Source organism: Microbacterium sp. F2E (genome assembly GCF_020905435.1).
In the GTDB taxonomy this organism is placed as follows: Bacteria; Actinomycetota; Actinomycetes; order Actinomycetales; family Microbacteriaceae; genus Microbacterium; species Microbacterium lacticum.
Map to the genome: position 1 here is coordinate 339,903 of NZ_JAJJIB010000001.1, position 110,210 is coordinate 450,112.

The 110,210-nt window shown below is 70.1% G+C and carries 94 protein-coding genes, 7 pseudogenes and 1 riboswitch (1 of these 102 only partly in view); of the genes and pseudogenes, 59 read left to right on the top strand and 42 right to left on the bottom strand.

Annotated elements, in window-relative coordinates; genetic code table 11:
- The 5 genes from LOK55_RS01635 to LOK55_RS01655 all read right to left on the bottom strand — a co-directional run.
- Positions 1-585, bottom strand: partial view of an ABC transporter ATP-binding protein gene (locus tag LOK55_RS01635; RefSeq protein WP_229933956.1) — the 5' portion only. The gene continues 159 nt to the left of window position 1, outside the view; only the first 585 of its 744 coding nucleotides appear in the window; the start codon lies at positions 583-585; the stop codon falls past the left edge of the window.
- The gene (locus tag LOK55_RS01640; RefSeq protein ID WP_229933957.1) at positions 585-1,385 is read right to left on the bottom strand and encodes an ABC transporter permease; all 801 of its coding nucleotides are present in this window, start codon (positions 1,383-1,385) and stop codon (positions 585-587) included. The genes LOK55_RS01635 and LOK55_RS01640 overlap by 1 nt, the downstream gene beginning before the upstream one ends.
- A 139-nt stretch (positions 1,386-1,524) precedes the next feature.
- Positions 1,525-3,426 carry a glycosyltransferase gene (locus LOK55_RS01645; RefSeq protein ID WP_229933958.1) on the bottom strand — a complete coding sequence of 634 codons (1,902 nt, stop codon included), beginning with the start codon at positions 3,424-3,426 and terminating at the stop codon, positions 1,525-1,527.
- A gap of 67 nt (positions 3,427-3,493) precedes the next feature.
- Positions 3,494-4,630 (bottom strand): UDP-galactopyranose mutase, encoded by a 1,137-nt coding sequence (gene glf / locus LOK55_RS01650; RefSeq protein WP_229933959.1) that lies wholly within the window; start codon positions 4,628-4,630, stop codon positions 3,494-3,496.
- Between the two features lie 215 nt (positions 4,631-4,845).
- Positions 4,846-6,531 (bottom strand): glycosyltransferase, encoded by a 1,686-nt coding sequence (locus LOK55_RS01655; protein ID WP_229933960.1) that lies wholly within the window; start codon positions 6,529-6,531, stop codon positions 4,846-4,848.
- A 93-nt stretch (positions 6,532-6,624) separates the two neighbouring features.
- Between LOK55_RS01655 and LOK55_RS01660 the strand changes: the two genes are divergently transcribed.
- Entirely contained in the window at positions 6,625-7,488 is an 864-nt protein-coding gene (locus LOK55_RS01660) for a glycosyltransferase family 2 protein (protein WP_229934044.1), read from the top strand.
- Positions 7,489-7,547: 59 nt separating this feature from the next.
- Here LOK55_RS01660 and LOK55_RS01665 read toward each other — a convergent pair whose 3' ends face one another.
- Genes LOK55_RS01665 through rfbA form a run of 5 tightly spaced genes read right to left on the bottom strand, consistent with a single transcriptional unit; the run spans position 7,548 to position 11,959 of the window.
- Positions 7,548-7,940, bottom strand: coding sequence for a DUF2304 domain-containing protein (locus LOK55_RS01665; protein WP_229933961.1), 393 nt, complete (start codon positions 7,938-7,940; stop codon positions 7,548-7,550).
- Entirely contained in the window at positions 7,937-8,674 is a 738-nt protein-coding gene (locus LOK55_RS01670) for a glycosyltransferase family 2 protein (protein ID WP_229933962.1), read from the bottom strand. Before LOK55_RS01670 ends, LOK55_RS01665 begins: the two co-directional genes overlap by 4 nt.
- Complete coding sequence (locus LOK55_RS01675) at positions 8,671-10,095, bottom strand: bifunctional dTDP-4-dehydrorhamnose 3,5-epimerase family protein/NAD(P)-dependent oxidoreductase (RefSeq protein ID WP_229933963.1); 1,425 nt, start codon at positions 10,093-10,095, stop codon at positions 8,671-8,673. The genes LOK55_RS01670 and LOK55_RS01675 overlap by 4 nt, the downstream gene beginning before the upstream one ends.
- Entirely contained in the window at positions 10,092-11,090 is a 999-nt protein-coding gene (rfbB, locus tag LOK55_RS01680; RefSeq protein WP_229933964.1) for a dTDP-glucose 4,6-dehydratase, read from the bottom strand. Before rfbB ends, LOK55_RS01675 begins: the two co-directional genes overlap by 4 nt.
- Positions 11,090-11,959, bottom strand: a complete 870-nt coding sequence (rfbA, locus tag LOK55_RS01685; protein WP_229933965.1) for a glucose-1-phosphate thymidylyltransferase RfbA — start codon at positions 11,957-11,959, stop codon at positions 11,090-11,092. The genes rfbB and rfbA overlap by 1 nt, the downstream gene beginning before the upstream one ends.
- A gap of 95 nt (positions 11,960-12,054) precedes the next feature.
- On the opposite strand from rfbA, the gene LOK55_RS01690 reads away from it, so the two are divergent.
- The gene (locus LOK55_RS01690; protein ID WP_229933966.1) at positions 12,055-12,969 is read left to right on the top strand and encodes a glycosyltransferase family 2 protein; all 915 of its coding nucleotides are present in this window, start codon (positions 12,055-12,057) and stop codon (positions 12,967-12,969) included.
- 13 nt (positions 12,970-12,982) lie between these two features.
- The gene (locus LOK55_RS01695; protein ID WP_229933967.1) at positions 12,983-14,224 is read left to right on the top strand and encodes a lipopolysaccharide biosynthesis protein; all 1,242 of its coding nucleotides are present in this window, start codon (positions 12,983-12,985) and stop codon (positions 14,222-14,224) included.
- On the opposite strand, the gene LOK55_RS01700 is transcribed toward LOK55_RS01695, so the two are convergent.
- Positions 14,200-16,131, bottom strand: coding sequence for a DUF6541 family protein (locus tag LOK55_RS01700; RefSeq protein ID WP_229933968.1), 1,932 nt, complete (start codon positions 16,129-16,131; stop codon positions 14,200-14,202). The two genes, LOK55_RS01695 and LOK55_RS01700, sit on opposite strands and share 25 nt — an antisense overlap.
- Before the next feature lie 180 nt (positions 16,132-16,311).
- Between LOK55_RS01700 and LOK55_RS01705 the strand changes: the two genes are divergently transcribed.
- Both LOK55_RS01705 and LOK55_RS01710 read left to right on the top strand, forming a co-directional pair.
- The gene (locus LOK55_RS01705) at positions 16,312-17,178 is read left to right on the top strand and encodes an ABC transporter permease (RefSeq protein WP_229933969.1); all 867 of its coding nucleotides are present in this window, start codon (positions 16,312-16,314) and stop codon (positions 17,176-17,178) included.
- A gap of 16 nt (positions 17,179-17,194) precedes the next feature.
- Positions 17,195-17,902, top strand: a complete 708-nt coding sequence (locus LOK55_RS01710; protein WP_374107595.1) for an ABC transporter ATP-binding protein — start codon at positions 17,195-17,197, stop codon at positions 17,900-17,902.
- Positions 17,903-17,935: 33 nt separating this feature from the next.
- On the opposite strand, the gene LOK55_RS01715 is transcribed toward LOK55_RS01710, so the two are convergent.
- On the bottom strand, positions 17,936-20,404 hold the full coding sequence (locus LOK55_RS01715; protein WP_229933971.1) for a hypothetical protein: 2,469 nt from the start codon (positions 20,402-20,404) through the stop codon (positions 17,936-17,938).
- A gap of 316 nt (positions 20,405-20,720) precedes the next feature.
- Between LOK55_RS01715 and LOK55_RS01720 the strand changes: the two genes are divergently transcribed.
- A complete protein-coding gene (locus LOK55_RS01720; RefSeq protein ID WP_229933972.1) occupies positions 20,721-22,118 on the top strand; it encodes a hypothetical protein in 1,398 nt (465 codons plus the stop codon).
- Between the two features lie 19 nt (positions 22,119-22,137).
- On the opposite strand, the gene LOK55_RS01725 is transcribed toward LOK55_RS01720, so the two are convergent.
- From LOK55_RS01725 to LOK55_RS01750, 6 genes are all read right to left on the bottom strand, one after another.
- The gene (locus tag LOK55_RS01725; RefSeq protein ID WP_229933973.1) at positions 22,138-23,259 is read right to left on the bottom strand and encodes a glycosyltransferase; all 1,122 of its coding nucleotides are present in this window, start codon (positions 23,257-23,259) and stop codon (positions 22,138-22,140) included.
- Positions 23,260-23,262: 3 nt separating this feature from the next.
- A complete protein-coding gene (locus tag LOK55_RS01730; protein ID WP_374107596.1) occupies positions 23,263-24,771 on the bottom strand; it encodes an LCP family protein in 1,509 nt (502 codons plus the stop codon).
- Complete coding sequence (purE, locus tag LOK55_RS01735; protein ID WP_229934046.1) at positions 24,768-25,235, bottom strand: 5-(carboxyamino)imidazole ribonucleotide mutase; 468 nt, start codon at positions 25,233-25,235, stop codon at positions 24,768-24,770. Before purE ends, LOK55_RS01730 begins: the two co-directional genes overlap by 4 nt.
- A gap of 155 nt (positions 25,236-25,390) precedes the next feature.
- A complete protein-coding gene (locus LOK55_RS01740; RefSeq protein WP_229933974.1) occupies positions 25,391-26,506 on the bottom strand; it encodes a 5-(carboxyamino)imidazole ribonucleotide synthase in 1,116 nt (371 codons plus the stop codon).
- A gap of 84 nt (positions 26,507-26,590) precedes the next feature.
- Complete coding sequence (locus LOK55_RS01745) at positions 26,591-27,178, bottom strand: PH domain-containing protein (protein ID WP_229933975.1); 588 nt, start codon at positions 27,176-27,178, stop codon at positions 26,591-26,593.
- A 73-nt stretch (positions 27,179-27,251) separates the two neighbouring features.
- On the bottom strand, positions 27,252-28,082 hold the full coding sequence (locus LOK55_RS01750) for a biotin--[acetyl-CoA-carboxylase] ligase (protein WP_196323632.1): 831 nt from the start codon (positions 28,080-28,082) through the stop codon (positions 27,252-27,254).
- Positions 28,083-28,298: 216 nt separating this feature from the next.
- On the opposite strand from LOK55_RS01750, the gene LOK55_RS01755 reads away from it, so the two are divergent.
- Positions 28,299-29,915, top strand: a complete 1,617-nt coding sequence (locus LOK55_RS01755; protein ID WP_229933976.1) for an acyl-CoA carboxylase subunit beta — start codon at positions 28,299-28,301, stop codon at positions 29,913-29,915.
- Positions 29,912-30,196, top strand: a complete 285-nt coding sequence (locus LOK55_RS01760; protein ID WP_229933977.1) for an acyl-CoA carboxylase epsilon subunit — start codon at positions 29,912-29,914, stop codon at positions 30,194-30,196. Before LOK55_RS01755 ends, LOK55_RS01760 begins: the two co-directional genes overlap by 4 nt.
- 289 nt (positions 30,197-30,485) lie before the next feature.
- Here the strand turns inward: LOK55_RS01760 and LOK55_RS01765 are convergent, their stop codons facing one another.
- Genes LOK55_RS01765 through LOK55_RS01780 form a run of 4 tightly spaced genes read right to left on the bottom strand, consistent with a single transcriptional unit; the run spans position 30,486 to position 34,970 of the window.
- On the bottom strand, positions 30,486-31,613 hold the full coding sequence (locus tag LOK55_RS01765) for a hypothetical protein (protein ID WP_229933978.1): 1,128 nt from the start codon (positions 31,611-31,613) through the stop codon (positions 30,486-30,488).
- Positions 31,610-32,893 carry an ATP-binding protein gene (locus LOK55_RS01770; RefSeq protein ID WP_229933979.1) on the bottom strand — a complete coding sequence of 428 codons (1,284 nt, stop codon included), beginning with the start codon at positions 32,891-32,893 and terminating at the stop codon, positions 31,610-31,612. Before LOK55_RS01770 ends, LOK55_RS01765 begins: the two co-directional genes overlap by 4 nt.
- A complete protein-coding gene (locus LOK55_RS01775) occupies positions 32,883-33,551 on the bottom strand; it encodes a response regulator transcription factor (RefSeq protein WP_141380197.1) in 669 nt (222 codons plus the stop codon). The genes LOK55_RS01770 and LOK55_RS01775 overlap by 11 nt, the downstream gene beginning before the upstream one ends.
- Before the next feature lie 9 nt (positions 33,552-33,560).
- A complete protein-coding gene (locus LOK55_RS01780; RefSeq protein ID WP_229933980.1) occupies positions 33,561-34,970 on the bottom strand; it encodes a class I SAM-dependent RNA methyltransferase in 1,410 nt (469 codons plus the stop codon).
- 91 nt (positions 34,971-35,061) lie between these two features.
- Between LOK55_RS01780 and LOK55_RS01785 the strand changes: the two genes are divergently transcribed.
- The 3 genes from LOK55_RS01785 (at position 35,062) to LOK55_RS01795 (ending at position 38,086) form a co-directional block, all read left to right on the top strand.
- Positions 35,062-35,718 carry a nucleoside triphosphate pyrophosphatase gene (locus LOK55_RS01785; protein ID WP_229933981.1) on the top strand — a complete coding sequence of 219 codons (657 nt, stop codon included), beginning with the start codon at positions 35,062-35,064 and terminating at the stop codon, positions 35,716-35,718.
- Between the two features lie 78 nt (positions 35,719-35,796).
- Positions 35,797-37,602 (top strand): biotin carboxylase N-terminal domain-containing protein, encoded by a 1,806-nt coding sequence (locus tag LOK55_RS01790; protein ID WP_229933982.1) that lies wholly within the window; start codon positions 35,797-35,799, stop codon positions 37,600-37,602.
- A 4-nt stretch (positions 37,603-37,606) separates the two neighbouring features.
- Positions 37,607-38,086, top strand: coding sequence for a hypothetical protein (locus LOK55_RS01795; protein ID WP_229933983.1), 480 nt, complete (start codon positions 37,607-37,609; stop codon positions 38,084-38,086).
- A gap of 63 nt (positions 38,087-38,149) precedes the next feature.
- On the opposite strand, the gene LOK55_RS01800 is transcribed toward LOK55_RS01795, so the two are convergent.
- Positions 38,150-39,601 (bottom strand): NAD(P)H-quinone dehydrogenase, encoded by a 1,452-nt coding sequence (locus LOK55_RS01800; RefSeq protein WP_229933984.1) that lies wholly within the window; start codon positions 39,599-39,601, stop codon positions 38,150-38,152.
- Positions 39,602-39,731: 130 nt separating this feature from the next.
- Between LOK55_RS01800 and LOK55_RS01805 the strand changes: the two genes are divergently transcribed.
- From LOK55_RS01805 to LOK55_RS01815, 3 genes are all read left to right on the top strand, one after another.
- The gene (locus LOK55_RS01805; RefSeq protein ID WP_229933985.1) at positions 39,732-40,562 is read left to right on the top strand and encodes a purine-nucleoside phosphorylase; all 831 of its coding nucleotides are present in this window, start codon (positions 39,732-39,734) and stop codon (positions 40,560-40,562) included.
- A 104-nt stretch (positions 40,563-40,666) separates the two neighbouring features.
- Entirely contained in the window at positions 40,667-42,409 is a 1,743-nt protein-coding gene (locus tag LOK55_RS01810) for a phospho-sugar mutase (RefSeq protein WP_229934047.1), read from the top strand.
- Positions 42,410-42,564: 155 nt separating this feature from the next.
- On the top strand, positions 42,565-43,152 hold the full coding sequence (locus tag LOK55_RS01815; RefSeq protein ID WP_141381436.1) for a GNAT family N-acetyltransferase: 588 nt from the start codon (positions 42,565-42,567) through the stop codon (positions 43,150-43,152).
- 226 nt (positions 43,153-43,378) lie between these two features.
- Here the strand turns inward: LOK55_RS01815 and LOK55_RS01820 are convergent, their stop codons facing one another.
- Positions 43,379-45,313, bottom strand: a complete 1,935-nt coding sequence (locus LOK55_RS01820; protein ID WP_229933986.1) for a transcription antiterminator — start codon at positions 45,311-45,313, stop codon at positions 43,379-43,381.
- A 108-nt stretch (positions 45,314-45,421) separates the two neighbouring features.
- Here LOK55_RS01820 and LOK55_RS01825 point away from each other — a divergent pair, with 108 nt between their 5' ends.
- From LOK55_RS01825 to LOK55_RS01860, 8 genes and pseudogenes are all read left to right on the top strand, one after another.
- On the top strand, positions 45,422-45,772 hold the full coding sequence (locus LOK55_RS01825; RefSeq protein ID WP_229933987.1) for a PTS sugar transporter subunit IIB: 351 nt from the start codon (positions 45,422-45,424) through the stop codon (positions 45,770-45,772).
- Positions 45,769-46,044, top strand: coding sequence for an HPr family phosphocarrier protein (locus LOK55_RS01830; protein WP_196383151.1), 276 nt, complete (start codon positions 45,769-45,771; stop codon positions 46,042-46,044). Before LOK55_RS01825 ends, LOK55_RS01830 begins: the two co-directional genes overlap by 4 nt.
- 62 nt (positions 46,045-46,106) lie before the next feature.
- Positions 46,107-47,768, top strand: coding sequence for a phosphoenolpyruvate--protein phosphotransferase (gene ptsP, locus LOK55_RS01835; protein ID WP_229933988.1), 1,662 nt, complete (start codon positions 46,107-46,109; stop codon positions 47,766-47,768).
- 191 nt (positions 47,769-47,959) lie between these two features.
- Positions 47,960-48,397: a PTS sugar transporter subunit IIA gene (locus LOK55_RS01840; protein ID WP_229933989.1), complete on the top strand. Its 438-nt coding sequence runs from the start codon at positions 47,960-47,962 to the stop codon at positions 48,395-48,397.
- Positions 48,398-48,405: 8 nt separating this feature from the next.
- Positions 48,406-49,376, top strand: a pseudogene (locus LOK55_RS01845) (mannitol-1-phosphate 5-dehydrogenase).
- Between the two features lie 25 nt (positions 49,377-49,401).
- Positions 49,402-49,560 (top strand): hypothetical protein, encoded by a 159-nt coding sequence (locus LOK55_RS01850; RefSeq protein ID WP_229933990.1) that lies wholly within the window; start codon positions 49,402-49,404, stop codon positions 49,558-49,560.
- 111 nt (positions 49,561-49,671) lie between these two features.
- A pseudogene (locus LOK55_RS01855) lies at positions 49,672-50,201 on the top strand (alpha/beta hydrolase).
- 304 nt (positions 50,202-50,505) lie between these two features.
- Positions 50,506-51,573 (top strand): endonuclease domain-containing protein, encoded by a 1,068-nt coding sequence (locus LOK55_RS01860; protein WP_229933991.1) that lies wholly within the window; start codon positions 50,506-50,508, stop codon positions 51,571-51,573.
- Here LOK55_RS01860 and LOK55_RS01865 read toward each other — a convergent pair.
- The 8 genes from LOK55_RS01865 to LOK55_RS01900 all read right to left on the bottom strand — a co-directional run bounded on the left by LOK55_RS01865 (position 51,459) and on the right by LOK55_RS01900 (position 60,958).
- Positions 51,459-52,574 (bottom strand): adenosine deaminase, encoded by a 1,116-nt coding sequence (locus tag LOK55_RS01865; protein WP_229933992.1) that lies wholly within the window; start codon positions 52,572-52,574, stop codon positions 51,459-51,461. The genes LOK55_RS01860 and LOK55_RS01865 overlap by 115 nt on opposite strands.
- Positions 52,575-52,616: 42 nt before the next feature.
- Positions 52,617-53,909 (bottom strand): thymidine phosphorylase, encoded by a 1,293-nt coding sequence (locus LOK55_RS01870; RefSeq protein ID WP_229933993.1) that lies wholly within the window; start codon positions 53,907-53,909, stop codon positions 52,617-52,619.
- A complete protein-coding gene (locus LOK55_RS01875) occupies positions 53,906-54,304 on the bottom strand; it encodes a cytidine deaminase (protein ID WP_229933994.1) in 399 nt (132 codons plus the stop codon). The genes LOK55_RS01870 and LOK55_RS01875 overlap by 4 nt, the downstream gene beginning before the upstream one ends.
- Positions 54,305-54,312: 8 nt before the next feature.
- Positions 54,313-55,659, bottom strand: a complete 1,347-nt coding sequence (locus tag LOK55_RS01880) for an ABC transporter permease (RefSeq protein WP_229933995.1) — start codon at positions 55,657-55,659, stop codon at positions 54,313-54,315.
- Complete coding sequence (locus LOK55_RS01885; RefSeq protein ID WP_374107597.1) at positions 55,656-56,960, bottom strand: ABC transporter permease; 1,305 nt, start codon at positions 56,958-56,960, stop codon at positions 55,656-55,658. Before LOK55_RS01885 ends, LOK55_RS01880 begins: the two co-directional genes overlap by 4 nt.
- Positions 56,957-58,471, bottom strand: coding sequence for an ABC transporter ATP-binding protein (locus LOK55_RS01890; RefSeq protein ID WP_229933996.1), 1,515 nt, complete (start codon positions 58,469-58,471; stop codon positions 56,957-56,959). Before LOK55_RS01890 ends, LOK55_RS01885 begins: the two co-directional genes overlap by 4 nt.
- Positions 58,472-58,573: 102 nt before the next feature.
- Complete coding sequence (locus LOK55_RS01895) at positions 58,574-59,701, bottom strand: BMP family protein (protein WP_229933997.1); 1,128 nt, start codon at positions 59,699-59,701, stop codon at positions 58,574-58,576.
- Positions 59,702-59,842: 141 nt separating this feature from the next.
- Complete coding sequence (locus tag LOK55_RS01900; protein WP_229933998.1) at positions 59,843-60,958, bottom strand: mannose-1-phosphate guanylyltransferase; 1,116 nt, start codon at positions 60,956-60,958, stop codon at positions 59,843-59,845.
- Positions 60,959-61,212: 254 nt separating this feature from the next.
- On the opposite strand from LOK55_RS01900, the gene sdhC reads away from it, so the two are divergent.
- From sdhC to trpS, 7 genes are read left to right on the top strand one after another with little or no spacing between them, the layout of a single operon-like run.
- Positions 61,213-61,647, top strand: coding sequence for a succinate dehydrogenase, cytochrome b556 subunit (sdhC, locus tag LOK55_RS01905; protein ID WP_229933999.1), 435 nt, complete (start codon positions 61,213-61,215; stop codon positions 61,645-61,647).
- On the top strand, positions 61,647-62,138 hold the full coding sequence (locus LOK55_RS01910) for a succinate dehydrogenase hydrophobic membrane anchor subunit (RefSeq protein WP_229934000.1): 492 nt from the start codon (positions 61,647-61,649) through the stop codon (positions 62,136-62,138). The genes sdhC and LOK55_RS01910 overlap by 1 nt, the downstream gene beginning before the upstream one ends.
- Before the next feature lie 58 nt (positions 62,139-62,196).
- The gene (gene sdhA, locus LOK55_RS01915) at positions 62,197-64,032 is read left to right on the top strand and encodes a succinate dehydrogenase flavoprotein subunit (protein ID WP_196383138.1); all 1,836 of its coding nucleotides are present in this window, start codon (positions 62,197-62,199) and stop codon (positions 64,030-64,032) included.
- Entirely contained in the window at positions 64,032-64,796 is a 765-nt protein-coding gene (locus tag LOK55_RS01920; RefSeq protein WP_229934001.1) for a succinate dehydrogenase iron-sulfur subunit, read from the top strand. Before sdhA ends, LOK55_RS01920 begins: the two co-directional genes overlap by 1 nt.
- Positions 64,797-64,827: 31 nt before the next feature.
- Positions 64,828-66,063: a YihY/virulence factor BrkB family protein gene (locus tag LOK55_RS01925; protein ID WP_229934002.1), complete on the top strand. Its 1,236-nt coding sequence runs from the start codon at positions 64,828-64,830 to the stop codon at positions 66,061-66,063.
- Positions 66,064-66,102: 39 nt separating this feature from the next.
- Entirely contained in the window at positions 66,103-66,954 is an 852-nt protein-coding gene (locus LOK55_RS01930; protein WP_229934003.1) for an exodeoxyribonuclease III, read from the top strand.
- 29 nt (positions 66,955-66,983) lie between these two features.
- The gene (gene trpS / locus LOK55_RS01935; protein WP_308066623.1) at positions 66,984-67,988 is read left to right on the top strand and encodes a tryptophan--tRNA ligase; all 1,005 of its coding nucleotides are present in this window, start codon (positions 66,984-66,986) and stop codon (positions 67,986-67,988) included.
- 206 nt (positions 67,989-68,194) lie between these two features.
- Here trpS and LOK55_RS01940 read toward each other — a convergent pair whose 3' ends face one another.
- The gene (locus tag LOK55_RS01940; RefSeq protein ID WP_141378939.1) at positions 68,195-69,037 is read right to left on the bottom strand and encodes an endonuclease domain-containing protein; all 843 of its coding nucleotides are present in this window, start codon (positions 69,035-69,037) and stop codon (positions 68,195-68,197) included.
- Positions 69,038-69,309: 272 nt separating this feature from the next.
- Here LOK55_RS01940 and LOK55_RS01945 point away from each other — a divergent pair, with 272 nt between their 5' ends.
- Both LOK55_RS01945 and LOK55_RS01950 read left to right on the top strand, forming a co-directional pair.
- Positions 69,310-69,870, top strand: coding sequence for a GNAT family N-acetyltransferase (locus LOK55_RS01945; protein ID WP_229934004.1), 561 nt, complete (start codon positions 69,310-69,312; stop codon positions 69,868-69,870).
- Between the two features lie 51 nt (positions 69,871-69,921).
- A complete protein-coding gene (locus LOK55_RS01950; RefSeq protein ID WP_229934005.1) occupies positions 69,922-70,857 on the top strand; it encodes an Fpg/Nei family DNA glycosylase in 936 nt (311 codons plus the stop codon).
- A gap of 14 nt (positions 70,858-70,871) precedes the next feature.
- Here LOK55_RS01950 and LOK55_RS01955 read toward each other — a convergent pair.
- Positions 70,872-71,135: pseudogene (locus tag LOK55_RS01955) on the bottom strand (glycerol kinase); the annotation flags it as partial.
- Positions 71,136-71,504: 369 nt separating this feature from the next.
- On the opposite strand from LOK55_RS01955, the gene ribD reads away from it, so the two are divergent.
- The 8 genes from ribD to LOK55_RS01995 all read left to right on the top strand — a co-directional run bounded on the left by ribD (position 71,505) and on the right by LOK55_RS01995 (position 79,758).
- Positions 71,505-72,566 (top strand): bifunctional diaminohydroxyphosphoribosylaminopyrimidine deaminase/5-amino-6-(5-phosphoribosylamino)uracil reductase RibD, encoded by a 1,062-nt coding sequence (gene ribD, locus LOK55_RS01960; RefSeq protein ID WP_229934006.1) that lies wholly within the window; start codon positions 71,505-71,507, stop codon positions 72,564-72,566.
- 2 nt (positions 72,567-72,568) lie between these two features.
- A complete protein-coding gene (locus LOK55_RS01965; protein ID WP_196325198.1) occupies positions 72,569-73,207 on the top strand; it encodes a riboflavin synthase in 639 nt (212 codons plus the stop codon).
- The gene (ribA, locus tag LOK55_RS01970; protein WP_229934007.1) at positions 73,204-74,574 is read left to right on the top strand and encodes a GTP cyclohydrolase II; all 1,371 of its coding nucleotides are present in this window, start codon (positions 73,204-73,206) and stop codon (positions 74,572-74,574) included. The genes LOK55_RS01965 and ribA overlap by 4 nt, the downstream gene beginning before the upstream one ends.
- Positions 74,571-75,044, top strand: a complete 474-nt coding sequence (gene ribH, locus LOK55_RS01975; RefSeq protein ID WP_229934008.1) for a 6,7-dimethyl-8-ribityllumazine synthase — start codon at positions 74,571-74,573, stop codon at positions 75,042-75,044. The genes ribA and ribH overlap by 4 nt, the downstream gene beginning before the upstream one ends.
- A 67-nt stretch (positions 75,045-75,111) precedes the next feature.
- Positions 75,112-75,462 carry a Fe-S protein gene (locus LOK55_RS01980; RefSeq protein ID WP_141378924.1) on the top strand — a complete coding sequence of 117 codons (351 nt, stop codon included), beginning with the start codon at positions 75,112-75,114 and terminating at the stop codon, positions 75,460-75,462.
- A 192-nt stretch (positions 75,463-75,654) separates the two neighbouring features.
- The gene (locus LOK55_RS01985) at positions 75,655-77,130 is read left to right on the top strand and encodes an MFS transporter (protein WP_229934009.1); all 1,476 of its coding nucleotides are present in this window, start codon (positions 75,655-75,657) and stop codon (positions 77,128-77,130) included.
- Positions 77,131-77,294: 164 nt separating this feature from the next.
- Positions 77,295-77,558 carry a hypothetical protein gene (locus LOK55_RS01990; protein ID WP_229934010.1) on the top strand — a complete coding sequence of 88 codons (264 nt, stop codon included), beginning with the start codon at positions 77,295-77,297 and terminating at the stop codon, positions 77,556-77,558.
- A 247-nt stretch (positions 77,559-77,805) separates the two neighbouring features.
- Entirely contained in the window at positions 77,806-79,758 is a 1,953-nt protein-coding gene (locus LOK55_RS01995) for an ABC transporter ATP-binding protein (RefSeq protein ID WP_229934011.1), read from the top strand.
- 134 nt (positions 79,759-79,892) lie between these two features.
- Here LOK55_RS01995 and LOK55_RS02000 read toward each other — a convergent pair whose 3' ends face one another.
- Positions 79,893-81,791 (bottom strand): phosphoenolpyruvate carboxykinase (GTP), encoded by a 1,899-nt coding sequence (locus LOK55_RS02000; RefSeq protein ID WP_229934012.1) that lies wholly within the window; start codon positions 81,789-81,791, stop codon positions 79,893-79,895.
- A gap of 115 nt (positions 81,792-81,906) precedes the next feature.
- On the opposite strand from LOK55_RS02000, the gene LOK55_RS02005 reads away from it, so the two are divergent.
- From LOK55_RS02005 to efeB, 4 genes are all read left to right on the top strand, one after another.
- Positions 81,907-83,346 carry an XRE family transcriptional regulator gene (locus tag LOK55_RS02005; protein WP_141378912.1) on the top strand — a complete coding sequence of 480 codons (1,440 nt, stop codon included), beginning with the start codon at positions 81,907-81,909 and terminating at the stop codon, positions 83,344-83,346.
- A 144-nt stretch (positions 83,347-83,490) separates the two neighbouring features.
- Positions 83,491-84,513, top strand: coding sequence for an iron uptake transporter permease EfeU (gene efeU, locus LOK55_RS02010; protein WP_229934013.1), 1,023 nt, complete (start codon positions 83,491-83,493; stop codon positions 84,511-84,513).
- Positions 84,513-85,742 (top strand): iron uptake system protein EfeO, encoded by a 1,230-nt coding sequence (gene efeO, locus LOK55_RS02015; RefSeq protein WP_229934014.1) that lies wholly within the window; start codon positions 84,513-84,515, stop codon positions 85,740-85,742. The genes efeU and efeO overlap by 1 nt, the downstream gene beginning before the upstream one ends.
- The gene (gene efeB / locus LOK55_RS02020) at positions 85,742-87,112 is read left to right on the top strand and encodes an iron uptake transporter deferrochelatase/peroxidase subunit (RefSeq protein ID WP_374107598.1); all 1,371 of its coding nucleotides are present in this window, start codon (positions 85,742-85,744) and stop codon (positions 87,110-87,112) included. The genes efeO and efeB overlap by 1 nt, the downstream gene beginning before the upstream one ends.
- A 145-nt stretch (positions 87,113-87,257) precedes the next feature.
- Here the strand turns inward: efeB and LOK55_RS14365 are convergent.
- A pseudogene (locus LOK55_RS14365) lies at positions 87,258-87,737 on the bottom strand (DNA glycosylase AlkZ-like family protein); the annotation flags it as partial.
- Between LOK55_RS14365 and LOK55_RS02030 the strand changes: the two are divergent.
- A pseudogene (locus LOK55_RS02030) lies at positions 87,732-87,947 on the top strand (thiamine pyrophosphate-binding protein); the annotation flags it as partial. The pseudogenes LOK55_RS14365 and LOK55_RS02030 overlap by 6 nt on opposite strands.
- A gap of 113 nt (positions 87,948-88,060) precedes the next feature.
- Positions 88,061-89,875 carry a Na+/H+ antiporter gene (locus tag LOK55_RS02035; RefSeq protein WP_229934016.1) on the top strand — a complete coding sequence of 605 codons (1,815 nt, stop codon included), beginning with the start codon at positions 88,061-88,063 and terminating at the stop codon, positions 89,873-89,875.
- Between the two features lie 16 nt (positions 89,876-89,891).
- Here LOK55_RS02035 and LOK55_RS02040 read toward each other — a convergent pair.
- Positions 89,892-90,438: pseudogene (locus LOK55_RS02040) on the bottom strand (FAD-dependent monooxygenase); the annotation flags it as partial.
- Positions 90,439-90,599: 161 nt separating this feature from the next.
- On the opposite strand from LOK55_RS02040, the gene LOK55_RS02045 reads away from it, so the two are divergent.
- The 5 genes from LOK55_RS02045 (at position 90,600) to LOK55_RS14370 (ending at position 95,943) form a co-directional block, all read left to right on the top strand.
- Entirely contained in the window at positions 90,600-91,733 is a 1,134-nt protein-coding gene (locus LOK55_RS02045; RefSeq protein WP_229934017.1) for an NAD(P)/FAD-dependent oxidoreductase, read from the top strand.
- Positions 91,730-92,626: an SDR family oxidoreductase gene (locus LOK55_RS02050; RefSeq protein ID WP_141378897.1), complete on the top strand. Its 897-nt coding sequence runs from the start codon at positions 91,730-91,732 to the stop codon at positions 92,624-92,626. The genes LOK55_RS02045 and LOK55_RS02050 overlap by 4 nt, the downstream gene beginning before the upstream one ends.
- Positions 92,626-94,044, top strand: coding sequence for an alpha/beta fold hydrolase (locus tag LOK55_RS02055; protein ID WP_229934051.1), 1,419 nt, complete (start codon positions 92,626-92,628; stop codon positions 94,042-94,044). The genes LOK55_RS02050 and LOK55_RS02055 overlap by 1 nt, the downstream gene beginning before the upstream one ends.
- 53 nt (positions 94,045-94,097) lie before the next feature.
- Positions 94,098-95,627: a GMC family oxidoreductase gene (locus LOK55_RS02060; RefSeq protein WP_229934018.1), complete on the top strand. Its 1,530-nt coding sequence runs from the start codon at positions 94,098-94,100 to the stop codon at positions 95,625-95,627.
- 187 nt (positions 95,628-95,814) lie between these two features.
- Positions 95,815-95,943 (top strand): Vmc-like lipoprotein signal peptide domain-containing protein, encoded by a 129-nt coding sequence (locus LOK55_RS14370; RefSeq protein ID WP_374107602.1) that lies wholly within the window; start codon positions 95,815-95,817, stop codon positions 95,941-95,943.
- A 101-nt stretch (positions 95,944-96,044) separates the two neighbouring features.
- Here the strand turns inward: LOK55_RS14370 and LOK55_RS02065 are convergent.
- The 3 genes and pseudogenes from LOK55_RS02065 to LOK55_RS02075 form a co-directional block, all read right to left on the bottom strand.
- Positions 96,045-97,469: pseudogene (locus LOK55_RS02065) on the bottom strand (glycoside hydrolase family 15 protein); the annotation flags it as partial.
- A 37-nt stretch (positions 97,470-97,506) separates the two neighbouring features.
- Positions 97,507-98,388, bottom strand: coding sequence for an SDR family oxidoreductase (locus LOK55_RS02070; RefSeq protein WP_196384752.1), 882 nt, complete (start codon positions 98,386-98,388; stop codon positions 97,507-97,509).
- A 5-nt stretch (positions 98,389-98,393) separates the two neighbouring features.
- Entirely contained in the window at positions 98,394-98,936 is a 543-nt protein-coding gene (locus tag LOK55_RS02075; protein ID WP_196324820.1) for a Dps family protein, read from the bottom strand.
- A 128-nt stretch (positions 98,937-99,064) separates the two neighbouring features.
- Here LOK55_RS02075 and LOK55_RS02080 point away from each other — a divergent pair, with 128 nt between their 5' ends.
- From LOK55_RS02080 to LOK55_RS02105, 6 genes are all read left to right on the top strand, one after another.
- A complete protein-coding gene (locus LOK55_RS02080; RefSeq protein ID WP_229934020.1) occupies positions 99,065-99,862 on the top strand; it encodes a transglutaminase family protein in 798 nt (265 codons plus the stop codon).
- A 72-nt stretch (positions 99,863-99,934) separates the two neighbouring features.
- On the top strand, positions 99,935-100,504 hold the full coding sequence (locus LOK55_RS02085; RefSeq protein ID WP_229934021.1) for a hypothetical protein: 570 nt from the start codon (positions 99,935-99,937) through the stop codon (positions 100,502-100,504).
- 154 nt (positions 100,505-100,658) lie between these two features.
- Complete coding sequence (locus LOK55_RS02090; protein ID WP_229934022.1) at positions 100,659-101,513, top strand: transporter substrate-binding domain-containing protein; 855 nt, start codon at positions 100,659-100,661, stop codon at positions 101,511-101,513.
- Between the two features lie 61 nt (positions 101,514-101,574).
- Entirely contained in the window at positions 101,575-102,420 is an 846-nt protein-coding gene (locus LOK55_RS02095; protein WP_229934023.1) for an amino acid ABC transporter permease, read from the top strand.
- A gap of 44 nt (positions 102,421-102,464) precedes the next feature.
- The gene (locus LOK55_RS02100; RefSeq protein ID WP_229934052.1) at positions 102,465-103,190 is read left to right on the top strand and encodes an amino acid ABC transporter ATP-binding protein; all 726 of its coding nucleotides are present in this window, start codon (positions 102,465-102,467) and stop codon (positions 103,188-103,190) included.
- Positions 103,191-103,206: 16 nt separating this feature from the next.
- Positions 103,207-103,776, top strand: coding sequence for a cytochrome c oxidase assembly protein (locus LOK55_RS02105; protein ID WP_229934024.1), 570 nt, complete (start codon positions 103,207-103,209; stop codon positions 103,774-103,776).
- 3 nt (positions 103,777-103,779) lie between these two features.
- On the opposite strand, the gene LOK55_RS02110 is transcribed toward LOK55_RS02105, so the two are convergent.
- Both LOK55_RS02110 and glyA read right to left on the bottom strand, forming a co-directional pair.
- Positions 103,780-104,664, bottom strand: coding sequence for a bifunctional methylenetetrahydrofolate dehydrogenase/methenyltetrahydrofolate cyclohydrolase (locus LOK55_RS02110; RefSeq protein ID WP_229934025.1), 885 nt, complete (start codon positions 104,662-104,664; stop codon positions 103,780-103,782).
- A complete protein-coding gene (gene glyA / locus LOK55_RS02115; RefSeq protein WP_196324825.1) occupies positions 104,661-105,944 on the bottom strand; it encodes a serine hydroxymethyltransferase in 1,284 nt (427 codons plus the stop codon). Before glyA ends, LOK55_RS02110 begins: the two co-directional genes overlap by 4 nt.
- Positions 105,945-106,010: 66 nt before the next feature.
- A riboswitch (ZMP/ZTP riboswitch) is annotated at positions 106,011-106,093 on the bottom strand.
- Between the two features lie 91 nt (positions 106,094-106,184).
- Between glyA and LOK55_RS02120 the strand changes: the two genes are divergently transcribed.
- From LOK55_RS02120 to LOK55_RS02130, 3 genes are all read left to right on the top strand, one after another.
- Entirely contained in the window at positions 106,185-107,561 is a 1,377-nt protein-coding gene (locus LOK55_RS02120; protein WP_229934026.1) for a beta-N-acetylhexosaminidase, read from the top strand.
- Positions 107,558-108,694 carry an N-acetylglucosamine-6-phosphate deacetylase gene (gene nagA, locus LOK55_RS02125; protein ID WP_229934027.1) on the top strand — a complete coding sequence of 379 codons (1,137 nt, stop codon included), beginning with the start codon at positions 107,558-107,560 and terminating at the stop codon, positions 108,692-108,694. The genes LOK55_RS02120 and nagA overlap by 4 nt, the downstream gene beginning before the upstream one ends.
- A gap of 404 nt (positions 108,695-109,098) precedes the next feature.
- On the top strand, positions 109,099-110,210 hold a 1,112-nt coding region (locus tag LOK55_RS02130), incomplete at its 3' end, for a sigma-70 family RNA polymerase sigma factor (protein ID WP_229934028.1).

The window sequence follows — 110,210 nt, forward strand, 5'->3', positions numbered from 1 at the left end:
CAGTTCGTCGATGCGGCGATAGCACTTCTCGCGGAACGCCTTGTCACCGACCGCGAGCACCTCGTCGACGAGAAGGGTGGGCTCATCGAGCTGCGAGACGACGGCGAACGCCAGGCGCACCTTCATGCCGCTGGAGAGGTGCTTGTAGGGGGTATCGACGAAATCCTCGATCTCGGCGAACCCGATGATGTCGTCGAAGCGACGGGCGATCTCGGCCTTCGACATGCCGTGCAGTCCGGCCGTCAGGCGCACGTTCTCGCGCACGGTCAGGTCGCCGACGAAACCACCGGTGATCTCGATCAGGGGCGCCACTCCCCCGTGGACGGTGACCGAGCCCTCGTCGGGCAGCAGCACACCGGCGACCAGCTTCAGCAGGGTCGACTTGCCCTGACCGTTGCGGCCGACGACGCCGATCGCCTCGCCCTGGGCGACGTCGAACGTCACGTGACGGAGGGCCCAGAACTCTCCCGGCCGCATGCGCCGCGCCGACCCTCCGAAGAGGTCCTTGAGGCTGCGGCTGCCGCGCCGCCCTCGGCGGAAGCGCACGCCGAGGTTCTCGACCTGGATCGCGAGCTCGGACGCCATCACAGCTCCTTCAGCACAGCGGGCTCGAGCCGGCGGAACACGAGGGCGCCGAGGGCGAGGAACGCGAGCGACATCGCGGCCGCGACGCCGACAGCGGGCAGGTTCCACTCTTCGGGGAACATGCCCGAACGGTAGAGCGTGAAGATCCCCGACAGCGGGTTGAACAGCGCCAGCTCACGGAACGGCGAGGGCAGGTCGGAGATCCCGTAGATGATGGGCGACGCGTAGAAGAGGGCACGCAAGATCAGCCGAGTGGTGCGCTCGAGGTCGCCCCAGAGGGCGCAGAGAGGTGCGATGAGCAAGCCCAGTCCGACGAGCAAGACAACCTGCAGCAGGATGCCGAGGGGAAAGAGCAGGATCAACGGATTCCACTGCACCTGCGGCCTCGCGAAGAGCGCGAACAGGATCAGCACGGGGATCGAGAAGAGGAACTCGACGCCCTTGCTGAGGACGATCCGGCCCACCCAGATGGAGCGTGGGATCGCCGTGGAGCGCACAAGCTTGGCATCCCGTTTGAAGGCCTTCGTGAAGTCGCTGACCGACGAATTGAACCAGACCCACGGCAGGAGTCCCGCGAGGAGGAACACGATGTAGGGCTCGCCGCCGATGCCATCGCGCTGGAAGACGAGCGTGAAGACGAACCAGTAGATGACGCTCATCACGAGCGGATCGAGGATCGACCACAGGTACCCGAGCGCGCTCGTGGAATACCGCACCTTCAGGTCGCGCGCCGACAGCAGCCACAGTGAGTGGAGATAGCGCCGGGCGGAGCCTGGGGCGCCGGCTGCGGCGGAGGTCACGGGGACGAGTCTATGAGCACGGTAGGGCGCATCTTCATCGCTGCCACAATCCGGACTCAGCCAGGGCGCTCTACATGAAGGGCGCGAGTGCCCGCGGCGGCACTTAGCGTCTCGTGAGCCGGCGCGACCTGCGCCGACCTCATTCTCGATCGATTTGAGCGAACGTATCGCTCCAAGCCTTCTCGCCCACCAGATTCGGCAAGGCGTCGGTGTATCGCTTTGTGAGCCGTGGCCAGGTGCGCGCCAAGCGCAGATGCAGGCGGATACTTCTTCCCAAGAATCGGTGCATCGTTGCGCGATCGCGCTGGTACCAGGCGACGCCCGAGCCGTCAGGAGCAGTCACCAAAGCCGAATCAATATCTGCGAAGCGCCACCATGAGTTGTCGGGTGCTGCGATGATCCTCTCAGGATTCTTCCGGCTCCCTCGAGACTCTTTGACCAAGAGTTGCCGAACTCCGACTCGAGCCGCGAGAAGCAAGGCAGCGAGCGGGTTGGTGGGCCGCACGACCCGTCCCAGCCACACTCGCGATGTGCGACGAACGGGAGGCAAGGAGGCGATATCCTCAACGACGCGCGCGTCGGAGAACTCCGACCTCAGCTGTTGAAGCACCTTCTGTTTGGTGGCAAGCAGACCGGGGAGGTTGTCCGGGCCTTGAAGCAGGTCTCGGAGCGCTTCGTGCCGAAGGCGCACGGTGGAGTACTGGAGCATCAGCAAGAGCTTCACGTCGCCGAGGAATGAGTGCAGGGGAAGGATGCCAGCGCGCCTCCCACCAGGGTGCAAGGCGGCCGTGATCCACCGGTTGCGGTGGATGAAGTACTCCTCCCACGTCCGAGTTGGGTCCTTATCGTGCCATGCCATGTGCCACACGGCGACGCCCGGGAGACACACAGTGGGATATCCGTGAGCTCCAGCACGCAGGGAGAACTCGATGTCGTCGAACTTCAGGAACACGGGGAGCGAGAGTCCGATTTCTCGGATAACCGCGGTGGGGATCAAGCACATCCACCAACCATTGAAATCCGCCGACGCGCGCCGATGAAGCTCCGGAGTCTCCCTGACGGTGTCTTCGGCGAAGTCGTGGTCGTATTCGGTTCCGCTGGAAGCAGACATCCAAGCTTTCGAATAGTTCCAGGTCTCGCCTTGGGTGTACAAAACGGCGCGATCATCGAGATGTAGCATTCCGCCGCCGACCACGGTGGGGGTCACGGCGAAGTCCGCAAATCGCACCGCGCGATAGATCGCCTCCGGCTCCGAGATCGCGTCGTCGTCAAGTAGGAGGACGTATCTACTCACGCCTTGGCGAAGCGTCTCGAGCATCGCGCGAGAGAATCCGCCAGACCCACCGAGGTTAGGCTGGCGCACAAGATGGAGCTTCTCGCCCAGTGCGGCCGCCGCGTCGACAAATCCGTCCTGATTTTGGACGAGATCCGTGCCTTGATCGACCACGTTGAGACGATCGATCAACTCGACCGTATCGGGGTATGCGCCGACCGTGCGAATCTGGTTCAGACAGTAGCTCGGCCTGTTGAAGGTCGTGATTCCGATGCTGACGGTGCCTGGCGTCCAGTCGTCCTCGGCAGGCGCCAACCATTCGGCGTTGGATACTGTGGCATCGACTTCGGCAGCAGCAACGTCGAACCAATACATACCACCGTCAACGAACGCGCGCACCGGGAGGTCGAACTCGACTATCTCGTCCTCGAACGTGCGTGAGGCGACGGCGGAGGATCGACCGCGGGCGCTCGACTTGTAGACGGAGAGAAGACCGCGTCCTTCGAGCGACACGCGGAGGCGAACGCTCCGTACAGACGTGTACCGCTGCCAGTAGCTAGCCGGAAAAGCGTTGAAGAACGTTCCCGTCGACACGCGCGAACGCGCGAACACTCGGATGGAGGACCGACTCAGGATCTCGTAGTCCTGGCCGGGCTGCGATCCGTCACCGTGCCCGGTGTCGACGTACAGCGCAGACACTTCCGCGACGCCTTCTACGGGGAACACCGTGTGGTTGACGGGGACCCAGTGATCCGATTCGTTCGCCATGACACCTTCCTTGTCGAGCCCCGCGAAGGGTGACTCCTACTGCTGGAGACCTGGAGCGCGCGAGGCGTCAGGCGAGCTGGTTGTTCCACATCGACAGCGCCGACCCGATGGCCATGTGCATGTCGAGGTACTGGTAGGTGCCGAGCCGTCCGCCGAAGTGGACGTCGTTCTCGCCCTTAGCCAGTTCGCGGTACGCGAGCACACCGGCACGGTCTTCCGGAGTGTTGACCGGGTAATACGGCTCGTCGTCGCGGTTTGCGAAGCGCGAGAACTCCCGCATGATGACCGTCTTGTCTGTGGGATAGCGGTCCGCGCGCTCCGGGTGGAAGTGCTTGAACTCGTGGATGCGCGTGTATGGCACATCACGATCCGCGTAGTTCATGACGGGCGTGCCCTGGAAGTCACCAACCGGCAGGACCTCTTCTTCGAAATCGAGCGTACGCCACGAGAGAGACCCCTCGGCGTAGTCGAAGTAACGATCCACCGGACCGGTGTACACGATCGGCACCTGACCGACGGTCGCCTTCTTGTTCAGCGGCTGCGACTCGTCGAAGAAGTCCGTCGACAGCTTCACCTCGATGTTGGGGTGATCGGCCATCCGCTCGATCCACGCGGTGTAGCCTTCGACCGGCAGACCTTCCCACGTGTCGTTGAAGTAGCGGTTGTCGTAGTTGTAGCGCACGGGCAGACGACTGATGATCTCCGCCGGAAGCTCCGTCGGGTCGGTCTGCCACTGCTTCGCGGTGTAGTCGCGGATGAATGCTTCGTAAAGGGGGCGACCGATGAGACCGATACCCCGCTCTTCGAGGTTCTGCGCCGTCTTCGGATCGAACTCGCCCGCCTGCTCGAGGATGAGCTGACGCGCCTCGTCGGGCGTGTACGCCGCCTGGAAGAACTGGTTGATCGTGCCGAGGTTGATCGGCAGCGGGAACACCACGTTCTTGTGGTTCGTGTACACCCGGTGCACGTACGGAGTGAACGCCGTGAAGCGGTTCACGTACTCCCACACCGTCTGGTTCGACGTGTGGAACAGGTGCGCGCCGTAGCGGTGCACCTCGATCCCCGTCTCGGGCTCGTCCTCGCTGTAGGCGTTGCCACCGATGTGATGACGCCGATCGATGACGGTGACCTTACGGCCAGCGGATGCTGCGCGCTCCGCGATGGTGAGTCCGAAGAATCCAGAGCCGACGACGAGGAGATCCATGTATATGCTGCTTCTTTTCGGTGTGGCGTGCGAGTAATCGACGCAAGGACGCGAACCACGGGAGTCTACCCCACGACCCCTGAGCGCCCGTGGAGCGCAGAGACGCTGCGTCGGTCTCGAGGCGCAAAGAGGCTATGACGGCCCTGCCACGCGCAGGATGCATCCACGCCGAATCCCATCGGGCCTGAAGGTCTGGGTGCCCTGTGCTAAACCCGTCAGAGTCGCTTGCGGAGCCGGCTAGATATCGGCCCTGTTCGATTGAGCATCGCATCCCGTATGCCGTATATGACAGCAACAAGATTCTTTGCACGCGCCGGGCCGAACACGAAACGGATGACGTGGCTCTCGAATTCGGTCACGAGACGTCTCACGACCCACCGCGGCTGTTTCGCGAAGTAAGTCCTCGCTAATAGCAGGCTGTTACGCGTCATGAAGTAGACCCTGAAGGGTTGATGCTCGTAGACAGAGAGTGGTTTACCGAACCAAGTCAGCCTCCTCCCGAAAAGCGTCATCGGCCGGGCCTCGCCAAGCGCGTGCACGAGGTCTGCGCCCGGAACAGCGAGTGCATACCACCCTGCCTGACGCGCGCGCGCTGTGTACTCCGAATCGACCGCATCTATGAAGAAGTCTTCTCGAAAAAGCCCGATATCAGAAATGACATCTCGCCGAATCATGGTGCCTGATTGCATCGGATCGAATGACTCAGCTATCCCCGAGACGGATCTAACAAGGGGTACAACATACCCATTCTGAGATCCCGAGCAGAGCAGGCCAACAGGAGCATCACCTGACCCGTCAAACGCACCGAGCGCAGCGGAAACGTAATCGTCGCTGAGATCCGAGTCTTGATCCATTGTAAGGATCCACTCAGGGTCTTCCGTTTCGATAGCCGTCCGAATACCGGCATTCAGAGCGGCCGCGATACCCGAATTTCTTTCAAGGGTCACGACCTCTGCGCCGGCGTCTCTAAGCAGTTGCCAGAAATACGCGTCGACTCTATCAGAGCCATCATCAACTGCGATGACTGGCCCGATCGTTGCAGACCACCTCTCGACACGCGATACCAAGGAGAACGGTGGGTTGAAACACGATACTACAATGGTAATCCCGTCGCTCAATGGCGAGTACTCCGCGTCAGGGAGAATACGTTCGCGACCACGTGCACGAGTGCTCCTCGCGATGAGGACGCCAAGCTCGCCAAGGAAGGCAAGCCGAGCCTTCAGAATACGAGATGGCGAGCGAACGCGTTGGGGGGTGAGGTTTGAGGAGTGGAGTCGATGCCAAATCGTGTCGTTTTCCAGGTAGCAAACACTACCTAGCACATTGGCTGCCAGAGCTAGGTACTGATCGTGTGACTCACGCATGTATCGAGGGAATGGAAGAACAACTTCGAGGAGTCGTTTACGAAACGCCATTGCGCATCCCCAATGCAGGCGATAGCCAACAATGATTCCGACGCAGTTGCGCACGCGCATCGACGACTGCTCAGATCGCACCCGGATCTCCTGGAATGTGCTGGGTTCAGCTCCGAAATGTTCACAGTTGCTCACGACCATGATGTTGTTGCCTAAGGCATCAAGCATCACGGCTACACGACCCGGCATCCAAATGTCGTCTTGATCGGAAAGAAAGATCACATCGTTCTTCGCCTCTTTAAGGGCGGCCTCAAATGTCTTGACGTACCCTCTGTTTTGTTCAGCGCGGATGAGGCGGATCCGCGAATCCCCAATCGCCTCTACGATCTCGGGAGTTCCGTCGGTAGAGCAGTCATCAACAACGATCAGCTCGTCCGAGGCCTCTAGTTCAGACAGGATCGAGGCGATCTGGTCGAGAATGAAATCGGCACCGTTGTAGGCCGCCATGCACACAGAGATGAGTGGCCTGCCGACGTCGACGTGCATAGGTACCAATCTCGAGGGGGCAGGTAACGCATCTAGACTATAGGTTCATCCTCTCACTCTGCCCTGGAGACCGCGTTGCCCGTATTCGACGTCATGCTGCCCTACTACGGCGATGTCGCCCAGATGAAGGAGGCGGCCCAGAGCGTCCTCGATCAGACTCTCGTCGACTTCCGGCTGGTCGTGCTGGACGACGGCTACCCCGACCCCGAGCCCGCCCGCTGGTTCGGGGCCATGGAGGATCCTCGCGTGCACTATCTGCGCAACGAGACGAATCTGGGGGCGAACGGCAACTACCGCAAGGCGGTCGAGCTCGTCGAGGCCGACTGGTTCGTCATGATGGGTGCCGACGACGTCATGCGACCGGGATATCTGGCTGCGGTGTCCGCTGCCATCGCTCGGTTCGATGTGGACATCGTGCAACCCGGCGTTCAGGTGATCGATGAGAACGGCACTCGAGTCCTGCCGTTGGTCGACCGCGTCAAGAAGGCCATCACGCCCCGAGTGCCCTCCGATGGGTCATCCCTGGGGGGTGAAGACCTCGCCGCCAGCCTCATGCGCGGCGATTGGGCCTACTTCCCCTCGATCGCCTGGAAGACCTCGCGCGTGCGCGATATCGGGTTCCGAACGGGTCTGGACGTCGTACAGGATCTCGCACTGATCCTGGACATCATCAAGAGCGGCGGGCGCATGGCGCTGCTCACAGAGGTCGTTTTCGACTACCGCCGACACTCGGCGTCCGATTCGTCCGTGCGAGCGCTCGACGGCCGCCGCTTCGATGAGGAGCGTGCCTTCTTCCTCGGCGAGGCGGCGAGCTTCGACGCGCTCGGTTGGCGCCGCGCCGCCCGAACCGCACGACGCCACCTGACGTCGCGGCTGAACGCGGCGTCGCTTCTACCGAAGGCCTACCGCTCCGACAAGGGTTCGCCACGCGCGTTGTGGCGCCACGTCATTCGCTGATCAGCTCATCGTCGAAGCACATCGGGGGCACCTGAGCGTCGCTCGGGTGCCCCCGAACGCTACCGACGAGGATCCTCGGACTCGGGTCCGTTGCGCTGCTCGGCGGCCGACAGCTGCTTCTCGACGGCATCCAATCGTGCTCCCAGGATCGCGACGTCTTCAGCGAGTCGACGGGCTTCATCTTCGCTCAGGGACAGTTCCCAAGACTGGTGGAGCACAATCCCGAGAAGAACGACGATCGACGCTGCGAACAGCAGATTCGCCGGCACCTGCACACCGAGAAGAGCGGTGGCCTTGTTGAGCAGTGCGGGAAAGAGTCCGAGCACGAGCAGAACGAGCCCGAGAACCAAATACAGGAACGCGTACTTCTCCCTCAGCCGTCGGGTGAGGAGCATCCAGAGGACGACGACGAGAATAATGACGGCGAGCGCGGCGCCGAGAGCGACGATCATAATCCACCTAGGTCTCTGCGGGGACGTGGCCGCGGACGCATGAGAGCGAGACCGAGCGCGAAGACCGAGCGAAACAGGTAGATCGCTGCTCCGGCGGCCCCCTGGCTCGGCGTCCCGTGTTGCCGCGGCCGCATCGCGACCGGGACCTGCGTGACCGTGAGGCCCGAGTGCAACGCGGCCACGAGCGAGTCGAGGGTGTCGCCGAGGTACTCCGCCGGGTAGTAGCGGACGTATTGCGCGATCGCGCGGGGCCCCGCGGCGCGGAAACCGCTGGTCACGTCGGTGAGGCGCGCGTGCGCGACGCGCGAGACCACTTTCGCGAGGACGACCATCGCCCAGCGACGAGGGCCCTTGACGGTGTAGTCACCGACATCGGCGAAGCGTGCGCCGATGCTGATGTCTGCCGACTCCAGCCCGGCGAGCACTCGCTGAATGTCCGCGGCATTGTGCTGCCCGTCGGCGTCGACCTGGATCGCGCGCCGATATCCGCCGCGGTGCGCGTAAGTGAAACCCGCCCGCATGGCCCCGCCGACCCCGAGGTTGAAGGGCAGTTCGAGGACGATCGCGTCCGCCGCGCGTGCGATCTCAGCGGTGCGGTCGGTGGACCCGTCGTCGACGACGACGACATCGTACGAGAGCCCCGCCGCGCGGATATCCGCGAGTGTGGCGCCGATGCTGCCCGCCTCGTTCCAGGCCGGCACGATGATGAGCGTGTCGGAGTTCGCCACCCTCATGGTGTCGACGCTCCTACGTGGTCGCGGAGTCGGGCACGCGCGTCGGCGAGGGTGAGGCCCGCGCCGAGTGCCTTCGACAGATCCAGCACGCTGTTGCGGGGCCGAGGGGCCACGGGCGCGGTCGCCGAGGAGAAGTACTCCTCGGTCGACACACCCGTCACCCGCGCGGGGTCGTGCCCGGTGAGTTCGAAGACCTGACGGGCGATGTCGGCCCAGGTCTGCGGGTCGCCGTCGCCGGTGAGGTTGTAGACCCCGTAGTCGGCGTGGGTGTCGAGGAGGTGACGGATGCCGCGGGCGATATCGGTGGTGAACGTCAGGCGCCCGGTTTGGTCGTTGACGACGAGGGGGTTGATGCCGCGTTCGGCGAGGGAGGCCATAGTGCGGACGAAGTTGTTGCCGTCGCCGATGACCCAGCTGGTGCGGACGATGTAATGGCGGGGCACCGTGGCCACGACGGCGTCACCGGCGGCTTTGGTCTGCCCGTACACCCCCAGGGGGGCGACGGGGTCATCCTCCCGGTACGGGCGGTCACTGGTGCCGTCGAAGACGTAGTCGCTGGACACGTGCACGAGGGTGATCCCGTTCGCCGTGGCGATACGGGCAAGCTCTGTGACACCGGTCACGTTCCCCACCCACGCCTCACGACGCCCCTCCGGGGTCTCCGCGACATCGACTTTCGTATACGCGGCGGCGTTGATGATCGTGCCGTAATCCCGCCACCGGCGGGCACCCGCCAAGCCGGGGGCGGTGATATCCAAGGTGGTGCGGTCGGTGTACTCGATATGGGCGGCGTCACCGTACTCGGCCCGCAACGCCCGGCCGAGCTGACCATTCGCCCCGACGATGAGGATCTTCTTCGGCGGAATCGGCGTCACCCCCGCCAGACGCGGGTGGGCGAGGTCCTTCGGGGAGATCTCCACCTCGGCCAGCGGGATCGGCCACTCGATCCCCGCGGTCTCATCCGCAAGGTTCAGGAACGAGTACGCCGCATCCGGGGACCAGTGGTCGTTCACGAGATACGTGTACGCCGTGTCAGGCTCCAGGGTCTGATAGGAGTTCCCCACACCCCGCGGCACGAAGATCGCCTTCGAGGGGTCGAGTTCGGTCGTGTACACGGCACCGAACGACGGGCCCTCGCGGAGGTCCACCCACGCGCCGAAGATGCGCCCGGTCGCGACGGACACCCATTTGTCCCAGGGTTCGGCGTGGATGCCGCGGGTGGTGCCGACAGCGTCGTTGAAAGAGATGTTGTTCTGCACCGGACCGAAATCAGCGAGCCCCAGGCCGGTCATCTTCTCCCGCTGCCAGTTCTCCTTGAACCACCCCCGCGCATCCCCATGCACCGGAAGATCGAACACCACCAAACCCGGGATCGTCGTCTCGGTGACGGTCAGCTGCTTACCGTACTCGGTCACCGTCACTGCCCCTTCGACGCGTAGAACGCTTCGACGCCGTCCTTGTCGGCGGCCCACCAGGGCTCGTTGGCCTTGTACCAGTCGATCGTGGCGGCGAGGCCGGCCTTGAAGTCGCGGTACTGCGGCTGCCATCCGAGCTCGGTGCGCAGCTTCGTCGAGTCGATCGCGTAGCGCAGGTCGTGGCCGGCGCGGTCGGTGACGTGGTCGTAGGCGTCCGCGGGCTGGCCCATGAGGGTCAGGATCAGTTCGACGACGGTCTTGTTGTCCTTCTCGCCGTCGGCGCCGATGAGGTAGGTCTCGCCGATCCGGCCCCCATCGAGGATGGTGAGGACGGCGGAGGAGTGGTCGTCGGCGTGGATCCAGTCGCGGACGTTCTCTCCCTTGCCGTAGAGCTTGGGGCGGATGCCCCGGATCACGTTGGTGATCTGTCGGGGGATGAACTTCTCCACGTGCTGGTACGGGCCGTAGTTGTTCGAGCAGTTCGAGATCGTCGCCTGCACGCCGAACGAGCGCACCCACGCCCGCACGAGAAGGTCGGAACCCGCCTTCGTGCTGCTGTAGGGCGACGACGGGTTGTACGGCGTCGACTCGGTGAAACGCGCCGGGTCGTCGAGCTCGAGGTCGCCGTAGACCTCGTCGGTCGAGATGTGGTGCAGACGCGTGCCGTGCTTGCGGGCCGCTTCGAGCAGCGTGTAGGTGCCGATGATGTTGGTATCGAGGAACGGGCGCGGATCGTTCAGCGAGTTGTCGTTGTGCGACTCGGCGGCGTAGTGCACCACGGCATCTGCGTCGGCGAAGAGCCCGTCGACGAGTGCGGCGTCGGCGATGTCGCCCTCGACGAACGTGAGCCGGTCGGCAGGCAGGCCCTCGAGCGAGGCCCGGTTGCCGGCGTAGGTGAGCTTGTCGAGCACCGTGACGTGATCGTCGGTGTGCTCGATCACGTGGTGGACGAAGTTCGAACCGATGAAGCCGGCGCCGCCGGTCACGAGCAGTTTGCGCATCAGCGCCCTCTTTCCAAAGTTTCGAGAAGGTAGGTGCCATATCCCGACTTGACGAGCTTTTCGGCGCGGACACGCAGCTCGTCGTCGGAGAGGAACCCTTGGCGCCACGCGACCTCTTCAGGCACGCCGATCGACATGCCCGTGCGTCGCTGCATTGTGCGAACGTACTCGGCGGCGTCCGTCATCTGGTCGAACGTCCCTGTGTCCAACCAGGCTGTGCCACGCGGGAGGACCTCTACCTTCAGCTTCCCGGCCTCCAGATACGCCTTGTTGACATCAGTGATCTCATATTCGCCACGCGGCGATGGCTCCAGAGAACGAGCGATCTTCACCACATCGTTGTCGTAGAAGTACAGACCCGGAACAGCGAAGCTGCTCTTCGGGTGGGCGGGCTTCTCTTCGAGCGAGACCGCACGCCCATCCGCGTCGATCTCCACCACGCCGTATGCCGAGGGTTCCGCCACCCAGTAGGCGAACACGGCACCACCGTCGACATCCGCGTACCGCTTCAACTGCGTACCGAGACCCGGCCCGTAGAGCAGGTTGTCACCGAGCACCAGCGCCACCTTGTCATCACCGATGAAATCGGCACCGATCGTGAACGCTTGCGCCAAACCATCCGGCGACGGCTGCTGCGCAAACGACAACCGAATACCGAACTGCGACCCATCCCCCAACAAGCGCTCGAAGAACGGCGCATCATGCGGCGTCGTGATCACCAAGATTTCATCGATCCCCGCCAACATCAGCGTCGACAGCGGGTAGTACACCATCGGCTTGTCGTATACCGGAACCAACTGCTTCGAGACACCGAGAGTGATCGGGTGGAGACGCGTGCCGGACCCGCCGGCGAGGATGATGCCCTTCACCCTGCAATCGTGCCACACCCTGTCTACCGACCCGGGTCTGGATCTGCTCCGCCGAACGGCTGTGGGATAATTGGAGGATCGAGAGTGAGGGCTTTGTGACGTTCGCAGCAGTGGTCGTGTCGTACAACCGTCTACCCCTTCTGAAGAAGTGCCTCGCCGCGCTTGAAGGTCAGACGCGGAGGCTGGACGAGATCATCGTCGTTGACAACGGTTCGACCGACGGTAGCGCCGACTACGTCGAGCAAGAGCACCCGTCCGTAACTCTGTTCCGCACCGCAAAAAATCTCGGTGGGGCGGGCGGATTCGCATGGGGAGTCGAGATTGCCCTCGCGCGCGGACACCAAGCGGCCTGGTTGATGGACGACGACGCCGAACCGGAGCTTGATGCGGCAGAACCTCTCGTTCGAGTCTTTGAGACGCTCGAGGAGAAGCCGACATTCCTGGCGTCGCTCGTCACAGCCGGCCGCGGCGTGTTTAATGAACGCAACCCCCCTGTCGTGAGCACAGATGCCCGTCGGCAGACGATTGCGGCGGATCACGGCGGCTTCGCCGTGCAGACGGCCACCTTTGTGGGGGTGATGGTCAATCTGGAGGTCGCGTCGAAAATGGCGCTCCCGATGTCTGACTACTTCATTTGGATGGATGATTCGGAGTACACGCATAGACTGTCCGACCGAGGCCTCGCGATGGTGATCCCAACCAGCATGGTGAATCACCCCGACAGTCAACCCGTCTCTAATGACATGGGGCCACGACTCTTCTACTTCGTTCGCAACCGGCTCTGGTATGTGCGTTCGAGGACGTCGCCCATCGGCATCGACATGATCGACGTCCTCGGGCTGGTCGTACATGCACTGCGCCAGTTCCCTGTTGCAAGAAGCAAGCGAGCTTGGTTCTCAGCCGTCGCGAGGGGTTTCAGTGAAGGCGCCTTGAAACGGCCTCGCATTCAAGCTCCCGGAGAACTTATCGCGAGCCTCTCTCGAGCTCAGCGAAAAGCGATCGGATGCTGAACAGCCAATGGCGATGAGCGCCCGGCTGTCAGCGCTCCTACGTCTAGGCAGCTACGGGGTCACGACGGCGTTCATCGCAGTCATCGGCCTGGTAGCGGCAGCCGTGTTCATTTCGGCCGCGGGCAGCTACTCGTGGGGAGTCCTTGCGTCGATCCAGTCGGCGGCGGCGCTATTCGGAGTACTTGTGGGCTTCGGATGGGGTACAACCGGCGCAGCAGAAGTGGCGAGCATGCCTAGCGAACTTCGCCCGAGCGCTTACGCGGACTCCCTCGTCGCACGGGTCTACCTCATCACGGTTACCTACCCATTAATGGTCATTGTGATGGGACTACTCAACCCCACTCATCTCGATCTAGTGCTTGTAGGCTCGTTGGCCTACCTAATCCCTTATCTGGGAGCATCATGGTACTTTGTCGGCGAGTCTCGGCCATCACGACTTTTTCTCGTGGATGTGATGCCACAGGGGCTAGGAGTTCTGACGAGCATCGGCGTGATGGCCGCCAGCAAGTCGCTCGTTGCAGCAGTCACAGCGCAGCTCCTTTTCAACACGCTCGCGGTCTGTCTGGGGTGGATCGTTATCCGCGCCTCTGCCCCAGATAGGCCGAGACTTCGATGGTCGGTCCAGAGTACGGTTCGCCTGCTGGCACAGCAGAGGCATCCAGTCACCACTGCTGCAACTTCCGCACTGTATGTCTCAGCGCCGATGCTCATTCTCAACGCGGTTGCGCCAGCATCGCTGGCTCAGTACGCAATGGGGGACCGGCTGTTTCGCGTCGCGCTCACTGTGTTCAGCCCGGTGCTCCAGTTCGTCCAGGGCTGGATCCCCGAAGGGGGTACGGCGAACTTATCGCATCGAGTCAAACAGGCTCTGCGCTTCGCCCCCGCTGTCGGGCTAGCCGGGGCGATCTGCATCGCCCTCCTAGGCCCCCTCGCAGTTTCGCTCTTGTCACAAGGGATCATCGGCTTCGGCTTTGACCTCTCGATCCCATTTGGCGCGGTCTTCCTCGTGGTGTCGGTGACTCAAGTTCTTGGCCTGGCCTGTCTCGTTCAGCTAGGCAAGACGGTCGCGCTTGCGACCTCAACAGTCTTCGGTGCGGTGCTTGGCGTCCCCTTGCTTGTCGCGAGTACTTCTCTATATGGCGTTCATGGCGCTGTTTGGGCACTGTTGGCGTCAGAACTCGTCGTGCTCATTTACCAAGCTCGTGCTGTGATTGCGGAATTGCGGCGTCGTCAGCCCCCACAACCTACAACCTGATAGAGCCGCGCTTCTCCCACTTGCTCGACGAGTTGGACGGCCGACGAATCTTCCAGGTTGCTGTAGCCGGGGAACACGTGATGCCCCCCGTTGACCTCTCGAGAACCGAAATCCAGGACGTACTGCACGTCTTCAGTGTGGACCGCATCGCACACCGGCGACCCGGGAGTCGCGTCGTCCAGGTCGTCGTTGATCAGATCGGTGCCGGGCGTCGTCGCGGTCAGCGTATGCGGCATCAGTACCTTCCGCCCCGCTAGCGCATATGCCAGGGACGTACCCGTCCACGGGCTCCCGGCGATCACCAAATCGGAGGGCACAAGGCCGGGAAGCCGCATGATCAGCTCGTGCTCGTCCGTGCTGAGAAGAGGAGCCGCTTGCGTAAAGCGATAGCTTCCCGCCGCACTGTCGACCGCGACTCTGATCGCGGTGGCCTGCGGAAGCACGCCCACAATCAGAACTGAGCCCGCCGCAACGAACCAGAGTCCGGAGCGTTCAGGCACTCGTTTCCGAGCGAGGACCCCACGCGTCCATCCATGCACCGCTTCATAGCCGGTCGCGACGAGTGGCACCCAGATGATCGGTAACAGAGCGGCGAGCCGCGGTGAATTGTCATACCAGACGCCGACGAGCATGTCACGAGGAGTCCAGTAGGGAAGACCACTGACGACCACGTAGAGGATCGCCGAAATGAGAGCGATCGCAAGAACGATAAGATCGCTCTGCGAACGGCGTCGAGCGCACACGATGACTCCGACGATAACGAGCGATGCCATCACGATATTGAGCGCCGATCGAGCAGGTGATGCCGTGAGCACTTCGCCTATTGCTTGCGCCACCGTCTCGTCGGGAAGCCAGGAGCGTGCGGCCGCCTCTGGCCGCATCACATACCAGAGACCGCAAAAGACCACGACGCCGATGCCTGCGCACGCTCCGGCGAGCATCTTGGCCCGCCGGCCGGCGCCACTCCGAAGGAACGATACGACGCCGAGCGCGGCGATGACGGCCGCGAAAAGAAGAAACGCCATGAGGGCGCCAGGGTGCGCAATCGCCAAACCTGGTATCACTCCGAGAACAACGACCAGCCACCGCGCGCGTTCGGCCAGCGACGCGGCGAAACGAACGCCGAGAACTGCCGCGAGAGAGGCGGGAACCAGACTCAGCCCCATCATGTAGGGGAAGAGCACCCCGTAGTCGATCGGCAGTAGCGGGAACGCGGGGAACGAAGCTGCTGCCACCCCGGCAACGAGGAGGCCGGCCCGCGAACGCGCTCCCAAAGTGCGCGTCAACAGGATGATGCCGATAGGCCAGGCCACAGCGGCGAAGAGGAGCATGGTGGCATGCGACGCGACCGGGATAGATACTCCTGTGACGATGACGACGAGGGAAGCGATCGCATGCCAGCCCGTCGGATAAAAGCTCGGCGGCAAGCCCGCGCTGGTCATTGACGCGACGAACAACGGCGACGCGTTGTTGTTGTCAAGGATGTAACGCACCGCATTGAGATGGAACACGTTGTCGAAAGTTTGGGAGATGTTCTCCGGTGAGCCGATCACAAAGATCAGCTGTGTCGTCGTGATGACGGCGGCAATGACGACAGCGAGAAGGGTCACGACGCCACGGCTACGTGTGTCCGCATCGGATGGTTGTCGCCGCCAGACGAGCAAGCGCAACGCCAGGAGCACCAGAGCCGCCACGATAGCAACCGCCCCGACTGCCGCCACAGACCACGCGAGCCCGACGATCGGGGCAATAACCGCGGCGACACCGACAACGCTCACGCCTGCCGGCGCAGCAAGCGCGGGCGCCCACAGGCCGCGGAGGCCCACGGCTATTGTGATGGCGAGACCGGGTACGAACACGAGAGCCAAGGCCACCGCGGTTGCGGTTGCCAGATCAAGCCATGTCATTGCAGAAACCTCCGGGCACGGCCGCGGGCTTCGGCACGTCGAATCGAGCCTAATTGACCCGCACCTGATACGCCGGTGAGAGCAGTCCGCCGATCACCGCGGCTTCCCCCTCCGCAACTGTAGGATGGAAGGAACTGCCCGCCGACCGCTGCGGGTCGCTGAGAGGTAATTCCCACCCCCGTGTCCGCAAGTATCGACCGCCGCGCCATCCTGGTCCGTCCCGGCGGGAACACCGGACTGCTTGAGGTCTTCAGACGCCGCCACCTGCTCTCCCTCATCGTCAAGAAAGAAGTGGGCATCCGCTATCGGGGCTCAGCTCTGGGGTGGCTCTGGTCGTACGTCAAACCGCTCGTCCAGTTCGTTGTCTTCTACGTTGCGCTGGGTGTGTTCCTGCAACTCAACAAATCCATCAGCTTCTACCCGATCTACATGTTGGCTGGGATCACCATCGTCACGTTCTTCAACGAGGCAATGATGAACGGCACCCGATCGCTGGTGGACAACGCCGCACTTATCAAAAAGATCTACCTACCGCGGGAGATGTTTCCCATCGCGAGCATGCTGGTGGCAGCGGTCAACACTCTTCCGCAGATCATCGTGATCGTGGCGATTGCGGTGTTTTTCGGATGGGCACCGTCCGTCGCTCAGATTGCAGCGATCCTCGTGGCGCTCATCATCGTCGCGTTGCTGTCCGCCGGGCTCGGCATGCTTTTCGGCGCCATCAACGTGACCTTTCGTGATGCCCAGAGCTTCGTGGAGATCATCGTGATGTGCGCGATGTGGGCCTCACCGGTTATGTACAAGTGGGAGATGGTGCAGAAAGTTCTGCCCGATTGGGCTTTCGTGCTTTACCGGCTCAATCCGATCACGGCCGCTGTCGAGCTGTTCCACTACGGTCTCTGGGCGCCACTGAACCCCACGGAGAACGCAGCTCTCCCACAGCTATGGATGTACGCCGGGTTCGGGATCATCACTTCCCTGGTCGTGCTCGGCGTTGGGCAACTCGTCTTTCGACGCTTGGAGGGTCGCTTTGCTCAGGACCTTTGACACCTCTGTCCCACGGGTGGTCGTCGATGATGTGCAGAAGCGGTTCAAGCTGCGCCACACCCACTCCATTAAAGAGACGTTCGTTGCCGCTCTGAGACGGAAGCCCTTGACCACCGACTTCCGAGCTTTGGACGGGGTTTCTTTTACGATCGGTGAGGGCGAAGCCGTCGCTCTTCTGGGCTACAACGGTTCAGGGAAATCGACTCTGTTGAAGTTGATTTCGGGAGTGCTACGTCCCGACGCCGGCGAGATCCTCACGCGCGGCAGAGTCGCGGGGCTTATCGAGGTGGGTGCAGGCTTCCACCCGGATCTTTCCGGGCGCGAGAACATCTATCTCAACGCCGCAATCTTGGGCATGAGCAAGCGCGAGACGGACGAGCGCTTCGACGAAATCGTTGATTTCAGCGAGATCGAGCCGTTCATTGACACCGAGGTTAAGCATTACTCATCGGGGATGTTCCTGCGTCTTGCTTTTGCGGTCGCGATTCACACAGAACTCGACGTCTTGCTCATCGACGAGATTCTCTCTGTCGGCGACGAACCATTCCAACGCAAATGCCTCACACGCATCCGCGAAATGCACGCGGCTGGAAAGACTCTGGTAGTTGTCTCCCATGATCTGAACATGGTGTCGGAGCTTTGCGAGCGCGGGATCCTCCTGCGTGATGGAAAAGTGGCCTTTGACGGCGACAGTAAGCAGGCGGTTACGCTCATGCGAGAGTGATCGTGATCTGACTCTCGGTCCGGAGGTTGCAGGCTAGGGCAAGACCTTAACGCCGGATGCCCCGAGTACGATCGTGCCGCCTTGAAACACTTGACTCAGCGCCCCCTGCGCATCCCTTGAAGGCGCCCCTGTGGGGTATCCCAGATATCCGCTCTCAAAGTTCTGAGCTTTCCAGTACGCACGAATGTCTCCGTACGTCTCCCAAGCCCCAGTTTTCGAAGTCCAGCTGATGGCCCCATTCTGAAAGTTCTGATAGCAGCCGTCGTCTTTCGTCCCACAAACCGGCGCACCTACGGGATAGCCGAGAACGCCGCTTTCGAACCCGGTCGCGCGCCATCGAGCGCGGATATCGCCGTACGTCTCCCACGTCCCCGAGGCTGCTGTGGACGTGATCGCTCCATTGGCGAAGTTTTGATAGCAACCGCTGTCCCTCAGTCCGCAGATGACGTCTGTGATCGGTGAACCGAGCGTTCCGCCGCTGGCAGCGAGAGACAGCCAGCGCGCACCGATACTACCGGTCGAGGCGAAGGCACCAGAAATAGCGGTCCATCCGATCGCACCACTCTGGAATGCTTGATACACGCCGCCGCTCGTCGCCACGGGCGCCCCAACGGGGTAACCCAATGGACCCGACTCAAATCCTGTTGAGCGCCACTTCGCGCGGATGCCACCGTACGTCTCCCACGCTCCTGTAGACGAAGTCCAGCTAATGGCCCCTCTCTGGAAATTCTGGTAACACGCGCCGTCGCGTGACGAGCAGACAGCCTGCTGGATTGGCGCTCCGAGCACGCCTTCTGCGCCACCAATTTCCAGCCACCGTTGCCCGATAGGCCCCGTGGAGGCGAAGGCGCCGGCGGTTGCCGTCCACGAGATGACGCCCCCCTGGAACGTTTGCATAACCGAGCCGGAGCCGTTCGTGGGCGCACCCGTCGGATACCCCAGAATGCCGGTCTCGTAGCCCTCGGCCGCCCAGCGGGCGCGAATACCGCCATAGGTCTCCCACGCCCCCGCCTGAGAGGTCCACGTGATCGCCCCACGCTGAAAGTTCTGATAGCAGCCGCCATTTGCCGTGCCACATGTCACTCCGCCTACCGGATATCCGAGAACGCCGTCCTCATAGGCGAGCGCCGCCCACCGCGACCGAATGTCCCCGTACGTCTCCCAGGAGCCTGTTGACGGAGTCCAGCTAATCGCACCGGCCTGAAAGTTCTGATAGCAACCGCCATCCTTCGTGCCGCACACCGGAGGCGTCACAGGGTACCCGAGTACGCCATCCTCGAACCGCAAGGCCTGCCACCGAGCGCGGATTCCGCCATACGTCTCCCACGCGCCCGTTGACGCCGTCCAGCTGATCGCGCCGCCTTGGAAGTTCTGATAGCAGCCCCCGTCGCGAGTGCCGCACGTCGGCGCTCCGATCGGGTACGCGAGCACACTGGTTTCATAGCTCAACGCCTGCCAGCGAGCTCGGATTTGACCATAGGTTTCCCAGGCACCCGTCGACGCCGTCCAGCTGATCGCACCGTTCTGGAAGTTCTGGTAGCACCCCCCGCCTACGGTGCCGCAAACGACGCCGCCCACGACGGCTCCCAGCACGCTCGCCGATCCGCCGATCGCCGTCCACCGACTCGTTATAGCTGCCCGCGCCGTCTCCAGCGAGCTCGTGGTCGACCCGAACCAGCTCGTGTAGTAGTTGTAGAAGTTGCGGTTGCCGTAGCTCGAGCAACCGTCGCCGAGGCCCCAGCCTGCAGCGAGCGACGCGGCGTTGGGCTGGTAGGGCGTGTAGTTGTATAGCGCCGCGGTGGCGTAGTTCTGGATGTTCAGGTTCGTGCCACCGCAGGCGGAGTTCGGGTTGTACCCGATGTAATTCACGCCCGGCTGCATGGCGAATCGGCCGGCCTTGTAGATCTTGATCTGGCGCACGCCCTGCACGATCTGCGGGCCCAGGCCCGAATACGCCGGGTCGCAGGGTGAGGTGTCGGGGCATGACGCCCCCATCGCCGCCTGCAAGTTCCAGTCCGACGGCGCGTCGCTCGTCGTCAGTCCCTGCTCCTTCTGCAGGGTGACAAGGATCGCCTTCGCGGAGATCCCACAGGCCACCTGCATGCGATAGATCAGCTCCGACACGCGCATCGTGCCGCCCTGCAACGCCGAGCACACCAGGTTGCCCGTCACCTGCGAGACCCACGCGCCGCGAGAAGAGACGCTCACACTCAAAACGTTCAGGCACTTGCCGTTCCGACACGACCCGATCTTCGCATCGAGAAAGGACTGGATCTCAGTAGCCGTCATCGCGGCACCGTCATAGAAAAGAGCGTCCGAGATGATGTTCTCGGGATTGAAGCCGACGACGGCCGCCGCCTTCACGATCCCCGAGTCGACGGCGGCGTCGACGGCCGCGGGTGCCGCCGCGGCAACGGATGACGAGGCATCCACCACCGCGTTCGCGGGCGCCGCGACGACGAGCGAACCGAGGAGTGCCAGCACCGCCACGACGGCGTGCAACGCGAGCCGACCGGTTTGCGGGCGGGCAGAGCGGAGCGGGCGGTGTCGGGATTGCACGTCACCATTGTGACGGAAGTGATCTCCTGATACCACCGACGGGAGACGGACACGCCGAAGACACGCGCCTCACACGCACTTACAAGTCGGCGCGCAGCTGCCACACACGCTCAGCGGCGCCGGCCCATGAGAACGCACAGCCCGGTCCGCGGTGAGCACGCCGGCGCGACGAAGGCCGCGGAGCCGCCGAAGACCGCGGCGCGGTTGGCTAACCGCGACGAAGCATGCCACTGATTCACCACCGAGCTAGTCTCGTTGGATGGCCATGCGGAACCCGATGACGAGAGCCAGAAACTTCGTAACGCGGCTTCGCGTGATGAGCGACGGCGTCGCCACGCTTCAGCAAGAGCTCAATGAGCTGCAGTCGTCCGTCGCTGTACTGCGGCAGAGCACCCCAAGAATCAGCAGCGACCTCGACCGAGTTGAACGCACTATCGAGAGATCGCGATCTGCGGCCAACCTGGCCGCCCGCCGAGGCACACTGAACCGAAGTTCGCTTCGAGTCGTCTTTCTCGCTCACAACAAGGACGCATGGGATTCGATCGGTGAGGTCATCCAGATCATGCGTGAACGTGACGACTTCGATCCGATCGTCGTCACAGTGCCGCATCACTACGGCGGCGATACGCCCCCGAAGGGCGAAGGCCGGATGCACAAATTCCTGATGCGTCGAGGCGTGCCGCACCTTCGCCTCCGCAAAGAGCAATCGCTGTGGGCAGAGGAACTGCTCCGGTCGTTAGACCCGGACATCGTATTCCGGCAGTCGCAGTGGGACGCGGACGTCGACCCAGCCTTCTCCGCGCAGAACCTTGGGTGGACTCGCCTGGCGCTGATTCCGTACGAAACGATGAACCCGACACACAATGTGCCGTGGGATTACCCGAGCGTGGACAGCGCGGTTGATCAGCACCTTCACCGGGCGGCGTGGCTCGTGTTCTGCGCGAATGACTCGGCTCTCGAAATCGCGCGTGCCCATTCGCTGACGGGAGGTCGACAGTTCCGTGCCGTCGGCCATCCGAAGGCCGACGCGCTGCGAAGAGCCGAGCCCGAGTGGCCCTCGCCACACGAGTCGTCGAGTCGACGTGTGCTGTGGTCGGCGCACCATTCGATCCTTAGCGGATGGAATGACTTCGGAACCTTCCCCGAGGTGAAAGACGCGATGCTGGAGTGGGCACGCGCCGAGCCGTCTCTGAGTTTCGTCTTCACTCACCACCCGTACCTGCGCGGCGTCCTCAAACAGGCAGCGAGTCCTGTGAGCCGAGAAGACTTCGCCGCCTGGTTGGACGAGTGGCTTTCGTTGCCCAACACCGGGTACTCCCGCGGTGGCTACGCGCCTATGCTCGCGGCGGCAGACCTCCTCATCACCGACGGGCCCAGCATGATTACGGAGTCTCAGATCCTCTCGACGCCGACCGTGTTTATCGAGCGGGAGCACCACGTACCGTTCAACAAGATCGGCGAGCGCATCGTCGAAGGCGTTCATCGAACTCCTGATATTGCCACCGCGCGTAAAGTCAGCGAACGGATACTCGACCAGGGTGATGATCTGAGCGAAATCCAGCGCCGCAACACCGCTGAGCTGTTCGGGGCGCCTGGAGCCGCACAGCGCATCGTGGATGCCATCAGAGAGGAAGCACGCAGCGAACGCGGGTGCTGAGCTCGCCGTTTCAACGGATCTAGAGGTCAGCGTGCAGCTGCCACACCCGCTCGGCGGCGCCCATCCACGAGAACGCACGCCCGCGGTCGCCCGCGAGCACCGCGAACCGCTCGACCGCGGCGGTCGACCCGAGGACCTCGCCGAGCGCGTCACCCAGACCCGAGCCGTCGGACGGCTCAGCGAACACCCCTCCGTCGAGAACGACCTCGCGGTGCACCGGCGAGTCCGCCGCCACCACGGGCACCCCGACACGCAACGCCTCCACGATGCGCCACGGGAAGGCCGACGACACCTCCGGGGCCACGAACGCCACCGCGCCTCCGAGCGCCGCCGCCCGGTCGGCGTCGTCCAGCGCCCCGCGCACGTGCACGCGCCCCTCGCCCAGCCCGGCGGCAGCAGCCAGCTCCAGCACGGCCGGCTCATCCCCCTCCGGCGCGTCCAGCACCACCACGGGCGCGTCGACGCCCGACGAGACGACCGCGGCGAAGGCCTCCGCGAGTCGCGCCGACGGCGCGGACGAGCCCGCGACGAGCACGAACCCCTCCGGCAGGTCGAGCGCCCGTCGCCGCCCCACCTCGTCGGTCGGCACGGCGAACCCCGCCGGCGCGGCGCCCGCGATCACCCGGACCCGATCGCCGAACGCCCCGAGCTCCGACACCCGCGCCGCGGCGGCATGCGTCGGCACGACGACCGCGTCGGCGAACCGCGCGGCCCGCTTCAGCATGGCCTTGTGCCACGTGACCGCCGGTCGCGGCAGCTCGGCGGGCCGCTCCCAGGCATCCAGGTCCCAGAGCGTCACGACGGTCTGATCGTGGTCGTGCACGCGGTCGTGCCTGACGAGCGGCGCGAGGAGGGTCGGGGAGTGGATGAGGCCTCCGCCGACTCCGGGGGCGACCCCCAGCTGCCACGCCGCCGCAAGCTCGCGCCGCGCGAGGGCCTGGCGAGCGAGCGAGGCCAGTCCCGGCACGGAACCCTCGACGACGCCCGCGGCATCGGCCACGGCCGGCACGATGCCCTCGACGGCGCAGCCGGCGGGCGCGGAGGCGATCAGCGCGCGCGCCAGCTCGCGCGACGCCCTCTCGAGGTCGGCATTCGTCGGCGCGACCACCTGGTCGAGGACGACCCGCAGCAGAGCCGTCACCGCTCAGCCCGCCGAATCGGAGTCCGGCGACGGGGACGGCGGATACAGCGCCTGCTGCACGAGGTCACGCACGTGCGCATACTCGTCGCTCGTCGGCTCGTCGGTGTCGATGCCGGCGCCCTCGGGCGTCAGCTCGAGCGTCTGCACCGGCTGCTCCTTCGCCTTCACCGCGAGGTCGATCAGGAAGGGCAGCAGCCCCGACGGGATGTCGGTCTGCACGAGGTCCTCCCCGGCCGCCGCGACCTGCTGGAACCGCGTCAGCACGTTCGCCGGGTTCGCCTGCGCGAGGATCGCCTGCTGCAGCTCGCGCTGACGGCGCATCCGGTCCCAGTCGCTCGTCGTGTACCGCGACCGCGCGTACCACTGCGCGGTGTCGCCGTCCATGTGCTGCGGGCCCGCCTCGATCCAGCCGATCGCCCAATCCTCGGCCGGCTCGCCCTCGTACGACGGTCCGCCGCCCTTGGGCAGCCGCTCCTGCACGGTGATGTCGACGCCGCCGAGCGCGTCGACGATGTCGGCGAAGCCCTTCATGTCGACGAACACGTAGTACGGGATCTCGATCCCGAGGATCCCCTCCGCGGCATCCTTCGTCGCCTCGATCGCGGGCGTCGAGGAGTTCGCGGCGGCCTCCGGGTAGATGCTCGCGCCTTCGTCGTCCTGGCAGATCTCCACGGCGTTCATCAGCTGGTTGATGCCCGGTCCCCAGCCGCAGTCCTCGGAGTAGTGCCCCTCGAAACCGTCGGGGTAGAGGTCGTGCATCGGCCCGTCGGCGAAGGGCGCGTAGGCGAGGTCGCGCGGGATGCCGGTGATGTGCACGGCGCCCGTCTCGGCGTTGACCGAGACCACCGAGATCGAGTCGAAGCGCATCGACTCGCGCCCGAGACCGGAGTCGGCGCCCAGCAGGAGGAAGTTGTAGTACCCGTTCGACGGCGGCACCGGCGGGTCGTTGTTGGTGAAGATGGATGCCAGGGCCTCGCGCGCAGGCCCGATCAACTGCTGTGAGGCATAGGTGACGCTACCGCCCCCGATCACGAGGCCGAGGATCGCGAGCAGCGCCACGAGCGGCCGCGCCGAAGGCTTCACCTTCACGAGCCGCACGAGCCGCAGCGTGTCGACCGTGAGGATGACCCACAGGACGGCGTAAGCGAGCAGCACTATCTGCACGAGCAGCAGGAAGAACCCGTTCGTCATCAGCGACGTGAGAAAGCCGGGCGACACCACCGTGATCCCGATCCCTGCGATGACGAGCAGCCACATCACGATCGTCGCGGTCAGGCCGATGCGCCCGAGCCTGCGGTTGCCGGCGAGGGACTGCGCCGACCCCGGGATCAGGAAGTTCAGGACGACGAGCCACCAGGCGCGCCGCGTCATCACCTCCGGCGAGCGGGTGTCGGGGCGACGGATCGGCTGGTTGCCGATGATCACGTCGCCGGAACCCGCGGCGCGGCCGGACGACGCGGCGGATGCGGAGGCGGGCTGCCGAGGCATCCGCGGCGGCGCCGACACGCTCACAGCGACTCCTTCAGGCGACGGTTCTTCTCCTCGACCTGCTCCTCCAGCGTCCGCGCGTACTGCTCGACACGGTCGGCGATGCGCGCATCGGATGTCCCGAGAATCCGCGCGGCCAGCAGACCGGCGTTCTTCGCTCCGTTGATCGACACCGTCGCCACCGGGATCCCCGCCGGCATCTGCACGATGCTCAGCAGCGAGTCGAGACCGTCGAGGGTCGCCAGCTGCACCGGCACGCCGATGACCGGCAGCGCGGTGACGGATGCCAGCATGCCGGGCAGGTGCGCCGCTCCCCCGGCCCCGGCGATGATCGTCCGGAGGCCCCGGTCGCGCGCGCCGCGCCCGTACGAGATGAGCTTGTCGGGCGTGCGGTGAGCCGAGACGACCTCGACCTCGTGCGGGATGCCGAATTCGCTCAGCACCTGCGAGGCGTCGCTCATGACGCGCCAGTCGGAGTCCGACCCCATGACGACGCCGACCAGAGGGGATGCCGAGGGGATGCGCGTCGAGGTCACCCGACCAGGCTAGGGCGACACCCTGGAAGAACCCCGGAACGCCACGCTCCCGCCCGCGTCGTTCCTCGGCGGATCAGTCGCGCAGGTCGGCCGCCCGTGCAGGCGGATCAGTCCGCGAAGAAGGATGCCGCGGCGCGGGCCTCGTACACGACCGCGTCGAGGTCGTCGCCGGTCGCGTTGACGTGCCCGACCTTCCGCCCGGGGCGCGGCGCCTTGCCGTAGGTGTGCACCTTCGCGGCGGGGTGGGCGGCGAGCGCGGCCGGCAGCCGGCTCTCGAGTGTGTCGGTCTCGGGGCCGCCGAGGATGTTCACCATCACGGCCCACGGCTGGCGGGGCGCCGGGTCGCCGAGCGGCAGGTCGAGCACCGCGCGCACGTGCTGCTCGAACTGTCCGGTGACCGCGCCGTCCTGCCCCCAGTGGCCGCTGTTGTGCGGGCGCATCGCCAGCTCGTTCACGAGCAGCCGCTCGTCGGTGGTCTCGAACAGCTCCACCGCGAGCATCCCCGTGACGCCGAGCCCCTCGGCGATCGCGGCGCCGATGTCGGCCGCCACCTCGGCCAGGCGCGCGGTGCGCTCGGGCGCCGGGGCGATCACCTCGGCGCAGACGCCGCCGCGCTGCACGGTCTCGACGACGGGGTAGACGGCGAGCTCCCCCGACGGCCGACGGGCCACCTGCTGGGCGAGCTCGCGGGCGAAGTCGACGAGCTCCTCGGCCAGAAGGGGGCCGTCACCGAACCAGTCCGCCACCTCTTCGGGGCTCGACACGACCCGCACGCCCTTGCCGTCGTAGCCGCCGCGCGGCGTCTTGACGACGGCGCGGCCGCCGTTCTCGTCGAGGAACGCCTGCAGGTCCGAGGCATCCGCCACCGCCGCCCACTCCGGCTGCGGCGCACCGAGCTCGGCCAGGCGCGCCCGCATCGCGAGCTTGTCCTGCGCGAACTGCAGCGCGTCGGGGCCCGGGTGCACGGCGACGCCGTCTGCGACGAGGGCGCGCAGCACGTCCTGCGGCACATGCTCGTGGTCGAACGTGACGACGTCGACGTCCCGGGCGAACGCGCGGACGGTCTCGAGGTCGCGGTAGTCGCCCGTCGCGGTCGCGGCGAGCGCCGCGGACATGCCCGGCTCCTCGGCGAGCACGCGCACGTCGACGCCGAGCTCCACCGCCGGCGCGATCATCATCCTGGCCAGCTGTCCGCCGCCGACGATCCCGAGTGTCAGAGCCATGGCATCCCTTTCCGTCGGCACCATCCTCCCAGGTCGCACCCGCTCGGCACGACCGCGCGGCGGCGTGGACGCCGCGGCCCGGGCTCAGGCGAGGTCGGGCGGCAGGGGCGGAGGCGGGCCGGGCACGATCGGCACGGCGTGCGAATCGCGGTGCGCGAGGATCTGGCTCACCTCGACCTGATCGGCGAGGGTCTCGTTCATGAGTCGCACCGAGGGGATGTCGACCAGGCGCAGCGGCGCGTCCACACCGTTCGAGAGCGTCAGGGTCCCCGCGCCCCACAGGCGCTGGATCGGCCCGCGGCGCTCCGCGATCGTGTACCCGCGGGCGTGGCCGATCTCGGTGCGCGTGCGGCGCAGGAGCCCCGAGCGGGCGATCACCCGACGCGTCGTCACGGTGTAGGTATGCGCGAGCCAGCGCAGGTAGGGAATCACCACGAGCAGCAGCACCACGACGCCGGCAACGAGCCACAGCACCCAGTCGGGGGTCTCATCGAGCGGAGCAGGCAGATTGCCCGTGAAGTACCCGACCGCCCCCGCGACCACGATGAGCACGAGCGCCGACCAGAACAGCCGCCGCGCATGCGGCCGCACCCGGGCGATCCGCAGCTCGCGCGACTCGACGCCGGGGGCCGGGGTGAGCGGTCGCCCCGTGTACGCGGTCGGCTGGGTCACCCCTCCATTGTGGCGCCCCACACCGCCGATTCCTGGTCACACGGCCCCGAGCGGGCGTGTCGGGAACGCCCGATCAGCGCACGTGGACGACGTCGCCCGCGTTGACGACCCTCTCGACGCCCGCGCTCTGGACGACGAGTCCCCCCGAGGCATCCAAGCGCACCGCGACGCCGCGGAGCGTCGTGTCGACGTCACCGCCCGGCTCGCCCGCCTCGCTCGCCGGTGCGGGCAGCGAGACCGACACCTCTTCGCCGAGCGTGCTGCAGTGCTCGGCGATCTCATCGGCGACGGCGGCGTGCCCGCCGACGGCCAGCGCGGCGATGCCGTCGCGCAGCGCCTCGAGGTAGTCGGCGAGCAGCCGGTCTTCATCGACGTCGACGCCCTGGTCGGCGAACGAGGTCGCCGTGGGAACCGGCAGATCGACGGTCTCCATCGTGGTGTTCACGCCAGCCCCGACGACCACCGCCATCGGGTCGGAGGGCAGCACTTCGGCGAGGATGCCGCTGATCTTGCGGGCAGGCCCGCCGTCCTTCTCGCCCACGAGGACGTCGTTCGGCCACTTGAGGGTGACGGCGCGACCGGGAAGCTGTGCGGCGATCGCCTGCCGCATCGCGGACCCGGCGACGAGCGGAATCCAGCCGCGGTCGGCGACCTCGACGGCGGCGACCCGCAGCAGCACCGAGATCGCGAGGGCGGTGCCCGCCGGCGCCGCCCACACGCGGTCGAGCCGGCCGCGTCCCGCGCGCTGGTCGTCGGTGACGACGACCGCGAGATGGGGATGCCCGTCGGGATCGACCGCGGCGTCGCGGAGCAGCTTGGCGTTGGTCGAGTCGACGCTGTCGACGACCTGCAGGCGGGGCGAGACGGCGGCGGCACGGGGGAAGCCCTGAGTGGGGATCGGCATAGCGCCACCCTAGAACGTGGCGGTGCGTCTGGATACACCGTCGCTGCGCGCCCCTCGACAAGCTCGGGGACCGCGGTGGAACTCGAGGACCAGGGGCGGAACCCGGGACTGGGGACCGGAGCCGGGGAGCGGGCGAGGGATGCCTACAGCGAAAGCGCCGGGTCGTTGTCGCAGTCCGCCAACCGCCAGCGCGGGCCGCTGGATAGGGTGGAACCCGTGCCAGTCCAGCCGAACCAGAACGAGCAGACCACCGCGGGAGACCTCTCCACGACCGCCGGCAAGATCGCCGACCTGCGGGCGCGCTACCAGGAGGCCGTCGTCGACGCCGAGGTCGTCGCCCGCGACAAGCAGCACGCCAAGGGCAAGCTCACCGCGCGCGAGCGCATCGAGCTGCTCGTCGACCCGGGCTCGTTCGTCGAGCTCGACGAGTACGTGCGCCACCGCACCACCGCGTTCGGGATGGACCGCTCGCGCCCCTACGGCGACGCCGTGGTCACCGGTGTCGGCACGATCCACGGCCGCACCGTCGCGGTCTACGCACAGGACTTCACGACCTTCGGCGGATCGCTCGGCGAGGTCGCCGGCGACAAGATCATCAAGGTGATGGAGTTCGCCCTCCGCGGCGGCATGCCGATCATCGGCATCCTCGACTCGGGCGGAGCCCGCATCCAGGAGGGCGTGGTCGCCCTCGGCAAGTACGGCGAGATCTTCCGGCTGAACACCGCGGCATCCGGCGTCATCCCGCAGATCTCGATCATCATGGGCCCGGCCGCGGGCGGCGCGGTGTACTCCCCCGCTCTCACCGACTTCGTCATCATGGTCGACAAGACCTCGCAGATGTTCGTCACCGGCCCCGACGTCATCAAGACCGTCACCGGTGAGGACGTCGGCATGGAAGAGCTCGGCGGCGCCTACACGCACAACACCCGCTCGGGCGTCGCCCACTACCTCGCCGAGGACGAGGACGACGCACTCGACTACGCACGCACCATGATCGGCTTCCTGCCCGACAACAACATGTCCGAGATCCCGGTCTACGAGCACGCGTTCGAGTGGGAGACGACCGATGCCGATCGCGTGCTCAACACCGTCATCCCCGACTCGCCCAACCAGCCCTACGACATCCACCAGGTGATCTCGCACATCGTCGACGACGGCGACTTCCTCGAGGTGCAGCCGCTGTTCGCGCCGAACATCGTCATCGGCCTCGGCCGCATCGAGGGCCGCACGGTCGGCATCATCGCGAACCAGCCCTCGCAGATGGCCGGCACACTCAACATCGAGGCGGGCGAGAAGGCCAGCCGGTTCGTGCGGTTCTGCGACGCGTTCTCGATCCCGATCCTGACCCTCGTCGACGTCCCGGGATACCTCCCCGGCACCGACCAGGAGTGGACCGGCGTCATCCGCCGCGGCGCGAAGCTGCTCTACGCCTACGCCGAGGCGACGGTGCCGCTCGTCACCGTCATCCTCCGGAAGGCCTACGGCGGGGCGTACATCGTCATGGGCTCGAAGCAGCTCGGCGCCGACATCAACCTCGCCTGGCCGACCGCGGAGATCGCCGTCATGGGCGGTCAGGGCGCCGTGAACATCCTCTATCGCGGCGAGATCCGCAAGGCCGAGGAGGCGGGCGAGGACGTCGCCGCCGTCCGGCAGCGCCTCGCGAACGAGTACACGTACAACGTGGCCTCGCCGTTCCTCGCCGCGGAGCGCGGCGAGCTCGACGGCATCATCGAACCCGCCCAGACGCGCGTCGCGGTCGCGAAGGCCTTCCGCTCGCTGCGCGGCAAGCGCGCGAGCCTGCCGGCCAAGAAGCACGGGAACATCCCGCTGTGAGCGACGCCCAGGCTCCCGAGACGCGTCCGGGCGACGCGGCCGAAGCGCAGGATGCCACGCCGCCGCCCGCCCCCGACGCGCTGCGCGTCGGGGTGCGCCGCGGCGACCCGACGCCCGACGAGCTCGCGGCGGTCGTCGCCGTCGTGACCGAGGCGTACACGCGCGAGGCCGAGGCGGCTCTCGCGGAGAACGAGCCGCGGCCGTCGGCGTGGCTCGTGTCGGCGCGGTCGCTGCGCCCGCCGCTCCGCCGCGAGATCGGCTGGGGACGCTTCGGCGGCTGACACCCGGTCGGCGTGGCCGGACACGACCCGGGGCGACCGGGCGGCCCGTGTCCCCCAAAATACCTACAGACAGCTCCGCGCGAAGGCGTCAGACTGAATCTGCTGGAACGCTTGTGCGTTCGGTGCACCGCGCTTCTCAGCGCGGCCGCACCCTCGCGGGTCGGTTTTCGGGTAACCGGCTCGCATGGCGAGGGGCGGCTTCGCCGCCCCTCGCCCCCTTCTTCTTCGCGAGGCGCTCGCTCACGAGTCCGTGCTTTGCGAGATCGTGCTCCGCGGGCCTGCCGGTGGCTCAGTGCGTGGCATCCGCTCTGGGCGCCCGTCGCGGGCGTGGGAACTCGCGCCAGAGGTCCACGACCTCCTCTCCGTCCTCCGCCGCCGAGCGCCCGACGACCGTGACGACGACGTCGGGGTGCGTGGATGCCCGGATGTACAGCCGCTGGGATCGGGCCCCTTCGATGAGCCGGGCCAGCTCCGCCCGCAGGTGCGCGCGCTCGTCCGGCGCGAGGTCGTCGAGGCCGCCCTCGTCGAGCACCGACACGGTCGCGCCGCGGACGCGCGCGGCCGACAGGGCGGCGCGCACGTCGTCGTCGAGCAGCGCCGGGCCGCGCAGCTCGTCGCGGAGGGTGCCTTCGGCGATGAGCGCGAGCTGACGCTCGGTGTCGTCGAGGTGACCGCCGACGGCGATCGTGTGGGCGAGCACGGGGCCGGCCACGGCGAGCGCGCGCTGCACCTGCGTGCGCCGTTCGCGGCGCATGCCCTCCTGCGAGGCGAGCCACTGCGAGGCGTCGCGCTGCAGCTCGGTCAGCCGGGCGGTGTCGCTGGCGGCCCGGTCGACCAGCCACGACAGCAGCTGCGCCACCCCGACCCACAGCACCGCGCCGACGACGCCGAGCGCGAGCGCCGACGGCAGGCCGATCCACGCCATCGCGGCGACCGCGGCGAGCCCCACACCCGCCCATGCCGTCCACGGCCGGCGCCGCACCATGACGATCGCCATGAGCGCCCCCACGGCGCCGAGGCTCCACGTGGCGTAGTCGGCCTCGCGCGCGTCGGGCCCGGCTGCCACCCAGCTCGCGCTCGGCACGATTGCCGCGACGAGGAGCGCGAGCACGATCGCCCAGTGCGGCAGCACCGTGCGCTCGCCCAATCGGCTGCGCACGGGGTCGCGGGTGCGGGCGCCCCGCGCATTCCAGAAGATGCACACCCAGGTCGTCACGAGGAAGAAGGCCACCGCGATGATCTGGACGATCGGGTACGCGATCGGCCCGGTCCACACCATCGCGCCGACGGCGAGGTAGGCCGTGAAGGCGACGGCCAGCCCCGACAGTGCGGGCCGCACGGCTCCCGAGCGCGGCGCCGCGGCGCCGCGCTCGTCGTCCGCCGACGGATCCACCGGTCGGGATCGGTCGCCGGTCATCGCGGCCGCTCCCAGTCGAGACGGACGGTCGTGCCGTCCTTGCCGGTCTGCACGCGGGCGCGTCCGCCGGCGGCGGCCATGCGCGCGACGATCGAGCCGCGGATGCCGAGGCGATCGACGGGCACCTCGGCCGGCGCGAATCCCGGTCCGGAGTCGGAGATGCGCACCGCGATCGCCCTCTCATCGGCGCGCACCGCGACGGCGAGCCCCTGCGCGCCCGCGTGCTGCACGGCGTTGGCGATCGCCTGCGTCGCCGCCAGCACGATCGCCCGTGCGACCCGGCCCGGCACGGGCGGGGCGCTCGAAGCCACGTCGGCGTCGACCGTGAGGCTCAGCTCGAGTTCGGCGGCGGCGCGCTCGATGTCCGAGACGACGGATGCCACCGGCACCGCCTCGTCCGAGCCCTCGCCCACGTCCTGCTCGGCGTTCGCGAGACGCGTGAGCGCCTCCCGCGCCATCGTGACGGCGAGCGCCTCCTCGCGCGGCGTCGAGGCGCGCTCGGCGGCGATCAGCGCCGCCAGCACGCTGTCGTGCATAAGCGCCGCCACCGCGACCCGCTCGGTCTCGACGGCATCGGCCTCCGCCGCGGCGGCATAGGAGGCCACCGCATCGCCGCGCGCGCGATCGATGCCGACCGCGGCGGAACGGAGCATCCAGCCGAGGGCGATGATGACGCCGGCGAGGATGAGCGCGAACACGGCATCCAGCACCACCCCCACGCTCTGCGCGGCATCCACGCCCTGCCCTGTGACGAGGCCCTGCGCCGTGCCGCCGGGCGCCCCCTCGAGCTGGATCAGCCGCACCGCACCGTACAGCGCCGACACGAGCACCGCCCAGACGATCTGCAGCACCAGGTCGAACGCCATCACCGCCGCCGCCGTCGCGACGTTGAGGAGGTACCAGATCCACGGCTGCACCGACGGGTCGACCGCGGCCCCGGCCGACGCGACCGGCCACAACGCCAGCACGGCGACGAGGGCGAGGGCGCACACCCGACTGGCGCCGCGGGCGAACGCCCCGGTCGTGAGCGCGAGGATCATCGCGGCGAGCGGCGCGAACGCGAGAGCGATGAGCGCGGTCTCCCACCCCCACGCGGCGCGCGGCGTCGCGATCGCGTTGAGGAACGCCTGCGTGCCGAGCACCGCGCAGCCGAGCGCCAAGACGAGCGAGACGATGCGCTCCACGCGCGCCTCGGTGAACCGCTCGGCACCGCCGGCGATGTCGCCGAGGGGTGCCCGCACGGCCGGATCGGTCGCGATGGGCAGGCGCTCAGCGGCCACCGGCACCGTCACCGCGGTCGCTCACGACGAGCCCGTCCTCCATCGCACGGCGGAGCAGGTCGACCTTCGTCGGCGCGGGTCGGCCAACCTCGACGTATTTGACGCGCACGCGCGTGATGTTCTCCTTCGCCGTCGAGTAGGCGATTCCGAGACGATCGGCGACCGCCTTCAGCGGCAGCCCGGCGGCGTACAGCCGCAGCACGTCGCGCTCCCGCGCCGACAGCTGCGCATCGGCGAAGGCGCGGTCGCCCTCGACCGCGGTCGCCCACTCGATGTTCTCGAGCGGCTCGCCGTGCGCGATCGTGCGGATCGCGGCCATCACGTCCCCGGTGCGCGACGCCTTGCTCAGGATGCCGGTGGCTCCGGCGGCGAGCGCCTCGCGCACCGCGGCGGCCCGGTCGGCGACGCTGTGGATGAGCACCGGCGATCCGTCGGCGACCAGCCGCGTGACGTTCTCGGTGACCGTGGTGCCGTCGCCGAGGGTCAGATCGAGCACGACGACGTCGGCGGGTGCGGCGCCCGACTCCGCGCGCCAGTCGAGGTAGCAGCGCACCGTGCTGCCCGAGAAGACGACCTCTTTCGTGCCCGACCGCGCGCACGCCGCTTCGAGCCCGAGTCGCACCGACTCGTGGTCGTCGATCAGGGCGACGCGGATCATGCGGTCAGCCTAGCCAGACGTGCGGGCGAGCATCGCCACCGCCTCGACGTGGTGCGAGTGCGGGAACAGGTCGAACGCGTCGATGCGGAGCGGCTCGTAGCCGTGCCCGCGGAACGTGCCGAGGTCGCGCGCGAGGGCGACAGGGTCGCACGCGACGTAGACGATGGATGCCGGGGCGAGGCCCGCGATCCGGTCGACCACCTCGCGCCCCGCCCCCGCCCGCGGCGGGTCGAGCAGCACGACGCCGCGGGCGAGCCGCGCCCGCTCGGCGGCGCCCGCCTGCGCCGAGAGGCTCGCGAGGTAGCGGTCGGCGCGCGCGGTCTCGGCCCGTGCACCGACCCACTCGGCGAGGTTCTCCCCCGCGTGCTCGGTGGCCCGGGCATCCGACTCGACGCTGGTGACGCGCGTTCCCGCGCCTCCGGCCTCGGCGATCGCCGCGGCGAACAGGCCCACCCCGCCGTAGAGGTCGAGGTGCTGCGCGGCGGGATCGACCCCGCCCGCGGTCTCGAGCGCCCGGCGGACCGCGCCGGTGAGCGTCGCCGCCGCGAGGCGGTGCACCTGCCAGAACCCGCCGGCATCGACGAGGAAGCGGCGGTCGCCGACGCGCTCGATGACGGTCTCCCGGGCGGTCGGGTCTTCCGGCGCGCGGGGCACCCGCGGCGCGGGGCGGCGCGAACGCGCCCCACGACCGGCCCGTGCACCGCGGCCGCGCGGCGCGTCGGCGCGCTCGGCGCGTTCCGAGCCCTCCGGGCGCGGCTGCTCGGGGCGCACGATCACCCGCACGCCGCCCTCGTCCGGCTGCACGAGGTCGACCCGACCGGGGGCGAAGCCCTCGAGACTCCGGGCGACCTCCTCGATCTCGGCGGTCGCGAGCGGCAGGTCGGGCGTCTCGATGACGCGGTGGCTGCGCGCCGCGAACGGGCCGATGCGCCCCTCCTCGTCGACGTGCAGGCTCACCCGGGTACGCCAGCGCAGGCCGTCGGATGCCTCCGCGCCGGAGCTGTCCGCGTCGCCCGCGTCGCCGCGCCCGCCCGCGTCGCCGGCCGGCGAGATCGTCGTCTCGGGCTCGGAGACGCCCCCGAACCGGGTGAGCGCGTCGTCGAGCACGCGCTTCTTCAGCACCCGCTGTTCGTCGAGGTCGATGTGACCGAAGTCGGCGCCGCCGGGGCGCTCCGCCGGCGGGACCGACACGTCGGCCGCGGCCCACACGTGCGGGCGACGGTGGGCGGAGGCATCCAGGACGTCCACGACGTCGGCGCGCCAGAAGGCGGCCTTCGCGGTGTCGGTGAGCTCGGCGCGCACGCGCTCGCCGGGAATGGCCCCCTCGACGAAGACGACCCGCCCCTCGTGCCGGGCGACGAAGACGCCGCCGTGAGCGACGTCGGTGACGTCGAGGTCGAGAAGGTCTCCGGGCTGCATCCCTCCATCATCTCGCGCCCGGCCTGGGGATCTCCCGCCCGCGAGGAGCCGTCGGCCTCGGACGTGCGGCCCGAGAACGTAGCCTGGGCGCATGCGCGTATGCCTGGCCTCCAGCTCCCCCGCCCGCCTGATGCTGCTGCGGCAGTCGGGCATCGAACCCGAGACCCGCGCGCCGGCGGTCGACGAGGAGGCGGTCATCGAGGAGATCGAGTCGCGCGAAGGCCGCACCCTCGCCCCCGACGAGCACGTGCTCCTCCTCGCGCGGCGGAAGGCCGCCGACGTCGCCGCGACGATCGCGGCCACCGACCCGGCGTTCGACGGCATCGTCATCGGCGGCGACTCGATGTTCGAGCTCGGCGACGCCGTGCTCGGCAAGCCGTACACCGCCGACGTCGCCGCCGAACGGTGGCGCGAAATGCGCGGGCGCACCGGGGTGCTGCACTCCGGACACAGCGTCTACCGCGTCACGCCCGACGCGCCCGCCCGCGAGGCGCACGCGGTCGCCGCCGCCTCGGTCACCTTCGCGGCCGATGTGACCGACGCCGAGATCGCGGCCTACGTCGCCACCGGCGAACCCCTGCACGTCGCCGGCGCGTTCACCGTCGACAGCCTCGGCGGCGCGTTCATCGAACGGGTCGACGGCGACCCCTCGACGGTCGTCGGCATGTCCCTGTCGACCCTGCGGCACCTCTGCGCCGAGCTGGGCGTCTCCTGGACGGATCTGTGGAACCGCACGGATGCCTCGTAGCTTCTCACACACGATTTCTCGCTGATCTTGTGCAAGTGATCCAAAGCCGACCCGCTTCTGCTGGGTAGGCTGGCATCCATGCCTTCCCTCGACACGGCGCCCGCGCGCCCGGCGACCCCCCGCACGATCACGAAGGTGCTCGTCGCCAACCGAGGCGAGATCGCCGTGCGCGTGATCCGCGCGGCACGCGACGCCGGCAAGGGCTCGGTCGCCGTCTACGCCGATCAGGACCGCGACGCCCTGCACACCGGCCTCGCCGACGAGGCCTACGCGCTCGGCGGCGCGACGAGCGCCGACACCTACCTTTCGATCGAGAAGATCCTCTCCGTCGCGCGGCGCTCCGGCGCCGACGCGGTGCACCCCGGTTACGGCTTCCTCGCCGAGAACGCCGACTTCGCGCGCGCCGTCATCGCGGCGGGTCTCATCTGGATCGGCCCGTCGCCCGAGGCCATCGAGGCCCTCGGCGACAAGGTCACCGCACGCCACGTCGCCGAGAAGGTCGGCGCGCCGCTCGCCCCGGGCACCCCCGGCCCCGTCGCGGGAGCCGACGAGGTGATCGCGTTCGCCGAGCAGTACGGGCTGCCGATCGCGATCAAGGCCGCCTACGGCGGCGGGGGACGCGGGCTCAAGGTCGCCCGGGAGCTCGACGAGGTCGCCGAGCAGTTCGAGTCAGCCACCCGCGAGGCGGTCGCCGCGTTCGGACGCGGCGAGTGCTTCGTCGAGAAGTACCTCGACCGTCCGCGCCACGTCGAGACGCAGTGCCTCGCCGACGCCGAGGGCAACGTCGTCGTGATCTCGACGCGCGACTGCTCCCTGCAGCGGCGCCACCAGAAGCTCGTCGAGGAGGCGCCCGCGCCCTTCCTCACCGACGAGCAGACCCGCACGCTGTACGAGTCGTCCAAGGCGATCCTGAAAGAGGTCGGCTACGTCGGCGCCGGCACGTGCGAGTTCCTGGTCGGCGCCGACGGCACGATCTCGTTTCTCGAGGTCAACACGCGCCTGCAGGTCGAGCACCCCGTCTCCGAAGAGGTGACCGGCATCGATCTCGTGCGCGAGCAGTTCCGCCTCGCCGAGGGCGGCACGCTCGACTACGACGACCCCGAGCCCGTCGGCCACTCGATCGAGTTCCGCATCAACGGGGAGGACCCGGGCCGGAACTTCCTGCCGCAGCCCGGACGCATCCACCAGTTCAAGACGTTCGGCGGCCCCGGCATCCGTCTCGACTCCGGCGTCACCGCCGGCGACAGCGTGTCGGGCGCGTTCGACTCGCTGCTCGGCAAGCTCATCGTCACCGGCCGCGACCGCGCCGAGGCGCTCGAGCGCTCGCGCCGCGCCCTCGACGAGTTCGAGGTCGCCGGCATGCCGACGGTGCTGCCGTTCCACCGCGTCGTCGTGCGCGAGCCCGCCTTCACCGCCGAGGACGGCCGGTTCGGCGTGTTCACGCGCTGGATCGAGACCGAGTTCGTGAACGACATCCCGCCGTGGGATGGCGAGGCCGAGGCTCCCGAAGAGCCCAAGCCCCGGCACACCGTCGTCGTGGAGGTGTCGGGCAAGCGCCTCGAGGTGAGCCTGCCCGACCGCATCGCGGTCGCGCCGGTGAAGATCGGCCGCCCCGCCGCCGCTCCCCCGTCGCGTCGGCTGCACGCCCCGTCGGCCTCCGCGGCCGCGTCGGGCGACGCGGTGAAGTCGCCGATGCAGGCGACCGTCGTCAAGGTCGCCGTCGCCGAGGGCCAGCAGGTCGTCAAGGGCGACCTCGTCGTCGTGCTCGAGGCCATGAAGATGGAGCAGCCCCTGCAGGCGCACAAGGACGGCGTGGTCGGCGCGATCGACGCGACGCCGGGCACCACGGTGTCCTCCGGCCACCAGCTGCTCACCATCTCCTGACCCGATGGACGGGCGCGTCGTGCGGGCACGGGTGAAGCGGGGCGGGCGCCTGCGGACGGGCGCCGCCGTGGCATCCGTGCTGCTCCTCGGCTCGCTCGCGGGCCTCACCGGGTGCGGCACGACCGGACCCTCCGACGCCGACCGGGCATCGTGGCAGAGCTGGGCCGCCGCGATCGTCGACAGCGACCCGGATGCCACGGTGTCCGGCGGCTTCGACGCGAACGCCGACCCGGCATCCGCGACCGTCGACTTCAACACCCCGACCGCGTTCCAGGCGCTCGAACTGCGCTGCATCGGCACCGACCGCGCCGAGTTCTCGCTCGCCTTCGTCGCGGAGGACGCGACGATCGACAGCCGTCAGGACATCGTCTGCCAGGGCGGCGCCACGCGCACGGCGATCGCGGTGCGCGACCTCGTCTCGCTCACGGTGACGGCGACCTCCGCCGACGGCGAAGGCGTCTGGACGGCGCAGCTGCAGCGCTGACGACGCGCCGCGTGCGCGGCGGCGCGGCGGCGCTCGCGCTCAGCCGAACAGCCGCGGCGGCGCTCAGCCGAAGAAGTCGTCGTCGCGGTTCACGAGGTGCATCGCGCGCGTGGCATCCGTGATCGACCCGGTGAGCGAGGGGAACACCGCGAACACGCGCGAGACCTGGTCGACCGTGAGGCGACGCTCGACGGCGATCGCGATCGGGTAGATGAGCTCCGACGCGCGCGGCGCGACGATCACGCCGCCGATGACGGTGCCCGACCCCTCTCGAGCGATGATCTTCACGAAGCCGTCGGAGATGCCCATCATTTTCGCGCGCGCGTTGGCGGCGAGCGGCAGCTTGTGCACGTAGCCGTTGATCGCGCCGGTGGCGAGGTCCTGCTCCTGCCGGCCGACCGTCGCGATCTCGGGCGCGGTGAAGATGTTGGCCGTGATGCGGCGACGCTCGAGCGGGATGACGGTGTCGCCGAGCGCATGGAAGATCGCGGTGCGGCCCTGCATCGACGCGACGGATGCCAGGGGCACCAACGTCGTGCAGTCGCCGGCGGCGTAGATGTTCGACACCGATGTGCGGGCGACCCGGTTGACGCGGATGTGCCCCGAGTCGGTCAGCTGCACGCCCGCCTCGGCGAGGCCGATTCCGGCGGTGTTCGGGATCGACCCGACCGCCATGAGGCAGTGGCTGCCCTCGACCGTGCGGCCGTCGGACAGGGTCACCACGACCCCGTCGCCGACGCGCTCGACGCCCTGCGCGCGCGACTTCGACAGCACCGTCATCCCGCCGCGGCGGAAGACGTTCTCGAGCACGAGCGCGGCGTCGTGGTCTTCGCCCGGCAGCACCTGGTCGCGCGACGAGATGAGCGTCACCGTCGCACCGAGGTTCATGTACGCCGAGGCGAACTCGGCGCCCGTCACGCCGGAGCCGATGACGATGAGGTGCTCGGGCAGCGCCTTCATGTCGTAGAGCTGGGTCCAGGTGAGGATGCGCTCGCCGTCGGGCCTCGCGCTCGGCAGCTCGCGCGGCGACGCGCCCACGGCGACGACGAGGGTGTCGGCCTCGACGCGATCGAAGTCGGTGCCGCCGGGGCCTGTTGCCACGATCACCGAATGCGCGTCGTCGAGCCGGCCGTGCCCGGAGATGATCCGCACGCCCGCCTCGAGCAGCTGGCCGCGCATGTCGTCGGACTGCTGACGGGCCAGCGACAGCAGGCGCTTGTTGACGGCGGCGAGGTTGATCGCGACCTCGGGCTTCAGCGGCCTGCCGTTCTCCCCCCTCGCGAAGAACTCGACGCCCAGGTCGGATGCCTCGGAGATCGCGACCGCGGCGTCGGCCGTTGCGATGAGGCTCTTCGAGGGCACGACGTCGGTGATGACGGCGGCGCCGCCGACCCCGGCACGCTCGACGAGGGTCACCTCGGCACCTAGCTGCGCCGCCGCGAGCGCGGCCTCGTACCCGCCGGGGCCTCCACCGAGGACGGCGACCGACGGGGAATGCGTGAAGCTCGCGGACATTGGTCCATTCTCTCAGGCGCCCACGGGCGGATCCGACCGCGGGGGGGCGACGTCCGGGCGCGGGGCCACGATCCTCGCGAGGCGGGGTCGGGATCCTCACGACGCGGGATCGGGATCCTAGAGTGGAGCCATGTCCGAGTACACGAACCCCCTCGACGACGCCACGGCCGACCCCTTCGAGGTCGCCGCGCAGGCGGCATCCGACATCGCCCGCCTCACCGGCGTCGACCACCACGACATCGCCCTCACCCTCGGCAGCGGCTGGGGCAAGGCCGCGGACCTCATCGGCGAGACCACCGCGACGATTCCGGCGACCGAGGTCACCGGCTTCAGCAAGCCCGCGCTCGCCGGCCACGTCGGCTCGCTCCGGTCGGTCCTCACCCCGACCGGGCGGCGGGTACTCGTCATCGGCGCGCGCACCCACTACTACGAGGGCCACGGCGTGCGCCGCGTCGTGCACAGCGTGCGGACCGCGGCGGCGACCGGCGCCACGACGATCGTGCTCACGAACGGCGCCGGCGGCATCAAGGAGACGTGGACGCCCGGCACGCCGGTGCTGATCAGCGACCACATCAACCTCACCGCCGACTCGCCGCTCGAGGGTGCCACCTTCATCGACCTGACCGACCTGTACTCGTCGCGGCTGCGCGATCTCGCGCGGACCGTCGACCCGTCGCTCGACGAGGGCGTGTACTGCCAGTTCCGCGGGCCGCACTACGAGACGCCCGCCGAGGTGCAGATGGCGAAGACGATCGGCGGCCACATCGTCGGCATGTCGACCGCGCTCGAGGCGATCGCCGCCCGCCAGGCGGGCATGGAGGTGCTCGGCTTCTCGCTCATCACGAACCTCGCCGCGGGCATCCAGAAGACCCCGCTCAGCCACGCCGAGGTGATCGAGGCCGGCCAGGCGGCCGAGCCGGTGATCTCGGACCTCCTCGCCCGCGTGATCGGGCAGCTGTGAGCGGCGGGGTGGACGGCGGGGCCGGCGTCGGCGCGGGTGCTGGCGCTGACGGCGCGGGTGCGGTGGATGCCGGGGCGCGCGCGGGTGCGGTGGATGCCGGTGCGGTGGATGCCGATGCGACCCTCGACGCGGCGCGGGCCTGGCTCGCGCAAGATCCCGACGAGGTGACGCGCGCCGAGCTCGCGACGCTGATCTCGGGCGCCGAGGCGGGCGACGCGGGCGCCGCGGCCGACCTGCGCGATCGGTTCGGCGCGCGCCTCGCCTTCGGCACCGCGGGGCTGCGCGGCCGGCTCGGCGCCGGCAGCAACCGGATGAACCGGGTGCTCGTCGCGCAGGCGGCCGCCGGATTCGCGGCCTACCTCACCGAGAAGGCCGGCCCGGGGGCGACCCCGACCGTCGTCATCGGTTACGACGGACGGCGCAACTCCGACGTGTTCGCCGAGGACTCGGCGGAGCTGTTCGCCGGCGCGGGGCTGCGCGCGATCCTGCTGCCGCGTCTGCTGCCGACGCCCGTGCTCGCCTTCGCGGTGCGCCACCTCGGCGCCGACGCGGGTGTCATGGTGACCGCGTCGCACAACCCGCCCGACGACAACGGCTACAAGGTCTATCTCGGCGGCGCCGACGAGGGCTCGCAGATCGTGTCGCCCGCCGACGCCGAGATCGCCGCGCACATCGAACGGGTGGCGTCCGAGGCATCCGTCACCGACCTGCCCCGCGGAGCGTTCGAACTCGCCGACGAGGCGGTGATCGAGGCGTACGTCGCCGCGACGGCGACCGTCGCCCCCGCCCCGGCCGGCGCCGCGGGCATGAACTGGGTCTACACGGCGATGCACGGCGTCGGGTACGAGACCCTGAGCGCGATCCTGCGCCTGGCCGGATACCCCCTCCCCGTCGTCGTGGAGCAGCAGATCGCTCCCGACGGCGCGTTCCCGACCGTCGCCTTCCCGAACCCCGAAGAGCCGGGCGCGATGGACCTCTCGTTCGCCGCCGCCCGCGAGGCCGGCGCGGAATTCGTGATCGCCAACGACCCCGACGCCGACCGGCTCGCCGTCGCGATCCCCGACCCCGCCGCCGAGGGCGGCTGGCGGCGCCTCACCGGCAACGAGACGGGTCTGCTTCTCGGTTGGCGCGCGGCGCAGCGTGCCGCGGCCGGTGTGGATGGATCGGATGGCGTGGGGGGTGCCGGCGGCTCGGCCGGTGCCGGCGGCTCGGGCGGATCGCTGGCGTGCTCGCTGGTGTCCTCGCCGGGGCTCGAGGTCGTGGCCGCGCACTACGGGCTCGACTTCCACGCGACCCTCACCGGGTTCAAGTGGATCTCGCGCGCGCCCGGCCTGGTCTACGGCTTCGAGGAGGCGCTCGGGTACCTCGTCAACCCCGAGACGGTGCGCGACAAGGACGGGATCTCCGCAGCGGTCGCGCTGCTCGGCATGATCTCCGAGGCGCGGGAGCAGGGCCGCACCCTCGCCGACCTGCTCGACCAGTTCGCCGAGACGTTCGGCTGGTTCCAGTCGGGTCAGGTGTCGCTGCGGGTCGATGACGTGTCGGTGATCGCACGGATCATGGCGGCGCTGCGCGCCGCGCCGCCCGCCGAGATCGGTGGTGTCGCGGTCGAGCGGTTCGAAGACCTGCTCGAGCCCGGCGACGGCGCCGAGGGCGAGGTGCCGCCGGCCGACGTGCTGCGGCTGTGGCTCGCCGACGGGTCGCGGGTGATCGTGCGGCCGAGCGGCACCGAGCCGAAGCTGAAGGCGTACCTCGACGTGCGCGGCGACTCGGCATCCGACGCGGCCGCGCGCCTCGCGTCCCTCGACGCGGGCGCCCGCACCCTGATCGCCGCCGCACAGGCCTGACCGCGCAGCCAGGCGCCTGCCGGGCGCTCGAGGGTCTCGCCGTTCACAACTCAGTCTCCCGCCGGCGAACTAGACGCCCCGCTGCGGAATACCGGGCCCCGCACGTCCAGCCTCCGCCGCGCAGACTGAATTGTGAACCGGCGTAGGCTTGAGCCGTGCTGCTGACCGAACCCGTCATCCTCGAGAACGCCTTCGTCCGGTTGGAGCCACTCGATCCACGCCACGCGAGCGATCTCGACGCGGCGAGCGCCGGGCTCGAGGGCGCGTGGTACACGTCGGTGCCCGCATCCTCTGCGGCCGAGATCGACCACCGGCTCGCGGAACATGCCGCGGGGCGCATGAACCCGTTCGCGGTCGTCGTGGACGGCCGGGCGGTCGGCATGACGACCTTCTGCAGCATCGACCAGGAGAACCGCCACGTCGAGGTCGGCTACACCTGGCTGTCCCCCGCGGTGCAGGGCACAGGGGTCAATCCCGCCGCCAAGCTGCTGCTGCTCGGGCACGCGTTCGAGGCGTGCGCCGCGATCGCCGTCGAGTTGCGCACCCACTGGCACAACCGTCAGTCGCGCGCCGCGATCGAGCGCCTCGGCGCCAAACAGGACGGCGTGCTCCGCAATCACCGGTTCGGCCCCGACGGCACGCTCCGCGACACGGTCGTGTACTCGATCCTGCCGCACGAGTGGCCGGCCGTGCGTCGCGGTCTCGAGGCACGCCTCGACCGCCACGCCCACGCCCGCGCCTGACCCCCGCCGCACCCCGGCTGCCCTTCGGCTGCCTCCCGCTCTCGCCCCGTCACCGGGGGCGACGCCCGTCCGATGTGCGGTTTGCAGGAGAACCGCACCCGCCGCCGGCGCCGAGCCCCGGAACTCCGCGGCTGGCCCCGCGGCAGGGGCATGATTCTCCTGCAAACCGCACAGCCCGCCGCCCGCACGCCACGGCGCGGCGCCGCGGGACCGGCCGCGGGGCGGGTCAGCCGTCGATGACGGCGACGAGCTCGTCGAGGAACGCCCCGAAGTCGGTGCCGCGGCGCACGATCCGCTGCACGCTGTCGCGTTCGCTGAACACCTCGACCAGCTGCTCGAACACGGTCTGGAACGCCTCACGGTCGCTCTCCGAGAAGGCCACCATCGCGATCACCTGCACCCGCCCCTCGCCCCAGGAGATCGACGGGTCGGCGATCGCCACGGCGATCGCCGTGCGGGTCGCCGTCATGCCGAGCGCGTGCGGCACGGCGAGCGCGTCGGTGAACGCCGTCGACGACAGCCGCTCCCGCTCGAGCGTCCGCTCGACGTATCCGTCGTCGATGACGCCCTGCGCGACGAGCCGCGCCCCGAGCTCGCGGATGACGGACTCGGGCGTCGCGTCGGCCCCGACCCGGCCGATGAACGCGTCGGGCGAGAAGTAGCGGCCGAGCTCCCCCTGCAGCCGGGCGAGGCGGCGGGCCCTACGCACCCGACCGGCCGCGGCCTGCACGCGCTCGATGTCGGCTTCGGTGAGGAACGGCTGGATGCGTACCACGCGATCGGACACGAGGGGCGCGTCGACCGTGGTCAGCACGAGGTCGGTGTCGATCGCCGCCCAGTCGGGGTCGGCCCGGGTCTCGACCCCGACGACGTCGACGGCCTGACCGAGCGAGCGGTCGACGCTCGAGCGCAGCAGCTCGTGGAGCTCGTAGTACCCCGGGCACACGATCGTCGCGGTGGGGATGGCACCGGCGCCGCGCCCCCGCTCGAGCCGCCCGCCCACGTGCATCGCGATGTAGGCGATCTCGTCGTCGAGGAGCGGGATGCCGAGCAGTCCCTGCAGTCCGTCCGCGATGAAGACGGCGACCTCGAAGATCATCGGATAGGTCGCCTTGAGCGAGCGGGTCAGCGGGTTTCTCGACCACGCCTGCTCCCGCGCGCGCAGGCGCAGGTTCTGCACGTGCAGGGCGAGGCGCAGGATGAAGTCCTCGTGGTCGATGTCGACGAGGAAGGCGACCGCGGCCCGGTGCACCACCTCCCGCACGGCCTCTTCGACGTCGGGTTCGAGGCGGGAGCGGATGACGGATGCCGGTTCGCTCGCCCCGGGCGCGACGACCCGGCTCAGCACGAGCGCCGCGAGGTGGCGGAGGTCACCCGCACCGAGCTGCACCCCGAGATGCTCAGTGCAGAGCCGGTCGAGGAGTGCGCCGACCCGCTCCTGCGCCTCCGACGGCTCCCCCGCGACGGTGACATCGAGCCCGCGACCGTGCGCGACGCGGTCGGCGGTGATGGCGACGTGCAGCATCACGTCGCCGATGCCGAACTCGTTGACGAAGTAGCCGAGCCCGCCGAGCCCCGCGACGAGGTCGGCCTTGAACGGTCCGAACGCGGCGGGACCGATGGAGTCCTCGCCGAGCGCGCGTCGCACCGCGGCCAGGTCGAACGCGCCCTCGTCGGTCTCCTCGTGCACGAGCGTGGACAGGAGGCGCCGCTGGGCCATCTCGGTGCCGCGCAGCCGCGCGCGCGACGCGGTGCGCTCGAGCACGATCCCGCTGCCGCCGAGGAAGGACCGCACGCGCCCGAGGTCGCTCTCGAGGGTCGCCGCGCTCACGTGGAAGCCGTCCGCCGCCTCGTAGACGTCGATGCCGTCGGATGCCGCGAGCAGCGCCCGCACGAGATGGTGCACGCGGTCGCGGGGCGTGTCGGCGTCGGCGGGCTCGGCCCGGGCGCGGAGGGCCCCGGTGGCATCCGCCCCCGGCCGGTAGCCGAGCGGACCCGACTCGATCACCGCGCCCCCCGGCACGCGCGCGTTGAGCGCCGTCACGTAGCTGCGGATGCTCCGCGCCGTCACGCCGATGATGTCGGCGAGCTCGCCGGCGGTGACCCACTCGCTCCGACGCAGGATCAGCGAGAGCACCCGATCCTGCCGCGCTCTGCTCATCCGACAAGTCAACCACGGCCCGTGGCCACGGTTTCCGCCCCCGCGGAAGGGAGTGTGGTTGTCACCTTCCAGCGCTTTCACAACAATGGCAGAAGAGGAGGCGGATCGATGAGGATCCTCGTGGTGTGCGGCGCGGGAGCGTCGAGCACGTTCGTGGCGCAGCGACTGCGGCACGCCGCACAGGCGGCGGGCCGCCGGATCAGCGCGCTCGCCGGCACCGAGAGGTCCCTGCCTATCGACCTCGACGCGGCCGACATCGTCCTCGTCGGGCCTCATCTGCAGCACGCGCTGGACCGCATCGGCCACGAGGCCGAGCCGCGGGACGTGCGCGTTATCCTGCTGCCCGAGGACGTCTTCACGGACGTCGACGGCAGACGCACGCTCGACCTCGTCGACAGCGCACTCGCGGCGCCCGACACCCCACCCACGCCCACCCCCACGGAGAGGAAACCCGCATGACCGAGGTCACCCGCACGATCCGCATCGGATCGTCGAACGGACTGCACGCCCGCCCGGCGAAGCTCTTCGCGCAGGCGGTGAAGGACTCCGGCATCCCGGTGACCATCTCGAAGGGGTCGGGCGCGCCGGTCAACGCGGCGAGCATCCTCGGCGTCATCTCGCTCGGCGCAGAGAAGGGCGACTACGTCACCCTCACCGCCGACGGCGAGAACGCGGCCTCGGTGCTCGACACCCTCGCCGAGCTGCTGACCACCGACTTCGACGAGGCCTGACCTTACCGAGGATCGACACGAAGACCCCTCGCACGACAACTGAATCGAAGGAGAGCACGGACATGACCGAACTGCGCGGAGTGGGCATCGGACTCGGTGTCGCCCAGGGGCCCGTGGCCCGCATGGCGGAGCCGTCCCCCGCCCCCCAGGACGCCCCCAGCACCCGCACCCCCGACGAAGAGCTCGCCCGGGTTCGCGAGGCCGTCGCCGCGGTCGCCCGCGAGCTCGAAGAGCGCGGGCAGAAGGCGGGCGGCATGGCCCGCGAGGTGCTCGAGGCCCAGGCCATGATGGCCGAGGACCCGACCCTGGATGCCGAAGTGTCGACCCGCGTCAACGCCGGCAAAACGGGCGAGTTCGCCGTCTACGACGCCTTCGCCAGCTTCCGCGACCAGCTCGCCGCGATGGGCGGATACCTCGGCGAGCGCGCCGCCGACCTCGACGACGTCGCCCAGCGCGTGATCGCGCGCCTGCGCGGGCTGCCCGCGCCCGGCGTGCCCGACCCGGGGCATCCCTTCGTGCTCGTCGCGAAAGACCTGGCGCCCGCCGACACGGCCTTGCTCGACCTCGACAAGGTGCTCGCGCTCGTCACGACCGACGGTGGTCCCACGTCGCACACCGCGATCCTCGCCCGCGAGAAGTCGATCCCCGCGGTCGTCGGCGTGGCGGCGGCGAAGGACCTCGTCGACGGCGAGACGGTGATCGTGGATGCCGCGAAGGGCGTCGTCATTTCGTCGCCGACCGCCGAGGAGCTCGCCGCCGCGCAGCACCGCGCCGACGCGCGCGCCGCCGCGGCCTCGGCTCCCATCACGCCGGGTGCACTGAAGGACGGCACCGCTGTGCCGCTGCTCGCGAACCTCGGCAAGCCCGCCGACGCCGCCGAAGCGGTCGAGCTGGGCGCGGAGGGCGTGGGCCTGTTCCGCACCGAGTTCCTCTTCCTCTCGGCGTCGCAGGCCCCAACGGTCGAGGAGCAGACCGCGTCGTACACCGAGCTGCTGAAGGCGTTCCCCGGCAAGAAAGTGGTCGTGCGGGTCTTGGACGCCGGTGCCGACAAACCGCTCGCCTTCCTCAACGACGCCCACGAGGACAACCCCGCCCTGGGGCTGCGAGGCCTGCGCGCGCTGCGCGCCAGCGAGGACATCCTGCGCGAGCAGCTCACCGCCCTCGCGAACGCCGACAAAGCGACCGAGGCGGACCTCTGGGTGATGGCGCCGATGGTGTCGACGGTCGAGGAGACCCAGTACTTCGTCACCATCGCGAAGGAGTACGGCATCAAGACCGCCGGCATCATGGTCGAGGTGCCCGCCTCGGCGATCCAGGCGCGTCGCCACCTCGAGATCGCCGACTTCGCCTCGATCGGCACCAACGACCTCACGCAGTACACCCTCGCCGCCGACCGGCTACTGGGTTCGGTGGCGTCGTATCAGGACCCGTGGCATCCCGCGGTGCTGACGCTCATCAAGATGACGGCCGACGGCGGCAACGTCAACGGCAAGCCCGTCGGCATCTGCGGCGAGGCGGCCGCCGACCCGCTCCTCGCGGTCGTGCTCGTCGGCCTCGGCGCGACGAGCCTGTCGATGGCGCCCACCGCGCTCGCCGACGTGCGCGCCTCGCTGCTGCAGCACACCCTCGCCGACGCCCAGCGCATCGCCGAGGCCGCCCTCGCCGCCGACGACGCGGCCTCTGCCCGAGCCGCAGCACAGGCTGCGGCTGAGAACGCCGCGTAGTCGCGGCACCGAGCCACCCGAGCGTCACCTGGACACCACTCGAAGGAGTTCGACATGACGACGGCGTCCACCACCACAGGAGCGACGGGAGGGGTGAACCGCGCGCGCGTCGGCGTGCAACGGTTCGGCACATTCCTGTCGGGCCGCGGACCCCTTCCCCCCGCACAGCGACTCAGACAAGGAGCGACACCGTGGCGCAGAGCGTCCTGACCATCGAACAGATCCGCATCCACCCCGGATCCGCGACCAAAGACGAGGCGATGCGTGAGGCGGCGCAGATCCTGCAGGATGCCGGGGCCGTCACCGCGGCGTACTACGACGCCATGCTGCAGCGCGAGGAGGCCGTGTCGACCTACATGGGCAACGAGCTCGCCATCCCGCACGGCACGAACGAGACGAAGGACGCGATCCTCGATTCGGCGCTGTCGTTCGTCCGCTACGACGGCGGCGTCGACTGGGACGGCCAGAACGTGTCGTTCGTCGTCGGCATCGCCGGCAAGGGCGACGAGCACCTCGAGATCCTGTCGCAGATCGCGCTCATCTTCTCCGAGGACGACGACGTCGCGCGGCTGAAGGCGGCGGCCACCCCCGAAGAGCTGCTCGCGCAGCTCTCGTCGGTGAACGGCTGAGGCGCACCATGAAAGCCGTCCACTTCGGCGCCGGCAACATCGGCCGCGGGTTTGTCGGTCTGCTCTTGCACGAGGGCGGGTACACGGTGCACGAGGTAGGCGACGGGGGCACCGACACGGTCGTCACCGGGTTCCGCGCCATCGACAGCTCCGCCGACGCGCAGGCCGTCATCGACGAGGTGTCCACCGCCGACGTCGTGACGACCGCGGTCGGACCGACCATCCTGCGCTTCGTCGCGCCGCACATCATCGCGGGACTGGCCCTGCGCGATCCCTCCGCACCGCCGCTGCAGATCATGGCGTGCGAGAACGGGATCAACGCGACCGACCTCCTCCGCGACGAGATGCGGGAGCAGGCCGGCGACGGGTGGGATGCCGTGTCGGCGCGCGCCGTCTTCGCGAACACCGCCGCCGACCGGATCGTCCCCGCCCAGCCGCCCGGCGAGGGGGTGGATGTCACGGTCGAGCCGTTCTACGAGTGGGCGATCGAGAGGCATCCCTTCGGCGACACTCCCCCGCACATCCCCGGCGCGCTCACCGAGCCGGCGATCGCCGCGAAGGTGTCGGCGACCCTCGAGGAGACGTCGGCCCTGCTCGAGGCCGTGCACGGGTTGGATGCCACGGAGCTCGCCGACTACCGCGCGACGATCCTCCGCCGTTTCGCGAACCCCGCGCTCCCCGACACGGTCGAGCGGGTGGGCCGCCAGCCGCTGCGCAAGCTGTCGCGGAACGAACGCTTCGTCTCTCCCGCCTCGTCCGCCGCCGAACGGGGGCTGCCGACCACGGCCCTGGTTGCCGCGATGGGCGCCGCTCTCGAGTTCGACGTGCCGGAGGACGAGCAGTCGGTGGAGATGCAGCGACGCCTGCGCGACGGGAGGCCGCCGCGTTCACGGCGTCGGTGACCGGCCTCGAAGAGGGGCATCCGCTCTTCCCCGCGATCGTCGAGGTGGTGCGCGCCCGGCAGGCGGAACTCGGCTGACCGGTCACGGGGTGACCGGTCTCGGGTGACCGGTCCCGGCTGGACGTCGAGTGCGGCGGTCACGAAGAAGCGCTCGCGGGGACGCCGGATCCTGCGCTGGACTCTCGGCACGCTCGGTGCGATCATCGCCGCCGCCGTGGTCGGCGTCGTCGTCTACGGCCAGGTCGGGGTCATGGCGGCGTAGCCCGACCCGCTCGCGGCGGTGCGCGCCGACGACCGCATCGCGATCGCCGACGACGGCGCCGGAATCGTGCTCGCTCCCGCCCCGGGTGAGGGCGCGACGGGCACGGCGCTCGTGTTCATCCCCGGTGCGAAAGTCGATCCGTGGGCGTACGCGGCGCTCCTCTCGGGGCTCGTCACCGACGACGGGCTGGCCGTCGTCATCACGACGCCCGGGCTGAACCTCGCGTTCTTCGACCTGCGACCGCTGTCGACCTTCACCGGTCTGGCGCCCGATGTCGGGACGTGGATGGTGGGCGGCCACTCGCTGGGCGGGTGAGGGCCTGCCAGCTGGCATCCGATGCGGGCGCCCTCGTGCTCTTTGCCTCGTACTGCGCGAACGACCTGTCGGGGTCGGCGCTGCCCGTGCTGAGCCTCGCCGGGTCGGAGGACGGGCTGTCGACCCCGCAGATGATCGCCGACGCCCGCCACCTGCTGCCCGCCGACGCGACGATGATCGAGATCCCGGGCGCCTCGCACGCCTCGCACGCCTCGTTCGGCGACTACGGCGCGCATCCAGGCGACGGCACCCCGACGGCGACCGACGCCGAAGTCCGCGCCGTCGTCACGGATCAAGTCGGCGAACTGGCGTCCCGCCTGCCCTGACGCCGCCGCGGGCGACATCCGCCCGCCCCGACCCGGCCGTTGGCGCCGTTGCCCGCCCCGACCCGGCCGTTGGCGCCGTTGCCCGTCGCGACCCGGCCGTTGGCGCCGTTGCCCGCCGCGACCGGCAGCGGCAGAACTCCTTCGATCCGCACCCGATCGACCCGAACGGACACCGATCAAAGGTCGTTCCGACCGAATCGGAGGAGTTCTGCCGACTCCTCCACAAGCGGCCGATTCGTGATTCCCCACACAATTTCGTCGTTCACGTCCAGAGGTTCGGCCCTGATCGCGTCCACTGGATGGCATGGACGAGAGCGTTGCCGTGGTCGCCGGTGCCGTCTTGAACGCGACCTTCCTCACGCCCACCGAGCTCGCGCGCCAGGGGCTGCGCCGCCACGCGATTGCGCGCCTCGTTGCCGCCGGCCGGCTGATTCGACTCGCCAACGGCAGACTCGTCGGGACGGACTGCCCTGCGCAACTCGTCGCGGCGGGCAGACATCGCGCACGGTTGGACTGTGTGTCGCTCCTGGCCCTCCTCGGCGTGTTCACCGGCGATCGGCGCGGGCCGATGCACGTCCAGATCGAGGCAGGATCGAGCCGTCTGCCTCCCCGCGACACGTCCGTGGTGGCGCACTGGAGACGGTCGGAGTCGGATCGAAACTCCCTCGCTGCACCCCTCATCGACGCACTCGCTCAAGCGTGCCGGTGTCAGACACCGCCGATCGCGATCGCGACGCTCGACAGCGCATGGCATCAAGGGTTCGTGAACGAGGAGGGCATCGCCGCGGTCTTTCAGCGTCTGCCGCGACGCTTCGGGGCCCTGCGGCCCTTTCTGGAGCGTCGGGCTGAGGCAGGCTCGGAGTCGATCGTCCGCGTGATGCTACGCGTGCTCGGCGCGCAGGTCGAGGTGCAGGTGGTCATTCCCGGCGTCGGCCGAGTGGATCACGTGGTCGACGGGTGGCTCATCGTCGAATGCGACAGCCGTGCCCATCACAGCGATTGGGAACAGCGGGTCCGCGACCTCCGTCGCGACGTCGCCGCCGCCGCGTTGGGGTACACGACGATCCGTCTGGTCGCCGAGGACATCTTCCGTGCCCCCGACGCCGTCAAAGACGACCTGCGCAGAGTTCTGCTCCACCGCCGCGTCGGCAGAACTCCTTCGAATCGCTCGGTACGTCCCCGGTTGAGCGCCGAAGCAGAGCAACCGACGGCGAATCGGAGGAGTTCTGCCGCAACACCGCCCCGAGCAGCCACGGGTCAGGCGGAGAAGCCCTCGCCGATCAGCTCGATGAGCTCCTCGCGCTCTTCGACCGAGAGGAAGGCCCCCGCGGCGGCGTTCAGCTGGAACGCCTCGAGGTCTTCGAGACGGTAGTCGAACGTCTCGGCGAGCAGCGCCAGCTCGCGGGTGAGCGAGGTGCGGCTCATCGTGCGGTTGTCGACGTTCACGGTGACCGCGAACCCCAGCTGGTAGAGCAGGTCGAACGGGTGGTCTTCGAGCCCGGTGCCCCAGCGCGAGATCGCGCCGGTCTGCAGGTTCGACGACGGCGACAGCTCGAGCGGGATCTCGCGGTCGCGCACCCAACGGGCGAGGTCGCCGAAGGTGACGAGCACCTCGTCGCCCTTCTGCTGCACCACCTCGAGGTCTTCGGCGATGCGCACGCCGTGGCCGAGGCGCAGCGCGCGCCCGTCGATGAGCGCCGATCGGATCGAGTCGAGCCCGGCCGCCTCGCCGGCGTGCACCGTCACGGGAACGAAGTGCTCCGCCAGATAGTCGAACGCGGCCCGGTGGTTCGAGGCGGGAAAGCCGTCTTCGGGGCCGGCGATGTCGAAGCCGACCGCGCCGCGGCCGCGGAAGTCGACGGCCAGCTCGGCGATCTCGAGCGACCGGTCGGTGTGGCGCATCGCCGTGATCAGCTGGCCGACCCGGATGTCGCGGCCCGTGCCCGAAACCGCGTCCTCGCCCTCTTCGATGCCCTCCTGCACGGCTTCGACGGCCTCTTCGAGCGACAGCCCTCCGCCGAGGTGCTGCTCGGGAGCCCAGCGCACCTCGCCGTAGATCACGCCGTCGGCGGCGAGATCCTCGACGAACTCCCGCGCGACGCGGCGCAGACCGTCGGCGCTCTGCATGACCGCGGTGGTGAGGTCGAACGTCTTCAGGTACTCCACGAGCGAGCCCGAGTCGCTTTGGTCCTCGAACCAGTCGGCCAGGTCGTCGGCGTCGCCCTCGGGCACGTCGAGGTCGATCTCGTCGGCGAGTTCGATGATCGTCTGCGGCCGCAGCGCCCCGTCGAGGTGGTCGTGCAGCGACACCTTCGGAAGCGATCGGATCGAGACGCCGTCCAGCTTCGCGTCGCCGTGCTGATCGATGGCCATAGGGGCTCCTTGAGGGGTGTGCGGCAGAGAGGTGAAGTCAGGTCAGGCGGTGATGCGTTCGAGAACCAGCGGCGTGGATGCCGGGGCATCCGCCCCGATCTCCCACGCGCCCTCGAGCGCGTCGAGGGCGCGGCCGAACCGGTTGTCATCATCGGCGAGCAAGGTGAACAACGGCTGACCGGCGCGCACCTCGTCGCCGGGCTTGGCGTGCAGGTCGATGCCCGCCGAGTGGATGACCGGGTCCTGCGCCCGCGCGCGGCCGGCGCCGAGGCGCCAGGCGGCCACGCCGAAGGGCAGCGCGTCGAGGCGCGTGAGCACACCCGAGGCGGGCGCGAGCACGGTGTGGGTCTCGCGCGGGGTCGGCAGGGGCGCGTCGGGGTCGCCGTCCTGCGCGCGGATCATCTCGCGCCAGGCATCCATCGCCTGCCCGTCGCGCAGCGCCTTCTCGACGTCGGCGTCCGGATGCCCCGCCAGGGCGAGCATCTCGCGGGCGAGGGCGACGGTCAGCTCGACGACGTCGGCGGGGCCGCCGCCGGCGAGCACCTCGACCGATTCGCGCACCTCGTTGGCGTTGCCGATCGTGAGCCCGAGCGGGGTGTTCATGTCGGTGAGGAGCGCCGTCGTCGCGACGCCCGAGTCGGTGCCGAGGGCGACCATCGTGCGGGCGAGCTCGCGCGCCATGTCGACGTCGCGCATGAACGCGCCGCCGCCGAACTTCACGTCGAGCACGAGCGCGTCGGTGCCTTCGGCGATCTTCTTCGACATGATGCTCGAGGCGATCAGGGGGATCGCCTCGACCGTGCCGGTGACGTCGCGGAGGGCGTAGAGCCGCTTGTCGGCGGGGGCGAGCCCGGTGCCGGCGGCGCAGATGACCGCCCCGACGCCGCGCAGCTGCTCGAAGATCTCGTCGTTCGAGAGGGCGGCGCGCCAGCCGGGGATCGACTCGAGCTTGTCGAGCGTGCCACCGGTGTGGCCGAGGCCGCGGCCGGAGAGCTGCGGCACGGCGACGCCGAACGAGGCGACGAGCGGCGCGAGCGGCAGGGTGATCTTGTCGCCGACGCCTCCGGTGGAGTGCTTGTCAACGGTGGGCTTGCCGAGGCCGGCGAAGCTCATCCGCTCGCCCGAGGCGATCATCGCGTCGGTCATCACGCGGATCTCCTCGCGCGTCATGCCGTTGAGCAGCACCGCCATCGCGAACGCCGCCATCTGCGAGTCGGCGACGTACTCGCGCGTGTACGCGTCGACCATCCAGCGCAGGGCGTCTTCGGGCACCTGGCCCTTGTCGCGCTTGATGCGGATGACGTCGACCGCGTCGAACGGTTCGGGCGCGGTCATCGTGCGGCCTCCAGGTCGCGAGGGCCGAATGCATCCGGCAGGACTTCGTCGATCGTGCGGATGCCGGAGACGGTTTCGAGCAGCATGCCCGGCAGCGCGAATTCGTAGAGCAGCTGGCGGCACCGGCCGCACGGCATGATCGTCTCGCCCGCGCCGTTGACGCACACGAACGCGACCAGCTGGCCGCCGCCCGACATGTGCAGGTCGCCGACGAGCGCGCACTCCGCGCACAGTCCCACGCCGTACGAGGCGTTCTCGACGTTGCAGCCAGCCACAATGCGGCCGTCGCCGACGAGCGCCGCGGCGCCCACCTTGTAGCGCGAATAGGGCGCATAGGCGCGCGCCATGGCATCCGTGGCCACGCGGCGCAGTTCGTCCCAATCGATGTCGGTCATCGGGGCTGTCACTCCTTGATATAGGGCTTGCCGGATGCCGCGGGCCCGCGTATCTGGCCGGCGAAACCGGCCACCGCGAGGATCGTCACGACGTAGGGCAGCATGAGCATGAACTCGCTGGGGATCGGCGTCTTCAGGATCGTCAGCAGGTTCTGCAGGTTGGTCGCGAAGCCGAACAGGAGCGCGGCGAGCGCGGCGCGGATCGGGTCCCACCGGCCGAAGATGACGGCGGCGAGGGCGATGAAGCCGAGGCCCGCGGTCATGTCCTTGCCGAACTGGGGCACCGAGACGAGCGTGAAGTACGCCCCGCCGATACCGGCGATGGCGCCCGCGAGCGACACGTTCCAGAAGCGCGACGTGTTCACCTTGATGCCGACGGTGTCGGCCGCCTGCGGGTGCTCGCCGACGGCGCGCAGCCGAAGGCCCCACCGGGTGCGGTAGAGGCCCCACGCGACGAGCGCGACGGTGACGAACATCAGGTAGACGATGAAGGTCTGGTTGAACAGCACCGGGCCGATCACGGGGATCTCGCTGAGGCCCGGGATCTGGATGCGGCCGAAGCGCTCGGGCCGGTTGAGCTGCTGCTCGTTCGGCACGAGGAGCGCCCCGTAGAGAAAGCCGGTGAGGCCCGTGACGAGCACGTTCAGCACGACGCCGACGATCACCTGGTCGACCAGGTACTTGATCGCGAAGGCGGCGAGCACGAAGGCGACCAGCACACCGCCGAGCATGGCGCCGAGCAGACCCACGAACGGGTTGCCGGTCATGCTCGACAGCAGCGCCGCCGAGAACGCGCCGAGCAGCAGCTGACCTTCGATCGCGACGTTCACGACGCCGACCCGTTCGCCGATCACGCCGCCCAGGGCACCGAAGACGAGCGGCACCGACAGCGACACCGCGCCGAACAGCAGGCTCGGCACGGGCACGAGACCGCCCGCGCCTGCCCAGACGAGGAACGCGAACACGCCCAGCACGCTGAAGGCGATCGTGAGCCACAGCGGCTGCCGCCGGTACGACCACGCCATCCACAGGGCGAGGAGGGTCAGGACGACGAGCACCGCCCAGACCGCCCAGGCGGTGGCGGCGGTCGGCACGTCGATGTCGGGCAGTGCGAACGACTGCGACGGGTCGCCGAGGCGGAAGGTCGACACCCCGTCGCGCGGCGCGAAGGCGAACAGCAGAGCGAGCAGCACCGTGACGACGGCGAGCACGATGGGCGCCTTGAAGTGGCGCTCCTTCACGACGGCGAGCTGGATCGTGCCGTCGAGCTTCTCGATCTGCGCGGCGGGCTGACCCGTCGCCGGGTCGGCCGGGCGGCCGCCGGCCGCGGAGGTCTCGGGAACCGGGGCGCTCATGCGGCCACCGCCTTCTTGGCCGCCTTGGCGCGCGCGGCGGCGGCCTTCTCGGCATCGGTCTTGGGCAGGAAGAACACGGCGCGCAGCAGGGGCGGCGCCGCGATGAACAGCACGATCAGCGACTGCACGACGAGCACGATGTCGACGGGGATGCCCTGCGCCTGCATCGAGAACGACCCCGCCTTGAGGGCGCCGAACAGGATGCCAGCGGCGAAGGTGCCCCCCGCGCGGCTGCGTCCGAGGAGCGCGACCGTGATCGCGTCGAAGCCGATGCCGGCGTCGATCGTGGCGCCGAAGCCGCTCGTCACGGTGCCCTGGATCTGGTTCATCGCCGCGAGCCCCGCGAGGCCGCCGGCGAAGAGCATCGCGTAGATGTAGAGCCGGTCTACGCTCATGCCCGCTGCACGCGCGGCGTGTGGGTTCTCGCCGAGCGCGCGCAGTCGCAGGCCGAGGCTCGAGCGCTCGATCAGCCACCACACGAAGACGGTCGCGGCGATCACGACGACGAAGCCCCAGTCGAGATTCGGGAACTGTGCGCCGAGCAGGTTCGGGAACTGCGCCGACTCGGGGGTCGGGCGGGTCTGCGGCTGGTTGCTGCCCTCGGCCTGCAGGAGGCCCGGCGTCCGCAGCATCCACAGCAGCAGGTAGAACGCGACGTAGTTGAGCATGATCGTGAGGATCACCTCGTGCGCCCCGGTCTTGGCCTTCAGGAGGCCCACCAGGCCGCCCCAGAGCGCCCCGCCGACGATGCCGGCGAGGAGGGTGAGGGGCAGGTGGATCCACATCGGCAGGTCCAGGTTGAACGCGAACAGCCCCGCGAACATCGCGCCGATGAGCATCTGGCCGCGCGCGCCGATGTTGAACAGGCCGGCGCGGAACGCGAGCGCCACGCCGAGCCCCGCGGCGATCAGCGGCGCCGCGAACCCGAGCGAGTTGGTGAGCGGGCGGATCTGCGCGGCGAAGTCGTTGCCCTTCGGGTTGAACACGGCGCCGCGGAAGAGCGCCTCGTAGCCGCCGGCGACCGAGTTCCAGATCGCGGCGAACGTGTCGCCGGGGCGCGAGAAGAAGTATCCTGCGGCCGTCTGCACGTCCTCATTGGTCAGGGCGATCAGCACGCCGCCGACGAGCAGGGCGAGCACGATCGCGAGGATCGTGGTGACGGCGCTGCCGCGCATCAGCTCGCGCAGGAACACCGCGCCGCGGGTGGGCGGCTCGTCGCCGAACAGCGGCCCGACCGCCCGCGGGGTGTCTTCGGGGCGGGCGCTGTGCTCGACCTCGTGCGTGGGTGTCGACTCGCTCACGCGGCCACCTCCGGTTCGGTCTCGCCGGCCATCATGAGGCCGAGGGTGTCGCGGGGCGTGTCGCCGGGCACGATGCCGACGACGGTGCCGCGATACATCACGGCGATCCGGTCGGCCAGCGCGGTCACCTCGTCGAGCTCGGTGGAGACGACGATGATGGGGATACCGGCGTCGCGCGTCTCGATGATGCGCTTGTGGATGAACTCGATCGAGCCGACGTCGACGCCACGGGTCGGCTGGGCGACGACGAGGAGGCGCAGGTCCCGGCTCATCTCGCGGGCGATGACGACCTTCTGCTGATTGCCGCCGGAGAGGGTTCCCGCGGCGGTCTGCGGGCCCTGCGTGCGGATGTCGTACTCGGTGATGCGATCACGCGCGAACGAGTCCAGCGCGCTGCGACGGAGCGTGCCCGCGCGGGCGAAGGCGGGGTCGGACGAGCGGTCGAGGATGAGGTTCTCGGCCACCGAGAACCCGCCGACGAGACCGTCGATCTTGCGGTCCTCGGGCACGAACCCGACGCCCTCGCCGAGGATCGCGTGCACGCTCTTGCCGACGAGCTCGGTGCCGTCGAGGCTGATCGATCCCTCGACGCGGGGGGCGAGGCCGACGATGGCCTCGACGAGCTCGGTCTGGCCGTTGCCCTGGACGCCCGCGACGGCGAGGATCTCGCCCGGTCGCACGTCGAACGAGACGCCGTCGACGACGATCGCGCCGGTGTGCGTGAGCACGCGCAGGTCGCGCACCTCGAGACCGCCCTCGCCCAGGTGCGGGGGGTTTTTCTGCACGGTCAGCTCGACGGCGCGGCCGACCATGAGCGAGGCGAGCTCGGCGTTGGTGGCTTCGGGAGATGCCTCGCCGACGACCTTGCCGAGCCGGATGACGGTGATGCGGTCGGCGACTTCGCGCACCTCACGCAGCTTGTGGGTGATGAAGACGATGGATGTCCCCTCGTCGCGCAGCTGGCGCATGATCGCCATCAGCTCGTCGGTCTCCTGCGGGGTGAGCACCGCGGTCGGCTCGTCGAAGACGAGCACCTTCGCGTCGCGGGAGAGCGCCTTGATGATCTCGACCCGCTGCTGCACGCCGACGGGGAGGTCGCCGACCAGGGCATCCGGGTCGATCTCGAAGCCGAAGCGCTGCGCGACCTCGCGCACGTGCTTGCGCGCCGCGTTCAGGTCGAGGCGGCCGAACGCCTTCGTCTCCTCGTGCCCGAGCATGACGTTCTCGGCGACGGTGAACACGGGGATCAGCATGAAGTGCTGGTGCACCATGCCGATGCCGGCCGCCATCGCGTCGCCGGGGCCGCGGAAGTGCTGCGGCACGTCGTCGAGGAGGATCTCGCCCTCGTCGGCGCGGTACAGGCCGTACAGCACGTTCATCAGCGTGGACTTGCCGGCACCGTTCTCACCGAGGAGAGCATGGATCTCTCCCGGTTCGACCACGAGATCGATGTGGTCGTTGGCGACGAGGCTGCCGAATCTCTTGGTGATTCCGCGGAGCTCGAGCTTCATATCAAAACCCTACCTGGGTCGGTTCTCTGGCTGGGGGGTGACCGGACGCCACTCGGGGCGAGCAGCACGCGGCTGCTCGCCCCGAGGGCAGACAGGGTCAGATCACGAACCGGCCGGCGAGTTCTTCGACTCGACCTTGATGGTGCCGGCGATGATGTCGTCCTGCAGCTTCTTCAGCTCGTCGGTGAGACCGGCGGGAAGCTTCGACTCGAAGTCGTGGAAGCTCGAGAGCTTGACGCCCTCGTTCTTCAGCGTGCCGACGTACGGGGTCGGGTCGAAGTCGCCCTTGGAGGCGGCGATGGTGGTGTCGTACACCGAGACGTCGATCGCCTTCATGATCGAGACGAGGGTGATGTCGGCGACCGACGGGTCGGCGACGGCGAGGTCGGTGTCGACGCCGAGCATGAGGGTGTCCTTGCCGCTGTCCTTGATGGCCGCCGCGGCGCTCTTGTAGACGGGGCCGCCGACGGGCAGGATGACGTCGACGCCCTGGTCGAGGAGGTTCTGAGCGGTCTGCTTCGCGGTGTCGTTCGCGTCGAAGCCGCCCGTGAACAGACCCTCCTGGGTGGTGCTGTCCCATCCGGCGACCTGGACGTTCGCGCCCTTCTCCTCGTTGTACTTCTTCACGCCGAGCTCGTAGCCGTCCATGAAGACCGCCACCGAGGGGATCTGCATGCCGCCGAAGGTGCCGACCTTGTTGACGCCGGCCTGCGCCGACCACGCGGCCGCGGCGTAGCCGCCGAGGTAGGCCGCCTCGGCCGTGTTGAAGACGAGCGGCTTGATGTTCGGAGCGTCGGGCTTGCCGTCGAAGTCGGCGTCCGCATAGTCGTCGATGATCGCGAAGCTGAGGTCGGGGTTGGCGTTGGCCGACTCGATCGTGGCCGCGGCGAGCTTGAAGCCGACGGCGACGACGAGCGAGCAGCCCTCGGCGATGGCCTGCTGCATGTTCGGCGCGTAGTCGTTGTCGTTCTTCGACTCGAACTCGAGCGGCGTCACGCCGAGCTCCTTGGCTGCCTTGTCCATGCCGTTCTTCGCCGACTCGTTGAACGACTTGTCGTTCCAGCCGCCGGCGTCGGAGACGAGGCAGGGCAGGAACCCGTCCACGGCGCCGCCCGCGGCGGCCGATCCGGTCGAGTCCGAGTCAGGCGCCGAGCCACAGCCGGCGAGAGCGATGATGAGCCCGGCCGCGGCGGTGATGCCGGCGAGCTTCTTGGTGGTCGAGATGGTCAATGCAGCCTCCACATTGATGGGCACGCGGATCTCGCGGGCGCACGCATCGAAATTACCTATTGTGACGACCCGTTTGCACGCCGGGAGGGCCCGTGCAACGCAATGGTTACAAAGACGCAATGATCCCGCGGGAAAGCCGCGTCAGAGCACGTCTCCCCGGCCGGTGAGCTTCAAGGCATCCACCACGCCCTTCACCCGCTGCGCGTGCTCGCTCGTGGTCACCAGCAGCGCGTCGGCGGTGTCGACGACGACGATGTCCTTCACGCCGATGAGGCTGATGACCCGCTTCGTGTGGCTGACGACGATGCCGCTCGCCGCGTCGGAGAGGATGCGGGCGTTCTCGCCGAGGATCGCGAGGTCGTTCTTGCGGCCGCCGGAGTTGAGCTTCGCGAGGCTCGCGAAGTCGCCCACGTCGTCCCAGTCGAAGTGGCCGGGAACGACCGCGAGCCGGCCCTTATCGGCGGCGGGCTCGGCGACGACGTAGTCGATCGCGATCTTCGGCAGCGTCGGCCAGATGCGGTCGACCGCCGGGCCGCGGCGGTCGCGGTCGTCCCACGCCTCGGCGAGCTCGACGAGGCCGGCGTGCAGTTCGGGGTTGTTCGCCGCGATCTCGGCCAGCAGCACGTCGGCGCGCGAGATGAACATGCCGGCGTTCCACAGGTAATCGCGGTCGGCGAGGTACTGCTTGGCCGTGTCGAGGTCGGGCTTCTCGACGAAGCGCTCGACGAGCGAGGCATCCCGCGCGCCGTCGACGATGAGCTCCGGCCCGCGCTTGATGTAGCCGAACCCGACGGCGGGCTCGGAGGGGGCGATGCCGACGGTGCAGATGTAGCCCTCGCGGGCGACCTCGACGGCGTCGCGCACCGCGAACTCGAACACGCGCGTGCCGCGGATGACGTGGTCGGCCGCGAACGATCCGATGATCACGTCGGGTTCGCGGCGGTGCAGGATCGCGGCGGCGAGCCCGATCGCGGCGGCGGAGTCGCGGGGCTCGGACTCGAGGATGACGTTGTGGTCGGCGATGCCGGGCAGCTGATCCTCGACGGCGGCGCGGTGCGCGCGGCCGGTGACCACCGCGATGCGGTCGGGCCCGCTCAGCGGCTCGAGGCGGTCCCATGTATCGCGCAGCAGCGAGTGCCCGGAGCCGGTGAGGTCGTGCAGGAACTTCGGGGCGTCCGCCCGGGAGAGGGGCCAGAGGCGACTGCCGACGCCTCCCGCGGGGATCACGGCGTAGAAGTCGTCGATCGGTGAAGCCATGCCCCGAGCCTACCGAGGGCGCGGGCGCGCACCCGGGAGAACGCCGGGACCCTTCCGAAAGAAAGGGGATTCGTACGGATTGTCTCGACATCGAGAGAACTTAGGGTGGCCTTCCTCGCCGCCCCGCGGCGGGGCGACCTAGGATGAGAGGGCACCTGTGTGCGACGAGATGGGCCCCCGGTCACGGCCGGAGCCCCGGCCGGCCCCGGCCCCCGCCGTAGCGAGGTGTCCGTTCACACCAAGGGAGGACGACCGTGTCTGCACCAGCACGCGTCACACCGTCGGTAGCCCAGACCACGTCGAAGTACCCGCGCGGCACGCTGTACCGCGGCAACGTGGGCATGTGGTCGTGGGTCCTGCACCGCATCACCGGCATCGCCATCTTCTTCTTCCTGCTCGTGCACGTGCTCGACACCGCGCTCATCCGCCTCTCCCCCGAGGCGTACGACGCGGTCATCGGCACGTACAAGAACCCGATCATGGGCCTCGGCGAGGTCGCGCTCGTCGCGGCGATCGCCTACCACGCCTTCAACGGTCTGCGCATCATCGCGGTCGACCTGTGGCCGTGGGCGACGCGCCACCAGCGCCAGCTGTGGTGGGGCGTGATCGGCCTCTGGGCCGTGACCCTCGCCGGCTTCGCGCCGCGCCACCTCATCAACGTCTTCTCGAACGTGGGAGGGGGGCACTGATGTCTTTCGTCCACGATGCTCAGGAGCGCGAGCTCGACGCGCACCTCGCCGACATCGCCGCGCCGCGCTCCCCGCGCCCGCGCGGCCGGGGGCGCAACCTCGAGAAGCTCGGCTGGCTGTACATGCGCATCTCGGGTGTGCTGCTCGTCGTGCTCATCTTCGGGCACCTCTTCGTGAACCTCATGCTCGGCGAGGGCATCCACGGCATCGACTTCGCGTTCGTCGCCGGCAAGTTCGCGAGCCCGTTCTGGCAGTGGTGGGACGTGCTGATGCTCTGGCTCGCCCTCATCCACGGCGCCAACGGCATGCGCACGATCGTGAACGACTATGTGACCGGCGCGACGACCCGGAAGGTTCTCGTCTGGGCACTGTGGATCGCCGCCGGGTTCCTCATCCTCCTCGGCACCCTGGTCGTCTTCACGTTCGACCCGTGCCTGGGCATCGAGAACTCGACGACCGACTGGCTGATCGAGATGTGCTCGGCCGCCTGAGCGGCATCCTGAGCGTTCTCGAGACGACGACGAAGAAGAAGACGAAGGCATCCCTGACGTGAGCACCGCGACCACCGCGCATCCCGAAGCCGTCCTGCGGGACGGTGTGTACTACCACGAGTTCGACATCGTCATCGTCGGCGCCGGCGGCGCGGGCATGCGTGCCGCGATCGAGGCGGGCCCCGGCGCCCGCACCGCCGTCATCACGAAGCTCTACCCGACCCGCTCGCACACCGGCGCCGCGCAGGGCGGCATGGCCGCCGCGCTCGCCAACGTCGAAGAGGACTCGTGGGAGTGGCACACCTTCGACACCGTCAAGGGCGGCGACTACCTCGTCGACCAGGATGCCGCGGAGATCCTCGCCAAGGAGGCGATCGACGCCGTCATCGACCTCGAGAACATGGGTCTGCCGTTCAACCGCACCCCCGAGGGCAAGATCGACCAGCGCCGCTTCGGCGGACACACCGCCGACCACGGCAAGACGCCCGTCCGTCGCGCCTGCTACGCCGCGGACCGCACGGGCCACATGATCCTGCAGACGCTGTTCCAGAACTGCGTCAAGCTCGGCATCAACTTCTTCAACGAGTACTACGCGCTCGACCTCATCACCGTGAAGGACGACGACGGCAACACCCAGGTCGCCGGCGTCGTCGCCTACGAGCTCGCGACCGGTGATCTGCACGTCTTCCACTCCAAGGCCGTCATCTTCGCGACCGGCGGGTTCGGAAAGATCTACAAGACGACCTCCAACGCCCACACCCTGACGGGCGACGGCGTCGGCATCGTGTGGCGCAAGGGTCTGCCGCTCGAGGACATCGAGTTCTTCCAGTTCCACCCGACCGGCCTCGCGGGTCTCGGCATCCTCCTCACCGAGGGCGCCCGCGGTGAGGGCGCGATCCTTCGCAACGCCTCGGGTGAGCGCTTCATGGAGCGCTACGCCCCGACGATCAAAGACCTCGCGCCCCGCGACATCGTCGCCCGCTGCATGGTCAAAGAGGTGCTCGAGGGCCGCGGCGCCGGCCCGCACAAGGACTACGTCTACCTCGACTGCACGCACCTGGGTGCCGAGGTGCTCGAGACGAAGCTCCCCGACATCACCGAGTTCGCCCGCACCTACCTCGGCGTCGACCCGGTGACCGAGCCCGTCCCGGTCATGCCGACGGCGCACTACGCCATGGGCGGCATCCCCACCAACAACAACGGCGAGGTGCTGCAGAACAACGACACCGTCGTGCCGGGCCTGTACGCCGCCGGCGAGTGCGCGTGCGTCTCGGTGCACGGAGCCAACCGTCTCGGCACGAACTCGCTCCTGGACATCAACGTGTTCGGCAAGCGCAGCGGCCGAAACGCCGTCGAGTACGTCCAGACGGCCGACTTCGTGCCGCTTCCCGAGGACCCGGCGAAGGAGGTCCGCGAGATGCTCGAGGGCCTGCGCAACAACCCCGGCACCGAGCGCATCGCCGTCCTCCGCAAGACGCTGCAGGAGGAGATGGATGCCAACGCGCAGGTCTTCCGCACGGAGGAGACCCTGACGAGCGTCTTGGGCACGATCCACGACCTGCGTCAGCGGTACAAGAACATCCACGTCGACGACAAGGGCAAGCGGTTCAACACCGACCTGCTCGAGGCCGTCGAGCTCGGCTTCCTGCTCGACCTCGCCGAGATCGTCGCCTACGCCGCCCGCAACCGCAAGGAGAGCCGCGGCGGCCACATGCGCGAGGACTACGAGAACCGCGACGACGAGAACTACATGCAGCACACGATGGCGTACCTCACGGGCGACCCGCACTCGCCCGACCCCGAGGACCACATCCGCCTGGACTGGAAGCCGGTCGTGTTCACGAAGAACGAGGCGGGCGAGTTGAACTACCCGCCGATGGAGAGGAAGTACTGATGACGCTCGTCGCCGACGATGCCGCCGTCGTGGAATCGACCGGCGAGGCCCCCATCCAGTCGTATCTCGTCACCTTCAACATCCGCCGATTCGACCCTGAGGTCGACGCCGAGCCGCGCTGGGTCGACTACGACGTGGAGCTCTACCCGACCGACCGCGTGCTCGACGCGCTGCACAAGATCAAGTGGGAGGTCGACGGCTCGCTGACCTTCCGCCGCTCGTGCGCGCACGGCATCTGCGGATCGGACGCGATGCGCATCAACGGCCGCAACCGGCTGGCCTGCAAGACGCTGATCAAGGACCTCGACATCTCGAAGCCGATCTACGTCGAGGCGATCAAGGGCCTGCCGCTGGAGAAGGATCTCATCGTCGACATGGAGCCCTTCTTCGCGTCGTACCGCGAGGTGCAGCCGTTCCTCATCGCGAACTCGAAGCCCGAGCCGGGCAAGGAGCGCATCCAGTCGATCACCGAGCGCGCGATCTTCGACGACACCACGAAGTGCATCCTGTGCGCCGCGTGCACCTCGTCCTGCCCCGTGTTCTGGACCGACGGCCAGTACTTCGGCCCCGCCGCGATCGTCAACGCGCACCGCTTCATCTTCGACTCGCGCGATGACGCGGGCGACGTCCGCCTGGACATCCTCAATGACAAGGAAGGCGTGTGGCGCTGCCGCACGACCTTCAACTGCACCGAGGCGTGCCCGCGCGGCATCGAGGTCACCAAGGCGATCGCCGAGGTCAAGCAGGCGATCCTCCGCCACTGAGCCCGCTGCGCCGTCTCGCTATCCTGACGACGTGAGCGAACACCCTTTCTCCGCCCGCGCCGCGGCCGATTCGGCGCGCGCGGAAGAGGAGTGGCTGCGCGAGCGCTGGGAGAGCACCCAGGCATCCCTGCGGGAGCGATTCGACGCGCCGCTGAACGCCGCGACGGAGATCACGCGCAAGACGCTCGCGCTTTTCCCGGTGCGGGTGTGGCGGCACTTCCTGCAGCACAACGGGTTCCTTCTCGCGGCGGGGGTGAGCTATCAGGCGCTGTTCTCCTTCTTCGCGGTGATCTACGTCGCGTTCGCGGGCGTGGGTCTGTGGCTCGGCGGCAGCCCTGCCGCCGTGCAGGGCCTCATCGCGATCATCGACTCGTACATCCCCGGGCTCATCCGCCCGGAGGGTCAGGGCGGGGTGTTCACGACCGAGCAGGTCACCGAGATCGCGACCGGATCGACGGGCGTGCTGGCCGTCACCGGTGTCATCGCGGTGCTCACCGCGATCTGGACCTCGATCGGGTTCGTGACCTTCACCCGCCGCGCAGTGCGCGACATCTTCGGACTGCCCTTCGACGACCGCTCGTACGTGCTGCTGAAGGCGCGCGACTTCGTGGCGGCGCTGCTGTTCGGGATCGCGCTGGTGCTCGGCTCGGCCGTCAGCTTCGCGGGCACCTGGGCGCTTGGCTGGATCTTCTCGCTGCTCGGCTGGAGCACCGCCTCCGGCTGGTATCGCCTCGGCCTCGGGCTCGTGTCGATCCTCGTGTCCGTCGCCGTGTTCACCGGGGCGCTGGCGCTGCTGTTCCGCTTCCTCACCGGCACGTCGCTCACCTGGCGACGGATCCGCCCCGGCGGGCTCTTCGGCGGCATCGCGCTGACCGTGCTGCAGCTCGGTGCCGGCTGGGTGCTCCGCTACACCCCGAGCAACCCGCTGCTGGCGACCTTCACGATCTTCATCGGCCTCCTGCTGTGGTTCCGCGTGATCGGGATCATCATCCTCGTCTCCGCCTCGTGGATCGCCGTCGCGGCGAGCGACGAGGACGAGCCGCTCGCGTACCTCAGCGACGCCGACCGGCTGCGCGAGGAGCACGCCGCGCTGCTGCTGGCCGCGCAGGTGCGCCTGCGCACGGCGCGCGACGACCGCGCCGACGCCCCCTGGTACCGGCGCTTCGCCGCGACGCGGGCGGTGCGCGAGGCCGAGGCGGAGCTCGCCGAGGTCGAGGCGGCGGCGCCCGCGCCCGCGTCGCAGCGGCATACCGACCTGTTCGGGTGACGCGAGGCTCGTGTCGGCGGTCGTGATTAGGCTTTTGCGGTGCCCATCGATTCATCCTCTTCCCCCCGCCTTCGCCTCGCCTCCGTCAATGTCAACGGCATCCGCGCCGCCGTCCGCAAGGGGATGAGCGCGTGGCTCGATGCCGCCGACGTCGATGTCCTGACCCTGCAGGAGGTGCGCGCCCAGGCATCCGATCTCGCCGCCGCCCTCCCGGGCTGGCACATCGTGAACGACGAGGCCCTCGCCAAGGGCCGCGCGGGCGTCGCGATCGCCGCGCGCGAGCCGCTCGAGATCTGGCGGATCGAGCTCGGCGACGAGACGCTCGACTCGCGCGGGCGCTGGGTCGAGGCCGACATCGAGGTCGCCGGCCGGAGGGTCACCGTCGTGAGCGCCTATGTGCACACCGGCGAGGACGGCACCCCGAAGCAGGACGCGAAGTACGCCTTCCTCGACGCGATGACGGCGCGGATGCCCCTGCTCGGCGAGCACGCGGTGATCACCGGTGACCTGAACGTCGGGCACCGCACCCTCGACATCCGCAACTGGAAGGGCAACGTCAAGAAGGCGGGCTTCCTGCCGCGCGAGCGCGCCTACTTCGACCGGTTCACCGGCGCGGCGGGCGAAGAGGTCGAGGGCGTCGACGGGTCGACGGGCACCGGCCTCGGCTGGGTCGACGTCGGGCGCCGCTTCGCGGGAGAGGTCGACGGGCCGTACACGTGGTGGTCGAACCGCGGCAAGGCGTTCGACACCGACACCGGCTGGCGCATCGATTACCACCTGGCGACCCCCGCGCTCGCGGAACGGGTCGTGGACTACCGCGTCGTGCGCGCCCCCTCGTGGGACACCCGCTGGAGCGACCACGCCCCCGTCATCGCCGACTACGCGTTCTGAGGCATCCGGCGCCTCCGTAGACTGGAGCGGTGACCAAGCCTCGCCTCTACTCCGGAATGCAGCCGTCTGCCGACTCCCTCCAGGTCGGCAACTACATCGGTGCGCTCCTGCAGTGGCGCGAGCTGCAGGATGCCTACGACGCATTCTTCTCCGTCGTGGACCTCCACGCCCTCACCCAGCCGAACGACCCGGCGGAGCTCCGCGAGAAGACCCGCCGCACCGCCGCGCAGTACATCGCCGCGGGCATCGAGCCGTCGCGCTCGACGCTGTACGTGCAGTCGCACGTGCCCGCGCACACCGAGCTGCAGTGGGTGCTGTCGACGATCACCGGCTTCGGCGAGGCCGGGCGGATGACGCAGTTCAAGGACAAGTCGGCCCGCTACGGCGCCGATCAGACGAACGTGGGCCTGTTCACGTACCCGGTGCTGATGGCGGCCGACATCCTGCTGTACCAGACCGACATCGTGCCGGTCGGCGATGACCAGAAGCAGCACGTCGAGCTGACGCGCGACCTGGCCGAGCGGTTCAACGCGCGCTACGGCACCGCGTTCACGGTGCCGATCCCGGTGATCCAGAAGGAGACCGCGCGCATCTACGACCTGCAGAACCCGACGGCGAAGATGTCGAAGTCGGCGGAGTCGGATGCCGGGGTGCTGTGGCTGCTCGACGACCCGGCGGTCTCGGCGAAGAAGGTCATGCGTGCCGTCACCGACAGCGACGGCACGGTGCGCTACGACCGGGAGAACAAGCCCGGCGTGTCGAACCTGCTCACGATCTACGCGGCGCTGACCGGCCGGCAGATCCCGGCGATCGAGGACGAGTACGCCGGGCGCGGATACGGCGACTTCAAGAAGGGCCTCGCCGAGGTCGTCGTCGCCGAGTTCGGCCCCGTGCGCGAGCGGGCGCTCGCCCTCCTCGCCGACCCCGCCGAGCTCGACCGGGTGCTGGCATCCAACGCCGACCGCGCTGCCGAGGTCGCCGAGAAGACACTCGCCGACGTCTACGACAAGGTCGGCCTGCTCCGCCGCCGCTGACCCCCTGCCGCGCCGCTGCCCCGCCCCTGCCGCGCCGCTGCCGCGCCGTCGCCCCCCGTCCCCGCCCCCTTCCCTGTGTACCGTTTGCAGGATCAGACCACACGACACGCCGTCAGTCACAGCCGAGAAGACCCGTTTGGGGCGAGTGATCCTGCAAAAGTGCCCGCGACAGCGCGCGAGTTCCCAGCCTTCGGCGCGCCCGACCGTCAGTGCGTGCGGTGGGCGGCGAGCAGACCGCGCAGGGCGGCGAGCACGTCGTCGGGGCGATACATGATCATCGCGGCCGTAAAGCGGAGGCTTGTGTAGCCGAGGGCGGCGAGCGCCGCGTCGCGCTCGCGATCGCGCGCCTGCTGCGCCCAGTCGGAGTGGAACTCCTTGCTGTCGCACTCGACGACCAACCACCCGTCGAGCACCAGGTCGACGCGGCCGATGCCATCGAACCTCACCTGCAGGGCGATCTCGCAACCGAGTGATCGGGCAAGCAGTCGCACGAACGTCTCCGGGCCGGATTCGGCGCGTGGGTCGACGAGATGCTCCAGCACGGCGAACCGAGCCGGGAGCGCAGCGAAGATCCTCCGCAGGTCGAAGCGCGTGAGGAGACCCCTATTCAGCAGGCTGTCGAGCGTCGCGACGGCGGCGCGCGGCGGCTGACACCGGATCGCGTGCGCCGCGGCGTCGACGACCGAAACGGTGCAGGCCTGACCGACCGGCTCAAGGAGCGCAGACCAGTGGAGGGATATCTCGGCAGCCGCCAACCGCAGTCGACGACGGCGATCGGCAGGGTCGCGCAGTCTGCTTCCGCGGGGATCGATGTGCACGTGCAGCGCGCGGTTCTCGAGCACGAAGACGCCGAGCGCTCCGAGCAGCGACAGACAGGTCAGGCGCCCGCCGACGCGCACGGCGCGCACGTACATGTCGTCTGCTTCCACGGTCAGGTATCGGTCACGGCGCACATGGATGAGTGCGCCGGAGCGCACCGCGTCTTGAATCGATCTGCGCGTGAGGCCGCTCCTGCGCAGCTCCGCTCGAGTGAGGTAGTCGGTCGTCATGCCCGCGAGTGTGGCGCCGAGCGCGGCGCCGTGGCGGCCAGATCCGACCATCTGGGGAGGGATCGGCCGAAGCTGCTGTTGGGGAGGAGGCGACGCCAGCGGCGTCAGACCGCGCGCTGTACCCGTTTGCAGGACCAGACCACACTCGCGACGAGCGGTGCCGCGGAATCACGCGGCGGGCCCGCCCACGAGAGCGCAGTGATCCTGCAAACGGTACGCCCGAGCGGAAGGAGGGGGCGGGGGAACCGGGCGAGGGGGATAGGCTCGGCGGGATGGAACCGGTTGTGCTGCGGACGCTCCGGCTCGAGCTGTCGGTGCTCACGGAGGGCGACGCCGAGGCGCTGTTCGCGGCGGGGCAGGATCCCGCGGTGCAGCGGTACACCTCGGTGCCGACGCCGTTCACGCGCGCGGACGCCGACGATCTCATCGCCGCGACCCGCGCCGGCTGGCAGACCGGCGACCGCCTGTCGTGGGCCGTGCGCGAGCAGGGCGTGCTCGTCGGGATCGTCGGGCTGTACCGGGTCGACGGCAAGGGCTCGGGCGAGCTCGGCTACTGGCTCGCCGCGCCGGCGCGCGGGCGCGGGCGGCTCACCGAGGCGGCGCGCGCCGCGCTCGACTGGGGGTTCTCCGCCGACGGCGCCGCCCTGGCGCGCATCGAATGGCACGCGGTCGTCGGCAACACCGCGTCGGCGCGCGTGGCCGAGCGGCTCGGCTTCCGCTTCGAAGGCGTCCGGCGCGCGGCGCTGATCGGCTCGGACGGGCGCGAGGACGGCTGGTCGGCGGCGCTCCTCGCCACCGACGACCGCACCCCGCAGACCTGGCCGATCCCCTGACGGCACCGCCGCACCCGCCCGCGTGTCACAGCCGCGTGGCAGGATGGCGGCATGCCCGAGATGCCCGAGGCGCAGGGGCTCGTCGACTTCCTCGCCGAGCGCACCGTCGGGCACGCGATCACGAAGGCGACGCTCGCGAACATCGCGGCCCTCAAGACCTACGACCCGCCCCTCGACGCTCTGAAGGGCACGACGGTCGTCGGTGTCACGCGGCACGGCAAGTTCATCGACGTGCAGACGGAGGCCACGGATGCCCCGGAGACCACGGACGCGCCGGACGACACGGATGCCCCGGACGACACACCCGCCACGACCACTCCCCTCCACCTCGTCTTCCACCTCGCCAAGGCCGGCTGGCTGCGCTGGTACGAGCAGCTGCCGGCGACGGTGATCCGGCCGGGGAAGACCCCGATCGCGCTCCGCGTGGGCTTCGACGACGGCTCGGGGTTCGACCTCACCGAGGCGGGCACCAAGAAGTCGCTCGCCGTCTACGTCGTGCGCCGCCCCGACGAGGTGCCGGGCATCGCGCGGCTCGGCCCCGACCCGCTCGGCGACGACTTCACCCGCGACGTGCTCGCGGGGATCCTCGCCGGGCGCCGCACCCAGATCAAGGGCGTCCTCCGCGACCAGTCGATCGTCGCGGGGATCGGCAACGCCTACTCCGACGAGATCCTGCACGCCGCGAAGATGTCGCCGTACGCGCTCGCGGCCGGCCTCGACGACGCCGAGATCGACCGGCTGTACGCCGCGCTCCGCTCGACGCTGACCGACGCGGTAGCCCAGGCATCCGGCCGCCCGCCCGCCGACCTCAAGGACGCCAAGCGGCGCGGCATGGCCGTGCACGGTCGCCGCGGCGAGGCGTGCGCGGTGTGCGGCGACGAGGTGCGGTCGGTGTTCTTCGCCGACAACTCGCTCGAGTACTGCCCGACGTGCCAGACCGGCGGCAAGCTGCTCGCCGACCGCCGACTCTCGCGGCTGCTGAAGTAGCCGCGAGAGACGGCTCAGTCGGTCGTGCCCATGAGGATGCGCGCGTCGTCGTCGACCCAGTCGATCGATGTGGCGACCGCCTTCTTCCACTGCCGGTACCGACGGCTGCGTTCGTCGGCGCTCATCCGCGGCTCGAAGCGCACGTCCTCCTGCCAGTGCGCGCGCAGCTCGTCGAGCGAGCCCCACACCCCCACGGCGAGCCCGGCGGCATAAGCGACGCCGAGGGCGGTCGTCTCGACGATCTTCGGGCGCACCACGGGAATGCCGAGGATGTCGGCCGAGCGCCCCGCGGCCTGCGGCAACCGCGGCAGGGGAACCTGCGACGCCCGCACGCTCCGACGACACGGAATGAAACGACGTCCGGGGCGTTGAGTAGGATCGAGAGCAGAACAACGTGCTCCGGGGTCGGTGAGAATCCGAACCGGCGGTGACAGTCCGCGAGCCCGCCAGATCGAATGATCGAACGGGTCGACCCGGTGGAATTCCGGGACCGACGGTGATGCGGCGCCTCTCTGCGGAGAGCGCCGCGAGTCCGGATGGGAGGCAGCACGGGCGCCGTTCGCGGCGTCTGGCGCGCAGAGCGCGCATCGTCCGCCCATCGATACCCCGGAACCCTGAAGACGACGAGTCGTGACGAAGGACGACGGATGCCACAGGCCGACCGCGAGCGGAGCGCCACCGAGCGCGATGCCATGGCGCGCGCGCTGCAGCTGGCGCTGCACGGGCCGCGCGGCGTGAACCCGCAGGTCGGCGCGGTGATCCTCTCTCCCGCCGGCGAGGTCCTCGCCGAGGGCTGGCACCGCGGTGCCGGCACCCCGCACGCCGAGATCGACGCCCTGACGAACCTCGCCGCCGCGCACGGCCCCGCCGCCGCCCGCGGCGCGACCGCCATCGTCACGCTCGAACCCTGCAACCACACCGGCCGCACCGGCCCGTGCGCCGAAGCACTGCTCGACGCCGGCATCGCCCGCGTCGTCTACGCCGTCGACGACCCCGGAGTGCTCTCCGGCGGCGGCGGCGCGCACCTCCGCCGCGGCGGCGTCGACGTCGAGGCGGGGCTGCTGCGGGCCGAGGGAACCGCCCTGCTCGACTCGTGGCTCACGGTGCAGCGGCTCGGCCGCCCGCACGTCACCGTCAAGTGGGCGCAGTCGCTCGACGGGCGCGCCGCGGCATCCGACGGCACCAGCCAGTGGATCACCGGCCCGCTCGCCCGCGCCGACGTGCACGCGCGCCGCGCCGCGGCGGATGCCATCGTCGTCGGCACCGGCACCCTGCTCGCCGACGATCCCGCCCTCACCGCCCGCCGCGGCGACGGCACCCTGTACGACCACCAGCCCCGCCCGGTCGTCGTCGGCACCCGCGCGGTGCCGCAGGAGGCGGCGGTGCGGCAGCATCCGCGACCGTTCCTGCAGGACGAGGGCGACGACCTCGTCGATCTGCTGGGCCGCCTCCGCGAGCTCGGCGCGCAGCGCGTGTTCGTCGAGGGCGGCCCCCGCCTCGCATCGTCGTTCGTGCGCGACGGGCTCGTCGACGAGCTGCTCGTCTACCTCGCCCCGACCCTCCTCGGCGGCGAGCGGCTCGCGCTCGGCGACCTCGGCGTGACGACGATCGCCGACCAGCGCCGGCTGACCGTCAGCGACGTGCGGCGCCTCGGCGACGACCTCCTCGTCGTCGCCCACCCCGACCTCCCCGCGAAGGAAGAAGACTGACCATGTTCACCGGGATCATCGAAGAGCGCGGCGAGATCGTCGCCGTCGAGCCCGCGGGCGACGGCCTGCGCGTCACCGTGCGCGGCCCCCGCGCCGTGTCGGACGCCGCGCAGGGCGACTCGATCGCCGTGTCCGGCGTGTGCCTCACGGTCGTCGATCAAGGCGACGACTGGTTCGCCGCCGACGTCATGCACCAGACCCTCGCGGTCACGAGCCTCGGCGAGATCGGCCCCGGCACGCCGGTGAACCTCGAACGCGCGCTCGCCGCGCACACCCGCCTGGGCGGACACATCGTGCAGGGCCACGTCGACGGCACGGGCACCGTGCTCGAGGTCTTCCCGGGCGAGCAGTGGCAGGTCGTGCGGGTGTCGCTGCCGGCGGATCTCGCCCCGCTCGTCGTCGACAAGGGCTCGATCACGGTCGACGGCGTCTCGCTCACGGTCAGCGCCGTCTCCCCCGCCACCGAGCCCGAGCAGTGGTTCGAGGTCTCGCTCATCCCCGAGACCCTCGAGGTCACGACCCTCGGCCTCCGCCGGGCGGGCGACCTCGTCAACCTCGAGACCGACATCCTGGCGCGCCACGTGCAGCGCCTCCTCGCCTTCTCCACGATCCCGAACGACTCCGAAGGAGGCTCGCGATGAGCCCTTCCGCCACCCCCGGCCTGTCCACCATCCCCGAGGCCCTCGACGCCCTGCGCGCCGGCCGCCCCGTCATCGTCGCCGACGATGAGAACCGGGAGAACGAGGGCGACATCATCCTGTCGGCCGAACTCGCCACCCCCGAGTGGCTCGCCTGGACGATCCGCTGGTCGAGCGGGTTCATCTGCGCGCCCATGCCGGCGGAGTGGGCCGACCGGCTCGACCTGCCGCCGATGGTCGCGGTGAACGAGGACGTGCGCGGCACCGCGTACACGGTGAGCGTGGATGCCGCGGACAAGGTCTCGACCGGCATCAGCGCGACCGACCGCTCGCACACCCTGAACGTGCTCGCCGACCCGGCATCCACCCCCTCGGCGGTGATCCGGCCGGGGCATATCCTGCCGCTGCGCGCCGTCGACGGCGGCGTGCGCGAACGCGCCGGGCACACGGAGGCGGGTGTCGAGCTCATGAAGCTCGCCGGGCTCCAGCCGGTCGCCGCGATCGGCGAGGTCGTCGCCGAGGACGGCTCGATGATGCGCCTGCCGGGTCTCATCGAGATGGGTGCGCGCGAAGGCATCCCGGTCATCACGATCGAGCAGCTCATCGCCCACCTCGACGACATCGCCCCGATCGTGAGCGCCGACGCCGCCGGCGACGGCGAGACCGCCCCGCACCGCGCGCGCCGCCGCGTGAGCCTCCGCGCCGAGGCGCAGGTGCCGACGTCGCACGGCACGTTCCGCTTCCTGGCGTACAAGGACCGCGTCACCGGCACCGACCACATCGCGGTCGTGTCCGGCGACCTGCATTCGGGCGCCGACGGATCCGACGCGCCGCTCGTGCGCGTGCACTCGGAGTGCCTGACCGGCGAGGCGTTCGGGTCGCTCAAGTGCGAATGCGGCCCGCAGCTCGACGCCGCCCTCGACGCCATCGCGACCGGCGGAGGCGTCGTCGTCTACATGCGCGGGCACGAGGGCCGCGGCATCGGGCTCATCAACAAGCTGCGGGCCTACAGCCTGCAGGAGCGCGGGCTCGACACCGTCGACGCGAACCTGGCCCTCGGGCTGCCGGCGGATGCCCGGGATTACGCGGCGGCGGCCGGCATCCTCGGCGACCTGGGCGTCGAGAAGGTGCGACTCCTCACGAACAACACCGACAAGGTGAACCAGCTGCGCGCGCTCGGCCTCGACATCGTCGAGCAGGTGCCGCTGCTGGTGGGCGTCGGGCCGAACAACCACCAGTACCTCGAGACCAAGCGCGACCGGATGGGTCACATCATCGGCGCCGACGAGCTCGAGGCGGCCCTCGCGCACGGCGCCGAGCCCACCCCGGCTACGACCGACACCGACACCATCACCAAGGAGCACGCATGAGCGGCCACGGCGCCCCCGCCCCCCAGCAGATCGACGCGGCGGGCCTGCGGGTCGTCGTCGTCGCCGGCCAGTGGCACGACGCGATCACCGACGGGCTCATCGCCGGCGCGGGGCGCGTGCTCGAGGCATCCGGTGCCGACTGGCGCCTCGTGCGCGTGCCGGGCTCGTTCGAGCTGCCGGTGGCCGCGAAGGCGGCGCTGGATGCCGGGGCCGACGCGGTCGTCGCGCTCGGCGTGATCATCCGGGGCGGCACGCCGCACTTCGAGTTCGTCTCGTCGGCCGCGACCGACGGTCTCACGCGCGTCGCGCTCGACACCGGCAAGCCGGTCGGGTTCGGGGTGCTCACCCTCGACGACGAGCAGCAGGGCATCGACCGCGCGGGGCTGCCCGGCTCGAAAGAGGACAAGGGCGCCGAGGCCGCCGACGCCGCCCTGCGCACCGCGCTGCTGCTGCGCGCGCTGCGCGGCTGACCCGCGCCGCCGGCGCACCGGCGCACCGGCGCACCCGCGCACGCCGAGCTTCAGGTAGACTGAGGGTATGGAGATTCTGCGTCACGTCGTCGTCCTCGTCCACCTGGTGGGCTTCGCGGTGCTCTTCGGCGCCTGGGTGGTCGCCGCGTTCGGCGAGCGCCGCTTCACGCGGCTGATGACGTGGGGCATGGTCATCGCCGCCGTCGCCGGCCTCGCCCTGGCCGCCCCGTGGGGCATCTCGTACGAGCTGAACTACGTCAAGCTCGGCGTGAAGCTCGTGATCCTGCTCGTGATCGGCGCCCTGCTCGGCATCGGCACCGCGCGCCAGCGCAAGACCGGCACGCTCGCCCCAGCGCTGTTCTGGAGCGTCGGCATCCTCACCTTCGTCAACGCGGCCCTGGCGGTCATCTGGCGCTGAGCGCCCCGCCACGTTCGACCACCTACGCCCGGCCGCTTCGGCCGGGCGTAGGATCGTTTCGTACCCCGGAACCCTGCCGGAGTGCTCGGTGCCCCCAACGCCGCGACGCCCGCCGCATCACCCCCGCCACGGACGCCCGCCACCGGCGCGTCCCACGAGGACCTCTCCACGATCGACAGGTCTTCTTCCCGCATGTCTTCCTCTTCGGCCGCGTCCGCGACGCCCGCCTCCGCCCCCGGCGATTCCGCCGCCCCCGCCAACCCCCGCTCGCGCGTCATCACCGCGAGCCTCGTCGGCACCACGATCGAGTTCTACGACTTCTACGTCTACGCGACGGCAGCCGTCCTCGTCTTCCCGATCCTCTTCTTCCCGACGGGCAACGAGACCACCTCGCTGCTCTCGTCGTTCGCCGTGTTCGGCGCCGCGATGGTCGCCCGCCCCATCGGCGCGGTGATCTTCGGGCACTTCGGCGACCGCTTCGGCCGCAAGGCGACCCTCGTGGCATCCCTGCTCACGATGGGTATCGCGACGTTCCTGATCGGATGCCTGCCGACGTACAACGACATCGGCTGGTGGGCGGCGTTCCTCCTGCTGCTGCTGCGCCTGTTCCAGGGCTTCGCCCTCGGCGGCGAGTGGTCGGGAGCGGCGCTCGTCGCCACCGAGAACGCCCCGAAGGGCAAGCGCGCCTGGTACGGCACGTTCCCGCAGCTGGGCGCGCCGATCGGCTTCATCATCGCCAACACGGTGTTCCTCGTGATCAACTTCGCCCTGCCGCACCCCGACGGCCCGGCGCAGCGCTCCGAGGCGTTCCTCACCTGGGGCTGGCGCGTGCCGTTCCTGTTCTCGGCCGTCATGGTCATCATCGGCCTGTGGGTGCGCCTCAAGCTCGTCGAGTCGGAGACGTTCACGAAGGCCGAGCAGACCGGCGCGATCCGCAAGTTCCCCCTCGGCGAGGTCATCCGCTCGAACTGGAAGAACCTCATCCTCGGCACCTTCATCATGCTGGCGACCTACGTGCTCTTCTACCTGATGACGAGCTTCACGCTGTCGTACGGCACGAAGCCGACCGTCGAGGGCGCGCAGAAGGTCGCGGATGCCGCGGGCACGGCCTTCGACCCCAGCACGTATGTCGCGGGGCTCGGCTTCGGCTACACCGACTTCGTCATCATGCAGATCATCGGGGTGATCTTCTTCGGCATCTTCACGCTGCTCTCCGGCCCCGTCGCCGACGCGATCGGGCGCCGCAAGCTGCTCATCTGGGTGACCGCGGCGATCGGCGTGTTCGGCCTGCTGTTCAACGTGTTCCTCATGCCGCAGCTCGACCCGAAGTTCACCGGCGCGCTCGTGCAGGCCTTCCTCGTGTTCGGCTTCGTGCTGATGGGGGCGACGTTCGGGCCGATGGGCGCGGTGCTGCCCGAGCTCTTCCCGACGAACGTCCGCTACACCGGCTCGGCGATCTCGTACAACGTGTCGTCGATCCTCGGCGCCGCCCTCGCGCCGCTCGTCGCCGTCGCCCTCTGGGCCGCGGCGGGCGGGCAGCCGTGGCTGGTCGGCCTCTACCTCTCCGGGTCGGCGGTGCTCACGCTCATCGCGCTGGCGCTGTCGAAGGAGACGAAGGACGTCGACTACGACACCAACATCGGCCTCGGCGAGACCGGCTCGCTCTGACCGGGGTTCGCTGACCGGTCCCTCCGACCGCCGAGACGGGCGGCACCGCGCAGGCGGTGCCGCCCGTTGTGGCGACAGCACACGGATGGACGCGTGGGCTCTTGAGTTCGCTCGCACAACGGAGCCTAATGTGGCCTGACCACAAATCCTCGACAGTGGCACTCATGCGCAAGCGCGATGATCACGGCGTACTTCGCCTCGCTCCCCAGGGCGAGATGGCCAACAACGCCGGCGACGGGCGCATGTCCTTCATCTCGCGCCGCGACTGCGCGACGGCGGCCGCGTACGCGCTCGCCAACCGGTTCCTGCACACCGAGGTGCTGAACATCAACGGGGCCGAGTCGCTCACGATGGCCGATTTCGCCGCGATCGGAAACGAGGTCACCGGGAACCGAAGGCATGGTGACCTTCGGACAGGCGGTCCGTGAGGGCAAGATGGCCGTCCACACCGGCGATTTCCGGATGATCACCGGCCGTCGTCCGATCACGGCGCGCGCGCCCACTCGTGGGTCGCGATCGCGGACGCCCTCGAGATCAGCCGTCAGGCAGCGCACAAGAAGTACGGGAGAAGATAGAGGGGCAGGACCCGACGACCCGAGTCGGAGCGGACCGCGCCCGCGGCGCGGCCCGATCGCCGCACGGGCCCCGGAACCCGAACCTGCAGGAAAGCCGCACATGTCCTCTGCCTCCTCCCCCCGCCGCCCCGACCGCGCCGCGCGCCCGTCCCGCACCGCGAAGGACGAAGGCCCGCGCGCGAGTCTGCGCCAGCTGCTGCCGTTCGTCTTCGAGCACAAGAAGACGCTCATCGCGGTCGCAATCCTGAGCGTGCTCGCCGCCGCCGCGACCCTCGCCCAGCCGCTCGTCGTCGGCCAGGTGATCGAGCGGGTGCAGCAGAGCGCCCCGCTCGGCACGCTGGTGTGGGTGCTCGTCGCTCTCGTCGTCGCGTCGTCGCTGATCAGCGGCATCCAGCACTATCTGCTGCAGCGCACCGGCACCGCGGTCGTCTACTCCAGCCGCCGGCGGCTGATCGCGCAGCTGCTGCACCTGCCGGTGCAGGAGTACGACGCGCGGCGCACCGGCGACCTCGTCTCACGCGTCGGCACCGACACGACGCTGCTCTACGCCGTGCTCACCCAGGGACTCGCCGACTCGGTCGGCAACGCGCTGATCTTCGTCGGCGCCGTGATCGCGATGCTGCTGATCGACCCCGTGCTGCTGCTGCTCATCCTCGTCGTCGTGGGCGCTTCGGTCGCCGTCGTCGGCGCGCTCAGCGGGCGCATCCGGCGCGCCACGACCGTGCAGCAGGAGAAGGTCGGCGAGCTCGCCTCGGGTGTCGAGCGCGCGATCGGCTCGATCCGCACGATCCGCGCCTCAGGCGCCGCCTCGCGCGAGCAGGCGGCGATCGACCAGACCGCGCGCGGCGCCTACGACGCGGGCGTGCAGGTCGCGAAGGCATCCGCGTTCATCGTGCCGATCGCCGGCATCGCGCTGCAGCTCTCGCTGCTGGTCGTGCTCGGGGTGGGCGGTTTCCGGGTCGCCTCGGGAGCCATCACCATCGCGCAGCTCGTGACGTTCGTGATGTTCCTCTTCTTCCTCGTGCAGCCGCTCGGGTCGTTCTTCGGCGCCATCACCTCGGTGAATCAGGCGCTCGGCGCGCTCGGGCGCATCCAGGAGGTGCTCGACCTCCCCACCGAGACCGCGCACGACGCCGAGGGCGCCGCCGCCGCCGACGAGGCCCGCCGCGCCTGCCCCGATGCCGATCTCACCGGCCCGATCCAGACCGTCGGCGATCTGCTGGCCGCGCGCGACACCTCTGCGATCGAGTTCCGCGGCGTGCGGTTCGCCTACCCCACAGCGGTCGTCCGCACCCGCCGCACCGTCGAGGAGGAGGCCCAGCGCGCCCTCGCCGACGTCCACGCCGACGCCGCTCCGGTCACCGACACGGACGGCGACGTGCTGCACGATGTCTCGTTCACGGTCCCGCGCGGCGCGCGGGTCGCGCTCGTCGGACCCTCGGGCGCGGGCAAATCGACGACCCTCGCGCTCATCGAGCGCTTCTACGACCCCGACGCCGGCGCGGTGCTGCTCGACGGCACCGACGTCCGCCGGATCGACCGCACCCGACTGCGCGCACAGCTCGGCTACGTCGAGCAGGATGCTCCGACGCTCGCCGGCACGATCGGCGACAACCTGCGGCTCGCCTCCCCCGAGGCATCCGATGCGGCGTGCGAGCGCGTGCTGCGCGCGGTGAACCTCGGCGAGGTGCTCGAGCGGTCGCCGCTCGGGCTCGACGCACCCGTCGGCGAGGCGGGCGTCATGCTCTCGGGCGGCGAGCGCCAGCGCCTCGCGATCGCGCGCGCGTTGCTGGCGGCGCCGCCGATCCTGCTGCTCGACGAGTCGACCTCGTCGCTCGACGGGCTGAACGAGCAGCGCATGCGCGAAGCCATCGACGCCGTCGCGGCCGGTCGCACCCTCGTCGTGATCGCGCACCGGCTGTCGACCGTCGTCGACAGCGACCTCATCATCGTGCTCGACCGCGGACGCGTGGTCGGCCAGGGCACCCACGCCGAGCTCGTCGAGTCGGTGCCCCTCTACCGCGACCTCGCCCGGCACCAGCTGCTGGTCTGACCCGGCGCCGGTCGGCGCAAACCGGATTCGGAAAGCGCGAACAGAATCGGATGCCCCGTGCTGAGGCATCCGATTCTGTTGCGTTCTTGCGAATCCAGTGCGGCGCGCGCGAGCGCGAGCCGCGCCGGCCGCAGTCAGGCGGACTGGGCGAGGCGCAGGCGGTAGCGCAGCGCCGCGAGCTCGGCGTAGAGCGCCGGCGGCACCTTGCCGTCGAAGGTGCGGTAGAAGTCCTCGGTGAGGTCGGTCTCCTGCAGCCACAGCGCGGGGTCGATCTCGAACAGGGCGTCGAGGTCTTCCTGCGGCACCTCGATGCCGTCGAGGTTCAGGTCGCTCGTCTGCGGCAGACGGCCGATCGGGCTGTCGACGGCGGGAACCTTGCCCTCGATGCGGCGGATGATCCAGTCGATGACGCGCGAGTTGTCACCGAACCCGGGCCAGAGGAAGCGTCCGTCGGCCCCCTTGCGGAACCAGTTGACCTGGAAGACCCGCGGCGCGCGGTCGAAGCGCAGCTTCTGCCCGACCTTCAGCCAGTGACCGAAGTAGTCGGCCATGTTGTAGCCGCAGAACGGGAGCATCGCGAACGGGTCGCGGCGGAGCTCCCCGACCGTGCCCTCGGCGGCGGCGGTGCGCTCGGAGGAGATGTTCGAGCCGAGGAAGACGCCGTGGGTCCAGTCGGTCGCCTCGACGACGAGCGGCACGTTGGTCGCGCGGCGCCCGCCGAAGAGGATGCCGTCCAGCGGCACGCCCTCCGGGGCATCCCAGTCGGCCGCGATCTGCGGGCACTGCGCCGCGCTCACGGTGAAGCGGGAGTTGGGGTGCGCGGCGGGCCGGCCGGCGTCGGGCGTCCACGGGTTGCCCTCCCAGTCGGTGAGCTCGGCGGGCACGTCGTCGGTGAGCCCCTCCCACCAGACGTCGCCGTCGGGGCGGAGCGCCACGTTCGTGAAGATCGTGTTGCCCCACAGGGTCTCGACCGCGGTCACGTTGGTCGACTCGCCGGTGCCGGGCGCGACGCCGAAGAAGCCGGCCTCGGGGTTGATCGCCCAGAGGCGTCCGTCGTCACCGGGACGCAGCCACGCGATGTCGTCACCGAGCGTCTCCACGCGCCAGCCGGGGATCGTGGGGCGGAGCATCGCGAGGTTGGTCTTGCCGCACGCCGACGGGAACGCCGCCGCCAGGTGGTACTTCTTGCCCTCGGGGCTGATGACGCGGATGAGCAGCATGTGCTCGGCGAGCCAACCCTCGTCGCGGCCGATCACCGAGGCGATCCGCAGGGCGAAGCACTTCTTCGCGAGGATCGCGTTGCCGCCGTAGCCCGATCCGTACGACCACACCTCGAGCGTCTCGGGGTAGTGCACGATGTACTTCTCGTCGTTGCAGGGCCACGCGGCATCCTTCTCACCGGGCTCGAGCGGAGCGCCGACCGTGTGCACGGTCTTCACCCACGGCTTGCCGGCGGCGATCTGGTCGAGCACCTCGGTACCGACGCGGGTCATGATGCCGATCGAGGTGACGGCGTAGGCCGAGTCGGTGATCTGAACGCCGATGTGCGAGAGCGGGCCGCCGACGGCGCCCATCGAGAACGGCACGACGTACATGGTGCGCCCGCGCATCGAGCCCTCGAACAGGGGCGTGATGGTCGCGCGCATCTCGGCGGGGTTCGCCCAGTTGTTCGTGGGGCCGGCGTCCTCCTCGCGCTCGGAGGCGATGAAGGTGCGCCCCTCGGTGCGGGCGACGTCGCTCGGGTGCGAGCGGGCGAGGTACGAGCCGGGTCGCCACTCGGGGTTCAGCTTGATGAGCTTGCCCTCGTCGACCTGCTCGCGCAGCAGCGTCTCGTTCTCGGCGCGCGATCCGTCGACCCAGTGGATGCGGTCGGGCTGGGTGAGCGCGGCGATCTCGTCGACCCAGGCGAAGAGCTCGTCGAGGCCCTCGCCGGCCCGGACCGGGCGTGCGCCGTAGGTGCGGTACGCCGCCCCGGCGCTGCGGCCCTCGGCGGGGGCGGACGCGGTGCGGGTGAACAGATCGGCGATGGCCATGTCAGCTCCTTCGTGGGCGGTCTCTGGTGCTCGTGTTTCCACTGTGCGCCGATTCGCGCCGAGTTTCGAACGAATCGGGGCGCAAGAATCGCGATTGTTTCGCTATCATCAAGGAATGGCTTCTGCTCTCGAGCTGTCGACGCTCGGTCACCGCATTCGTCATCACCGCGTCGCGCGGGGGTACACCCTCGACGAGCTGGGCGCGCTCGTCGGGGTGGCGGGCAGTCAGCTGAGCCTCATCGAGAACGGCAAGCGCGAGCCGAAGCTGTCGCTGCTGCAGGCGATCGCGCACGCGACGGGCACGGATGTCACCGACCTCCTCTCCCCCGAGCCGCCGAACCGGCGCGCCGCCCTCGAACTCGACCTCGAGCAGGCGCAGAACTCGCCCGTGTTCCGGCGCCTCGGCATCCCCGCCGTGCGCGTCACCAAGGCGACCAGCGACGAGACGATCGAGTCGATCCTGGGCCTGCACCGCGAGCTGCAGCGCCGCGAGCGCGAGGCGATCGCGACGCCCGAGGAGGCCCGGCGCGCGAACACCGAGCTGCGCCTGCGCATGCGGGAGCGGGGCAACTACCTGCCCGAGATCGAGCACCTCGCCGAGAAGCAGCTCAAGGCCGCGGGGCACACCGGCGGCGCGCTCACGCACCGGAGCGTCAGCGTCATGGCGTCGCAGCTGGGCTTCGAGCTCATCTACGTCGACGACCTGCCGCACTCCGCCCGGTCGGTGACCGACCTCGAGAACGGACGCATCTACCTGCCGCCGGCGTCGATCCCCGGCGGTCACGGCCTCCGCTCGATGGCGCTGCAGGCGATGGCGCACCGGCTGCTCGGGCACACGCCGCCCACCGACTACGCCGACTTCCTGCAGCAGCGGCTCGAGATCAACTACTTCGCGGCGTGCTGCCTCATGCCCGAGACAGCATCGGTCGCTTTCCTCGCCCAGGCGAAGAAGGACCGGAACCTCGCCGTCGAGGACTTCCGCGACGCGTTCGGCGTGACGCACGAGGCGGCGGCGATGCGGATGACGAACCTGCTGACCGAGCACCTCGGCACGCGCCTGCACTTCCTGCGGGTCGACGGAGCGGGGGCGATCAACCGGGTCTACGAGAACGACGACCTGCCGCTGCCGATGGATGTCACCGGATCGGTCGAGGGTCAGATCGTCTGCCGCAGGTTCGCCGCGCGCGCCGCCTTCGCGGAGCAGAACCGCACCGTCGAGCACTATCAGTACACCGACACCCCCGCCGGCACCTTCTGGTGTTCGAGCCAGACCGGGCGCACGGGCGACGGCGAGTTCTCGATCACGGTCGGCGTGCCCTTCGACGACGCACGCTGGTTCCGCGGCCGCGAGACCCACAAGCGCGCCGTGTCGACCTGCCCCGACGAGTCGTGCTGCCGACGCCCGGATGCCTCGCTGACCGACCGCTGGAACGGGAAGGCTTGGCCGAGCGCGCGCGTGCACATGCAGATGTTCTCGCCGCTGCCGCGGGGGGCGTTCCCCGGCGTCGACGACGGCGAGGTCTACGCCTTCCTCGACCGGCACGCACAAGAGTAACCGGCGGCTTTGTCGCCGGGAACGCGCAGGTGTAGTGTCGATCCGTTAGTGAGGTTCACCTAACCTAAACGCCGACGTCGTCGGCGGCGGGTACTGCGAGGGGGCAGAGGTACCGGCCCCACTCCCTTGACCAGAAGAACGCCTGTGCTCGCCACCTTTCTGATCGGCCTGCGCGAAGGGCTCGAAGCAGCCCTCGTCGTCGCCATCCTCGTCGCCTACCTCAGCCGCATCGGCCGCCGCGACGTGCTGCCGCGACTGTGGACGGGCATCGCCCTCGCGATCGCGCTCGCACTCGGCATCGGCGCGATCCTCACCTTCGGCGCGTACGCCCTGACGTTCGAGGCGCAGGAGCTCATCGGCGGGCTGCTGTCCCTTCTCACCGTCGCGATGGTCACCTGGATGATCTTCTGGATGCAGAAGACCGCGCGCACCATAAAGCGCTCACTCGAAGGCGGCATCGACCGCGCACTGACCGTCGGCGGAGCCTGGGCGATCGTCGCGATCGGCTTCGTCTCGGTCGCGCGCGAGGGCATCGAGACGACGCTGCTGCTGTGGTCGATGGTGCAGTCCTTCGGCGACGCCCCGTCGGCCCTCCTCGGGGCGCTGTTGGGACTCCTGACATCCGTCGCCCTCGGCTGGGCACTCGCCCGCGGCATGGTGCGCATCGACCTGCGCGTGTTCTTCGCCTGGACGGGTGCCTTCCTCGTGCTCGTCGCCGCCGGCGTGCTCGCGTACGCGATCCACGACCTGCAGGAGGCGGGAGCCCTCCCCGGGCCGTTCACCGCCGACGCGCCGATCGACCCGGCCACCGGCGCCGTCGCTGTCGGCTGGGCCGCCTTCCCGTTCGGGTGGGCCTTCGACATGACCGCCGCGATCCCGCCCGGATCGCCGCTCGCCGCCATCCTGCAGGCCACCGTCGGCTTCATGCCGCAGATGTCGTGGCTGCAGGTGATCGCCTGGGTGGTCTACCTCCTCGTCGTCGGCACCGTCTTCGTGCGCGGGCTGCGGCGCCGGCCGCCGGCCCCGGCCGGAGCGACGGACGACGTGGATGCCGAGGCATCCGTCGCCCCTTCCCGCTCCCCCTCGACCGGCCACCCCACCACCGATTCCCCCTCCACCGACCAGGAGGCGCCCGCCGCCTCGGCCGCCCACCCGCAAGGAGCCTGATGATCCGCCCCCGCCTGCTCGCCGCCACGGCCGCGACCGCGCTCGCCGCACTCGCCCTCTCCGGCTGCGTCGCCAAGACCGATGCCGCCGCCTCGGGCTCGCTCACGGTGACCTCGACGGACACCTCCTGCGACGTCTCGGCGGCGACCGCCACGAGCGGCACGCTCACCTTCGACGTGACCAACCAGAGCTCCGACGTGAGCGAGTTCTACCTGCTCGCCGAGGATGGGCTGCGCATCGTCGGCGAGGTCGAGAACATCGCCCCCGGCGCCTCGCGCACGCTCACCGTCGTCGCGCAGCCGGGCGACTACTACACGCTCTGCAAGCCCGGCATGGTCGGCGAGGGCGTCGGCAAGGCCTCCTTCGCGGTCTCGGGCGAGAAGGTCGCCGCGACCGGCGACGACGCCGAGCAGAAGCAGAAGGCCGTCGACCTCTACGCCGCGTTCGTCAAAGACCAGGTCGAGCAGCTCGTGCCCGCCGTCGACAGCTTCGTCGCGGCGTACGAGTCGGGCGACGACGACGCGGCGAAGGCGCAGTTCCCCACCACCCGCGCCTTCTACGAGCGCATCGAGCCGGTGGCCGAGTCGCTCGGCGACCTCGACCCGCGCATCGACTACCGCGAGGTGGATGCCGTGGCCGAAGGCCTCGAGTGGACCGGCTTCCACCGCATCGAGAAGGACCTCTGGGTGCCCGCGCAAGATGCGCTCAACTCCGACGGCGTGACGCCGGCCTGGCAGAACTGGCAGCCGTCGACACCCGCCGAGCGCGCCGCCTACGGCGACCAGCTGATCGCCGACGTCGCGGAGCTCAACGACTACGTGCACTCGGACGCCTTCACCGAGGCCCTCGACGCGCAGGGGATCGGCGGCGTCTCCAACGGCGCCATCGGCCTGCTCGACGAGGTCGCGACCGGCAAGATCTCCGGCGAGGAGGACTGGTGGTCGGGCACCGACCTGTGGGACTTCGCGGCGAACGTCGAGGGCTCCGAGATGGCGTTCTCGCTCGTCCAGGATTTCGCCTCGTCGTCGGGCTCGGAGGGCGCCGCTCTCGTGAAGCAGATCCAGACCGGCTACGACGACCTCGACGCGTCGCTCGCACAGCACGGTTCGCTCGAGTCCGGGTTCGTGAACTACCGCGAACTCACCGAGGCCGACAAGCGCGAGTTCACCGACCTCATCAACGCGCTCGCCGAGCCGCTGTCGAAGCTCACGTCGACCATCCTGGAGTGATGATGACCACGGACGACGACGCCCTCCCCGACGCGCCGGCGGGCGCGGAGACCCCGCCGGCCGGCGGGTTCTCCGGTGCCGAGGTCCGCGGCGGCGAGGCGCGCGGCGGCCTCAGCCGGCGCGGGCTCATCGGGCTCGCCGCGGGGATCGGCGCCGCCGGCCTCGCCGTAGGGGCGGGCGCGGGGTCGGCCGCCGGCGTCGCCGTCGGCCGAGCGCGGGTGGGCGCCTCCGAGGCATCCGTGCACCCGTTCTTCGGCGTGCACCAGGCGGGCATCACGACGCCGGTGCAGGATCACCTGCACTTCGCGTCGTTCGACATGATGGCGCGCACGAACCGCGACGACCTGATCGAGCTGCTGCAGGACTGGACGTATGCCGCGGCGCGCATGAGTCAGGGGCTGGACGTCTCGGCGACGGGCGCGGTGGGTGGATCGCCCGAGGCGCCGCCCGACGACACGGGCGAAGCCCTGGGGCTCGCCGCCAACGGCCTGACGATCACGTTCGGGTTCGGGCCGACGCTGTTCCAGACCGGGGCGGGTGAGGACCGCTACGGCATCGCCGCGCAGCGCCCCGCGGCGCTCACCCCGCTCCCCGCGTTCCTCGGCGACGACCTCGATCCGCTCGCCTCGGGCGGCGACCTCGTGATCCAGGCGTGCGCCGACGACCCGCAGGTGGCGGTGCACGCGATCCGCAATCTCAGCCGGATCGCGTTCGGCCGGGCGCGGCTGCGCTGGTCGCAGCTCGGATTCGGCAAGACGTCGAAGACGACCGCCGACCAGGCCACGCCTCGGAACCTCTTCGGGTTCAAGGACGGCACCGCCAACATCCTCGCCGACGACACGGCCGCGCTCGACGCGCACGTCTGGGTCGGCAGCGGCGACGAGCCCGCGTGGATGACGGGGGGCTCGTACCTCGTCGCGCGCAAGATCGCGATGCTCATCGAGACCTGGGACCGCGTGCGGCTCGCCGAGCAGGAGCGGGTCACCGGTCGCGACAAGGCGATCGGGGCACCGCTGTCGGGCGGACAGGAGAACACCGCGCCCGACTTCGCGGCCACAGGCCCGGGCGGCGCGCCGGCCATCGACGCGCGCAGCCACGTGCGACTCGCGCACCCCGACCTCAACGGCGGTAATCGCATCCTCCGCCGCGGATACAACTACGTCGACGGCAACACCGGGCTCGGGCGCCTGGACGCCGGGCTGTTCTTCCTGTCGTACCAGCGCTCCCCCGACCAGTTCGTCGCGCTGCAGAAGGCCCTCGCCACCGACCTCCTCGCCGAGTACATCCGCCACATCGGCTCGGGCGTCTGGGCCGTGCCGCCGGGCGCCGCGGCCGGCTCGTACGTCGGTGCGGGGCTGTTCGACGCCTGAGGTCAGTCCGGGCCGGTCGGATGGCCGTCGCGACCTGCCTGCCGCCGCGCGGGGAGACTGAATTGTGCACACGAGAGCCCGGGCCGGCCCGGCCCAGGCGATTCGCGCGCATGCAGCTCGCGTCGATGCCGGCGTCCGTCAGCACCGTGCCGAGCTCGCGACGGGTGAGCCGGTTATCGCCGCGGAGCACCGGCCGCACAGCGGACTCGGCGCGGGCGAGCACGTCGTCGTCGATGCCGGCGCGGCGGTGCACACCGGCGGCCTGCCGGAGCTGCCGGCCCGCCGTGATGCCCAGCATCCATCCGAGGTCGCGCGGATCGAGGATGTGCACGGTTCCCCGCTGCGTCCACGACCGGATGGGCTCGCCGCGCTCGAAGGCCGCATCGACGTCGGCGAGTGCGGGCGATCCCGTCGAGCGGCCGGCCCCGCGTGCCGTTTGCAGGAGAATCGCGCGCACCGCCGCGCGCGTTCCACGTGTTTCCGCGGCTCGCACGCGCGAGTCGGCACAGAGTTCCTGCAAACGGCACCCGCACCGGCGGTCACGGCCGCCCAATAATCGACTCGTCCGGCGCGCGACGACGCGGGCCGGTGCTCGAAAAAGGGGCACGCGAGACACATACGGCATCCATCACCGTTCCCCGAGGTCGACTTCGCCGGCCTCGCCGCCTCGGTCGGCGCCCGCGGAGTGGTCGTCCGCAGCCTCGCCGACCTCGACGCGCTGGCCGAATGGGCGGCGGCCCCGGCATCCGACCGACCCTACCTCCTCCTCGACTGCCGAATCTCGGGGGAGGTCATCGCGCCGTATCAGCAGGAGATCATCCGCGTGAACTCCTGACGCCCGGCTTCTGCGGCGGCGCCGCCGCGCCGCGCACGGCGGGCGGGGAATGCCAGAGCCTGGCAGAACGCTGATCCTTGAGTCCACACTGAGCGTGAACAGGGAGGGATGCCATGGAAGGCCTCGAAGTCACGGTTCTGCTGGGCCTCGCGATCCTGGCCGGGACGGTGCTCGCGCCGCGCCTGCGGATCGCGACACCGCTCGTCCTCGTCGTGATCGGGCTGCTGCTCGGATTCGTCCCGGCACTGCGCGACATCCAGCTGCCGCCCGAGACCGTGCTGCTCCTCTTCCTGCCGGTCATGCTCTTCTGGGAGAGCCTCACGACCTCGTTGCGCGCGGTCCGGCAGTCGCTGCGGTACATCGTGCCGATGTCGACGCTTCTCGTCGTCGCGTCCGCGTTCACCGTGGCATGGATCGCGACGCTCTTCGGAGTGCCGTTCCATACGGCGCTCCTTCTCGGTGCCGCCGTCGCTCCGCCGGATGCCACGGCGGTCGCCGCCCTCGGGCGTCTGCTTCCTGAGCGGATGTTCATGAAGCTCAAGGCCGAGAGTCTGACAAACGACGGGACGGCGCTCGTGCTCTACTCGATCGCCCTCTCGCTCGCCCTCGGCGAGAACATCTCGGGATGGTCGATCACCGGGATGGTGGCCGTCTCCTACCTGGGCGGCGCCGCGGCCGGCATCGCCGTTGCAGCGCTCGTCTACCTGGCGCTGCGGCGCGCGCGCGACGCCCTCGTCATCAACACGACGCTTCTGCTTGTGCCGTTCGTCGCCTTCCTCCTCGCCGAGCTCGTCGGCGCCTCCGGCGTGCTGGCGGTCGTCTTCGCGGGTCTGATCGTGGCCTGGTCGCACGCGGGCATCACGACCGCGACGTCGCGGCGCCAGGCGCAGTTGGCATGGCCGTTCGGCGTGTATCTGCTCAACGGGGCGCTGTTCGTCCTCATCGGACTCGAGGTGCAGTACGTCGTGCACGACGTCCCGGCCCGGCAACTCGGCACGCTCGTGGCCATCACGATCGCGACGTGGATCGCACTGATCGTCGTCCGGTATGTGTTCCTGACCTTGTTCGCGCCATTCTCCCGGACCCCGCGAGACCCGCGGTTCGGCCACCACCACCGCGGACGCATCGTCAATACGTTCGCCGGGTTCCGCGGCGCCGTGTCGCTTGCGATCGCCCTGTCCGTTCCGCCATCCATCGAGGGCATCGGCGAACTCACCGGGCGCGACATCGTCGCGTTCGTGACGGGCGGGGTGATCCTCGTGAGCCTTCTCGTGCAGGGGACGCTGCTCCCCGCGATCGTGCGTTGGGCGCGCTTGCCGCAGGATGAGACCGCGGCCGAGGAGTACGAGCTTGCGCAGCGCACGATCACGGGTGCGACTGTCGCCGTGCTCGACGACCTCGCCGCCGAGCACGGCATCAGCGACGAGGTGCGCGACCGGATCCGCCGCGAGACCTACGAGTACCTCGAGCTCGCCAATGCACGCGCCTACGCCCGGCAGAGCCGCGCCGACGCGGCATCCATCTCCGAGCTCGAGAGCATGCTCTCTACCCCTGAGGCCGGGAACCACGCGGGCGCCGGGGACGACGCGGGCGCCGGGGACGACGCGGATGACGAGGGTGCCGCGGATGCCTCGTGGGCGCGCTCGACTGCGCCATCGAATTCCGTCGGGGGCGCGGCGATGCCCGCCCTGTCGGCCTCACCGCTCGAGATGATTGCGACGAGCGACGACATCGACCTGACTCAGCGCTCGCCCATCACCCGGTACGAGGAGGCGACGCGACTGCGCCTCGCCGTGCTCGAGCGCAAGCGCGCCGTGCTGCACCGGTTGCGGCGCGAGGGCACGATCGACGACCTCGTCGTCCGACGGATCGAGGACCACCTCGACATCGACGAGTTGCGCCTGCGTGGCGTGGACCCGCTCGAGTGAACCCGCCCGACGCGACCTACAGCAGCCAGGCGTCGAAGAAGACGGCGAGCTCCTGCACGCCGTTCACGCCGTCCAGGGGGAAGACACCGGCGACGTACTGGTCGGGGCGCACGACGACGACCGCCCCGTCTCGTGAGATGCCGCGTTCCGCATAGATGTCGGTCGCGTTCCAGCGGTTGGGCGCTGCGGCGAACACCTTCTCCCAGTCGGTGAGGTGCAGCGGGCCGGTGCGCGGGCGGAAGATCGCGGGGACGCGCGTGACGTCGATCTCGTCATAGCCTCCCGGGTAGATCACCTTCGCGTCGACCGTCGGCCTTCGCGTGGTGTCCGAGGTGCACGACGTTGCCGTCTGCGGCGCGCGTGACCGGCGCACTCTTGAATCGCTTGCCGATCGGGAATCCCGTCGCGCGCTCTTGATGCGCGGCGTCCGCGAGCCCGGTCACGACCGCGCCGAGCTTCCAGCCGAGGTTGAAGCCGTCCTGCATCGAGACGTTCATCCCCTGCCCGGCCTTGGCGCTGTGCGTGTGGCACGCATCGCCGATGAGGAAGACCCTCGGCAGGCGGTCGGTGCCGAGTCACACGTACGGGCACGACTGCGCCGCGGGAGCGTCGAGTTGTCGACGGAAGGCGACTGAAGGAGGGGTCCGTCGCGCGCGGAGTAGCGCCCGGGCGGGGCACGGTCAACCCGTTGGTGTGCACGCGCATGGGCTGATTGAATCGGGACATGACCTCCGCGCATCCGGCTCCCACCGCCGGCGCCGCGCCCACCCCGATCGCCTACGACCACGTCATCGTCGGAGGCGGGATGGTCGCCGACGCGGCGGCACGGGGCATCCGGGAGCGCGGCACCGCCGACGACACCGGCGCCGTGGTCGTCCTGCGCACGCGGGTCACCGCCCTCCGCCCCGACGCGCACGAGCTCGACACGGATGCCGGCGACACCTATCGCTACGGCACCGTCCTCATCGCGACCGGCGGCACCCCCGTCGCGCTGCCGATCGAGGGCGGGGGCGCGAGCGACCGGGTGCTCACCTTCCGCACCGCGGAGGACTATCGGCACCTCCGCGCCCTCGCCGCGCAGGCCGACCGCATCGCGGTGGTCGGGGGCGGCTACATCGGCAGCGAACTCGCCGCCGCGCTCGTGCAGCAGGGCGTCGACACCGTGCTCGTGCACAGCACGGCCACCCTCGGCGCCGACGTGTTCCCCGCGGATCTCGCCGACCATTTCGCCGGGATGTTCCGCGACGCCGGCGTCGAACTCGTCGGCGGCCACGAGGTGGTCGGCGGCGACGCCGGCGACGCGGGAGTGCGACTCGACCTCGAAGGCGGCGCGACGGTCGTCGCGGATGCCGTGGTCTCGGGCCTCGGCATCGAGGTGCAGACCGAGCTCGCCGAGTCCTCCGGCATCGCGACGGGCGACGGCATCGTCGTCGACGCCCACCTGCGCACCGATCGGGCCGACGTCTTCGCCGCCGGCGACGTGGCCGAATACCCCGACCGCATCCTCGGACGCCGCCGCGTCGAGCACGTCGACAACGCGGAGCAGATGGGCCGGCAGGCGGGTCGGAATCTCGCGGGCGCCGGCGAGGAGTACACCCACACGCCGTACTACTACTCCGTCGTGTTCGGCACCCGCTACGAGGCGGTCGGCACGCTCGACGGATCGCTCGAGACGGTCGAGGACTGGGTCGAGCCGCTCGAACGCGGCGTCGTCTACTACCTCGACGACGACCGCGTCGTCGGCGTGCTGCTGTGGAACATCGACGATCGAACGGATGCCGCGCGCGCCGTTCTCACCGAGGACGGACCCGTCGATCGCGATGCCCTCATCGATCGCATCCGCGAGGAGGCATCATGACCGACGACCAGTACGCCTTCGGCAACCCGGTCACGCGCTACCCTCGGGTCGAGCCGCCGCTCCAGCATCAGGACGAGCCGGCGGTGCAGGGCGTCATGACGCCCGTCCCCGACCTCGGCGAGCACACCTACCGGGGCTCCGGCCGGCTCGCGGGGCGGCGCGCGCTGATCACCGGCGGCGACTCCGGCATCGGCGGGGCGGCGGCGATCGCGTTCGCGCGCGAGGGCGCCGACGTCGCGATCGTGCACCGACCGGGCGAGGAACCGGACGCCGCGCACGTCCTCGGTCTCATCCGGGAGGCGGGGCGTCACGGCGTCGCGCTCGTGGCCGACCTCACCGACGCCGAGCGCTGCCGCACCGTCGTCGCCGACGCCGTCGCCGAGCTCGGCGGTCTCGACATCCTGGTCAACAACGCGGGCAAGCAGACCGCCGTGGCGAAGGTCGAAGATCTCAGCGACGAGCAGTTCGAGGCGACGTTCCGGACGAACGTGTTCGCCCCGTTCCGGCTGATCAAGGCCGCCCTCCCCCACCTGACGCCCGGGTCGACGATCATCAACACGGCCTCGCTCGAGGCGTACGTGCCCGCGCCCGATCGGCTGGACTACGCGGCGACGAAGGCCGCGATCAACAACCTCTCCAAGGGTCTCGCGCAGCAGCTGGCTCCCCGCGGCATCCGCGTCAACGTCGTCGCCCCCGGCCCGACCTGGACGGCCCTGCAGGTGTCGGACGGCGTCTCCGACGAGCAGATGACGCACTTCGACGACGAGAACGAGTACCGCCGCGCCGGCCAGCCCGCCGAGATCGCGCCGGCGTTCGTCTTCCTCGCCTCGGCCGAGTCGGGCTACGTCTCGGGCGAGACGCTCAACGTCAACGGCGGGATGGTCACCCCGTGATGACGCCCGACGCACCGGCATCCGATCTCACCGTCTACGCGCTGCACGCGCTCGGCGGCAGCGCGGCGGAGTTCCGCCCCGTCGCCGCGGCGCTGCGCCCCGGCATCCGACTCGTGCCGATCGACCTGCCCGGCTTCGGCGACGCCGTCGACCTGCCCGGGTACACGGTCGCCGAGATGGCCGATGTCGTCATCGACCGCATCCGCCGCGACGACTCCGCCCACGGCGGCCGCTGGCTGCTCCTCGGGCACAGCATGGGCGGCAAGGTCGCCTCGGTCGTCGCCCGGCGCGCGCTCGCCGGCGACGATCCCGTGTTCGGCTTCGCGGGCGTCGTGCTCGTGGCCGCCTCGCCGCCGACGCCCGAGCCGATGAGCGAGGACAAGCGGGCCGAGATGATCCGCTGGGCCCGCGACGGCTGGCTCGGCGAGAACGAGGCCCGCGCGTTCGTCGAGGCGAACACCGCCCTGCCGCTCGGCGGCGAGTGCGATGCGCGGACGATCGACGACCTGCGCCGAGCGGCACCGGATGCCTGGGTGCACTGGCTCGAGCACGGCAGCCGTGAAGACGTGTCGGCCGTCGTCGGCACCCTGGACGTGCCCGCGGTGATCGTCGCGGGCGAGGACGACGACGATCTCGGCGCCGACGCGCAGCCGCGTCTGCACGGCGACGTCTATCCGCGCGCCCGCCTCGTGCGCCTGCGCGAGACGGGTCACCTCGTGCCGCAGGAGCGGCCGGAGGAGGTCGCGGCGGCGATCGCCGCCCTGGCCGACGAGATCGAGGCGCACGCCCCCGCGGTGCCCGCCGACTGGGCGCGCCTCATCGCCTCCCCCGCTCTCACGCCGCGGGTGCGCGCGACGCTCGCCGCCCGGGCGATCGCCGACGACCCGGCCTACCGGCCGCGCGCGCTCACACCCGCGCAGCTCGAGACGCTGCGACGGTTCGCCGACCTCGTCGTGCCGCAATCGGACGCCCCGGCCGCCGGCCGCGGGCGCATCGACCTCGCCGCGCGCGTCGACCGGCAGCTCGCGGCGGGCGAGGGCGACGGATGGCGCCGCGCCGACCTCCCGCCCGACGCGGTCGCCGCGGGGCTCGCCCTCGACGCGCTCGCCGACGTCAACCTCGACGACGACGTCGTCGCCGCGCTCGTGTCGGGCCGCCTCGAGCTGCCCGGCTCGGCGCTCTCGCCCGCGCAGCTGCAGGCGTGGGCCGAAGACGCCCGGGTCGACCTCGTGCGCCATTGGCTCGCCCACCCGGCATCCCTCGCCCGCACCGGCAACGACAGCTTCGCCACGCGCGGGTTCCCCGAGCCTCGGGGGTTCACAATGCTCGCCGCCGGCCTCCGCGAGGCGTGGGAACCCGGCGGTCTCGGCGACGTCGACACCTCGCGCGACACCCTCCCCTCGGGCCCCGCCGCGTGACCGGCGACGGAAGCGGAGGCCCCACGAGCGCCCTCGCCCTCGACACCTCTCGCATGCGCCGATTCGAGCCGGGCGAGGAGGTCGACGTCGTCATCGTCGGCACCGGCGCCGGCGGCGCCCCGGTGCTCGCCGAACTCGCCGCGGCCGGCCTGCGCGTCGTGGCCCTGGAGGCGGGTCCGTTCTTCGACCCCGCCGATCACACGCCCGACGAGACCGACGCCGCCGAGATCAACTGGATGAGCGAGCGGCTCTCCGGCGGCGACGACCCGACCGCGTTCGGGCCGAACAACTCCGGCCGCGGCGTCGGCGGATCGACGCTGCACTGGGGCGCGTTCACCCCGCGCCCCGACGCGGGTCAGCTGCGCCTGCGCACCGAGACGGGTGAGGGTCGCGACTGGCCCTTCTCCCTCGAGGAGCTCCTCCCCTTCCTCGTCCGCGCGGAGCGCGATCTCGGCGTCAGCGGTCCCGCGGACTATCCCTGGGATCCCGCCCGCTCCTACGCCTACGCGGCGGCCGGCCGCAACGCCTCCGCGCAGCACATGGCGGACGGATGCCGCGTCCTCGGCATCCGCGCGACCGACGCGCCCGCCGCGGTCCTGACCCGCCCCCGCGAGCAGCACGGCATCCCGCGCGGCGCGTGCATCGCGTGCGGCACCTGCCACCAGGGCTGCCGCACCGGCGCGAAGGCGACGATGGGGACGACCTACCTCCCCGCGGCGATCGCGGCGGGCGCCGAGATCCGCGCCGAGGCGATGGTGCACACCGTCGACACCGATGCCGCGGGGCGGGTGAGCGCGGTCGTCTACCGCCAGGCCGGCCGCGATCTGCGCCAGCCGTGCCGCGCGCTCGTGCTGGCCGGGGGCGGTGTCGAGACGCCGCGCCTGCTGCTGGCGAACGACCTCGGCAACGCGAACGGGCAGGTCGGGCGGAACTTCCTCGCCCACCCGGCGACCCAGGTGTGGGGCACGTTCGACACGCAGCAGCGCGCCTACCGCGGGTATCCCTCCTCGCTCATCACCGAGGACTTCCTGCGTCCGCCCGGCGCCGACTTCGCCGGCGGCTACCTCATCCAGAGCCTCGGCGTCATGCCGCTCACGTTCGCGACGTCGCTCGTGCGCGGCGGCGGGCTGTGGGGCGCCGAGCTCATGGCAGCCCTCGAAGGCGCGCGGTACACGACCGGACTCGGCATCAACGGCGAGTGCCTGCCGCAGCGCGACAACGCGCTCGTCCTCTCCGGCGAGGTCGACGAGCACGGCATCCCGCGCGCCGAGGTGTCGTTCACCGCCGGGGCGAACGAGAAGGCGCTGATGCGGCACGCGACCGACGTCATGGTGCGGATCCTCGAGGCGGCGGGCGCCACGTCGACCCGCGTGCTCGACCGCACCGCGCACACGCTCGGCACCTGCCGGATGAGCGACGACCCGCAGGACGGCGTGGTGGATGCCTCGGGCCGCAGCCACGAGGTCGAGAACCTCTGGATCGTCGACAACTCGACCTTCCCGAGCGCCCTCGCCGCCAACCCCGCCCTCACCCAGGTCGCGCTCGCGCTGCGGAGCTCCCAGCACCTCCTCGCCGGACACTGACCGGCCCTGCCGGTCAGTGTCCGCTCGAGCGGGTCAGTGCCCCTCGAGCGCCTTCGGCGGCACGACCTGGCGGATCGTGAGCGCCGCCGTCACGACGGCGAGATGGCTGAGCGCCTGCGGCAGGTTGCCCCAGAACGACCCGTCGCGGGCCGAGATCATCTCGCTGTAGAGGCCGACGTCGTTCGACATGGCGACGAGTTCGTCCATCGCGGCGATCGCCTCGTCGTGCCGTCCCACGCACGCGAGCGCGCCGGCGCGCCAGAAGGCGGATGCCACGAACGTGTGCTCCTCGCGCTCCATGCCCGAGTACCGGTAGAGCAGCGCCCCGGCTCCGAGCTGCGCGGTGAGCGCGTCGATCGTCCGCGACATCCGTTCGCCGCGATCGAAACCGCTCTCGGCGTGCAGCAGCACCGAGGTGTCGAGCGCGGTCGATCCGGGCGCCATGACGTACGCGCCGAGATCCTCTGACCAGCATTCCTCGGCGACCCACGCGGCGATCCGGTCCCGCTCCACCTGCCACCGCTCCACGGCGCCGTCGGCGACCGGGATCGCGCCCGCCACGACGAGGTGCACCGCGTCGCGGAGGGCCTGCCAGCATCCCATCTTCGACGACGTGTAGTGCGCGAGCTCGGGCAGCTCCCACATGCCCGAGTCGCGGTTGCGCCACAGGTCGCACACGCGGTCGGCGAGCTCGGCCAGGAGGCGCGCGGTGCCCGGATCGAGCACGTTCCCGGCATCCGCGTAGGTCCGGCAGATCGCGAAGAGGTCGCCGTAGACGCCGAGCTGCAGCTGGTCGCTGGCCGGGTTGCCCGTGACGACGGGGCCGATCCCGGCCCATCCGGGCGCGTCGAAGAACTCCACGCCCTCCACCGGCTCGCCCCGGAGGGTGTACATGACGCGCAGGTCGCCGTCGGCGCGGATGGTCTTCACCATCCACGACAGCGCGGCGTGGGTCTCCTCGCGCAGACCGAAGCGCACGAGCGCGTGCGCCGTGTAGGCGAGGTCGCGCACCCAGGCGAAGCGGTAGTCCCAGTTCTTCCCGCCCGCGGGATTCTCCGGCAGCGACGTCGTCGCCGCGGCGGCGATGGCGCCCGTCGGGGCGTAGACGAGGAGTTTCAGGGCGAGGGCGCTGCGCTGCACGGCATCCTGCCACGGTCCGTCGTAGGAGAACTCCTTCGACCAGTCGCGCCAGCCCGCGATCGAGCGGTCGAGGCTCGCGCCCATGAGGCCCGGATCGGCCAGGTGCAGCGGCTCGTCGTCGTTCGCGATGATCGCGAGGATGTGCGTCGAGTCCGCCGCGGTCGTGAACGTGCCGCGCACGGCGGAGAGGAGAGAGGAAGTCGCGTCGGCGCGCGGCCGACCGACCTCCGAGCCGATGACCGCCAGCATCGTCGAGCCCACCTGCAGCAGGTGCACGCCGTCGTGCTTCTTGATCCACGGCGCCGCTGTCCGCAGACGCGTGCCCGGCCGCACCGCCCAGCGGAACCGGACCTCACCGCGCATGCCCGCGATCCGGCGCACGAGCTGCGCCCACGGCAACCGCCCGGCGACGCCCGTGACGAGCGCGTCGGTGACGGTCGCGACGCCGCCCGGCGTCGTGAAGGTGGTCTGCAGCACGTTCGTGCCGGGGAGGTACCGGCGGCGCACCGTGTACTCCCCGTCCGGGGCGAGTTCGATGCACCCGCCGTCGGCGTCGTCGACGATCCGGGCGAAGACCGGCGCCGAATCGAGGTTCGGCATCGGCATCCAGTCGATGCCCCCGTCCGCGGCGATCAGCGCGACCGTCCGGCCGTCGCCGACCGCCGCGTACGTGCGGAGGTCTTCTCGACCCGGGATCGTCATCGCGGGCTCGCGCGAACGGCGCGTCGCCGGGCTGCGCTCATGTGAGCGTCATGCCCCCGGTCACCGCGATGGTCTCGCCCACGACGTAGCTCGACTCCTGCGACGCGAGGAACACGTACGCGGGCGCGAGCTCGACGGGCTGACCGGCGCGCCCGATCGGGGTCTGCTCGCCGAAGTGCTCGATCTTCTCGTTCGGCACGAACGCGGGCTGCAGCGGCGTCCAGATCGGCCCCGGCGCGACGCCGTTGACCCGAATGCCCCGCTCGATGAGCTGCTGCGCGAGGGCGCGCGTCCAATTCGCGATGCCCGCCTTCGACACCGCGTACTCCGCGAGCGACGGCGACGGGTCGAAGCCCTGGATGGAGGAGGTCGTGATGATCGCCGCGCCGGGCTTCAGGTGCGGGGAGGCGGCCTTGGTCATCCAGAAGAGCGGATAGATGTTGACCTTTACGACGTGGTCGAGGGTCTTCGTCTCGAAGTCGTCGATGCTGTCGACGGTCGGCATCGTGCCGGCGTTGAGGACGAGGATGTCGAGCCCGCCGAGCTCCGCCGCCGCCTTCTCGACGACGTCGATGCTCACCTGCTCCTCCTGGATGTCACCCGGCAGGAGCACCGCTGCGCGGCCCTCGGCGCGGATGAGCTCCGCGACCTCCTCGGCCTGCTCCTGCTCCTCGGCGAGGTACGACAGGGCGACGTCGGCGCCCTCGCGGGCGTAGGCGATCGCGACGGCGCGGCCGATGCCCGAGTCCGCCCCGGTCACGAGCGCCTTCCGGCCGGGCAGCCGCCCGAAGCCGATGTAGGTCTTCTCGCCGTGATCGGGCGCGGGCGTCATCTCGTGGATGTCGCCCGGGGCATCCTGCTGCTGCGGCGGGAACGGCGGCCGCGGATACTGCGTCGTCGGATCCTGGGCCGTGTACATGTCGGTCACGAGGTGGCCGGCCTCCGGTTCTCGGCGCTCATCATCCAGGCGTACTGCTCGAGCTTCTCGATGATCTCGTGGAGGATGTCGGCGCTCGTCGGGTCTTCCTCGTCGACCTCGTCGTGCACGCCGCGGCAGGTGGCGACGGTGTCCTCCAGTCGCGCCGTGATGAGGTCGATGACCTCGGTCGTCGCGATCTCGCCCTGCGGGAACTCGGGCAGGGTGGTCGACTCGGCGACGGTGTCGCTGCGGCCGTCGGGCAGGGCGTGCAGCGCGCGCATGCGCTCGGCTATCGTGTCGCTGAACTCGCGCGCCGAGTCGATGATCTCGTCGAGCGCGAGGTGCGTGTCGCGGAAGTTCGTGCCGATGACGTTCCAGTGCGCCTGCTTGCCCTGCGAGGCGAGCTCGAGAAGGTCGACGAGCACCTTCTGCAGGTTCTCGCTCAGCTCCTTGGAGGCGGTGAAGCCGCTCTCGGCGTTCTGCTCGTTCGTCAGCCGTGCTCCGTGCGCGGGCTTGCGCTTGTTCTTGGTCGCTGTCGTAGATGCCATATTTCGATGCTACGGGGGCGGCCGCCGCGACGGACGGGGATTGCGCGCCCGGATCGTGCGTGGTACGCCCGCGGCTCCGGCCCGCTCGCCGGCGCCCTCTCCTCACCGCGGTGTGTCAGTCTGGGTGCATGCAGCGCGACGTGACCGCCCACCTCGAACTCTCCGTGACCGAGCCCGCCGACCTCGTCGTCGCGATCGCCGTGTCGACGCACTACCAGCCGAGCGACGAGGCGTTCACGGCGCTCCTCGACGGGGCGCCGGTCGCGGCGACCGAGTTCACCGACCACAGCGGCACGCGCTTCCAGCGGCTGCAGGTGGGCACGGGCTCACTCGTGATCGACTACCGCGCGCACATCGACGGCGAGGGCGCCGAAGCGCCGGGCGTGCCCTACGACCTCTTCTCCTCGCGGCTGCCGAGCCGCTACGTCGAGAGCGACGTGCTCTCCCCGACGGCCGCGGCGGAGTTCGCGGGGATCGACCCCGGCGCCGACCTCCTCGCGGCCGTCTCGTCCTGGGTCGGCACGCAGTTGAGCTACGTGCCCGGCGCCTCCGGCCCGACCGACGGCGCCGTGGAGACCCTGCTCAGGCGACAGGGCGTGTGCCGCGACTACGCGCACCTGTGCGCGGCGCTCCTGCGCGCCCGCGGCGTCGCCGCCCGCGTGGCCGCCGTCTACGCGCCGGGCCTCGCGCCGATGGAGTTCCACGCGGTGACCGAGGCGTGGATCGACGACGCGTGGCGCGTGGTGGATGCCACGGCGCTCGCGCCCCGGCAGAACCTCGTGCGCATCGCGACCGGTCGCGACGCCGCCGACACCGCCTTCCTCACTGTGCTGAGCGGCCGCACCGACCTCGACGTCATCGAGGTGACCGCCGTCGTCGACGAGCTCGCCCGCGACGACGTCACACAGCTCGTCTCGATCCGCTGACCGCGCCGGCGGCTGAGCGCGCCGACCGCACCGGCTCTCGCGCTCGGGCGCGCGTCGTGGCACGCTGGGGGCATGAAGGCCTGGATCGTGCGTTTCCTCTCGTTATACGTGTTCAACGTCGCCGTGCTGCTCGTGATCGGGTTGCTCACCCCGGCGCACGTCGGGTGGGCGGTGCTGTGGGCGTCGGTCATCCTGACGCTCGCGGAGCTGTTCGTGAAGCCGCTGCTGCAGGGCGCGTTCACGAAGTCGGCGGCGGAGTCGGCCGGTGACCGCACCCGCATCGGCGAGGCGCTCGTGCAGCTGCTGCTCGTGCTCGCCGTCGCGGCGATCATCTGGATCATCACGCTCGTGCTCACCGGCGTGAACGCCCGCGGCAGCTGGTTCTGGGCCTACGTCCTGCCGCCCGTCATCATCGCCATCGGCTGGGCGGTGTACGCCCGCATCGACGACCGCATCGAGGCGAGGGCGGGCGGATACTACGACCGCGCCACGGCGGGCATCCGCGGCGGCCGTGCCGGCGCCGACGCCACCGCATCCCCCGGAGCGGGCACGTCCGGCATCACGTCGGCGAGCGCCGCCGAGGCCGACGACGGGCTGACGCCGGAGCAGCGCAAGATGCTCGACGACCTCGGCAAGAGCTGACCGCGCCGGCAACCGGGGGCCGCCGCGCATGACGGCCCTGTAACAAAGGGACCCGCGCGACCCCGACGGCATCGGCGAGCGGGAATGATGGATGCTGCGGCATAAGTCCACAGCATCCGACGCGCCGCGCTCCCACACCCGGAAGGTCTCCGTCATGCCGCGCATCGCCCGTCCCGCCCGCCTCGCGATGGCCACCGCCGCCGTCGCCGCGCTCCTGGCCCTCGCCGGCTGCTCCGGCTCCGCCGACCCGGCCGCATCGAGCGCCGACCCGGCGGCCGACTTCGTCACGCCCGGCAAGCTCACGATCGCGACCGGCCAGACGGCCTACGAGCCCTACGTCTACGACGACGACCCGACGACCGGCAAGGGCTTCGAGTCGGCCGTCGCGTACGCCGTGGCCGAGAAGCTCGGTTTCGCCAAAGACGACGTCGTCTGGGTGCGCACGTCGTTCGAGGCGGCGATCGCGCCGGGGCCGAAGAACTTCGACTTCAACATCCAGCAGTACACGATCACCGACGAGCGCAAGCAGGCCGTCGACTTCTCGACGCCCTACTTCGAGGCGAGCCAGACGATCGTCGCGATCAAGGGCGGCAAGGCCGACGGCGTCACCGACCTCGCCGGCGCGAAGGGACTGCTGCTGGGCGCGATGGCCGGTTCGACGAGCGCCACCACGATCGACGAGGCGATCGCCCCGACGACTCCCGCCGCCCTGTTCGGCTCGAACGAAGACGCCCGCGCGGCCCTCGAGGCTGGCCAGATCGATGCGATGGTGCTCGACACCCCGACGGCCTACCTCGCCGCGAACTACTACATCGACGGCGGCTTCATGGTGGGCGAGCTGCCCGCGGCGGGGGTTCCCGACCAGTGGGGCCTCCTGCTGCAGAAGGACTCGCCGCTCACCGCCCGGGTCAGCAACGCGGTCGACACGCTGCGCGCCGACGGCACCCTCGACGCGCTCGAGAGGGAATGGCTGTCGGTGCTCACCGAGGGCGTGCCGCAGCTGAAGTGACCGTCCTGTCGAAGGCCGGGCCGAACTCGGCCGCCCGGCCCCGCTCGGGTAGCGTCGTCTCGTGAGTTCGCACACCCCGAGCGCCCTGGAGCTCGAACGGCGCGCCTACCGCCGCGGCCGCGAGCGACGCTCGGTGCTGGTCGCGATCGGGTCGACGCTCGTGTTCGCGGCGGTCGTGTGGGTGACGGTCGTGAACACTCCGGGCTGGACGAAGGTGCAGCAGACCTTCTTCGACCCCGCCACCGCGGTCGCGTCGCTGCCGAAGGTGTGGGACGGGTTCCTCGTGAACCTGCAGGTGCTCGCCCTCTCGGTCGTGACGGTCGCGGCGGTGGCCCTGCTGATCGCCTTCCTGCGGACGCTCCCGGGAGCGGTGTTCTTCCCCGTGCGGGTCGTCGCGGCCGCCTACACCGACCTGTTCCGCGGGTTCCCGTTCATCATCGTGCTCTACCTCGTCGGCTTCGGTCTGCCCACGATCACGAACACCCGCATCCCGGTCGTGCTGCTCGGCGTGCTCGCCGTCACCCTCACCTACTCGTCGTACGTCGCCGAGGTGATCCGTGCCGGCATCGACGCGGTGCACCCGTCGCAGCGGCTCGCGGCGCGCTCGCTCGGGCTCGGCTACGGGCAGACCCTCTGGCGGGTGGTGCTCCCCCAGGCCCTGCGCAAGATGACGCCGCCCCTCATGAACGACTTCGTCTCGATGCAGAAGGACGTCGGGCTCATCTCGATCCTCGGCGCCATCGATGCGATCGCCGCCGCGCGCTCGGCGAACGCCCTCAGCTACAACTTCACGCCGTACGTCGTCGCGGGCATCCTCTTCGTGCTGCTCGCGATCCCCACGATCCGGATCGCCGACTGGTACACGGCGCGGCTGCGCGAGCGCGAGCAGAGCGGAGCGATCCTGTGACCGCGGTGGGGCCGGGCGGTGTCCCGGCGCCGGTCGGCGCCCCGGTGCTCGCGGCGGAGGATGTCTGGAAGGCGTTCGGCGAGCGCGAGGTGCTGCGCGGGGTGTCGGTGTCGCTCGCCGCGCACGAGGTCGTCGCGCTCATCGGGGCATCCGGATCGGGCAAGTCCACGCTCCTCCGCTGCCTCGGCCTGCTCGAGCCGATCGACGACGGTCGCATCTTCCTCGGCGACGAGGACATCTCCGACCCGCGCGTCGACGGCAACCGGGTGCGCGCGCGGCTCGGCGCGGTGTTCCAGAGCTACAACCTCTTCCCGCATCTGACGGTGCTCGGCAACGTGACCCTCGCCTCGCGCGTCGTGCACAAGGTGCCGCGAAAGGATGCCGAGGCGCGCGCACTGGCGCTCCTCGAGCGCATCGGGCTCGCCGACTTCGCGAACGCCCACCCCGACCGCCTCTCCGGCGGGCAGCAGCAGCGCGTCGCGATCGTCCGCGCCATCGCGACCGACCCCGAGGTGCTGCTGCTCGACGAGATCACCTCGGCGCTCGACCCGGAACTCGTCGGCGAGGTGCTCGACCTCGTGCGCTCGCTCGCCGAGGGCGGCGCGACGATCCTCATGGCGACGCACGAGATGGCGTTCGCGCGTGACGTCGCCGATCGGGTGCTGTTCCTCGACGAGGGCGTCATCGTCGAGGAGGGCGCTCCCGCCCAGCTGTTCACGGCGCCCGCACATGCCCGCACGAAGGCTTTCCTCACCCGTTTCACCGCATAGCCGCGCGGCGTATGCTGTGCGCACGCCTCCCTCCGATGCCCTCCTCACGACTTGGCGCGCCGACCCTGTGACCCTCGTCGTCCTGGTCGCCGCGGCGATCGCCTACGCCCTCGGCATCCGTCGAGCCGCCCGTCACGGCGCCGTGTGGCCGCGTCGACGCACGGTGCTGTTCTTCGCCCTCGGCCTCGGCTCGTACGCGGTCGTCGAGCTGGGCTTCCTCGGCGCGTGGTCGGCGCAGCTGCGCTGGGCGTTCACGGCGCGCATCGCGCTGCTGCTCCTCGCCGTGCCCGCCCTCATCGCGCTCGGCAAGCCGGTCGAGCTTGCGCGGGCCGGCATGGGCGAGGCGGGGCGCGACCGGCTCGACGGCGTGCTGAGCGGGCGGACGGCCCGGATCCTCGGCAACGCGATGCTCTGGTTCATCGCCGAGGCGGCCGACGTTCCGGTGCTGATCCTGCTGCTCCTGCGGTGGGCGCGGCGCGACCGCGCCGAAGCGGCAGACTTCGACGCGCTCACCGACGCCGAGCACGACGCGCTCGTACAGGCGCACCTGCGCGGCGCGCGCGCCGGATCGGACGCCGCCCGCTGACGCTCAGGCGCGGATCGTGCGCTCCGCCGCCTCGACGACGTTCGTCATCAGGAGCGCCACCGTCATCGGGCCGACGCCCCCGGGATTCGGCGACAGCCAGCCGGCCACCTCTTCGACGCCCGGGGCGATGTCGCCGTAGACCTTCGACTTGCCGGTCTCGGGATCGATCTCGCGGGTCACCCCGACATCGAGCACGGCGGCGCCGGGCTTGACGTCCTCGGGTCGCACGAGGTGCTTCACGCCCGCCGCGCCCACGATGACGTCGGCCTGCCGCAGGTAGGCGGGCAGGTCGCGCGTGCCGGTGTGGGTGAGGGTCACGGTCGCGTTGACGTCGCGGCGGGTGAGCAGCAGCCCGATCGAGCGCCCGATCGTCACGCCCCGGCCGACGACGACCACATGCGTGCCCGCGAGCGCGTAGCCGTTGCGCTCGAGCAGCTCGATCACGGCGCGGGGCGTGCACGGCAGCGGAGAGATGATCTCGTCGTTGACGTTCAGCACGAGCTTGCCGAGGTTCGTGGGATGCAGGCCGTCGGCATCCTTCGCCGGGTCGATCCGCTCGAGGATCCGGTCGGTGTCGAGGTGTCGCGGCAGCGGCAGCTGCACGATGTAGCCGTGGCAGGTCTCATCGGCGTTGAGCCGGTCGATCTCCGCCTCGACGTCCGCCTGCGTGGCATCCGCCGGCAGCTCGACCTGGATCGAGTTCATGCCGATCGCTTCGGACTGCTTGTGCTTCATGCCGACGTACAGCTGGGATGCCGGGTCGGCGCCCACGAGCACCGTCGCGATGCCCGGGGTCACTCCCTGCGCCTTGAGCTTCGCGACGCGCTCGGCGAGCTCCGCCTTGATCGCCGCGGCGGTGGCGCGCCCGTCCAGGACGGTCGCGGTCACTGCGTGAGCCCCGGGTAGAGCGGGAACGCGGCGGTCAGGGCGGCAACGCGCGTGCGCAGCTGCTCGAAGTCGGCGCCGTCCGCACCGCCCACGAGGGCGAGGGCGATGATGTCGGCGACCTCGGTGAACTCGGCGTCGCCGAAGCCGCGGGTCGCGAGCGCGGGCGTGCCGATGCGCAGGCCCGAGGTCACCATCGGCGGCCGCGGGTCGTTCGGCACGGCGTTGCGGTTCACGGTGATGTGGATCTCGTGCAGCAGATCCTCGGCCTGCTTGCCGTCGATCGCGGCGTCGCGGAGGTCGACGAGCACGAGGTGCACGTCGGTGCCGCCCGAGCGCACCGAGATGCCGGCGCCGGCGACGTCGGGCTGCGAGAGCCGCTCGGCGAGGATCGCGGCACCCCGCACGGTGCGCTCCTGGCGCTCACGGAACTCCGGCGTCGCGGCGAGCTTGAACGCGGTCGCCTTGGCGGCGATCACGTGCATGAGCGGGCCGCCCTGCTGACCCGGGAAGACCGCGGTGTTGATCTTCTTCGCGATGTCGGCGTCGTTCGTGAGGATGAAGCCCGAACGCGGACCGCCGATCGTCTTGTGCACGGTCGAGGACACCACGTCGGCGTAGGGAACGGGCGACGGGTGCAGGCCCGCAGCGACGAGCCCGGCGAAGTGCGCCATGTCGACCCAGAGGAGCGCGCCGACCTTGTCGGCGATCTCGCGGAACCGCGCGAAGTCGAGCTGGCGCGGGTAGGCCGACCAGCCCGCGATGATGACCTTGGGCGAGTGCTCGACGGCGAGGCGCTCGACCTCGTCCATGTCGATGATCGAGGTCTCGGGGTCGACGCCGTACGCGACGATGTTGTAGAGCCGGCCGGAGAAGTTGATCTTCATGCCGTGGGTGAGGTGTCCGCCCTGGTCGAGCGAGAGGCCGAGCAGAGTGTCGCCCGGGCGAGCGATCGCGTGCAGCACGGCGGCGTTGGCGGATGCCCCGGAGTGCGGCTGCACGTTCGCGAACTCGGCGCCGAAGAGCGCCTTCGCGCGCTCGATCGCGAGCTCCTCGGCGACGTCGACCTCTTCGCAGCCGCCGTAGTAGCGACGGCCCGGGTAGCCCTCGGCGTACTTGTTGGTCAGCACCGACCCCTGCGACTGCAGCACCGAGACGGGCACGAAGTTCTCCGACGCGATCATCTCGAGGTAGCCGCGCTGGCGGTCGAGTTCGCGCTCGAGCACCTGGGCGATCTCGGGGTCGACCTCGGCGAGCGGGGCGTTGAAGTACGGGTCGGTCATAGTCGTCTCCTGTCGGCTGGATGATCTCGGTGCACCGTCGCTGCGCGACGGCACTCGATCAGCGAGCAGCCCGACCCAGGCGAACGGTCGATTGCCATGTGGTCGCTCCCCGGTGGTGGCCCACCTCAACGCCAGTCGCGACACAGCGAGCATATCCGACCGGGCCCCGCGCCGCGCGAGCCGGCGGACCCCACCCGACCACTCGCGCGTGGTCGGCACCATCCCCGAGAATGGAGCATCGTGGCCCTTCCGTCCGTCGTTCCCGCCCCCGCCTCGATCGAGGCGGACGGCTCTGCGCCGTTCGCCCTGACGTGCGGGACCCCGATCGTGGCCGCGGCCGAGATCGCGGATGCCACGGAGGCGCTGCAGTCCCTCATCGAAACCCGCACCGGTCTGCGTCTCGACACCCGAGAGCCCGCCGACAGCGCCGCCGACGCCCGCGCGATCGTGCTGGAGATCGCCGGCGACGGCGCGGCCGAGTCGTACCGGCTCGACGTGACCGAGGCATCCGTCATCGTCAGCGGCACCGACGCCGCCGGCCTCTTCTCCGGTGTGCAGACGCTCGACCAGCTCGTCGAGCCCGCGCCCGGCGGCTGGCAGATCCCCGCGGTCCGGATCGTCGACGCCCCGCGCTTCGCATACCGCGGTGTCATGCTCGACGTCGCCCGGCACTTCCACGACGTGGCGACGGTGAAGGCGTACATCGACCGCACCTCGGCCCTGAAGTTCACCCACCTGCACCTGCACCTGACCGACGACCAGGGGTGGCGGCTGCAACTGGACTCGCGGCCGCTGCTGACCGAGAAGGCGTCGGCGACCTCGGTGGGCGGCGACCCGGGCGGCTTCTCCACGCAGGACGACTACCGCGAGGTCATCGACGACGCGGGCGCCCGCCACATGACCGTGGTGCCCGAGATCGACCTGCCCGGGCACACCCACGCCGTCTCGCTCGCCTACCCCGAGCTGTCCGAGGAGCCGGTGCTGAGCGACCACATCCGCGAGATCGTGCGCGACTACGGCGGCGAGCTGCCGGTGAACCGGGTGCCCTACGACGGCATGGCGGTCGGGTTCTCGTCGCTGAAGATCCGCGACGAGGCGACTTACGAGTTCCTCGCCGACGTGCTCGGCGAGGTCGCCCGCCTCACCCCCGGCCCCTACCTGCACATCGGCGGCGACGAGACACTCGGCACCTCGGCCGAGGACTACGACTACTTCATCGGCCGGGTCAGCCGGCTCGCCGCCAGCCTCGGCAAGACGCCGGTCGCGTGGCACGAGGCCGGCACGGCGACCGACCTCGAACCGACCACCGTCGGGCAGTTCTGGGGTTACGTCGAGCCGATCGACGGCATGGATGCCAAGGCGCGCGGCTTCACCGCGGTCGGGTCGGATCAGGGGAAGCTCATCGATACCCTCGCGTTCCCGCGCGCGGCGGCGGCGGCGGAGGCCGCGTGGTCCCCCGCGGCCGGGGCGAGCGAGCTGCGCACGTGGGAGTCGTTCGCCGCACGCGTCGGCGCTCTCGCGCCGCTGTGGACGAGCCAGGGCATCGGGTTCACCCCGCTCGACGGCATTCCGTGGGCGGTCGAGGTGGCCGCCGGCGCCGATCGAGGCGACGCATGACCACCGTCATCCACTCCGCGCGCCTCGTCGACGGCGGCGAGGTGACGGACGACGCCTGGGTCGCCTTCGCCGACGGCGTGGTGCTGCACGCGGGCACCGGCGACGAGTGGCGGGCGCTGCCCGCCGGCGACGCGATCGACGCGGCCGGCGCGTACCTCACGCCCGGGTTCGTCGACATCCACGGGCACGGGGGCGGCGGCGGCACGTACGATCACGGGCTGGATGCCATCGCGGCGGCCCGCGCCGTGCACCTCGCGCGCGGCACGACGCGCGCGGTGCTCTCGCTCGTGACGGCGTCGATCGACGATCTGGCCGCGCAGGTCGGGATGATCGCCGACCTCTCCGAACGCGACGCGACGATCCTCGGCACGCACCTGGAGGGCCCCTTCCTCGACCCCGGGCACAAGGGCGCGCACACCGAGAGCCTGCTGCGGGCCCCCGACGAGGCCGCCGTCGCGCGCCTGGTCGAGGCCGGCCGCGGCACCGTCCGGCAGGTGACCCTCGCACCCGAGCTCCCCGGCGGGCTCGCCGCCACGGCGCAGTTCGTCGCCGCGGGCGTCGCCGTCGCGGTCGGTCACACGAACGCGACCGAGGCCGAGGCATCCGCCGCGTTCGATGCGGGCGCGACACTGCTCACGCACGCGTTCAACGCGATGCCCGGCATCCATCACCGTGCTCCCGGGCCCGTGGTCGCGGCGATGCGCGACGAGCGGGTGACGCTCGAGCTGATCGCCGACGGCATCCACGTGCACCCCGACGTGATCGCCCTCCCCTTCGCGGGCGCACCGGGGCGCATCGCGCTGATCACCGACGCGATGGGTGCCGCGGGGGAGCCCGACGGGGCGTACGAACTCGGCGGCCTCGCCGTGACCGTGACCGACGGCGTCGCGCGCCTCGACGAGGGCGGCGCGATCGCCGGATCGACGCTGACGCAGGATGCCGCGTTGCGCCTCGTCGTCGCGGGCGGACTCCCCCTCGCCGACGCGGTCGCCGCGCTCACGAGCGTGCCCGCGCGGGCGATCGGTCTGGCCGGGCGCTACGGGAGCCTCCGCCCCGGCGCCGCCGCGGACGCGGTGCTGCTCGACGACGCCCTGCAGGTGGCCGGGGTCTGGGTCGACGGCGCGCGGGTCTGAGGCGAGGCCCGTGCGCTGACCGGCGACGGGATGTGAGCACCGCGGCGCGCGCCTGGTCGACGGCCCGGACCGACCGGTACGGGTGCGAGCGGGGCGGCGGCCCCCACCGCTCGCACCGCTCTCGTCCCCCGGCGGTCCCTTCTGCTACCGTGCCCGTGTTGCCGGGCCGGCGCGGCCCTCCGTGCGCGACCCTCCCCAGGGGCGCGCACGGAGAACCGTCTGCCCATGAGATGCCGCAGCGCGGATTCCATGACGCGGTTTTCGGGATTTCTTTTCGGGTGGCGCCGGGGCGCCGCCCGGCCCGGTCGTTTTCCGGGCGCGACCTGGGAGAATGAGGAAAGCGCGTCATGATCGCGCCCGTCGGGCGTCTCATGATCGATCCCCGTCCTCGAACCAGGACCCGCATGGACGACCCCGATCAGTCGCACGCCGACACCGACGGCCTCGCCGACGCCGAGCTCGTGCAGCGCACCCGCTCGGGCGATCGGGGCGCATTCGGCGAGCTCTGGCGTCGGCACTACCGGTCGGGCATCGCCGTGGCATCCTCGATCACGTCGCGGTTCGACCCCGACGACCTCGTGCAGGAGGCGTACGCGCGCATCTTCCAGGCGATCGAGCGCGGCGGCGGGCCGACCGGATCGTTCCGCGCGTACCTCTTCACGAGCATCCGTCACACCGCGGCCGGCTGGGGGCGCCGCGACCGCGAGGTGCCGATCGACGAGGTCGAGGCGATCGCCGACCCGGATGCCGAGGCGCACGCCACCGACGAGGCGCTCGATCGCAGCCTCACCGCGCAGGCGTATCGCAGCCTGCCCACACGCTGGCAGGAGGTGCTCTGGTACACCGAGATCGAGCAGATGAAGCCGGCCGCGGTGGCGCCGCTGCTCGGCATGAACGCGACCGCGGTCGCCCAGCTCGCGTTCCGCGCACGCGAGGGGCTGCGCGAGGCGTGGATCCAGGCGCACCTGCGCTCGGCACCCGAGGGATCGGCGTGCCGCTGGACGATCGAGCGGCTGGGCGCCTACGCCCGCGGCAACCTGGGGCGGCGCGACACCGGGAAGGTCGACGCGCACCTCGCGGAATGCGCGCGGTGCGCCATCGTCGCCGCCGAGGCGAAGGACGTCTCGCGGCGCCTTGCGCTCGTGCTGCTCCCCCTCACAATCGGTGCGGGCGGCGCGACCGCCTACCTCGCGACGCTGCAGGGCAGCGCGGCGCCCGTCGTCGCGCTCGCGGCCGGCGCGTCGGGCACCGTGCCCGGCGCGGTGTCGATGGCGGGCGTCGGTTCTGGGGGCGCTGGCACGGGTGGCGCGGGTGGTTCCGGTGGTGTGGCCGGCTCGGGTGGTGCGAGTGGTTCCGGTGGCACGGGTGGTTCCGGAGGCGCGGCCGGCTCGGGTGGTGCGAGTGGTTCCGGTGGCGCGGGTGGTTCCGGAGGCGCGGGTGCTGCGGGGGGCGGCTCCGCGGCGGCCGGCGGCGCGGGCGCGAGCGGTGCGGCGGCGGGCGCGGGCGCGGGTGCGGG

Coding starts and splice junctions, on each gene's coding strand:
- LOK55_RS01645 (WP_229933958.1), bottom strand. CDS start 3,426: ATGGCGAACGAATCGGATCACTGGGTCCCCGTCAACCACACGGTGTTC.
- glf (WP_229933959.1), bottom strand. CDS start 4,630: ATGGATCTCCTCGTCGTCGGCTCTGGATTCTTCGGACTCACCATCGCG.
- LOK55_RS01655 (WP_229933960.1), bottom strand. CDS start 6,531: ATGCACGTCGACGTCGGCAGGCCACTCATCTCTGTGTGCATGGCGGCC.
- LOK55_RS01660 (WP_229934044.1), top strand. CDS start 6,625: ATGCTGCCCTACTACGGCGATGTCGCCCAGATGAAGGAGGCGGCCCAG.
- LOK55_RS01665 (WP_229933961.1), bottom strand. CDS start 7,940: ATGATCGTCGCTCTCGGCGCCGCGCTCGCCGTCATTATTCTCGTCGTC.
- LOK55_RS01670 (WP_229933962.1), bottom strand. CDS start 8,674: ATGAGGGTGGCGAACTCCGACACGCTCATCATCGTGCCGGCCTGGAAC.
- rfbB (WP_229933964.1), bottom strand. CDS start 11,090: ATGCGCAAACTGCTCGTGACCGGCGGCGCCGGCTTCATCGGTTCGAAC.
- LOK55_RS01695 (WP_229933967.1), top strand. CDS start 12,983: ATGAGCGCCCGGCTGTCAGCGCTCCTACGTCTAGGCAGCTACGGGGTC.
- LOK55_RS01700 (WP_229933968.1), bottom strand. CDS start 16,131: ATGACATGGCTTGATCTGGCAACCGCAACCGCGGTGGCCTTGGCTCTC.
- LOK55_RS01720 (WP_229933972.1), top strand. CDS start 20,721: ATGGCCATGCGGAACCCGATGACGAGAGCCAGAAACTTCGTAACGCGG.
- purE (WP_229934046.1), bottom strand. CDS start 25,235: ATGGGGTCGGACTCCGACTGGCGCGTCATGAGCGACGCCTCGCAGGTG.
- LOK55_RS01740 (WP_229933974.1), bottom strand. CDS start 26,506: ATGGCTCTGACACTCGGGATCGTCGGCGGCGGACAGCTGGCCAGGATG.
- LOK55_RS01750 (WP_196323632.1), bottom strand. CDS start 28,082: ATGCCGATCCCCACTCAGGGCTTCCCCCGTGCCGCCGCCGTCTCGCCC.
- LOK55_RS01765 (WP_229933978.1), bottom strand. CDS start 31,613: ATGACCGGCGACCGATCCCGACCGGTGGATCCGTCGGCGGACGACGAG.
- LOK55_RS01775 (WP_141380197.1), bottom strand. CDS start 33,551: ATGATCCGCGTCGCCCTGATCGACGACCACGAGTCGGTGCGACTCGGG.
- LOK55_RS01780 (WP_229933980.1), bottom strand. CDS start 34,970: ATGCAGCCCGGAGACCTTCTCGACCTCGACGTCACCGACGTCGCTCAC.
- LOK55_RS01785 (WP_229933981.1), top strand. CDS start 35,062: ATGCGCGTATGCCTGGCCTCCAGCTCCCCCGCCCGCCTGATGCTGCTG.
- LOK55_RS01790 (WP_229933982.1), top strand. CDS start 35,797: ATGCCTTCCCTCGACACGGCGCCCGCGCGCCCGGCGACCCCCCGCACG.
- LOK55_RS01795 (WP_229933983.1), top strand. CDS start 37,607: ATGGACGGGCGCGTCGTGCGGGCACGGGTGAAGCGGGGCGGGCGCCTG.
- LOK55_RS01800 (WP_229933984.1), bottom strand. CDS start 39,601: ATGTCCGCGAGCTTCACGCATTCCCCGTCGGTCGCCGTCCTCGGTGGA.
- LOK55_RS01805 (WP_229933985.1), top strand. CDS start 39,732: ATGTCCGAGTACACGAACCCCCTCGACGACGCCACGGCCGACCCCTTC.
- LOK55_RS01820 (WP_229933986.1), bottom strand. CDS start 45,313: ATGAGCAGAGCGCGGCAGGATCGGGTGCTCTCGCTGATCCTGCGTCGG.
- LOK55_RS01825 (WP_229933987.1), top strand. CDS start 45,422: ATGAGGATCCTCGTGGTGTGCGGCGCGGGAGCGTCGAGCACGTTCGTG.
- LOK55_RS01830 (WP_196383151.1), top strand. CDS start 45,769: ATGACCGAGGTCACCCGCACGATCCGCATCGGATCGTCGAACGGACTG.
- ptsP (WP_229933988.1), top strand. CDS start 46,107: ATGACCGAACTGCGCGGAGTGGGCATCGGACTCGGTGTCGCCCAGGGG.
- LOK55_RS01860 (WP_229933991.1), top strand. CDS start 50,506: ATGGACGAGAGCGTTGCCGTGGTCGCCGGTGCCGTCTTGAACGCGACC.
- LOK55_RS01865 (WP_229933992.1), bottom strand. CDS start 52,574: ATGGCCATCGATCAGCACGGCGACGCGAAGCTGGACGGCGTCTCGATC.
- LOK55_RS01870 (WP_229933993.1), bottom strand. CDS start 53,909: ATGACCGCGCCCGAACCGTTCGACGCGGTCGACGTCATCCGCATCAAG.
- LOK55_RS01875 (WP_229933994.1), bottom strand. CDS start 54,304: ATGACCGACATCGATTGGGACGAACTGCGCCGCGTGGCCACGGATGCC.
- LOK55_RS01880 (WP_229933995.1), bottom strand. CDS start 55,659: ATGAGCGCCCCGGTTCCCGAGACCTCCGCGGCCGGCGGCCGCCCGGCC.
- LOK55_RS01890 (WP_229933996.1), bottom strand. CDS start 58,471: ATGAAGCTCGAGCTCCGCGGAATCACCAAGAGATTCGGCAGCCTCGTC.
- LOK55_RS01900 (WP_229933998.1), bottom strand. CDS start 60,958: ATGGCTTCACCGATCGACGACTTCTACGCCGTGATCCCCGCGGGAGGC.
- LOK55_RS01910 (WP_229934000.1), top strand. CDS start 61,647: ATGTCTTTCGTCCACGATGCTCAGGAGCGCGAGCTCGACGCGCACCTC.
- LOK55_RS01920 (WP_229934001.1), top strand. CDS start 64,032: ATGACGCTCGTCGCCGACGATGCCGCCGTCGTGGAATCGACCGGCGAG.
- LOK55_RS01940 (WP_141378939.1), bottom strand. CDS start 69,037: ATGACGACCGACTACCTCACTCGAGCGGAGCTGCGCAGGAGCGGCCTC.
- LOK55_RS01945 (WP_229934004.1), top strand. CDS start 69,310: ATGGAACCGGTTGTGCTGCGGACGCTCCGGCTCGAGCTGTCGGTGCTC.
- LOK55_RS01950 (WP_229934005.1), top strand. CDS start 69,922: ATGCCCGAGATGCCCGAGGCGCAGGGGCTCGTCGACTTCCTCGCCGAG.
- ribD (WP_229934006.1), top strand. CDS start 71,505: ATGCCACAGGCCGACCGCGAGCGGAGCGCCACCGAGCGCGATGCCATG.
- LOK55_RS01965 (WP_196325198.1), top strand. CDS start 72,569: ATGTTCACCGGGATCATCGAAGAGCGCGGCGAGATCGTCGCCGTCGAG.
- ribA (WP_229934007.1), top strand. CDS start 73,204: ATGAGCCCTTCCGCCACCCCCGGCCTGTCCACCATCCCCGAGGCCCTC.
- ribH (WP_229934008.1), top strand. CDS start 74,571: ATGAGCGGCCACGGCGCCCCCGCCCCCCAGCAGATCGACGCGGCGGGC.
- LOK55_RS01980 (WP_141378924.1), top strand. CDS start 75,112: ATGGAGATTCTGCGTCACGTCGTCGTCCTCGTCCACCTGGTGGGCTTC.
- LOK55_RS01985 (WP_229934009.1), top strand. CDS start 75,655: ATGTCTTCCTCTTCGGCCGCGTCCGCGACGCCCGCCTCCGCCCCCGGC.
- LOK55_RS01990 (WP_229934010.1), top strand. CDS start 77,295: ATGCGCAAGCGCGATGATCACGGCGTACTTCGCCTCGCTCCCCAGGGC.
- LOK55_RS01995 (WP_229934011.1), top strand. CDS start 77,806: ATGTCCTCTGCCTCCTCCCCCCGCCGCCCCGACCGCGCCGCGCGCCCG.
- LOK55_RS02000 (WP_229934012.1), bottom strand. CDS start 81,791: ATGGCCATCGCCGATCTGTTCACCCGCACCGCGTCCGCCCCCGCCGAG.
- LOK55_RS02005 (WP_141378912.1), top strand. CDS start 81,907: ATGGCTTCTGCTCTCGAGCTGTCGACGCTCGGTCACCGCATTCGTCAT.
- efeO (WP_229934014.1), top strand. CDS start 84,513: ATGATCCGCCCCCGCCTGCTCGCCGCCACGGCCGCGACCGCGCTCGCC.
- efeB (WP_374107598.1), top strand. CDS start 85,742: ATGATGACCACGGACGACGACGCCCTCCCCGACGCGCCGGCGGGCGCG.
- LOK55_RS02035 (WP_229934016.1), top strand. CDS start 88,061: ATGGAAGGCCTCGAAGTCACGGTTCTGCTGGGCCTCGCGATCCTGGCC.
- LOK55_RS02045 (WP_229934017.1), top strand. CDS start 90,600: ATGACCTCCGCGCATCCGGCTCCCACCGCCGGCGCCGCGCCCACCCCG.
- LOK55_RS02050 (WP_141378897.1), top strand. CDS start 91,730: ATGACCGACGACCAGTACGCCTTCGGCAACCCGGTCACGCGCTACCCT.
- LOK55_RS02055 (WP_229934051.1), top strand. CDS start 92,626: ATGACGCCCGACGCACCGGCATCCGATCTCACCGTCTACGCGCTGCAC.
- LOK55_RS02060 (WP_229934018.1), top strand. CDS start 94,098: ATGCGCCGATTCGAGCCGGGCGAGGAGGTCGACGTCGTCATCGTCGGC.
- LOK55_RS14370 (WP_374107602.1), top strand. CDS start 95,815: ATGGCGACGAGTTCGTCCATCGCGGCGATCGCCTCGTCGTGCCGTCCC.
- LOK55_RS02070 (WP_196384752.1), bottom strand. CDS start 98,388: ATGTACACGGCCCAGGATCCGACGACGCAGTATCCGCGGCCGCCGTTC.
- LOK55_RS02075 (WP_196324820.1), bottom strand. CDS start 98,936: ATGGCATCTACGACAGCGACCAAGAACAAGCGCAAGCCCGCGCACGGA.
- LOK55_RS02080 (WP_229934020.1), top strand. CDS start 99,065: ATGCAGCGCGACGTGACCGCCCACCTCGAACTCTCCGTGACCGAGCCC.
- LOK55_RS02085 (WP_229934021.1), top strand. CDS start 99,935: ATGAAGGCCTGGATCGTGCGTTTCCTCTCGTTATACGTGTTCAACGTC.
- LOK55_RS02090 (WP_229934022.1), top strand. CDS start 100,659: ATGCCGCGCATCGCCCGTCCCGCCCGCCTCGCGATGGCCACCGCCGCC.
- glyA (WP_196324825.1), bottom strand. CDS start 105,944: ATGACCGACCCGTACTTCAACGCCCCGCTCGCCGAGGTCGACCCCGAG.
- nagA (WP_229934027.1), top strand. CDS start 107,558: ATGACCACCGTCATCCACTCCGCGCGCCTCGTCGACGGCGGCGAGGTG.